Raw genomic sequence first — 110,865 nt, 5'->3', positions numbered from 1 at the left:
GTGCGCTCGCGGGGCGGCGCCTGCAACCCGATCCATTCCGCCGGTCCGGCAAGGTGCGGGCATGAGCGGCCTCCTGATCGCAGCCCCTTCCTCCGGCGCCGGCAAGACGACGGTGACGCTCGGGCTGCTCCGTGCGCTTCGCCGGCGCGGCGTCGCGGTCGCGCCCGGCAAGGCTGGCCCCGACTATATCGACCCCGCCTTTCATGCGGCCGCAAGCGGCACGCTCTGCCTGAATTTCGATCCCTGGGCGATGCGCCCGGAGCTAATCTCGGCCAATGGCGCCCTTCACCGCTCCGGCGACCGTATCCTTGTCATCGAGGCAATGATGGGGCTTTTCGACGGCGCGGCCGACGGAAAGGGAACGGCGGCCGATCTCGCGGCTCAGCTCGGGCTTTCCGTGGTGCTCGTCGTCGACGCCTCGCGCATGTCGCAGTCGGTGGCGCCGCTGGTTGCCGGTTTTGCCGGCTTCCGCGCCGATGTCCGCGTTGCCGGTGTCATCCTCAACAAGGTCGGCAGTGACCGGCATGAAGCTATGCTGCGACAGGCGCTGGAGGCTATCCGCATGCCTGTCATCGCCGTCATCGGCAACGACAAGGCGCTTTCCCTGCCGGAACGCCATCTCGGCCTCGTCCAGGCCGGCGAACATGCGACGCTCGACAATTTCATCGACCATGCAGCGGATGCGGTCTCCGAGGAATGCAATTTCGAATTTCTGCTACGCATTGCGAAGCAAGGGCTCAACCGGCCGTCGGCCGCCAATATCGACCGGTTGCCGCCGCTGGGCGCACGCATCGCCGTGGCGCGCGATGTCGCCTTTGCCTTTTCCTACGAGCATATGCTGCTCGGCTGGCGTCGCCGGGGTGCTGCGATCTCCTTCTTCTCGCCGCTTGCCGACGAGGCACCAGCTAACGACGCCGATGCGATCTATCTGCCTGGCGGTTATCCTGAGTTGCACGCCGGACGGCTCGCAGAGGCGCAGAATTTCCGCGCCGGCATGCTCGACGCGACGGCGCGCGGCGTCCGGATTTACGGCGAGTGCGGCGGCTATATGGTGCTCGGCAACGGGCTGATCGATGCGGAGGGCAAGCGCCATCAGATGCTCGGCCTGCTGCCGGTCGTTACCAGCTATGCCGAGCGAACGCGCCATCTCGGCTATCGCCGTGTCGTGCCGCTCGACGGCGCCTTCTTCGCGCGGATGATGACGGCCCATGAATTCCACTATTCCAGCGTCGTCTCCGAGGGCGAGGGCAAGCGGCTTTTTCAGGTGCAGGATGCGCTCGGGACCGATCTGGGTGCAGCCGGGCTCCGGTGCGGGCAGGTGGCGGGGTCCTACATGCATCTGATCGATCTGGCCGGAGCAACGGCTGCATGAGCGCACCGATCGTCCATGGCGGCGGCATCACCGCCGCTGCCACCGCTTTCGGCGGCAGGCCGGAAGATTGGCTCGATCTTTCCACCGGCATCAATCCGTGCCCCGTCGCCCTGCCGGAGATTCCTGCACGGGCTTGGCACCGCCTGCCGGACAGGCATTTGGTCGACGCGGCAAGGTTTGCAGCGCGCGACCATTACGGCAGCGGCGAGATTCTGCCGCTGCCCGTGCCCGGTACGCAATCGGTCATTCAGCTTTTGCCGCGGTTGGTCGGCGCGGATGAACGCATCGCCGTGACGGACGATAGGATCGCCGTGGTGTCGCCGACTTACGGTGAATATGCGCGTGCCTTCACCTCGGCCGGTTTTGCCGTCGATGCGGTCAACGATGTTGCCGCGATCGGAGCCGCGCATCGGCTGGCCGTCGTCGTCAATCCGAACAATCCGGATGGGCGGATATGGCCGGCCGAAACGCTGGTCGCCCTGCACGACAGGATAAAGGCTGCAAACGGGTTTCTTGTCGTCGATGAGGCCTTCGGTGATACAAATCCGGCGCTGAGCCTTGCATCCCGTGCGCCGCAGCTTTCCAATCTGGTGATCTTTCGCTCCTTCGGCAAGTTCTTCGGGCTTGCCGGCCTGCGGCTCGGCTTTGCGATTGCGGGGGAGAATATTCTCGAACGCTTCGAGGATTGGCTCGGCCCCTGGGCCGTCTCCGGCCCGGCGCTTTCGCTGGCCGCTTCGCTGCTGCGTTCGGACGTTTCTCCGATCCACAGCCGCATCGAGGAGCGCAGCATCGGCCTGCATACGGCGCTGGATGGTGCCGGGTTGCGGATAGCAGGGGGCACGGCGCTGTTTACCCTTGTCAATGACGCCAGGGCGAGCGACATTTACACATATCTCTGCCAGCATCATATTCTCGTCCGCAAGTTCGATAATGCGCCGGATTGGTTGCGTTTCGGGCTTGCTCCCGATCCGGCGGCGGACAGGCGGCTTGGCGAAGCCCTTCAGAGATTTAAGCGATGACGATCGACCAAAACCTTCTCGTGCTGCTTTTGGCGCTGCTGCTCGACCGGATCGCCGGCGATCCACAATGGCTGTGGTTGCGGGTGCCGCATCCCGTCGTCATGTTCGGCGCGGCGATCTCCTATGCCGACCGGCAGCTCAATCCCGCAAGCCTCACGGGGTCGCAACGCCGGATGAACGGCGTCGCTGCCATCCTGGCGCTGCTTCTTTTGGCGCTGGCCGCAGGCTTCGTGTTCAACCGGTTCTTCGCGCTGTTCGGCCTTGTCGGCATCTTGCTGGAGACCGGGCTGGTGGCGATCTTCCTGGCGCAGAAAAGCCTTGCCGATCACGTCGCGGCCGTCGCCGTCGCGCTACGCGACGAGGGGCTTGCCGGCGGGCGGACCGCCGTTTCCCGCATCGTCGGGCGCGATCCCGAGACGCTGGACGAGCCTGCCGTCTGCCGCGCGGCGATCGAAAGCCTTGCCGAGAATTTCTCCGACGGCGTCGTCGCACCGGCGCTCTGGTATGCAGTCTTCGGCCTGCCGGGGCTTTTCGCCTACAAGATGCTGAACACGGCGGATTCGATGATCGGCCATAAGTCGGAAAAATACATCGACTTCGGCTGGGCGGCCGCTCGGCTCGACGATGTCGCCAACTGGCCGGCCGCGCGCCTCTCCATCCTGCTGATTGCCGCCGGAGCCTGGATCCGGCGGGGAACAAGCGCCGGCCGTGAGGCGATCCGCGTGGCGATGCGCGACGGGGCCTTGCACCGTTCGCCGAACTCCGGCAGGCCGGAGGCGGCCATGGCAGGCGCGCTGAACGTCCAGCTCGCCGGCCCGCGCATCTATGGCGGCGTCATCGTGCGTGAACCGATGATCAACGACGCCGGCCGCGACGTGGCGACCTCGGGCGACATCGAGGACGGCGTATCGGTGTTTTATGCCAGCTGCATGGTGCTCGCCGGTGTGACGTTCGGGCTTTTCTTGTGTTTTCTGTAGAGGCGGCACGGTACGACCACGCCTCGGTAGACAGCTCCCACTCAAACGTTTATGCGAAACGCCTCCTACCTCCACCAGACCGGAAGCAGAGTGATGACAGTTCAGGTTGAATTACCGTGCCCGAAGTGCAAGAGCACCAAGATGAAGTTCGAGCGTCCCGAGATCCGGGAGACCGACATCATCACCTGTGCCGCCTGCGGCCATAATCTCGGCACCATGGCCTCGATCCGCGAGAAGATGAACAAGGCCTACCAGCAGCTCAATCAATTTGGGGCGAAGCGTAAGCTTCAGTAAGCCTGCGGCGCACCCGCTTGCTGCCATGCGCCGTTAGAGTTGTGATTACCATTCGGATTAAAGCAATATAATAAGTATTGCCGTAGTCTCTCTTTCGTGGGGGCGCAATTAAACTGCGCCAAGGCGATAAGAGGGTATCATGAGGCGGGTTTTGGCGGCTGCGGCCGCAAGTTTATTGCTGCAGTTTTCTCCCGTTGCCGCTCAGGCAGCAACGCTGGTCGCCAATATCAGCATCGGCAAGCAAACGATGACCGTTTCCGAGAACGGCTTCGTCAAGTACCGCTGGAAGGTTTCGACCGCGCGCAACGGCTATGTCACGCCAACCGGTTCGTGGAGCGCCAAGTGGCTGTCGCGCGATCATCGCTCGCGCAAATACGACAATGCGCCGATGCCGTACGCCGTGTTCTTCAACGGCGGTTACGCCGTTCACGCCACTTTCGACCTGAAGCGCCTGGGCCGGCCGGCCTCGCATGGCTGTGTTCGCCTGCATCCCGACAATGCCGCCCAATTCTTCTCGCTGACGCGGCAGGCCGGCCTTGCCAATACCCGCGTGGTCATTACGCGCTGATCTCGGATCAGCAAATCGACAGCTGATCCCTTTTATGCGCTGATCTCAGATCAGCGCCTGACCCGAAATCGGCAGCTGATCCCAGTTTACGCGCTGATCATCCTCTCCAGCTCATCCATGTCGGGGACGATGATACGTCGGAAGTTCTCGATGCGAATGACGCCGCTCTTGCGCAGCCTGGTCATCTGGCGGCTGACGGTTTCGATCGTCAGACCGAGGAAATCGGCGATCTCGGCGCGGGATAGTGGCAAATCGAAGGCGGTGCTTGTGGCCGTTTGCGGTTCGGCATGGGTGGCGATGAGGTGGAGCAGGCTTGCGACCTTCTCTTCGGCGGTGCGTCGGCCGAGCGTCAGCATCCATTCGCGCGCGGCATCCAACTCCTTCAGCGCCTGATCGTGCAGGCTGCGCTGTAGTTCCGGCGTCGCCGATATCATGCGGTCGAGCAGGTTGCGCGGGAAGACGCAGATTTCGGAATCGGTCGCAGCCTCGGCCGACAGCGTGCTTTCACGCACGAATGGCCTGCCGACGAAATCGGGGGCGAATTGCAGGCCGACGATCTGCTGGCGCCCGTCCGGCATCACCTTGCAGAGCTTTACCACCCCGCGCATGATGTTCGAATAGAAGGAGCTTTCCGAGCCTTGAGCGATGATCTCGCTGCCGGCATCGACCTTGCGGCGCAGCGAGTGGCGGCCAAGCTCCCGGAGCTGGCTGCTCGACAGCGCGCCGCAGACGACGCCGTGCCGCGCCTGGCAGGAACGGCAGGCGGCGAGAGTGCCGGCGTCGGAAACCTCACTGCGTGCGACGTCCATGTCCTGATCCCTTCGAAATCCGCATGTGCCGGGTGTGGTTGCGCATGCCGGGCATACCCTAGACGATTACGCCGCGATTGCGGGTTCGGCTATCCCGATTTCTTCCAGCGCGGCTTGATGATTATCAATTTTGGCCGGATCGCGATTTGATCCAGATCAAAGTTTGCGTGCCCTGGCTGTTATTGGAAGTGCGGCGTCGAGACGAGGCCGTCCGCGGGTTTGATTCGGACGGCTTCTTCGCCCTCGCCGGCGAGACGGGTTTTCTGCAGCAGCGTCGCCTCGCGCCCTGGGTGACGGCAAAGGCCGGCATTCCATTGCTGTTTAGGCAACACCCAGCCGGCAAATTGCCGCAACGCCGGGACGAAAGCATTGGCTTTTGAAATGGATTTGCCTATGAGGGGGTTTAAATCGTCATTTCATGAGGTACAGCGCGTGACCGCTACATTCGATAAAGTTGCCGACATTATTGCAGAAACCAGCGAGATCGACCGCGCGACGATCACGCCGGAGAGCCATACGATCGACGACCTCGGTATCGACAGCCTCGATTTCCTCGACATCGTCTTTGCGATCGACAAGGAATTCGGCATCAAGATCCCGCTCGAAAAGTGGACGCAGGAAGTCAACGAAGGCAAGGTTTCCACCGAAGAATACTTCGTGCTGAAGAACCTCTGCGCCAAGATCGACGAGCTCAAAGCAGCCAAGGCCTGAGCGATATAACAGTCTTTTTTGAACGCCCTGCCGCCGTGAATATGGCGGCCGGGCGGTTTCGTTCCTAACTAGTGCATGCCGGCCAAAAGTGCGCAGCGGTTTTGGGACAACGGCATGCATAAAACAAAGACCTAAAGTGCGAACCAGACGCGCTTTAGGCGTCACCGGCGGGCGGATCTTGCCTGTCGGGCCGGAGGATCCGAATGCTGCTGGAATATTTCCAGATGATTGACCGCGTCGAAGCGGTGGACCTGAAGAAGGGCACGCTTAAGGCGCGATCCGTCGTGCCGGCGAAGAGCCCCGTCTTCGAGGGTCATTTTCCCGGCATGCCGCTCGTTCCCGGCGTGCTGCTGATCGAGACCATGGCCCAGGCCTCCGGCATGCTGGTGCTTGCCGTCACCAATTTTGCCGCCATGCCCTTCCTGATGACGGTCGACGGCGCCAAGATGCGCACCTTCGTCGAACCGGAAGCCGTGCTCGACATCGAGGCGGTGCTCGAGCATGACGGTTCGGGTTTCGCGGTCACCAAGGCTAGAATCACCAGCGGCGGCAAGAAGGTCTGCGATGCGCAGCTGAAACTGCGCACCATGCCGTTTTCCGAGGTGCCGCTCGGCGATATCGTGAAGAAACGTGCCGGCGAGATCGGGCTTCTCGAGGCGATCGCGGCGCAGGGAGTGATTGGATGAGCAAGGCTGCAAACGACGTCGTCATCTCGGGCATCGGCATCGTCACCTGTCAGGGCGTTGGCAAGGATGCGCATATCGCGCTGCTTTCGGCCGCCAGTGCGCCCAAAGCGATCGTCGAGACCGAAAAGTTCAAGCCCTATCCGGTGCATCCGCTGCCCGAGATCGACTGGTCGCAGCAGATCGCCAAGCGCGGCGATCAACGCCAGATGGAGAACTGGCAGCGCATCGGCGTCTTCGCCGCCGGCCTTGCGCTCGACGATGCCGGTTTCAAGGACGATATCGAGGCCTGCGGCACGATGGACATGATCGTGGCGGCCGGCGGCGGCGAGCGCGACATCAATGTCGACACGCTGATCGTCGACGAGGCGCTGAAGCGCAATGACCGCGAGTTGCTGCTCAACGAGAAGCTGACGACCGAGCTGAGGCCGACGCTGTTCCTCGCCCAGCTTTCCAACCTGCTCGCCGGCAATATCTCGATCGTGCACAAGGTCACCGGCTCGTCGCGTACCTTCATGGGCGAGGAAGCAGCCGGCATATCCGCCGTCGAGACCGCCTTCTACCGCATCAAATCAGGCGAATCCTCACATGCACTTGTTGGAGGCGCCTTCGCGGCCGAACGGCCCGACATGATCCTGCTCACCGAGGCGATCGGCGCTCATGCGCGCGGCGACTGGGTGCCGCTCTGGTCGCGCAGGCCGAGCGACGGCGGCGGCATGATCACCGGTTCGGCAGGCGCCTTCCTGGTGCTGGAATCGCGCAAACACGCCGAAGCCCGCGGCGCCCATATCTATGCCGTCATCGATGCAGTCGAGGGCGACCGCGGCAATCGCAATTCCGGCAATCTCGAAGTCCGGCTGGAGCGGCTTTTGGCGCCGGCTGCCGGGCTTGCCACTGAAAGCACGGCGATCTTTTCCGGATCGACCGGCATGCACGATCTTGCCGCCCGCGAGCGGGCGGTGCTCGAGCATCAATTGCCGGACGTTGCGATCCGCGGCTTCGGCGGCGTCACCGGCCATACGATCGAGACGCAGTTTACGCTGGGTCTTGCGCTCGCCGCCCTTGCCGTCGACGGCAAGGCCAAGGTTCCGCCATTCGACGCCGCCCATGAGGCGCCGATGCGGGCAGGGATCACCGCCGCCGTCGTGACCATGGTCGGACACCAGCGCGGCGAGGGCGTTGCCGTTCTTTCCGCAGATGCGTGAGGAGTGAGAGATATGACAGCTTCCGCTTACCAGGATCATCTCGGCCGTCCGATCGTCGCCGTAACCGGCATGGGCATCATCACTTCGCTCGGCCAGGGCCTCAGTGACAACTGGGCAGCCCTTACCTCCGGCACATCGGGCATCCACGAGATCAACCGCTTCCCGACCGAGGGCCTGTCGACGCGGATCGCCGGCACCGTCGATTTCATCGGCATTCCGTTGCCGAACGCCGTCGAGCGCTCCTATGCCTTCGCCCGCGAAACGACGATCGAGGCGCTCGCCGACGCCGGCCTTTCCGGCGATTTCAACGGCCCGCTATTCCTCGCCGCCCCGCCGATCGAGCCGGAGTGGAGTGCGCGCTTCGAGCTTGCCGACCGTTCGCCGGCTTCCGACCATCCGGGGGATGCCTATGAGCGCTTCCTGACGGCGCTGCGCCAGCGTCCGGATCCGGCCTTCCATGAGGCGGCCCTGTTCGGTGCGATTTCCGAGCGCCTTGCCGACCGGTTCGGCACCCGCGGCCTTCCCGTCACGCTGTCGACCGCCTGCGCCTCCGGCGTCACGGCGATCCAGCTCGGCATCGAGGCGATCCGCCAAGGCCGCAGCGATCGCGCACTGACGGTCGCGACCGATGGATCGCTGAGTGCCGAAGCGCTGATCCGCTTCTCGTTGCTGTCAGCTCTTTCGACACAGAACGATCCGCCGACCAAGGCTTCCAAGCCGTTCAGCAAGGATCGCGACGGCTTCGTCATCGCCGAAGGCGCGGCGACGCTGGTGCTGGAATCGCTGGAATCAGCGGTCGCCCGCGGCGCCAAGGTGCTCGGCATCATGAAGGGCGCTGGCGACAAGGCCGACAGCTTCCACCGCACCCGGTCGTCGCCCGATGGCGGCCCGGCAATCGCGACGATCCGCGCGGCCCTTGCCGATGCCGGCATCGACGAGAGCGGCATCGGCTACATTAATGCGCACGGCACCTCGACGCCGGAGAACGACAAGATGGAGTATGGCGCGATGTCGGCCGTGTTCGGCGATCGGCTTGTCGGCATTCCGGTTTCGTCGAACAAGTCGATGATCGGCCATACGCTGACAGCGGCGGGTGCCGTCGAGGCGGTGTTCTCGCTGCAGACGATGTTGACTGGAACGCTGCCGCCGACGATCAACTACAACAACCCCGATCCGTCGATCGTTCTCGATGTCGTGCCGAACAAGAAGCGGGAAGCCCAGGTTTCAGCCGTGCTTTCCAACTCCTTCGGCTTCGGCGGGCAGAATGCCAGCCTTGTCATGGCGCTCGAACCGGCTTAAGCGGTTCGCGACAATTTCAAAACAAGAAGACCGTCTTGAAGGCGAGGGATTTTGCCATGCGCGCTTTGCAACTGATCGATGACCGCAAGCTTGAGATCACCGACCTGCCGGAACCGGACGCTCCTGGTGCCGGCGAGGTGACGCTGCGCGTCAAGGCGGTGGCGCTCAACCATATCGACGTCTGGGGCTGGCGCGGCATGGCATTCGCCAAGCGCAAGATGCCGCTGGTTATCGGTGCCGAAGCTTCTGGCGTCGTCGAGGCGATCGGGCCGGGCGTTGCCAACGTGCTGCCGGGCCAGCTCGTCTCCATCTACGGCGCGCGCACCTGCGGCCTCTGCCGCCCCTGCCGCGAAGGCCGCGACAATCTCTGCGAACATGTCTCCGGCGTGCACGGCTTCCATCTCGACGGCTTCGCCCAGGAGAAGGTCAACCTGCCGGCGCGCCTGCTGGTGCCAGCCCCTCCCGGCGTCGACGCGATCGGCGCGGCGCTTGCTCCGGTCACTTTCGGCACGGTCGAGCACATGCTGTTCGACAATGCCAAGCTTGAGCCGGGCGAGACGATCCTCGTCCATGCCGGCGGCTCCGGCATCGGCACGGCGGCGATCCAGCTTGCCAAGAAGATCGGCTGCACCGTCATCACCACGGTCGGTTCGGACGACAAGATCGAGAAGGCCAAGGCGCTCGGCGCCGATCACGTTATCAACTACCGCACCGACCGTTTCGAAGGCGTGGTGCGCAAGCTCACCAAGAAGAAGGGCGTCGACGTCGTTTTCGAACATGTAGGCAAGGACACCTGGGCAGGCTCGATGCTCTGCATGAAGCGCGGCGGGCGCCTCGTCACCTGCGGCTCGACCTCGGGTGTTTCCACTGAGATGAACCTGATGATGCTGTTCCAGCAACAACTCAAGCTCTTCGGTTCCTTCGGCTGCCGCATGGAGAACATGGCGAATGCGATGCAGAAGATGGGCCGCGGGCTCGTCCATCCCGTCATCGATACCGAGGTCAGCTTCAGCGATATCGACCGGGCGCTGGAGCGGATGGAATCGCGCCAGATCTTCGGCAAGATCATCCTGAAGATGGATTGACCGCGTGAAGCTTTTCATCACCCGGATCGTTCTGGCGCTCAGGAATTTCCAGCAATGGCTGGTGGCTCAGCTGATGTTCGGCTTCATGAATTTCCTGAAGCTGTTTCCGGCCGATGGCGCGATCCGCTTTGCCGACAGGATGATGCGACGCCTCGGCCGGCTGACCGGCCGCCACAGATTGATGCTGACCAATCTGCGCAACGCCTTTCCCGAGAAGCGCGAGGCCGAGATCGAGGAGATCGCGCTCGCCAGCTGGGGCAATATGGGCCGGCTTGCTGCGGAATACGTCTTCCTCGACCAGTTGTTCGACTATGATCCTGAAAAGTCGGAGCCGGGCAGGGTGGAGGTGTCGGGCGTCCCGATCTTCCTCGACCTGCGTGACAATCCGCGCCCCTTCATCGTCTTTACCGGACATACCGCCAATTTCGAGCTGCTGCCGGTGGCGGGAGCCGCCTTCGGGCTCACCGTGACCGTGCTCTTTCGGCCGCCGAATAATCCTTATGTCGCCAAGAAGGTGTTCGACTTCCGGAGCGCCCGCATGGGCAAGCTGGTGCCCTCGCACGCAGGCTCGTCTTTCGCGCTCGCCCGTCAGTTGGAAGCAGGTCAGGGCGTGGGCGTGCTGGTCGATCAGAAATTCCGCAAGGGGCTGAAGGGCACCTTCTTCGGGCGCGACGTCAAGACCAATCCGCTGCTGCCGAAGCTGGTGCGTCAGTTCGACTGCGAAGTCTATCCAGCGCGCTGCATCCGGCTGCCGGGAAATCGCTACCGGCTGGAAATCGAGCCGCGGCTGGACATGCCGCGCGATGCCAAGGGCAACCTCGACCTGCCGGCCGCCGCCCAGCTGCTCAACGACAAGGTGGAAAGCTGGGTGCGGGAATATCCGGAACAGTGGCTCTGGTATCACGACCGCTGGCAGATCAAGCAGACGCTCGCGCCTTAGAATAGGATGCTCCAGAATAATAGTTGGAGCATGATGTCGCCCGAAAACCGCTGACACTTTTCGGCATCATACTCTAAAAAAGGTCCACCCCCATTTATCAGCGGTGAAAAGCGGCAGGTGCTCTCGGATTGAATCTGAGGGCACTTCATGTTACCCGTCACCACCAAGACGCGAATAATGTCTACCGGAAGGCGCATTTTTGGGAAATGCAGCCATGTGAGGTTTCGGACTCGTCTCTTGGGACAATGGGAGTGGAGGCGTCTTGCTGGAGCTTTTTCGAGCTTTTTCCTTGCGTTGCGTGCAAATCGAGGAAGCCATACGCCTGGGCGACGATCAACGTGTCACGGCGCTCGACCGCCATGTCGAGCCGCTGGTCGAGGCAATCCTCGCCTACCGGGCAGTCAATCTGCTCGAAGTCTACATGCAGCTACAGTTTGTGAGCCATCTGATCAGCCAGGATGCCGACGACAGCGCCAGCGTCACGGAGCACACGTCGGTGCTTTCCTACCTGCTCGACCGCTATTTCGGGGCACATGGGCCGGACTGGCGCGTGCCTTCGCCGCAGGATGTGCGCATCGAGCCGCCGCCAGCCTATGTGCCTGATACCGACAATGGCCAGTTCCTCAACGCGGTAATCCTGGAAAGCCTACCGGATCGCGTGGCGGTGCTGACAAGGGACTATCGCTACCTCTATTCCAATCCAGCCAACAGCGCCCATCTCAACAGGAAGCCGATGGAGCTCATCGGCCGTCACCTTTCCGAATTCATCGGCGAGGAGCGGTTTGCCGAATGCGCCAAGCATAAGCTCGACGCCTGTTTTGCCGGCGAACAGATCGACTATTCCTATGAGCGCTCGGCGGGCAGCGGCAAATCGCGGCAGGTGCGCTGTCGCATGTCGCCGCTGCGCGATGCGGGCGGTACGGTGATCGGCGCCCTGCTCGTCATGGAAGATCTCGATCGGCTGTCGCAGACTGCCTGATCTAGGTCGGCAGCCTTAGGCAGCCTGACCAACTCGGCTGCCTCGGGCAGTCTGGCTAAGCAGCCGCCCAGACGGCGAGCTCGTAACCATCGCGGTCGAGGAAGTGGAAGCGACGGCCGCCGGGAAAATCGGTGATCGGCCGGCAGATCGTGCCGCCGGCTCTTTCGACTGAGGTCAGCACTTCTTCCAGATCACTGGCATAGACGACGACGAGCGGGCCGCCGCCCGGCCGCACCGGTCCGAAATCGGAAAAGCCGCCCTTCAACCGGCCATCGTCGAATTCGCAATAATTGGGGCCGTAATCGGTGAAGCGCCAGCCGAAGGCCGAGCCGTAAAAGGCTTTGGCGGCGGCGATGTCGGCGACGTTGAATTCGACATAGTCGATGCGGCGGTCGTGGTTTTCTGTCTTCTCGGCCATCTATCTCTCCATCAGGGCTTTCAGCATGGCGAGATCCTTCTCGACATGGGCGGCATCGGCGGAAAACTGTGTGTCGGTCATGCCGGGTAGGCGCAGCAGCGTGAACATGACCTCGCAGCCATCGCCGTTCGGCACGATGCGCAGAGCATTATAAACCCTGAGGCCGGATTCGATCGTCACCGTATGGTCGATCACGCCGAATTCATTGGCAGGAACGAAGCTCACCTTGACGCTGCCGAGAGCGCCGTGGGCGATCCAGTCGGCGCCGTGAGTCTCTAAGCCGGTCGCAAGGCCGGAGGCCCAGAGCGGCATGTTCTCTGGCTTGCCGGCGAAGTCATAGACGTCGCGCCAGTCGCGCTCTATCGACAGGTGTAGGATTTTCGCGGGCATTGTCGACATGGCTTGCAGGTCCCTGGCATTTGGTTTCGTCAGAATAACAGACCGGCCAGCAGCGTCTTGAACAAATCGGTCAATCGGCTCTTTGCCGTATGCTGAGCTGGCCGAGAATGACGGCAGGTGTCAGCGTCGAGAGCTCGCCGACCTCGCGTGTCATGTGGGGCTGGTCGGCAAAGCCCGCTTCGAGCGCAAGGCGGGCAAGCGGCATAGCGCCCGACCTGCGGCAGAGGTCGAGGAAACGCTGGAACCGGCGAATCCGTTCCAGCGTCTTTGCGCCGTAGCCGAAATGGTGGTGGCAGCGGCGGCGCAGCTGCCTTTCACTCATGCCGAGGCGGTCGAGCAGGCCGGACACCGGGCGAGCATTGTCGGCGGCGGCGAAGATCATGGCGGCGTCGCGGGCTGGCTCCTCCTCATTGCGCGCGGTCTCTTCGAGCAGGCGGCTAAACAGCGCCGTGGCGGCCGGGGGGTCGAGACAATCCGCAAGCCGCGCTTCGAATTCGGCGGTGTCCTTTCGGCCGATGTCAGCAAGGGGCACCGAGCACCCGACCAGTGCCGAGAGCGGCGTTTTCAGCCAGGGTGCTGCGGCGCCGGGCGCAAAACGTGCGCCGATGACAGTCGCGCCCGGCCGGATGACGGGAAAGGCCGCTGTCCGGTCAGGGCCGGCGACGACCAGCCGGCCGTCGATCCAGAGCAGGTCGCAATAGCCGTCCGGCACGATCGCCACCATTGCCGGCGGTCCGTCATGCAGCGCATGCGACCAGAGGCGGCTGAAATGGCGTCGCAGCGCCGGCGGCGGCATAGCCTCGCGGTACTGGCCGGCGCGGGCCGCCAGGAGAGCCGTATCTTTTCGTCTTCCCGATGACAATGTGATATCTCCCGATGCCCTGATGATAACATGAGATAGGGCATTGCGGGCAGGGCGCACGAAAAACTCAGGGCTTCCGGACTGGGCGCCAGCCGGCGGGTTGTCGGACAAGCGGCGATATTGCAAGCTTCATTTCATTGGCTTTTGCGAACCGATTAGACCCTTGCGAGACTTGCCGTTTGACCGAGACAGTGCCACAACACCGGTCCAAATGACACATCGGAGGTTTGTCGTGGAAAAGGCAGAAATCGGACTGATCGGCCTTGCGGTCATGGGCTCCAACCTGGCGCTCAACATCGCGGAGAAAGGCAATAAAATCGCGGTCTTCAACCGCACGCCGGAGAAAACCGACGAATTCTACGAAAGCGCCGGCGATCTGAAGAAGCAGATCATTCCTTGCAAGACCATCGAGGAATTCGTCGATGCGATCCGGCCGCCGCGCCCGATCATCATCATGATCAAGGCGGGCGAGCCCGTCGACCAGCAGATGGAGCTGCTGCGCCCGCATCTCTCCAAGGGCGACATCATGATCGATGCCGGCAACGCCAATTTCCGCGACACCGTCGCCCGCTTCGATCGGCTGAAGAATACCGATCTGACCTTCATCGGCATGGGTGTTTCCGGCGGCGAAGAAGGTGCGCGCCACGGCCCGTCGATCATGGTCGGCGGCACTGAAGAGTCCTGGAAGCGCGTCGAGAAGGTGCTGACCTCGATTGCCGCCCGTTACAATGACGAGCCCTGCGTCGCCTGGCTCGGCAATGACGGCGCCGGCCATTTCGTCAAGACCATCCACAACGGCATCGAATATGCCGACATGCAGATGATCGCCGAAATCTACGGCATCCTGCGCGACGGCCTCGGCAAGAGTGCCTCCGAAATCTCCGGCATCTTCGGCGAATGGAACAAGGGCCGGCTGAACTCCTACCTGATCGAAATCTCCGAGAAGGTGCTTGCCGCAACCGATCCGGTTTCCGGCGGGCCGATGGTCGATATGATCCTCGACAAGGCCGGCCAGAAGGGTACCGGCAAGTGGTCGGCGATCGAGGCGCAGAACATGGGCATTCCGGCAACGGCGATCGAAGCCGCGGTCGCCGCCCGCAGCCTCTCCTCGATGAAATCGCAGCGCGAAGCCGCCGAAAAGATCTTCGGGACGCAGGCCGTGTCCTTCCCGATCGCTTACGGCCCCGAGCTCAACAAGGATCTCGAACTGGCGCTGTTTGCCGCCAAGATCGGCGCCTATGCGCAGGGCTTCGCGGTGATGGCGGAAGCGTCGCGCGAGTTCAACTGGTCACTGCCGATGCCGACGATTGCCAGGATCTGGCGTGCCGGCTGCATCATCCGCTCGCAGTTCCTCGACGAGATCACCTCGGCCTTTACCAAGGCGCCTGATGCTGCAAACCTCATCGTCACGCCAGCCTTCTCCGACATGGTCAAGGAATCGGTCCCGGCGCTGCGCCGTGTCGTCGGTGCCGCGATTGCCGCCGGCCTGCCGGTGCCGGCGCTGACCTCGGCGCTGACCTATTTCGACGCCTATCGCCAGGGCAGGGGAACGGCAAACCTCATCCAGGCACAGCGCGACTTCTTCGGCGCCCACGGCTTCGACCGCCTTGATGGTAGGGATTTCCACCACGGCCCCTGGGGCAGCGGTGCCTCGACCTTCTGAGGTTTTCCGATTTTTCAAGGAGAGGCCCGGCCACAGTGCCGGGCCTTTTGCTGAGATGCCGCGGCCGAGAACCCGGAGATCTAAGTGACGAGCATTCGGATAGCCGCCGCGCAGACGCCGGAATTTCGGGAGAATGTCGGAGCGGCCTTGGATTATGCGGTTAGGGTCGCGGCGCTCGCCGAGGCTGATGGCGTGGTCCTGCTGGTCTTTCCAGAAGGTTTTCTGCAGGGCTACCTGACCGATGAACGATCGGCGCGGTGTGTTGCCTTCGATCTCGCATCGGCCGAGTTCGCGGCGGTCCTGGATCGGTTGCCGAAGTCGGGACCGGTGCTGGTCATGGGGCTGATCGAGATCGATGACGGGCGATTGTTCAACACCGCCGTCGTCGTCGAGCGCGGCGTTCTCCTCGGCCGCTACCGGAAGGCCCACCTGTTGCGTGGCGAACGGGCTTTCGAGGCAGGAAAAGACAGTCCGCTCTTTGCGATCGGTGCCCTACGCTACGGGATCAACATCTGCTACGACACCAATTTTCCGGAAGCGGCCGCAAAGGTCGCCGCGTCTGGCGCGTCGCTGATCCTATGCCTGTCCAACAACATGATGCCACGGGAAAAGGCGGAAATATTCAAGCCGCTGCATAATGCCGTTCGAGGTGAAAGATGCCGCGAGACAGGCTTGTGGCTGATATCGTCCGACGTGACGGGCGAGCACGACGGGCGCATCGCCTGGGGGCCGACGGCGGTGCTGAACCAGGAAGGGCAGGTCGTGGCGCAACTGCCGCTGGAGGAGCCCGGCTTGCTGGTCTTCGACTTTCCCTGTGATGGACAAGATGCAGGTGCTCGACTCAAATGACGAGCACTGCGAAATCCGGGAATGTGCCCGAAAGTTGGATGGGGACAGTATCCCCATCCACTTCTCATGGCTGGCTTAGATCGGTTGGCCAACGTCAATACGGTTGCCGTCGGGGTCTTCAAACACGAAGGCCCGCAATCCGTAGTCCTTGTCCTGAAGGCTCTTGATGATTCTCAGCCCATATTGCTGGCAAACCGTGTGCAGGGCATCGACATTGTCGACCATCAGGTGGGCAACATTGAAGTCTGCAGCCTTGTGGTTCGGCTGCAAGGTGAGATGCACTTCACCCTGATCGCGCTTCAGGATCATGAAGCCGACAGGATTGCCGTTCTCGAATGTTTTCTTGAAGCCGAGGATATTGGCGTAAAAATCATAGGCCTTGGTCATGTCCTTGACCGGCAGCATGGCGGCAATTCGTCCGAAACGAACACCGTGATCGGCGATATCATTCATCGCAGAACCTCTGATTGCGAAGACGCAAACCACCTTCCGGACGGTGCCGACAGAGATGGTACGCTCCGATGTTTCGATCAGCAGGACGGTGCCCACGAGCTTAGGTCTATAGCCTCGGAATCCTCTTCGGAAGAGGGGGTAGCGGAATCTCCGCGAGATTTTCGTGGGATCTACGACACTCCGTTTCAATGGGATAAGACATTGTTTGTACGGGCAGCCCTGACGACAACGCGCTTGAGGAATTGACAGAGATGCTTATCCGAGACGAAACGCCTGATGATATCGATGCGATTCATGATCTGACCTCGACCGCCTTCAAGCCGATGCCCTACAGCGACGGTACGGAAGCGGAAATTGTCCGAAGACTTCGTGCGGCGGGCGATCTCAAGATATCGCTGGTGGCCGAGCAGGGCGGCGAGATTCTCGGGCATGTGGCGTTTTCGCCGGTGACGATCAACGGCGCGCATGACGGCTGGTTCGGGCTGGGGCCGATATCGGTCAAGCCGGAGAGACAGCGGCAGGGCATCGGCAAGGCGATGATTGCACGGGGTCTCGAATTGTTGAACGAGATGGGCGCCAGCGGATGCGCCCTGATCGGCAATCCCGAGATCTACAGCCGTGTCGGTTTCAGCAGCGATGGACAACTGGAGTATCTCGACCTCGATACGCGGCTCGTGCAGAGGATTGTTTTTCGCGGATCTCCGCCAAGCGGGACGTTGCAATTCGCCTCGGCATTTGAAAGCTAGAATATTTCGTTCAACGGCCGAAACTCCAAACCCAACCTGACAGAGAAGGCGACTTGTCCGAAGCGGGCGCGATAACCATTCGAACCGAGCGTCTCAGGCTCCGCATGCCTGACATCGCGATTTCGCCGCCTATGCGCAGATCATGGCGTCGCCGCGATCGATCGGAATGGGTGGTCCGTTCGATCTGCGCGCGGCGTGGGGGATGTTCTGTCACGACGTCGCTCTGTGGCAGCTTTTCGGGCACGGAGCGCTGACGATCGAGCTTGGCGAAACCGGCGAATGCGTCGGTCAGGTGGGGATCAATCACGGACCGCTCTTTCCCGAAAAGGAATTGGGCTGGTTCGTCTACGAGGAATACGAGGGCAGAGGCTATGCGACCGAAGCGGCCTTGGCGCTGCGCAACTGGGCCTTCGCGACGCTCAAGCTGCCGTCGCTGGTCAGCTATATTGCTCCCGGCAATGCTGCATCCGCTGCCGTTGCCGAACGGCTGGGCGCACGCCTCGATCCTGCTGCACCCAGAGATGACCCTAAGGATCTGGTTTATCGTCACTTCGCTTCCTGAACGGAGAACATGGTCCTGGGTACACTGCGACTGGTTGCAGACGTCTCAGTCCCTACATGTTGATCGGTTAGGGAATCGGGCTCTGCAAGAGATGGGGATATCGGATGACAGGCGAGAAGCGGGAACACTGGGACGAGGTCTATCGGACGAAATCTGCCGACAGCGTCAGCTGGTATCAGCCGACGCCCGGGCCTTCCTTGCAGGCGCTTGACGCGCTGCAACTGCCGGCCACGGCCTCGCTGATCGATGTAGGCGGCGGCGCATCGAGCCTTGTCGACCGTCTTGTCGAGCGCGGGTGGTCCGACCTCACCGTCCTCGACATAGCCGCGCCGGCGCTCGAAGTCGCCAAGGCGCGGCTGCGGGATGAAGCCGCCCGCATCGCCTGGGTGGTTGCCGACGTCACGTCATGGCAGCCCGACCGCCATTACGATGTGTGGCACGACCGCGCCGTCTTTCACTTCCTCACCGAGCCAGAGCAGCGGCTGGCCTATCGTCGAGCACTCGAAACCGGCACGGCGCCGGGCAGCGTCGTGATCATCGCGACCTTCGCGCCGGACGGGCCGGAACGGTGCAGCGGCTTGCCGGTCCAGCGTTACGACGCGGTGGCGCTTGCGACCGAATTCTCGTCCACCTTCGCGCTTCAGCATGACTGGCGGGAGGAACACACGACACCGGGTGGCGGCCGGCAGTCGTTCCAGTGGTGCGTTTTTCGGAGGCGCTGAGCCCCTTCGAGAAGGCGGCCGAGAGAGACCCTAACGATCTCGTCTACTGCTGCCTCGTTTCCGGAGAGAGGCAGTCGAGGATGAAATCCGCCCGGTCGGCGACCACGATTTTCGGCAGCGTGACGACGTCGTAGCCGAGCGTCGGATAGACGGCGGCAAGTCGATCATATTCGGCGACCGCCTCGTCGAAGCCATGGCGCCGCTCGGGGTCGGTCGTGTAGATTTCGGGCCATGGCGGCGTGAGAAAAACCCTCTGGTGATAGCGGTGGGCGGCGCTCAATTTCTCCAGGACCTGTTCTCCGGTCAGGTGCTGCAGCGCTGCCGCCGCATCGATCAGCCCACGATCGAAAAACGTCCAGCCGGACTGCTCACGCGCCGCCGTGTGGTCGGCCATCGCCATCTCGATTGCGCGGCGAGCAAAGGCCGCCATGTCGACCCAGGGCAGGGCTGCGCCGTCGCCCTCGAGTTCCTGTTTGACGATCCGCCGGCCGGGTTCTTCGACGATGGAATGACCGCGGGCGGCAAGTTCTGCAAGCAGTGTCGATTTTCCGCCGCCGGAACATCCCGAAATCAAGACCAGCCTGTTCATGATCAAGCTCCCGTCTCAGGCGGCCCGTCGGCTCCGCGCCAGGCCGTGATCCACCAGGCGGTCGATGATTTCGGCGTAGGTGACGCCGCTTGCCGCCATCGCCTTGGAATACATGCTGATATCGGTAAAGCCGGGGATGGTGTTGATTTCATTGACGAGGAACTGCATGTCATCCGTCAGGAAGAAGTCAATGCGGGCCATGCCATCGCAGCCGACGGCTCTGAAGGCTTTTGAGGCCACGTCGCGCATGGCGGTCTCGATCTCCTGCGGCAGTTCGGCCGGCACTTTCAGCACAGCACCTTTCTCGTCGATATATTTGGCATCGTAACTATAGAAGCCGTGGCTTTCGGCCGGCACGATCTCGCCCGGCCGAGAGACGAAGAGTTCTCCTGCCGTATCTTCCAAGACGCTGAATTCGATCTCACGGCCGCGCACGAATTCCTCGGCGAGCAGCGTGCGATCGTGGCGGAAGGCCTCAGTAAGGGCGGGCGCGAATTCCTGGCTGGCATGGACCTTGGCGACGCCGACCGACGATCCCTGGCGCGCAGGCTTGATGAAGAGCGGCAGGCCGAGCTCACCTTCCAAGGCTGCCAGTGAAGGGGCGGCACCCTCATGGATCGTCACCGCGCGCGCCACCGGCAGGCCCGCTGCCCTCAGCAGGCGTTTGGCGATGTCCTTGTCGAGCGCTGCGGCCGAACCGAGGATGCCGCAACCGGCGAGTGGGACGCGGGCCACCTCCGTAGCGCCCTGCACCGATCCGTCCTCGCCATGCGGGCCGTGCAGCACGGGAAACAGGATGTCGATCCTCGCCAGCTCATGCGGCGCGCCATGAGCCGGCATCGCCAGCATCCGGCCGTGCCCACCCGGCACCAGGCAGATTTCCGTGCCCGATGAAGGCGTCGCCAGTATACCGTCCTCGAAATTGCTCAGCAGCCATTGCCCCTCGCGCGTGATGAAGACAGGGACGGCGTCGTATTTCTCGGGCTTGAGTGCACCCATGACATTGGTTGCCGAGAGCACGGAAACCTCATGCTCGGCCGAGCGGCCGCCGAAGAGCACGGCAATGCGCAGCCTGTTTGGGGATGGGGTCATGAAAGGCTCCGAAACGATCTGGTGTTGAAAAAGGTCAGGCGTCGACCGATATGCCGCGATTGGCGAAGAAACGGTCGAAAATGGCGAGCGGCAGTGTGACATCGGCCTGGCTCGCTTCGTCATGACCGGACGGGTTGTGAAAGCGGATTGTCGCGTCGCTGGCTGCCGTCACCAGCACCAGATGTCCGCCTTTCGACGGCGGCTCGCGCTCCGGCCAGCGGATGCCCGAGTTCACCGAGGCGATGAAAAACCGGCGCTTCGACAGAAGCTCGGGAATGGCCGATGTCTCGACGCCGGTGATCGTCTCCGCGCTAAGCCCGAAACGGTCGGCGGCGAATCGGACGAAGGGTGCGTAGATCAGTCCTTTGATCGTTGCATCGATCTCGTTGACGACATAACCGCCATAGGCGGTGCAGGCGCGGGCAAGCTCGAGGGTCGGATGGATTTCGCCACGCGCGGCAAGGATCATCTTCAGGCAGGCCATGCCGCAGACATTGACCGCCCAGCGCGCATACTCCTCGATCGTCGCGGCTCCCGAATGGCGCCAGAGTGGATCGCCGAGCAAGGCCTGCGATCCCTCGGCAAGCACCGGCAACGTCATGCCGGGTGTTTCCCATTGGCTGAAATAGGGCACGCCGCTCTGCTGCATCCTGTCGATATCCCCGTGACTCGTCTCTTGAGATGGCGGGCAATCTTGGCTTTTTTCGAACCGATGCCCCGCTTGCGAATGTAAGGCTAAGGTGCCGTTTTCTTCAGGTCCACTTAATTAAAATAAGCATATAGGTTAGAAATTATGGCCGATTGATCAACCGGAGAAACGGGCTTGGATTTCTTCCGATTGCGCACACTTCGCGAGCTCTCGCGCCGCGAGACGATGGCAGCGGTTGCTGATGCGCTCGGCATTTCCTCGTCGGCCGTGTCCCAGCAGATCGCCCAGCTGGAAGACGAAGTCGGCATTGCGCTCGTCGAGCGGCGTGGGCGAGGGGTGACGCTGACACCGGCCGGCCGGCGGCTCGTCCTGCATGCCGACCGGATCTTCGGCATCGTCGAGGAAGCCAAAACCGATATTGCCGAGCTGCAGAACGTCGTCGCCGGCGACCTCAGGATCGTCGCCCAACCCTCGGCGGCCTCGTCCTTCATCCCCGCCGCAATACGGCAACTGGCGATCGACCATCCGCATCTCAACATCGTCATGACGACGATGGGACCTGCCGAAGGCCTGGCAGCGCTCCGGGCCTGGCAGGCCGATATCGTCGTTGCCGACGACATATCGTTCGATCCGCATACGCTGGAGGGCACGGCCGACACGCTCTTTCTGTGCCGCGACCAGCTCTACGTGCTTCTGCCGGCTGGCCACAGGCTGGAGAACGAGCCCGTCATCGAACTCGCACAGCTGAGGGATGAACATTGGGCGCTTGACGTCGCCTCCAGCGCCTATTCCATGGCCATCCGCCAGGCCTGCCGCGACATCGGTTTCGAGCCCGTCATCAACGGCTTCAGCGACAGTTTCGAAGTGGTGTTCGCACTGGTAGAAGCCCGGTGCTCGATTTCGGTGATGCCCGGGCTGGCGCTGAGAGATTTCGGCGGAGCGCTGTTCGTCAAACCCTTGGTGCCATCCGTTTGCCGTGGTATCCATGCGATTACCCGGCGTAGCGAGGCGCGTAACCCGAAGATCGCCGCGGTGCTCGATCAACTGGTAAAGAGCGCGCCACGGGATTTGAACAGATCTTGATTTTCGCGCGAATGCACTCTTGGCAGGAGCGATCATATCGGGCACTCTTGGTTCATGATTGTGGCAACCCAAGCAGCAGACGCTCGCGCACGCGACGCACGACTTACCACCGCGGCCTCCTGATCGGAGCCGGGTTAACACCGTCGTTTGCTTTCTTCTTATTTTCCTTGAGCCACCGTCCATGGACACCAGATCGTTTCCAAAGCCACATCGCGCTTTTTTCGTCCGGAGCTTCGCGCAGACGTCCTGCGCCGCAACTCCGCACGCGTTTCGACTTAGCTGCGGCTGCCGGACGTCACCGGAGCACCGGCAGCCGTAGCTGCTCCTGAACCAAAGAACGCCTCCATTTTTCAGGACACGCCGCGGCAAAGCCGACCGGCGCCAGGAGTGATGCATGCCTTATGATCCCAAGACGATCGAACCGAAGTGGCAGGCCTATTGGGCCGACCACCATATCTTCCGAGCGGAAATCGATCCGGCCAGACCGAAATTCTACGCACTCGACATGTTCCCATATCCTTCGGGTGCGGGCCTGCATGTCGGCCATCCTCTCGGCTATACGGCCACTGATATAACGTGCCGCTACAAACGCATGCGCGGCTTCAACGTCCTGCATCCGATGGGATGGGACAGTTTCGGCCTGCCTGCGGAGCGCCACGCGATGCGGACAGGTGTGCATCCCGATATCACGACGAAGCGCAATATCGAGACGTTTCGCGGGCAGGTGCAGAGGCTGGGTTTCTCCTATGACTGGAGTCGCGAGTTTGCCACGACCGACCCCGCCTATGTGCGCTGGACGCAGTGGATCTTTCTGAAGCTGTTCGAGAAGGGCCTCGCCTATCAGGAGGAGATCGCGGTCAACTGGTGCCCGGCCCAGAACGCGGTGCTTGCCGACGAGGAGGTCAAGGACGGGCGTTATGTCGAGACCGGCGATCCCGTCATTCGCCGCAGGATGCGCCAGTGGATGCTGCGCATCACGGCCTATGCCGACCGGCTGCTGCAGGGATTGGACGGCCTCGACTGGCCCGAAAACCTGAAAACCATGCAGCGCAACTGGATCGGACGCTCCGAGGGCGCCGAAATCCGGTTTCCGCTCGAGCACGGCAAAAAGGTCATCACCGTCTTCACGACGCGCCCCGAAACCCTGTTCGGAGCAAGCTATATGGTGCTCGCGCCGGAGCATCCTGCCGTTGCCGCCATCATCGAGCCGGAAATGCGCGAGGCAGTGGCCGCCTATATAGCCGAGGCCGAAGGATTGGAAGAGACGGTGCGGGCCGATGGCAGGCGCGAGAAGACGGGCGTCTTCACCGGCGCTTATGCGACCAACCCTGCCAACGGAGCCCGGCTGCCGGTTTGGGTGGCCGATTACGTGCTGGCTGGCTACGGCACCGGCGCCCTGATGGCGGTGCCGGCTCATGACGCGCGCGACTACGCTTTTGCCCATGCGCACGAGCTGCCGATCATTCGCGTGGTCGACAGCGAGGACGATATCGAAAAGGTGGCTTATGAGGGCGAGGGGGCGATGGTCAACTCCGGCTTCCTGGATGGCCTGGGCTCGCCGGAGGCGAGATCCGCCATCATCGCCTGGCTGCAGGCGAACGGCGCGGGCTGGCCGAAGGTCATGTACCGCCTGCGCGACTGGCTGTTTTCCCGCCAGCGCTACTGGGGTGAGCCGATCCCGGTGCTGCATCTGGCGGATGGCTCGGTGATGCCGCTGCCTGAAGAATGCCTGCCGCTGTTGCCGCCTGAACTGGACGACTACGCTCCGGCGCCGGATGGCGAACCGCCGCTTGCCCGTGCGCAGGCCTGGGTCGAAACGATCGTGCCGGGCACCGATATTCCGGCACGGCGGGAGACCAACACGATGCCGCAATGGGCGGGCTCCTGCTGGTATTATCTCAGATTCCTCGATCCGGAGAACACCAGCGAACCCGTCGGGCGCGAGGCCGAGCGCTATTGGATGCCGGTCGATCTCTATGTCGGTGGTGCCGAGCACGCGGTCCTGCATCTGCTCTATGCCCGCTTCTGGCATAAGGTGCTCTACGACATCGGCGTCGTTTCGACGGAAGAGCCGTTCCAGCGGCTGTTCAACCAAGGCATGATCCTTGCTCATTCCTACCGCGATGCGGCGGGCCGGTATTACGCGCCGTCTTTCGTCGTCGAAGAGGAGGGCAGATGGTTGGCTGGGTCGGTCGAAATGCAGCGCGCCGTAGAGAAGATGTCGAAGTCGCGGCTGAACGTTGTCAATCCCGACGATGTCGTCCATCAGTTCGGGGCCGACGCCTTGCGCCTGTACGAGATGTTCATGGGGCCTCTGGACGCGGCAAAACCCTGGCAGACCGCTGGCGTGATCGGCGTGCGTCGGTTTCTGGAGCGTGCCTGGCGTATTGTCTGCGACGAGAGCGACGGACTGTCCGCAGCGGTGCTGGAGGCGGCCTCCAGCCCGCAGCTTCTGCGCTTGCGCCACCAGACCGTGAAGGCCGTGACGGCGGATATCGAAGCAATTCGGTTCAATACCGCGGTTTCCCGGCTGATGGAACTGGCCAACGCATTGACGGCGGAAGCGGTGCGTCCGCGCGAAGTGGTGGAGACACTCGTGCTGTTGCTCGCACCCTTTGCGCCTCACATCGCGGAGGAGTTATGGAGCAAGCTTGGTCACGGGGAAACGCTGACATGGGTTTCCTGGCCCACCTTCGATCCTGCAATGGTCGGGATGGAGACCCGCGAATATGTCGTGCAGATCAACGGCAAGGTTCGCCACCGCTTCGAAGCCGCCGCCGATCTCGGCGAGGCGCTGCTTGCAGCGGCGCGATCCGAACCTTCCATCATGGCCTTGCTCGACGGCAAAACGGTGGTCAAGGAAATTCTGGTCCCGGGGCGACTGGTGAATTTCGTCGTCGAAGACCTGTGAAGATCCAAAGCGGATCGTCGGATTTGAGCCCGACGGTCCGTTCCTTCAACCGACCGCCTACCTGCCACTCTCCGGCCAGGTCGGCTGACTAATGCTCTGCAACAGTTCTGGTTCGACGCCGTCGATGCGGGCGATGACGGCTTTGGCCATTTCGCGGCCGGCATGGCGGACGTCTTCCTGGGCGGTGATGATCTCGGGGCGGATCCAGTTCAGGATCGGTACCGATTGCTTGGAGACCATGTCGAGATCGCGGCCGAGCGCCTTGCCGGCGGCTTCGATGCCGGCATTGACGGCGATTGCAGCACTGCCGGCCGAACAGACGATGCCGTCGGGGGCGTTGGCCGAGCGCATCATCACCTCGACGACGTCGCGGATATCGGCGAGCGGGGCGTCGGTGTTGATGCGCAGCGGCACTTCCTCGGCGCCGTAATCATGCAGGCCGGTCTGGAAGCCGATGCGGATATGGGCGTAGTAAGTGAGCTTGCTCGGCGGCTGCAGCAGGGCGATGCGGCGCCGGCCGCGCTTGACCAGCTTTTCCACCGCCTTATGGGCGAAGGCCTCGTTGTCGAAATCGTGGAAGGGATGCGTGAGACCCGCATCGGTGCGCCCATGCGTGGCAAAGGGCATGCCGCGCTCGCTCAGCAGCCTTACGCGCGGATCGTCCGGCTCGATGCGTGAGATGATGACGCCGTCGGCCGAGCCGGTATCAAGGATATAGCGCACCGGCAGCATTGGGTCCTTGCTGTGCGAATGCGGCGTGATGACGATATGATAGGGCGTGCCGGATAGCACCTCGGAGATGCCGAAGACCATCTGGCTCGAGAAGCCCATGATTTCCTCGTCGATGCTGAGGACGAGGGCGATGACGTTGGTCTTGCCGGTACGGAGGCGCACACCCGCCCTGTTCGGCTGGTAGCCGAGCTGGCGGGCGACCATGCGCACGCGCTCCTTGGTTTCGGCCCCGATATCCGGCGCATCCTTCAGCGCGCGCGACACCGTCGTCACGCCAAGGCCCGTCATGAAGGCGATCGTCTTCAACGTCGGGCGCTCGCGCGCTGCCGGCGTCGATGCCGCGTTCCCGAAATTTCCCTTGTTTTCCATCCCTTTAGGCCGTCCTGCGCGAATTGGTGTCGCTTATAGAGGCTTTTTCCAGCGTCGTAAGCCCGCCGCATGCCAAAATCGCACCTCCTGAGGAATGCAATCTGTAACGATACAGTAGAAATGTCGAGTGCTTTTTGTTGTGTGCATTGCAACATTGTACGTATAGGTTGAATCGGCAATCCATGCTCTGTTTTATTGCGATTGCGAAGAGACTGAATTGCAAGACTAAATTTCTTGTGTAAAATTATGACGCAAATTCAAATTGATAAATAGGCAACGCATGTGCGAGAACGCCCAGCCCTGTATAGTTTCAAGGGGATGCAGTGCTCCTGATGTAAACAGGCAGAAGTAGCAATTCCGGTTATCACGGAAAAATTTGCCTGCGGGCAGTTGCGTGGAGAAATCGATTGATCTAAGTTTTTCCGGCAACGTTTCAGTGAGGGAGGAGAACTCATGAAAATCCGTATATTGGCGGCCGTACTTGCCGCTTCGGTCGCGCTTCCGTTCGGCGCCGCAAATGCCACCGATCTCGAAGTCACGCATTGGTGGACTTCGGGCGGCGAATCAGCTGCCGTCGCCGAACTGGCAAAGGCATTCGACGCTACCGGCAACCACTGGGTCGACGGTGCTATCGCCGGTTCCGGCGGCACTGCCCGTCCGATCATGATCAGCCGCATCACCGGCGGCGACCCAATGGGCGCCACCCAGTTCAACCATGGCCGCCAGGCCGAGGAACTCGTTCAGGCCGGGCTGATGCGCGATCTGACGGATGTGGCGACTGCCGAGCACTGGAAGGACATCGTTCGTCCGTCGAGCCTGCTCGATTCCTGCACCATCGACGGCAAGATCTATTGCGCTCCCGTCAACATCCACTCCTGGCAGTGGTTGTGGCTGTCGAACGCCGCCTTCAAGAAGGCCGGCGTCGAAGTTCCGAAGAACTGGGACGAGTTCGTCGCCGCCGCTCCGGCGCTCGAAAAGGCCGGCATCATTCCGCTCGCCGTCGGCGGTCAGCCGTGGCAGGCGACTGGCGCCTTCGACGTGCTGATGGTTGCCGTCGCCGGCAAGGATACCTTCAACAAGGTCTTCAAGGACAAGGATGCGGAAGTTGCCGCCGGTCCCGAAATCGCCAAGGTGTTCAAGGCGGCCGACGACGCTCGGCGCATGGCCAAAGGCAGCAACGTCCAGGATTGGAACCAAGCCACCAACCTTGTCATCACAGGCAAGGCCGGCGGTCAGATCATGGGCGACTGGGCGCAGGGTGAGTTCGCGCTCGCCGGTCAGAAGGCCGGTACCGACTATACCTGCCTGCCGGGCCTCGGCGTGAACGAGATCATCTCGACTGGCGGCGACGCCTTCTACTTCCCGCTGCTGAAGGACGAGGAAAAGTCCAAGGCGCAGGCCGTGCTTGCCAAGACCCTGCTCGATCCCAAGACCCAGGTTGCCTTCAACCTGAAGAAGGGTTCTCTGCCGGTTCGCGGCGACGTCGATCTCGCCGCCGCCAACGATTGCATGAAGAAGGGTCTCGAAATCCTGGCCAAGGGCAACGTGATCCAAGGTACCGACCAGCTGCTTTCGGCCGACAGCCAGAAGCAGAAGGAAGACCTCTTCTCCGAATTCTTCGCCAACCCATCGATGACGCCGGAAGACGCTCAGAAGCGTTTCGCCGGGATCATCGCTTCTGCTGACTGATCGGCAGATTCGCTGCCCTTGCGGTCCGGCTCCCATGGGGGCCGGATCGTTCCGGACGATCGGTGATGGTCCGGCGCGCGGCGGCGTCTCTCTGGTACCTTCAGCAGGTTTCGGAGGTGGAGACGACAGGCGGCGTTTTGCCGTTCTGTTACTTGTCGCAGTGGCGATTGAGGAGAAGTGTTTATGACGGGTCAAGCGCGAGCAGGCCGGCCAAACAAGTTACTGCGCAATCTGAATGCCAAGATTGCGTCTATCCCGATGATCCTCACAGCGCTGGTGATCTTTGTCGGCGGCACGTTTTGGACGATCTTTTATTCTTTCACTAATTCCAAGCTCCTTCCGCGGTTGAGCTTTGTCGGATTCGATCAGTACCAGCGCCTCTGGGCGGCACCCCGCTGGGTGACGGCGATCGAGAATCTGGCAGTCTACGGCATCCTCTCGCTGATCTTCAGCCTGGTCATCGGTTTCATGCTCGCCGCGCTGATGGACCAGAAAATCCGCTTCGAAAACACCTTCCGCACCATCTTTCTTTATCCCTTCGCGCTGTCCTTCATCGTGACGGGCCTCGTCTGGCAATGGGTTCTGAACCCTGATTTCGGCATTCAGGCGGTGGTGCGCTCGATCGGGTGGACGAGCTTCACCTTCAATCCGCTCTATACGCCTGAAATCGTCATCTACGGCATTCTGATCGCGGCACTCTGGCAGGGAACGGGTCTCGTCATGTGCCTGATGCTCGCCGGCCTGCGTGGGATCGACGAGGATATCTGGAAAGCGGCGCGCGTGGACGGGATTCCGATGTGGAGGACCTACCTCTTCATCGTCATCCCGATGATGCGGCCGGTCTTCATCACCACGATCGTCATCATCGCCTCCGGCATCGTCAAGGTCTACGACCTCGTGGTCGCCCAGACATCGGGCGGACCGGGCATTTCCTCGGAAGTGCCGGCGAAATATGTCTACGATTACATGTTCCAGGCGCAAAACCTGGGGCAGGGCTTTGCTGCCTCGACCATGATGCTCGTCACAGTCGCGATCATTATCGTTCCGTGGGCCTATCTGGAATTCGGCGGAGGGCGCAAGCGTGGCTGATGTAGGAACTCTCAACACCACCGCCGCCGGCATCGACGCCGTGGCGCCTAAACTCGGCGATGGCCCTAGCGGCCCCAGGCCGCGCCCGGCGGTGTCGGCGCGTAACATCATGCTCTACGGCACGCTGATCATCGCAGCGCTCTACTATCTGTTGCCGCTCTATGTGATGGTGGTGACTTCGCTGAAGGGCATGCCGGAAATCCGGCTCGGCAACATCTTTTCGCCGCCGATGGAGATCACCTTCGAACCCTGGGTGAAAGCCTGGGCGCAGGCCTGCACCGGGCTCAACTGCGATGGCCTGTCGCGCGGTTTCTGGAATTCGGTGCGCATCACGGTGCCGTCGGTGATCATCTCGATCGCGATCGCCTCGGTGAACGGTTATGCGCTGGCAAACTGGCGCTTCAGAGGATCCGAGCTTTTCTTCTCGATCCTCATCGTCGGCGCGTTCATTCCCTACCAGGTAATGATCTATCCGATCGTCATCATCCTGCGCGAAATCGGCATCTACGGCACGCTGACCGGCCTCGTCATCGTGCATTCGATCTTCGGCATGCCGATCCTGACGCTGCTCTTCCGCAATTATTTCGTGTCGCTGCCGGAGGAACTGTTCAAGGCGGCGCGTGTCGACGGGGCGGGCTTCTGGCAGATCTTCCTGCGGATCATGCTGCCGATGTCGCTGCCGATCTTCGTGGTCGCGATGATCCTGCAGGTGACCGGCATCTGGAACGACTTCCTGTTCGGCGTGGTCTTCACCCGGCCGGATACCTATCCGATGACAGTACAGCTCAACAACATCGTCAATTCCGTCCAGGGCGTGAAGGAATACAACGTCAACATGGCGGCAACGATCCTGACGGGTCTGGTGCCGCTCATCGTCTACTTCGTGTCGGGGCGGCTTTTCGTCCGCGGCATCGCCGCCGGCGCAGTGAAGGGTTGATCTCATGAATATGAATGCAAGCGTCTCCATCAAGGATCTGTCCCTGAACTTCGGTGCGGTCAGCGTACTGAAGGACCTCAACCTCGACATCAATGACGGCGAATTCCTCGTGCTCCTCGGCTCGTCCGGCTGCGGCAAGTCGACCTTGCTGAATTGCATCGCCGGCCTGCTCGATGCCTCGGAAGGGCAGATCTTCATCAAGGGCAAGAACGTTACCTGGGAAGAGCCGAAGGACCGCGGCATCGGCATGGTGTTCCAGTCCTATGCGCTCTATCCGCAGATGACCGTCGAGAAGAACCTGTCCTTCGGTCTTCGCGTCGCCAAGGTGCCGCAGGCAGAGATCGACAAGCGGGTGGCGCGTGCCTCCGAAATCCTGCAGATTCAGCCGCTGCTGAAGCGCAAGCCGGCTGAGCTATCCGGCGGCCAGCGCCAGCGCGTGGCGATCGGCCGGGCACTGGTGCGCGATGTCGACGTCTTCCTGTTCGACGAGCCGCTGTCCAATCTCGACGCCAAACTCCGCTCGGAGCTGCGTGTCGAGATCAAGCGCCTGCACCAGTCGCTGAAGAACACGATGATCTACGTCACCCATGATCAGATCGAGGCGCTGACGCTTGCCGACCGCATCGCCATCATGAAGAGCGGCATCATCCAGCAGCTCGACGATCCGACGACGATTTACAACAGGCCGCGCAATCTGTTCGTTGCCGGTTTCATCGGCTCGCCGTCGATGAATTTCCTGCACGGCGAGCTGGTCAAATCAGGCGACGGCATTGCTTTTTCGGCCAATGGCGTCATTTTCTCGCTCGCTGACTACGACGCTGGCGAGACGCTGCAGCCCGGCCGCAAAGTGGTGCTCGGCGTTCGTCCGGAACACATCAAGGTCAACGAGAATACCGGCGGCGAAGAACATGACGCCACCGTCGATATCGAGGAGCCGATGGGCGCGGACAATCTGCTGTGGCTGAAACATGCCGGTCACACGATGTCGGTACGTGTCAACGGCGCACGCCGCTTCAACGTCGGAGCCAAGGTGAAGCTCAGCTTCGACATGACGGTCGCCTCGGTCTTCGATGCCGAAAGCGAGCTGCGTCTCTAGAGAACTCTGCGGGCGGGGCGAATTCGGCGAGAGGCCTCCACTCTCTGTCATCCTCGGCCTTGTGCCGAGGATCCATGCCCGTGGCTGCTGGTGGATGCGGTCTGGATCCTCGGGTCAAGCCCGAGGATGACGAGAGTGAGGCGGGCAGAAGGAGCCCTGACGAACGACAACGACCGGACGACGACCAAACGCCGTCTCTTTCAAAATCATAAATCGGAAACGATATCGTGACGCATCGATCAACTACTCCCAACATCGACCTTTCCGGTTCGTGGCAGCTCGCCTCCGTCGACGGCAAGATCCGCACCGCGATCATGCTGCCGGGCGACGTGCACACGGCGCTCCACCGTGCAAGCTTGATCCCCGATCCCTATTTCGGCCGCAACGAGGAAAAGGTGCAGTGGGTCGCCGAGCGCGAATGGGCAGTCGAGCGCAGCTTCACGCTTCAGGAGATCGAGGGCGACTGGTATCTCGATATCGACTATCTCGACACGGTTGCCAGCGTCCACGTCAACGGTTTTCTGGCGCTCGAAGCCGACAACAGCTTCCGCCGCTATCGTCCTGACGTTTCCAGCATGCTGAAATCAGGCGACAACAGCATCCGCATCGTCTTCGCCTCCAACGTCGCTGTCGGCGCTGCGCGACAGAAGCAGCAGCCCTTCTACATCCCCTACAGCACGGGCAACTCGCCGATCCCCGACGGCAACATGCTGCGCAAGCCGCAATGCCATTTCGGCTGGGACTGGAACATTGCCATTGCCCCGCTCGGCCTCTACGGGACGATCGCGCTGAAGAAGCTCGAAACCGCGCGCATCGAACATGTGGTCACCCGCCAGACCCACAATAACGACGGCTCGGTGGACCTCAAAGTGACGGCAACGCTGTTTTCAAAGGGGCCAGACATTGCCCAGGTCTATTTCGACCTCGACGGCGAGCGGGTGCGCCTGGATGTCGGCGTCAACGGCGAGACGCATGTCAACCACCTCTTCCATATCGACAATCCGCGCCTCTGGTGGCCCTCCGGCAGTGGCGAGCAGGCGCTCTACAGGCTTTCCGTCGAATTGCCGACTGATGAGGTGACCAAGCAGATCGGTCTTCGCACCATCGAGCTGATCACCACGCCGGATGCATCAGGCAGTCGCTTCGCCTTCGAGGTCAATGGCCGCGAGATCTTCTGCCGCGGCGCCAACTGGATACCGGCCGACGCGCTGTTTTCGCTGTCTTCGCCCGAGAAGACCGAAGACCTGCTGCAATCGGCCAAAGCCGCCAACATGAACATGATCCGCGTCTGGGGCGGCGGCTTCTATGAGCAGGATCATTTCTATGATCTCTGCGACCGGCTGGGCCTTATGGTCTGGCAGGACTTCATGTTCGCCTGCAACCTTTATCCCTCGACCGAGGACTTTCTCGACAATGTGACGATCGAGGTCGATTTCCAGGTGCGCCGGCTCTCCTCGCATCCGTCGATCGTGCTCTGGTGCGGCGACAATGAGCTGGTCGGAGCACTGACCTGGTTCGAGGAATCCCGTAAAGACCGCGACCGCTATCTCGTCTCCTATGATCGCCTCAACCGCACGATCGAGCAGGCAGTGAAAAAGGCGCTGCCCGGCGCGCTCTGGTGGCCTTCGAGCCCGGCTTCCGGTTATCTCGATTTCGGCGATGCCTGGCATGCGGACGGATCCGGCGACATGCATTACTGGTCGGTCTGGCACGAGAACAAGTCGTTCGACAACTACCGCTCGGTGCGTCCACGCTTCTGCTCGGAATTCGGCTTCCAGTCCTATACGTCGCTGCCTGTGATCAAGACCTATGCCGAGGCGAAAGACATGAACATCGCTTCCCCGGTCATGGAGCTGCACCAGAAGAATGCCGGCGGCAACGAGCGCATCGCCGGCACGATGTTCCGTTATTTCCGCTTCCCCAAGGATTTTCCGAACTTCGTCTATCTCTCCCAAATCCAGCAGGGGCTGGCGATCAAGACGGCGGTGGAATACTGGCGGTCGCTCAAACCCCATTGCATGGGCACGATCTACTGGCAGCTCAACGACACCTGGCCGGTCGCCTCCTGGTCGAGCCTCGACTATGGCGGCCGCTGGAAGGCGATGCACTATCTCGTCAAGCGCTTCTTCCAGCCGGTCGCGGTCGCGGCCATTCCTTCCGACGACGGCAAGACGATCCGTTTCTCGCTGGTCAACGACACGCTTGCCGATGTCAGTGTCGACCTTTCGATCTCGCTGCTGACGACGAAGGGCGAGCGCCGACACCTGAGAGACGTACGGGCCATATGTTCGCCGGATGCGGCCGTCACTGCCACGAGCATCGACGTTTCCGATATTCCCGAGGGAACGTTGCTTGCCTGGCGTTTCACCGCGTCGAACGGCACAGGCGGCGAGGGGCACCATGTCAACGGTACCTACAAGGCGCTGGAGCTGGAACCTGCGGGGCTGACAGTCACCCACGACTATGTCGAGGAGAATGGCTCCGTCGACATAAACGTCACCGCTAGGGGACTTGCGCTTTTCGTGATGATCGAAACCGAGACCGACGGCAAATATTCCGACAACGCCTTCGATCTTGCGGCCGGCGAGAGCCGCCGCATCACCTTTACCCCGGCACGGCCGCTTGATCGTGGCGCGCTTCCGGAGTTCCGGTTCTACGACCTGTATTCCTGCCAGTCGGCGGATTGATCTTGCAAGAATGGGCACGAGGCCCAAGGAGAACATGATGACGAAACTCAGCTACCAGCTCTATAGCGCCCGCAACTTCCAGCCCTATTCGGCGATCTTCGAAAAGCTCGGCAAATCAGGTTATGCCGAAGTCGAGGGCTTCGGCGGTATCTATGCCGATCTCGACGATGCCGGGCTGAAGAGCCTTCGCGCTGAACTCGACAAGAATGGCCTGGTCATGGCGAGCGGCCATTTCAGCCCCGATTTCCTGGAGAAGGAAGTTCAGAAGTCGCTGAACATTGCCAAGATCCTCGGCATGGATTCGATCTATGCGCCGCATCTGGCGGCCGAGGAACGGCCATCCGACGCTGCCGGCTGGGCCGCCTTCGGCAAGCGCCTGCAGGAAATCAGCAAGCCTTACAAGGCTGCCGGCTACGAATTCGGCTGGCACAATCATGATTTCGAATTCTTCAAGCTGCAGGACGGCTCGCGGCCGATCGAGCACATCTTCGAAGGCGCGCCCGACATTTCCTGGGAAGCCGATATCGCCTGGGTCATCCGCGGCGGCGCCGATCCCTTCGCCTGGATCGCGAAGCTCGGACCGCGCATCACCGCCGTGCATGTCAAGGACATCGCACCGGCCGGCGAAGCGACGGATGAGAGCGGATGGGCCGATGTCGGTCACGGCAAGGTCGAGTGGGCCAGGCTGATGACAGCGTTGCGCGCCACCAAGGCCAAGCACTACGTCGTCGAACACGATAACCCGAATGACATCGACCGCAATATCAGCCGCTCGATCGCATCCTTCCAGAGCTACTGAGGCTTCATCATGACCAGGGAACTTGGCGTCGGCATCATCGGATGCGGCAACATCTCCACCACCTACTTCTCGCTGGCACCGCTCTTCAAGGGGCTTAAGGTGCTGGCTTGCGCCGATATCAACGCGCAGGCGGCCGAGGCGCGCGCCAAGGAATATGGCGTCAAAGCGCAGACGATCGACGAGCTTCTCGTCAATGACGAGATCGACGTCGTCGTCAATCTGACGATCCCGGATGCGCATTTCCGGGTATCGAAGGCGATCCTCGAGGCCGGAAAACACGTCTATTCCGAAAAGCCGCTGGTGCTCTCAGTGGAAGAGGGCGAGGAGCTTCGCCGCATTGCCAAAGAAAAGAACCTTGCCGTCGGCTGCGCGCCCGACACTTTCCTCGGCGGCGCCCATCAGCTCGCCCGCAAGTTCATCGATGACGGCGGCATCGGCCGGGTGACCTCGGGCGCCTGTTACGTGATGAGCCCTGGTATGGAAATGTGGCATCCGAACCCGGACTTTTTCTTTCTGCCGGGCGGCGGCCCGATCCTCGATCTCGGCCCTTATTACATCGCCAACCTGATCAACCTGATCGGCCCGGTCAAACGTGTCGGCGGCATGACCTCGATGGCGTCGCCCACCCGCACCATCACCAGCCAGCCGCGCAACGGCGAGATCATCCCGGTCAAGACGCCGACGACGATCCAGGCGCTGCTCGAATTCGTCAACGGCGCCACCGTGACGCTGACGGCGAGTTGGGACGTGTGGTCGCATCGGCATGCCAATATGGAGCTCTACGGCACCGACGGCTCGCTCTACGTGCCGGACCCGAACTTCTTCGGCGGCACCGTTGAGGCAAGCGGCCGCGACAAGGACATCAAGCCGCTCGATGCCTGGGAGCATCCGTTCGGCAAGATCAACCAGGAAAGCCCGAACGGATCGCGCGCCAACTACCGCACCGCCGGCCTTGCCGACATGGCGATGTCGCTGATCGAGGGACGCGACGCGCGCTGCTCGCTCGACCGCACGCTGCACGGCGTCGACGTCATGACCTCGATCCTGAAATCGGGCGAGGAGGGCCGGTTCATCGACCTGACCACGACCTGCACGCAGCCGGCGGCTCTCGGCATCGAAGAAGCGCAGGCGCTTCTGAAGTAGAGAGCACGCGCGCCTTGGGCTTGCCGTATCGGCGCGCTTGTTACAATAGTTTCGTCAACCTCGGGCCTGTCCCACGGCTGTGCGGTTCGCGCCGATGGCTGCCCCTCACCCTAACCCTCTCCCCGTAAAAAAAACGGGGAGAGGGGACGTGCCAAACGCAGCGTCGAGGTTGAGGTTGAGGAAGACGGCGCGGCATGTCCCTTCGCCCCGTTTACGGGGGTCCGAAGGGCGGGTCGGGACACGTGGCTCGACCCAGGCAAAGGTGGCGGCAGCCGGATGAGAGGCAGGTGTCGGCAATCTCTTGGGCCGATAATGTCGCATGACGACCATATAGCTATTTTATCAAGGAGACATTCAGATGAGCTGGCAACCAGCCGCAGACCGCTATTCGAAAATGAAATATAACCGCACGGGCCGTTCCGGCCTGAAGCTGCCGGCCGTCTCGCTCGGCCTTTGGCACAATTTCGGCGGCGACACGCCGCATGACCGCAAAATCGACATGTGCCGCACGGCCTTCGACCTCGGCATCACCCATTTCGACCTCGCCAACAATTACGGCCCGCCTCCCGGCAGCGCCGAGACCGCCTTCGGCGAAATCATGCGCACCGAATTTGTCGGGCTTCGCGACGAGCTGATCATCTCCTCCAAGGCCGGCTACGACATGTGGCCCGGCCCTTACGGCGAATGGGGCAGCCGCAAGTATCTGATCGCCTCCTGCGACCAGAGCCTGAAGCGCATGGGCCTCGACTATGTCGACATCTTCTATTCGCACCGCTTCGACCCGGAAACGCCATTGGAAGAGACCTGTAGCGCGCTCGACCATATCGTCCGTTCCGGCCGGGCACTCTATGTCGGCATTTCCTCCTATAATTCGCAGCGCTCGCGCGAAGCTGCAAAGATCCTGAAGGATCTCGGCACGCCGTGCCTGATCCACCAGCCGAGCTATTCGATGCTCAACCGCTGGGTCGAGGACGACAGGCTGCTCGATACGCTGGATGAGGTCGGCATGGGCTCGATCGTCTTCTCGCCACTCGCCCAGGGCATGCTGACGACGAAATATCTCGGCGGCATTCCCGAAGACAGCCGAGCGGCGCAGAACCACTTTCTCAAGCGCGACTACATCCGCCCTTCAATTATCGACAATATCCGCAAGCTCAACGAGATCGCCGAAAGGCGCGGCCAGACGCTGGCGCAGATGGCGATCGCCTGGGTACTGCGCGGCGGCCGTGTGACCTCGGCTCTGATCGGCGCCAGCCGCTCGTCGCAGATCGTCGATTGCGTCAAGGCGCTCGACAATCTCGAATTCACCGTCGAGGAACTGGCTGAGATCGACGTCTATGCCCGCGAGGCCGACATCAACCTCTGGGCCAAGTCCGCCGAACGCGAATAGTCATCTCAGGCCCGGAGGCAAGTCTTCCGGGCCTTTTTCTGCTATAATCTGATGTACGTACAGCAAAGCACCGCCGGTCGGAGGAGACCCTGTCATGATCCGCAATCCCATCCTGCCCGGGTTCAATCCCGATCCGTCGATCTGCCGCGTCGGCGCGGATTATTACATCGCCACCTCGACCTTCGAATGGTATCCCGGCGTGCAGATCCACCATTCGCGCGACTTGGTGAACTGGACGCTGGTGCGCCGGCCGCTGGAGCGCAGATCGCAGCTCGACATGCGCGGCAATCCCGATAGCTGCGGCATCTGGGCGCCGTGCCTGTCCTATGCCGACGGGCAGTTCTGGCTGGTCTATACCGACGTCAAGCGCTACGACGGCAATTTCAAGGATGCGCCGAACTACATCGTCACGGCACCTACGATCGAGGCCGATTGGTCCGAGCCGGTCTATGTGAATTCCTCCGGCTTCGATCCCTCGCTCTTCCACGACGATGACGGCCGCAAGTGGTTCGTCAACATGCAGTGGAACCACCGCACCGAAAGCTATGGCGGCTCGCCGAAATCGCCGGCCTTCGACGGCATCCTGCTGCAGGAATGGGATCCGGTGGCAAAGGCGCTGAAGGGGCCAATCAAGAACATCTTCGCCGGCAGCCCGCTCGGCCTCGTCGAAGGCCCGCATCTCTTCAAGCGCAATGGCTGGTACTATCTGACCACCGCCGAGGGCGGCACCGGCTACGACCATGCCGTCACCATGGCGCGGTCGCGTAATATCGACGGGCCCTATGAGATGCATCCGAACATGCATCTCATCACCTCCAAGGATCATCCAGGCGCGGTATTACAGCGGGCAGGTCATGGCCAATATGTCGAAACGCCGGAGGGCGAGGCCTATCACACCCATCTCTGCGGCCGGCCGCTACCGCCGAAACGACGTTGCACGCTGGGGCGCGAGACATCCTTGCAGAAATGCGTCTGGCGCGACGATGACTGGCTCTATCTTGAAAACGGCACCTCGGTGCCCGATGTCGATGTGCCAGGCCTCTTTGGCGCGGCGCCGGTGGAAAAGCCGATGCGCAGCGAATACAGCTTCGATGGCGGCACGTTGCCCGCCGATTTCCAATGGCTGCGCACGCCAGGGCCCGCGCGCATCTTCAACCTGACGGATCGTCCCGGCCATCTGCGCCTGATTGCGCGCGAAAGCATCGGCTCCTGGTTCGAACAGTCGCTGGTTGCCCGCCGCCAGGAGCATCACAGTTTCCGCGCCGAGACCGTGATCGACTTCTCGCCCGACACCTATCAGCAGGTTGCGGGGCTGACGCATTACTACAACCGCCACAAATTCCACGCCGTCGCGGTGACGTTGCACGAAACACTCGGCCGCTGCGTGACGATCCTCTCCTGCAACGGCGACTACCCGAACGGCCGGCTGAGCTTTCCCGCCGACAGCGGGGTTTCGATTGCCGCCGATGGCCGCGTCCAGCTTGCCATGGAAATCCGCGAGAACGACCTGCAATTCTTCTGGCAGACCGAAGGCAAGGGCGCCTGGCAGCCGATCGGCCCGGTCCTCGACGCCGGCGTGATTTCCGACGAAGGCGGCCGCGGCGAACACGGCTCCTTCACCGGCGCTTTCGCCGGCGTGTTTGCCTTCGATACGTCGGGCCGGGCGAAGGCCGCGGATTTTGACTGGTTCAATTACGATGAGTTGTGAGGGGCACCTAGTCGCTTTCATCCACGGTGGACTACAGAAAGAATGAGGTGGGGAACGAAAAAAGAAAGCCGGCGCAGGGCCGGCTAAGACGAACGCGGCTGAACAGGGGATACTGGCCGGTTCCAAGCACTTCGTGACTGAACAATAACTTTGACTACATGGCCGAGGCAGCAAAAATGGGGCGCAACGAGAACACCCGGAGACGGCTCCGCAAAGGGGTGGCGGTGGGGCGGATGCCGGTGCTGACCTCGGCTCTCTTATCGGACACGAAGATCACCGGATGATGACATCTGAAAGCGGCAGCCGCCTTTCTTTTCGCCGTAAGGGGCTTCTCCTCGCGAAAACCCGATGCCGGCTACTTCGCCGCGTCAGCAGGTCAGCAGGTCAGCGGGTCAGCGGGTCAGCGGGCCAACTGTGTTAGCAGCGTGAATGCAGTGTTCATGGCTTAAGGATGTTAAAGCGTTACAAAGGGACTATATAGCGGCCGAAGTAACTTCCGAGAATCCGCAAGAGTACCGCATGGCCCCCATCATTTCCGTTCAGAACCTCACCAAGACCTATGCCAATGGGTTCGAGGCCCTGAAGGGCATCAATCTCGACGTCGAAAAAGGCGAGATCCTGGCGTTGCTCGGGCCGAACGGTGCGGGCAAGACGACGCTGATCTCGATCATCTGCGGCATCGCCAATCCGAGCCGCGGCCGGGTGCTGGTTGCTGGCCACGACGTCGTGAAGGATTTCCGCGCCACCCGCGGGATGATCGGGCTGGTGCCGCAGGAGCTGACCACCGATCAGTTCGAGACGGTGTTCAATACGGTGAGCTTTTCGCGTGGACTGCACGGCAAGAAGGCCAATCCTGCCCATATCGAGAAGGTGCTGCGCGCGCTCTCGTTGTGGGACAAGAAGGACAATATGCTGCGCCAGCTCTCCGGCGGCATGAAGCGGCGGGTGCTGATCGCCAAGGCGCTTTCCCATGAGCCGGAAATTCTTTTCCTCGACGAGCCGACCGCCGGCGTCGACGTGACGTTGCGCAAGGACATGTGGCATGTCGTTGAAGAGCTTCGGGCCTCCGGCGTCACCATCATTCTGACTACCCACTATATCGAAGAGGCCGAGGAAATCGCTGACCGTGTCGGCGTCATCAATGGCGGCAAGTTGCTGCTCGTCGAGGACAAGGCGGCGCTGATGGCCAAGCTCGGCCGCAAGCAACTCATCCTCGATCTCACCGAACCGCTCAGCCGCCTGCCGGATTGTTTTGCCGGCAATGGGCTGACGCTGGAAGCAGACGGCAACCGGCTGACTTATGATTTCGACGCTGGCAACGAACAGGAAAGCATCGCGGCCCTGCTGACCCGGCTCGGTGAGAACAATATCCATTTCAAGGATCTCTCGACGCGGCAAAGCTCGCTCGAGGACATCTTCGTGGCGCTGGTGGGAGCGGAAAAATGAACATCGAGGCCGTCAAATCGATCTATTTCTTTGAGATGGCGCGCACGCGCCGCACGCTGCTGCAGAGCGTCATCTCGCCCGTGATCTCGACCTCGCTCTATTTCATCGTCTTCGGCGCCGCTGTGGGATCACGCATTCAGGAGGTAGAGGGCGTGTCCTACGGCGCCTTCATCACGCCCGGCCTGATCATGCTGACGCTGCTTGGCCAGTGCATCAGCAATGGCTCCTTCGGCATCTATTTCCCGAAATTCACCGGCACGATCTACGAGGTACTTTCCGCGCCGGTGGCGATGACGGAGATCCTGCTCGGTTATGTCGGGGCGGCGGCGACCAAGGGGATGCTGATCGGCTTCATCATTCTCCTGACTGCCAATCTCTTCGTCGACGTCAGGATCGAGCATCCCTTCATGATGATCCTGTTCTTCCTGCTGACGGCGATTACCTTCAGCCTGTTCGGCTTCATGATCGGCATCTGGGCCGGCAATTTCGAACAGCTGAACCTCATTCCCATGCTGGTCGTGCCGCCGCTGACCTTTCTCGGCGGCAGCTTCTATTCGGTCAGCATGCTGCCGCCCTTCTGGCAGGCGGTCAGCCACCTCAACCCGGTGCTCTATCTCGTCAGCGGCTTCCGCTGGAGTTTTTACGGGATCGCCGATGTCAATCCGGCGATCAGCCTGGCGATGATCACGATGTTTCTGGTGATCTGCCTGGGAACACTCGCCTGGATCTTCAAGACCGGTTACCGGCTGCGCAACTGATCCGGCCCTCAGGAAGTGCCGCAATTTCAACATGAAAGATTGCTCAGCAAGAGGTCATCGGTCATGGGGCAATCTGATGGTCAGCAGCAATGTGCTTGGATGCCTCGCAATCGCATCCATCTATTACCTAGCACCGCAGCAAGGCCCATCGCAGGAGGCCGCCCATCCCGTCAAGGTTACCTTTGCTGTGGTGGTCGAGGGAAAAGAGCCTTTCTCTGCCGAGGTGTCATGCCTTCCCGACGACACATGCAGTCTCGCCAAGCATGACGATCTCGGCATTAATCTTGCAATTACAGTGTTTTCGGGCTCAGAGGCGCATGGTGAATTGAGCATCTATTGCTCACCCAATTCTTGTTCCTTCCGGAATTTGCGATCACGGATCGAGTTCTTCGGTCGGCGTGCTACCGTCGATATTTTGTCCGGTGAGGCTGACTCTGGTGTCACGACTCTGCTGGTTGCAAGGCAACGCCCGAGGATCGGTGAAGTCCTCATCTCGTACTGAGCGCATTGCGCCAGTTTTCCGTCAGGCGCTGCTGACGAGAAGGGCGCCCGAGATGATGAGGAGGATGCCGGCGACGAGCTTCATTATGTCGAGCTCGGAGGCTTCGCCGAGTCGTGCCGCCAGCCACTTCAACCCGGTGCCCTATCTTCAGCGGCTTCCGCTGGAGTTTTTACGGGATCGCCGACGTCAACCCGGCGATCAGCCTGGCGATGATCACGGTGTTCCTGGTGATCTGCCTGGGAACGCTCGCCTGGATCTTCAAGACCGACTACCGGCTGCGGAACTGATCAATCACCCGAACACGCGCCATCGGAAAACCCGATGACGCCATCGGTTTCTTCCGTTTTTCTTTCGCTCTGATCCGAGGCATCTGCTGCATCAGCCGAGAAGGAGATGGCAGATGACGGATATCAGGATCGAAGGCGCGAGGATCATTATTGTTGGCGGCAGTTCCGGAATGGGGCTGGCGCTGGCGAGGCGCTTGCTCGGGGAAGGGGCGGCGGTAACGATCGCAGGACGCAGTGAAGATAAGCTAGCGGCGGCCCGCCGCGATCTCGGCGAGCATCCTGGATTGGCGACGGTCGCCGTTGATATATCGCGCGAGGAAGAGGTCGCGACGCTGTTCCGCAATAGTGGGCGGGTCGATCACATCGTCAGCACGGCGGCCGATATCGAAGGCGCCTATCAGCTACTGCCTAAGATCGAGCTTGCGGCGGCGCAAAGGGTGGTCGAAAGCAAAATCTACGGGCCGCTGCTGCTGGCAAAATATGGTGCCGCCCATTTGCCGCCGTCAGGATCGATCACCTATACGTCAGGTGTCGCGGCCTACCGGCCGGCGGCGCGTGGATCGGTGGTCGCAGCCGTCAATGCGGCGCTCGAAGGCATGGTCAGGGCGCTTGCTGTTGAACTGGCGCCGATCCGGATCAACGCGGTGTCGCCCGGATGGGTGGACACGCCGATCTGGAGCTTCGTCGCCGGCGAGGCCAAGCAGGCAACGCTTGATGCGATGGCACAGCGCCTGCCGGCCGGACGCGTTGGACGGCCCGATGATATTGCCGATGCGATCCGCTTCCTGATCGGCAACGGCTTCACGACAGGCACTATCCTGCATGTCGAAGGCGGGCATCGGCTGGTCTGAGCGGCGAGAGTTCTTCGCTTGCCGATTGCAGCAAGAGGGTAAGCGCCGGCGGCTGCACGCGCCTGCGCCGCCACATCATCACCAGTGAAGCGGCAGGTGGATTGCCCGGCCATGGTAGTTCGACGACGTCGCCCCGTGTTGCGGCCGGGCCGACCGCAAGGCGCGGTACGAGGCCATAACCGGTGCCGGATGCGACGAGCCGGATGATCGTCGCGATGCTGCCGGCTTCGGTGACGATTGATGGTGCTGCAATCTGCGCTTCGGCAAAGGCAGTGTCGAACAGGTGACGGTAGACGCAGCCGGTTTCGGTGGCGACGAAGGGGGCGGTGCTCAGTGCCGCGAGGCTTGCAGGTAGCCGAGCTTGCGAATCGCGACCGCCAATCAGCACCAGCGGTTCGCTGCAGATGCGGCGCGTCAGGAAGCGCTCATCCTGCTGCCCGCGATCGAAGGTGAAGGCGACGTCGATCGAGCCGTGCTGCAATTGCGCAAGTAATTCGCCGCTGCCGCCGACCTTGAGCTTGAGGCCGACGTCTGGGTTCTTCTTGCGAAAGAGTGACAGCCACGGCGCCAGTCTTTCGGCGGCGATGGTTTCGAGCGTGCCCAAGGTGACGGACTGCTCCGCACTGCCGGCTGCGGCGCTGACGGCGGCATTCGCTTCGTCGTTCAGCGCCAGTATCTCTTCGGCGTAAGCCTTGAGGACCGAACCTGCCGCTGTCGGGACGACGCCCTGCCGGGAGCGGAGGAAGAGTTCTGCGCCCAGTTCCTCTTCCAGCGCCTGTATCTGGTCGCTGAGGCTTGACTGAGCGAGATTGACCTCGGCAGCGGCGCGCGTGAGATTTTCGTGCCGGATCACCGCAAGGAATGTCTTCAATTGTCGTGGGTTCATGTCGAGCTCCGGTACGGCGCGCAGAGGCGCCTGGACGCAGGATATCAACAAAGCAGAAGGCGCTGCAACGCAGGAGCATGTGGCGGCGCACCAGTCCCCGTCAAGCGCTGCTGACGAGAAGGGCGCCCGAGATGATGAGGAGGGTGCCGGCGACGAGCTTCATTACGTCGAGCTCGGAGGCTTCGCCGAGAAAGACGGCGCCGATCGCCAGCGTCACCAGTACGTTGCAGCTCCAGATCGGCGCGAGTTTCGAGACGGGAACACCGTAAGTGAAAAGCGCAAAGCTGATCAGGCCGGTGCCGACGGCAAAGCAGGCGCCTGCGGTGGCGGCAAAGCCGAGACCTTCGGCGGTCCAGGGGGCAGGGCGCCAAATCAGGGCGGCAATTAGCCCAGCCAACGCACAGGCGGCGCCGAAGGCGATCAGGTAGACAGCGGAGCCGGTGGCTGATGTGGCGCTCTGCTTCTGGAAGATGGCGGTAATGCCCCAGAACAGGGCCGGCAGAGCGCCGCCGATGACGATCGGCCAGAGTGAATTCATTGCGAAGCTCCTGTCGCACCCATGGGTCAAGGCCTCGCCGCGGGCGAAGGCCGGTCGAACATGCGGTGCCACCAGACTACAGCGCCGCGCGTCTTTTCAGACGCGCAAAGGACGCTGTAGCACTTTGAATTGTTGCATAATTCCTTAAATCGATTCCGATTTAAGGAATTATGCGGCAGGAGTTTCTTATTGTTCTTTGTGGTCTTGTTGTTCTTGCGCTCAAGCTGCCAGATCCGCTCGTCGCCGTAAAGCGGTGGAGCCGCAATTAGTTGCGCATGCGGAGTTCGTCGGTCTGCATCTGCAGCGAGCCCAGCGTTTCCAGGAAGCTCATACCGAGCAGGCTCTGGTCGAGCCGGCCATCCTCGGAGACGCTGGCTGCGACATTGTTGCGGACGATCGGGCCGATCGCTACCTGGTCGAGCGTGACGGGTGCTGCGCGGCCGCGGCCGTTGGCGGTCATGACCGTCATGGAATAGGTGAGGCGGGAGAGGTCGATGCCGATGCGTTCGGCATCTTCGCGCGACAGCGCCACCATGCTGGCGCCGGTATCGACAAGCATCTCGATCGTCTGGCCGTTGACTGCGACATCGGCTTGGAAATGGCCGTTCAGCAGCTTGTGCAGGATGATCTCCTGGCCGCCCTCGCTTGTGGTGACGACGACGGCGCGGCCGGGAACGAGGCCGGCGAGCAGCCTGTTGCCGACGCCGAGCGCTTCCTGGCGATAGAGGTAGACGGTCACGAGCGCCAGGATGATGACCAGCCAGATCATCATCTGGCGCATCGTTTCGCCGATGCTGCGCCGGCTCGCCCAGATGCCGGCCGACAACATCAGCGCGATCGGCAGCAGATAGACGACGCGGCCGAAGTCATCGCTCTGCAGACCAAGGATGCGGCTGTTGTCATTGTTGACAATCAGCACGGCAAGGCCGATGCCGATCACGACGAGGAAGACGGTCAAACGGATCATAAAGGCCGCTCCGGCCCACCGGCGAGGCTCGTTTTCATACGGTTCGACGGCGTGGCGGCGCCTGCGAGCCTTGCCGGCAGCAGCGCCATGATCCGTCTTCGCTCGGTGTCGGAATAACTCATCCAGCTGCCGATTTCCTGAAGAGTCCGGCCGCATCCGGCGCAAAATCCGGTGGTGGGTTCCAGCGAGCAGACGTGAATGCAGGGTGTTTGCATGAGCGATATATCGGAGTTTCAAAGGGCCGTGGCAAGGGCGCAAAGAGTGGCGATCTCGCAAATTTGCTGCGTCGCGCCCAGCGTATCGCCGGTGTGGCCGGCAAGCTTGCGGCGGATGAAGGCGGTGAAGGCAAACCCTGCGATGCCGGTGGCGAGCAGGCTTGCGACCAGCGGCCGCAGGCCGAATGCCGGCCAGATCAGAAGCGCTGCGACGAGGCCGGCCGAGGCGAGCGCAAACTGCATCGCCGCCTCGTCCGGCTGGCCGGTCGAGGCGGCCACGCCATCGGCCTTTGCCGGTGCCAACCGCTGCCAGTGCCAGGCGATGGCGCCACGGCTGAGAGCCGCGACGGCGGGAATGGCGAGGGCAGCAGTGAGCGGCGAGGAATGGCGGGCGATGGCGGCAAGTGCGGCTGCGCGGATCGCGAAGGAGAGGATCAGGGCTATCGCGCCATAGGTGCCGATCCGGCTATCCTTCATGATGAGCAGGCTCTGTTCGCGGCTCTTGCCGCCGCCGATGCCGTCGGCCGTATCGGCCAGACCGTCCTCGTGCAGCGCGCCGGTGACGAGGACCTGGACGGAAAGCGCGATCAGGGCTGCCATCAGCGGATCGGCGCGCAGCCCCAAAAGGAGGAAGAGGGCGAGTGCGGGGATGAAGCCGATGACGATGCCGGCAAAGGGAAAGGAGCGCACCAGCGGGCCGAGCCTGCCGTCATAACCTTTGAACAGCGATTGCCGCATGGGAATGCGGCTGAGGAAGGCGACGGCGCGGGCGGTATCGACCGCATAGTCCTTGATCTTCATTCTGTTTCGTTCTGCCGGAGGTCTCGGCTTATGGTCTCGGCTGCGCTTTTGGAGTTGTTCGCCTCGTCCGCCCGCTTTAAGAGAGTTTCCATCCGCAAAGAAGCTGATTTGCGGGGAAAAAACAAGAATACCCGGATTTATAGGAAAACCGCACAGATGAGCGTTTCAGGCCTGCCGTTCGACGATTTCCGTACCCTGCTCCGCGACCTGCCGGGGCCGGACGCCCGCGCGCTGGTGGCGGCGCGCGAACGTGACGCGCAGCTGACCAAGCCGCCGGGTGCGCTCGGACGGCTCGAAGAGATCGCCTTCTGGCTTGCCGCTTGGACGGGCCGCACACCTGCCGTCAACCGGCCGCTGGTGGCGATCTTTGCCGGCAATCACGGCGTCACCAGGCAGGGGATCACACCTTTTCCGCCAACGGTGACGCAACAGATGGTCGAGAACTTTGCAGCCGGCGGTGCGGCGATCAACCAGATCTGTGTCGCCTATGATCTCGGATTGAAAGTCTTCGATCTGGCGCTCGATTATCCCACCGGCGACATCACCGAGGAGGCAGCACTTTCCGAGCGCGATTGCGCCGCGACCATGGCCTTCGGCATGGAGGCGATCGCCGGCGGCACCGACCTGCTCTGCATCGGCGAGATGGGCATCGGCAATACGACGATTGCGGCGGCGATCAACTATGCGCTTTACGGCGGTTCGGCGCGCGACTGGGTGGGACCCGGCACCGGTTCGGAAGGCGAGATGCTGGAGCGCAAGATCGCGGCAGTGGAAAAGGCGGTGGCGTTGCATGCTGACCATCTCGACGATCCGCTCGAGATCATGCGCCGGCTTGGCGGCCGCGAGATCGCGGCGATGGCCGGCGCCATCCTTGCTGCGCGCATGGAACGCATCCCGGTGCTGATCGACGGTTATGTCGCGACCGCCGCGGCCGCGATCCTGAAAGCCGCCAATCCTTCGGCGCTCGATCATTGCCTGATCGGTCATGTCTCCGGCGAGCCCGGACATCTTCGCGCAATCGAGATGCTCGGCAAGACGCCGCTTCTGGCGCTCGGCATGCGGCTCGGCGAAGGCACCGGTGCCGCACTTGCCGCCGGCATCGTTAAAGCGGCCGCCGCCTGTCATTCCGGCATGGCGACCTTCGCCCAGGCAGGTGTGTCGAACAAGCATTAAGGCCGCAGTGAGCGCCGTCGATCCGCACGCGTTCGCTTGCGCGGCTCAAGTGGATTCGGTATTTGCGTATTCGCTCATTGATGGGGAGGCTCCCCGGTTTGATGCAACAGGAAGAGGAAGGGCATCTTGATGAAGCCTGCGGTGACGAAAGAGACCGGACTTCGGCATTTCATCGCCGCCGCCAGCTATTCCTGGGCGGGTTTCCTGCGGGTGCTGAAAGAGGCAGCCTTCCGCCAGGAACTCGGTTTCTTCGTCGTTTCGATCGCGGCGCTGGCGCTCGTCGGTGCTAGTATCGGCGAGATCGTCGTCGCCGTGCTTCTGTTTCTCGGGCTCTTTTCGATGGAGGCGATGAATACCGCTGTCGAAGAGGTGATCGACCGGATTTCGCCGGAGATTTCGATCGTTGGCAAACATGCCAAGGATCTCGGCTCCTTCGCGGTGACCTGCATGATCGCCGCCTGCTGCCTCTATCTCGGCTTCGTCCTCGGCAAGCACCTGTTTTTTAGCTGAATCAGGCAAAACTCTTGCGCTTGCGCGCAACGGCGTGAGCCTCTTCGACGGCCGGCAGGCTCTGGAGCACGCGCTTGGCAGGCAGGATGGCGATGACTTCGGTGCCCTCGCGCAGTTTCGATTTCAGCAGGAACTGCCCATCATGTTTGGCAAGGATCGCCTGGACGATCGGCAGGCCGAGGCCGGTACCCTGTTCGGCGCTCTTGATGGCGATCGAGCCCTGGCCAAAGGCCGACAGGACGACGGGAATTTCTTCTTCCGGAATGCCGGGGCCGTTGTCCTTGATCGAGATGTACTGGCCGCCGCCAGCTGTCCAGCCGACCTTAACGTGGATCTCGCCGCCCTGCGGCGTGAACTTGACCGCATTGGAGAGAAGGTTGAGCACCACCTGGCGCATCGACTTCTCGTCGGCCCAGATGGCCGGCAGCTGCCGCTCGAATTGGTCCGAAATGGCAATGTTCTTGGCGCGGGCGCGCAGCTGGACCATGCCGATGCAATCTTCGGTGATATCGAGCAGCGAAATCGCCTCTTCGCTCAGCTCGTATTTGCCGGCCTCGATGCGCGACAGGTCGAGGATCTCGTTGATGAGATCGAGCAGATGCTGGCCGGAGCGGTGAATGTCGCCCGCATATTCCTTGTAGGTCGGATTGGCGAGCGGCCCCATGACTTCGGCCGACATCACCTCGGAAAAGCCGAGGATCGCGTTGAGCGGGGTTCGAAGCTCGTGCGACATGGAGGCAAGGAAGCGCGACTTGGCGAGGTTCGCCTCTTCGGCGCGGCGGCGAGCCTCGTCCGACATCGATTTCGCCACTTCCAGCTCTGCGATCAGGTCGTCCTTCTCCGACTGATATGAGAGAATCCTGAGGTTCGACTTGAAGAGCCGGTCGCTGATATAATTGAAGAAGACAAGAGTGGTGGTGAAGGCCACCGTCAGGCTGATTTCGAGCAGGTCGCGCGACAGGCCGCTCTTGGCGGCGAGCGCTAGGACCGCCGGTGAGAAGGCGGCGAGCACGGCAGGCGTCAGCATGAAGTTCGACATCGCCGTGACGGAGAGCGCGATCAGCAGCGTCGCGCCCTTATAGAGAATGAAACTCGATGGCTCGCAGGTGTCGCAGCCTTGCAGCGCGAAGACGGCCCAGCAGCAGCCGAGCAGGAACTGGCCGGAGAGCAGCAGGCGGCGCCATTTGCGGGCGTTCTCGGAGGTGATTTCCTGCCGGCGGGCGCGGCGCGCCAGCAGGATATTGCCGGTATGACAGGTGAGCGTCAGCAGCGCCCAGAAGAGCAATTGGGTGTTCTGGGTGAAATAGACGCCAAGCGCGGTGATGATGACGACGAAGAGCGGCATGAGCGACGCGCTCTGCAGCACCGATGCCACATACATGTTGAGCACGTCACGATCGAAGGAGGAATTTGACGCATGACCGGACTGAAGACGTTCGCGCGTCTGCCGCACGGCCTTGGAAACGGCCTTGTTGCGGTGGCTGCGCGACCTGTCGACGATGATCTTGTCGGTCGATGTGCTTACGCCGGTACTCATGTGCACGTTGAAACTTCATCCCAGGGTGGATAAGAGCCTAACCGACAATTCTTAAGAAGATGTTTGCCATCTTTGCCAAGGATTTGTTTTTTAAGGAGGCGAAAGCGTGACACGGGGCCTGCGCCTGATTCGCGACGGCGTGACCGCTTTTGCCCTGCTGGTGCTCGTGGCGCTGATCGCCGCCAAGCTCAACGATGCAGCAAAAATCGAGCATGCCGGCGCCTTTCATGCTGCCGACGGTGACAGTCTGGCGTTGGGAGGCGAACGGTTGCGCCTCGAAGGCATCGATGCGCCGGAGCTCAACCAAAGCTGCGAGCGGGCGGGGAAGGCCTGGGCCTGCGGGCGCGCGGCGCGCGAGGCGCTGCAGGATATGGTGCTGGCATCGGGAACTGTTTGTCAGGGCAGCCGGCGCGACCGCTACGACAGGCTGCTCGTCGTCTGCCGGAGCGGGGCGGGCGGCGACATCAATGCCGCCATGGTGCGCCGGGGCATGGCCATTTCTTATGGCGATTATGGCAAAGAGGAGGCCGAGGCAAAGGGCCAGAAGGCGGGCCTCTGGGCCGGGACTTTCGAGCGGCCACGCGATGTGCGCGACCATGCGCGCCAGAGTTCCGGTTTCGACGGCGTCCTGCGCTTTATCGGGCAGGCTGTCGGATGGGAGTAAAGTCATGAGCGACGAAGCCATGCTGGAGATGCTGCGGCAGGAGATCGGCTCCTGTCGCATCTGTCGAGACGCACCGGGAAAAGGCCTCGAACACCGGCTGCCGCACGAGCCGCGGCCAGTGGTGGTGATCTCATCGAACGCGCGCATCCTGATCGCCGGGCAGGCGCCCGGGCTTCGGGTGCATGAGAGCGGCCTGCCGTTCGACGATGCATCGGGAGACCGCCTGCGATCATGGCTCGGTGTTGACAGGGCAAGCTTCTACGACCGCGACCGATTCGCTATCGTGCCGATGGGCTTCTGCTTTCCCGGCTACGACGACAAGGGCGCGGATCTGCCGCCGCGGCGTGAATGCGCGCCGTTCTGGCGGCAAAGGGTGATCTCGGCCATGCCGCAGATCGAACTGGTGCTGGTCATCGGCCAATATGCGCAGGCCTGGCATATGGCCGGTGAAAGGCGGGACAATATGACCGAGACGGTGCGGGCATGGCGTGACTGTTTTCTGTCCAACCGATCGCCGGCGGTGCTGCCGCTGCCGCACCCGAGCTGGCGCAACAGCGGCTGGCTGAAGCGCAATCCTTGGTTCGAGGAAGAATTGCTCCCGGTCTTGCAGGAACGGACGAAAATGCTGCTTTCCTGAAACAAAATTCTTTTAGTTGCACGGAATCGAGTTATACAAAGAAAATAATTCGAAAGGACTGTTGTGCGCATGGACCGCCTCGACCGAAAAATACTGCGTCTTCTGCAAGAAGATTCGACGCTTGCCGTTGCCGATCTCGCCAAGAAAGTGGGGCTTTCGACGACGCCATGCTGGCGGCGCATCCAGAAAATGGAAGAAGACGGCGTCATCAAGCGCCGAGTCGCCATCCTTGATCCGGAGAAGGTCAACACCAAGGTCACCGTCTTCGTGTCGATTCGCACCGCCACCCATTCGATTGAATGGCTGCGCCGCTTTTCCGAGGTGGTCGCCGAATTCCCCGAAGTGGTCGAATTTTACCGGATGAGCGGCGATGTCGATTATCTCCTGCGAGTCGTCGTGCCTGATATTGCCGCCTATGACGCTTTTTATAAGCGGATGATCGCCAAGATTGAGATTCGCGACGTTTCCTCCGCCTTTGCGATGGAGCAGATCAAGTATTCGACGCAGCTGCCGCTCGACTACATGATTCTCGACAATGCCAAATCCAACGAGGATTGAGGTCAAGCGTGCGGTCATGACCGCACGCGATAATGCCAAATCCGAAGACTGGGACCACGCGTGAGTCTGACCGGGGATATACCTAATGGGTGTGTTCTGGCCGCAAGCGGGAATGCCGGTTCCGCAAAACCAAGTTTTGGCCAGTGCGGTCGGCGATTGCAAAAAAGCCTCAAAAATAGCAAAAAAACGCTCAAATCGACCCAAATTCCTGGAAAAGTGAATAGCCTGGTAAGGATTCCGGGGTTATGGTTGATGAAACCACGGGGCGATATGTCATAATTTCGTCTCATTGGTATCGAATTCAGAACACCATGTTCTAAACCGCTGCCTTGTTTGTGCTTGTTAGCCGGCGGTAGAGTTTATGCGCTTCACCAGTATGTTCGACGGGGGTCGAGCGGTGGAGAATTTGACAGATGGGGTGTAGCGTTTTGCGGCTTGCGATGGAGGATTTCCGTCGCGGAGCCGTTTGTCGTGTTTTTCGCCTAAATATTTGAAGTTGTTGTATAAAAATCACGTCACCGGGGAAAGTTGCTCGAAGGAGCCCACCTGGCGTGTTTCGAGAATTGCTTGATAGGTCCTTGTATGTGATGACGGTTTGGCGGTTCGATCGATCCGCACGCCGAGATGGCTGTTCAAACTGGGCCGGCTTCAAATCGACTACCCGATCTGAAGCCAGCCCCGATCGACAAAGGAATGGATTGGTAAATGAACATCAGAATGGTTTTGCTTGCATCAGCAGCAGCATTTGCTGCATCGACGCCGGTTCTTGCAGCTGACGCTATTGTTGCTGCTGAGCCGGAACCGGTTGAATATGTTCGCGTCTGCGACGCTTACGGCACCGGCTACTTCTACATCCCGGGCACCGAAACCTGCCTCAAGATCGAAGGCTACATCCGTTTCCAGGTTAACGTTGGCGAAGATGTCGGCGGCGATTCGGACTGGGATGCCGTCACCCGCGGTCAGGTTCAGTTCACGGCCAAGAGCGACACCGAGTATGGTCCGCTGACCGGCGTCATCGTCATGCAGTTCAATGCTGACAACGCCACCGATCAGGACGCCATTCTCGACTCCGCTTACCTCGACGTCGCGGGCTTCCGCGCCGGTCTGTTCTACAGCTGGTGGGACGATGGTCTCTCCGGCGAAACCGACGACATCGGCTCGGTTGTAACGCTGCACAACTCCATCCGTTATCAGTATGAAAGCGGCACCTTCTACGCTGGCCTCAGCGTCGACGAACTGGAAGACGGCGTCTACAAGGCCGACGAAGAAGCCAACAACGTTGGCGTTGCCTTCGGCGTTGGTGGCACTGCCGGTGCGTTCAGCTACCAGATCACCGGTGGCTATGACGTCGACAACGAAGACGGTGCTGTCCGTGCAATGGGCACGGTTGACATCGGTCCCGGTACGCTCGGCCTCGCCGGCGTATACTCTTCCGGCCCGAACTCCTACTACTCTTCGGCTGAATGGGCTGTTGCTGCCGAATACGCAATCAAGGCAACTGACAAGCTGAAGATCACGCCGGCCGTTCAGTACTACGGCAACTACTTCGGCGGCGACAAGGCCGTTCCGGATGACTTCGACGGTCTCGGCGATGCCTGGAAGGTCGGTCTGACGGTTGATTACCAGATCGTCGACAACTTCTACGCCAAGGCTTCGGTTCAGTACCTCGATCCGGATGATGGTGACGACTCCACGACGGGCTACTTCCGTCTGCAGCGTTCGTTCTAATCCACTTAGTGGATGCTCCCGGTCTTCGGACCGGGAGCACTTAAATCAGTTTCTGATCCGAGTGACCTCCGATCAGCTACGGGGACGGGTCCGGTCTTCCCTGCCGGACCGTCCTTGCAGCGTTTTTGAAGCGCCGTCTTCAATGCCGTTTTTCAGAATTGCCTTTTGAGGTGAACCCAACAGGTACGTTGCGTATCGCACGTCGGCATCTGCCAGCCTCGCCTCTCGAGGCACTCCGTTTTTCAATCTTTCAAACGAGCTGGATCCACCGATAGAATTATCGTGCGGACGGCTGTTGGTCTGTCTGCCCGGCGTCGGCTGGCTTTGCCGCAATAGGTCGCGAAAAGAAAATCCAATGCCGACAATGTGATCACAGCTTTTTGGGAGAGAGGATACAACCCTTGCTGGGGGCCGGCATTCATTCCTACTCTCGGATAGCTTGTTCTTATGGACGATCTCAACGACTACTATTATTTCGCCGCTGTCGTCTCCAGCGGCGGTTTCGCTTCTGCAAGTCGCGATCTAAAAATACCACGTTCGAAGCTCAGCAGGCGGGTCAGCCGGCTTGAGGAAGGGCTTGGCGCAAGGCTCATAGAACGCTCGACTCGCCACTTCCGGGTGACTGAGATCGGCCAGGCTTTCTACGAAAGATGCCAGACCATCCTGCAGGAGGCCGATCGCGCCAAATCGATCGTCAGCGAGGCTCAGTCCGACCCGCAAGGTGTGGTGCGTATGGGCTGCCCGCTAGGTCTCGTCGACATATCGGTCGGGGGGATCCTGCCCGAATTCCTGGAACGTTATCCGAAGATCAAGCTGCAGATCATCGGCTCCGACCGGCGCGCCGATCTCATCAACGAACGGATCGACCTCGAGGTGAGGGCGACCAACGAGCCGGAGACGCAGACGAGCCTGACGATGCGTAAGCTCGACCGTATCAGGCGTATCCTGGTCGCAAGTCCGTCGCTCGTCGAACGTACCGGCAACTTGCATTGTGTGGACGAACTCGCGGACCTGCCGACGCTGGCGATGACGTCATGGGTGTCGTTCCACACCTGGGAACTGGTCGGTCCGAATGACGCCAAGCTGGTGATTCGGCATCAGCCGCGGCTCACCTGCCGCAGTATGACCGCCATCCTCGACGCAGCCCGTGCCGGCCTCGGCTTCGGGCTTTTGCTCGAAAGTGCCTGCGAGGCCGATCTCCAGGCCGGCAAGCTGGTGCGGGTGCTGCCGGAATGGCAGTCGGAGGAGAGCCAGTTCTACATCGTCTTCACGACAGCGAAGGGCATGCCGCCGGCGGTGCGGGTCCTGATCGATTTCCTGGTCGAAAAATCCAGGCAGCATTGATTTAGAGCCTTTCCGGGTTAGATTGAAGCATTCTGCCGGAGCAGGTTTTCGTCAGGGCAAAGGCGATTGGCGACGGGCATACCCCAGGGTACGTCCGAGCCGATCGCCTTTGTCCTGGCGGAAAGATGCCCGGCCCTTCGGGTTGGCTGAAACGGGCCGGCTGATCGACCGGCCGGCTTGGCCGTAGAGCTGGGCTACGACGCGCGCCGGCCGGTCGACCATCCGACTCCGTTTGAGCCAACAGAATGCTTCAATCTAACCCGGAAAGGCTCTAGTTATTCGAGCCGGCATCCCGCCTCATCTCAACCGTGCCAACAGCTTTTCGTCGGCCAGTTCCCTGGCGGCATCCTTGCCGATCCAGTGGGCGGTTTTATCAGGGCTTTCCGCCAGGATCCTTGCGAGTGCCAGGGCCGGCGCATGGCAGGCGAGATTGCGCTTGCCGATACTGCGCAGGGCCCAATTCACGGCCTTGCGCACGAAGTTTCGCGGGTCGTCGGCATGGGCCTCGATCAGCGGCAACCAAGCGAGGATGGTCGCATCAGGTTCCTTCTTCAAGTGAACCGCGGCACCGGCAATCATGGCGAAGGCGGTGCGCCTGATAAATTCACGCTCGTCGGCGGCGAAGTCTGAGATGAGTTCATCCAGCCGGGCTTCAACGAAGAGATCGGCGGCGCAATCGACGATCTCCCAGGAGTTGAAATCAGCGGCCCAATTTCGGGCTTCTTCAGACGTCAACCGCTTCGGCTCGGCTGTGTAGAGGGCAAGCAGGCGGGCTTCGCGGATATCGCTTCGCCAGAGCTGCATTGCCCTGAGGTGATCCTTCTTCGCCAGTCTGGCGACCGCCCTGATATCGGGATTGGAGATACCGAGGGCGTGATCGGTAACGATGCCGAAGCGCGCCATGGCGGCGACATTCTCCTCCGAACGCAGGGTTTCGAGATGCGCGATCAGTTCGGCCGCATCGGAGGAGGGGGCGATCATTTTTCGAGGCGGGCAAGCAGCGAGGATGTGTCCCAGCGATTGCCGCCCATTGCCTGCACGTCGCCGTAGAACTGGTCGACGACGGCGGTGACCGGTAGCTTGGCGCCATTGCGGCGGGCTTCGGTGAGCACGATGCCGAGATCCTTGCGCATCCAGTCGACCGCAAAGCCGAAGTCATATTTGCCTGCGTTCATGGTCTTGTGGCGGTTTTCCATCTGCCAGGAACCGGCCGCACCCTTGGAAATCACCTCGACGACCTTTTCAATATCCAGGCCGGCGCGCTTGCCGAAATGCAGCGCTTCGGCAAGTCCCTGGACGAGGCCGGCGATGCAGATCTGGTTGACCATCTTGGTCAGCTGGCCCGAGCCTGCCGGCCCCATCAGGCCAACCATGCGGGCATAGGCGTCGATGACAGGCCTGGCGCGTTCGAAGACGGCCTCGTCGCCGCCGCACATGACGGTCAGGACACCGTTTTCGGCGCCGGCCTGGCCGCCGGAGACGGGCGCATCGATGAAATCGACACCTTTTTCCTTTGCCGCGGCATGAAGTTCGCGGGCGATCTCAGCGCTGGCGGTGGTGTTGTCGATCAGCACCGAACCCGGCTTCATGCCGTGCAGGGCGCCGTTTTCACCCAATGTCACCGAGCGGAGATCTTCGTCATTGCCGACGCAGACGAAGACGAAATCGGCTCCAGTGGCTGCCTTGGCCGGAGTGGGAGCGGCGTGGCCCGAAAATTTCTCGGCCCAGGCGGCGGCTTTTGCCGGCGTGCGGTTATAGACGGTGACATCGTGGCCGCCTTTCGTCTTCAGATGGCCCGCCATGGGAAACCCCATGACGCCGAGACCGATGAACGCGACTTTTGCCATATGTCCTATCCTTTTCCTGAAGTGCAGGCCCGAGGATTAACCGAAACGGCGGGAGCAGAAAAGCCCGTGAAGACGGACTTCCCTCCGATTGGCGCATATGAGGCTGGCCGCCGTTCGGCCGAGCCCTAGATTAGCGACAGGGCATTATGTTTCCGGGAGGTGACATGAGCGAAATTCCGACGATCAAGCCGCGGCGCAAAGGCCGTAGCGGAATGCAGGCGATGCTTATTCCATCGCAGCAGATGGTCGCAGAGCAAATTCGATCGGCACCGGAAGGTGTCCTCACCGACGTCGGCCTTCTCCGTCGCCGTCTCGCTGCTCAATACGGGGCAGACGCCTGTTGCCCGGTGACCATGCAGCGGCATTTGCGTGCGATCGCCGAGCTATCCTTCGGGGCACTGGAGAAGGGCGAGCCGGTGTCGACGGTTACGCCCTATTGGCGCATGGTCGATCCCGCAAGTCTGCTTGCGAAGCGTCTCACAGGTGGCCCCACCTTCATCCGGGAGCGGCTGGCCGCGGAAGGTCGGGAGTGAGCCGGGATGGTAGGCAGCATATGGCGCGCGAAAAAAATCCGCTCAAGGGCGATTTCCGAGCTGCAAAATTTCAGCAAAGGCGGAAACTTGCAAATAAAATTGTCGATATAAATTATAGATTTCATCATCATGGAATTCACCACTGACGGGGTCGACCAGCCGAAAGACAGGCCCGACACCATAAAAAAGGGGAAAGTCATGATTTCACGTCGACAAACGCTCGGGCTTTTCGCAGCAGCTGCGGCCACGGCAATCCTGCCGGCTGTCAGGCCGGCACGCGCTGCCGCCAGCGAGTTCCGTATCGGCTGGCAGAAGAACGGCGTGCTGGCGCTCGCCAAGCGTCGCAGTGCACTTGAAAAGCGGCTTGCCGATCACGGCATTACCGTCAGCTGGTCGGAATTCACCTCCGGCCCGCCGCTTCTCGAAGCGTTAGGCGCAGGCGCTCTCGATTTCGGCGCGACCGGCGATGTACCGCCGCTCTTTGCCCAGGCGGCCGGCGGGCAGCTCTATTATGTCGGTCTCTACAAGGGTAGCCCGGCAGCCTCGGCCATCCTCGTGCGCAAGGATTCGTCGATCAAGACACTTGAAGACCTCAAGGGAAAAAAGGTCGCTTTCAAGCGCGGCTCCAGCGCGCATAATGTAACGGTCAAGGTTCTGCGCAAGGCAGGCCTGAAGCCCGAAGATGTCGAGCAGCTCGACCTTTCGCCGCCGGATGCTGCCGCCGCTTTCAAGAATGGCAGTATCGACGCCTGGTCGATCTGGGATCCATATCTGGCGATTGCCGAAGCTGATCCGGAGACTCGTATCATCACGACCGCTGAAGGCATCGTCGACTCCTACAGTTTCTTCCTCGCCAATCGCGATTTTACCGATGCTAATGGGCAAGTGATCGTCGACGTGCTCGATGAGCTTGCCAAGGTCGGTAAGTCGGCACAGAGCAATCTCGACGAAACGGTGAAGGAGCTTTCCGAAATTACCGGTGTGCCGGCTGACGTGACGCGCGTGACATTGACACGCAAGGGCGCCGATCTCGGCAGCGTCTCGACCATCACCGATGCCGCCGCCGCCTATCAGCAAGCACTCGCAGACGAGTTCTACGGGCTCGGCATCCTGCCGAAGAAGCTCGTGACCGGCGATATCGTCTGGCGTCCCAAGGCGAGCTGATTTTCCGGCCGAGCCAAGATTTCCGCGAGGCGGCATGGAGAGGGCCTCCATGCCGCTGAACCGGAAAAATATTCTCCAAAACGGATTAGAATAGCAAATTGATATTGTCGATCTAATTGATGGTCTATGTCACTATCCTCGCGATCGAGCGGACACCGAAAGGCATCTGCCTGCTGCCATCCGATCGACAGGGATATTTCAGATGCTCGCGCATAGACAGACAGCCGGCCTTCTTGCCGCCCCGCCCACAACGATCCTCCCAAGCATCCGTGCGGCGGCGGCGCCACGAAGGCGGACGGTCTGCGCGTCGCCGCTTGCAGAGAGCTATCTCGACCACGAGTTGATTTTCGAATTCCGCAGCTAAAGGACCGTCTTCCAATGACCACCTCCCATACAGGCACATCCGAGCCCATCAATTTCCTCTGGTTCATCCCGACATCGGGCGACGGCACCTATCTCGGCTCCTCTGATCTCAACCGCGCGCCCGAGATCGGCTATCTCACGCAGATCGCTCAGGCCGTCGACCGGCTCGGCTATTCCGGCGTGCTGCTGCCGACCGGGGTTGCCTGCGAAGAATCCTTCGTGACGGCGGCAGCCCTTGCCGCCAAAACCGAGAAGCTGCAGTTCCTGGTGGCGATCCGTCCCGGCACCGCATCGCCTGCCTATTACGCGCGTCTTGCGACGACGTTCGACCGCATCTCCAACGGCCGCCTGCTGCTCAACGTCGTCGTCGGCGGTAGCCCGGCGGAGCTAGCCGGCGATGGCATCCATCTCGAGCATGACGAGCGCTATGCCCATGCCGAAGAGTTCTTCACCGTCTTCGAGGAACTGCTGGAAAAGGGAACGGCAAGCTTCGACGGCAAATACATCAAGGCGACCAATGCGCGCCTCGGCTTTCCCTCGGTGCAGAACCCGCGCCCGCCGCTCTATTTCGGCGGCTCGTCGGATGCCGGCATCGATTTCTCCGTCGGCCGTGTCGACAAGTACCTGACCTGGGGCGAGCCGCCGGCACAGGTTGCCGAGAAGGTCACCAAGGTGCGCAAGGCTGCCAGCGAACGCGGCCGCGAGGTGAGCTTCGGCATTCGTCTGCACTTCATCGTGCGCGAAACCGATGATGAAGCATGGGAGGCGGCCGAGCGACTGATCCGCCATCTCGACGACGATACGATCCGCGAGGCGCAGGAGCGCTTCGTCCACGAGTCCGACTCGGTCGGCCAGAAGCGAATGGCTGCCCTTCATGGCGGGCGCCGCGACAAGCTCGAAGTCTCGCCGAACCTCTGGGCCGGCGTCGGCTTGGTGCGCGCCGGTGCGGGCACGGCGCTTGTGGGATCGCCGAAGACGGTGGCCGCGCGCCTTCGCGAATATCAGGAGATCGGCATCGATACGGTTATCGGCTCCGGCTATCCGCATCTCGAAGAGGCCTATCGCGTCGCCGAGTTGCTTTTCCCCGAACTCGGCATCACCCGCGAGCAGCAGCGTCTGGGCTTCAACAACGAGTTCGGCCGCAAGCAGGTCTTCGCAGGCGGCAGCCATGGCGGCAATCTGAAAGTCGTCTCCGGTTCCTGATCTCGAACGAAGACGTAGAGCTTGACACCGCCGCAAGCCGCTTACGGCTTGCGGCATCCTGCTCCCGATAAGCGCGAGGACAATGCATGTCGACTTTCGATACTCCGTTCGTACGGTCGGTCGCTTCCGAAAAGGCCGGGAAGGCGGGTTTGCGCCTGCCGCTGCCCGGCCTGGACAAGCTGACCCCCTATCTGGTGCCGGTGGCGATCGTGGCGTTGTGGCAGCTTGCCTCCTCGGCCGGCTGGATCTCATCGCGCATCATGCCGTCGCCGGCCGATGTCGGCCTTGCCTTCTGGTCGACGACGGTTTCCGGCCAGTTGCCGAATGACGTGCTGGTGAGCGCCGGCCGCGCCTTTGCCGGTCTTCTCGTCGGCGGCTCGATCGGCTTCCTGCTCGGCATCGCCAATGGCGTATCGCGCATCTCCGAACAGCTGACGGATACGACGCTGCAGATGCTGCGCACCATTCCGCATCTGGCGATGATCCCGCTTGTCATCCTGTGGTTCGGGATCGGCGAGGAATCGAAGCTGTTTCTCACCTCGCTCGGCGTACTCTTCCCGGTTTATCTCAACACCTATCACGGGGTGCGCAATGTCGATCGCGACCTGATCGAGATGGGTAAGGTCTATGGCATGGGCAATTGGACGCTGTTCCGCAAGGTGATCTTTCCAGGCGCGCTGCCGTCGATCTTCGTCGGCCTCAGATATGCGCTCGGCATCATGTGGCTGACGCTGATCGTATCGGAATCGATCGCTGCATCGTCAGGCATCGGCCACATGGCCAACAATGCCCGCGAATTCATGATGACTGACGTCGTGGTGCTGGCACTGGTCATCTATGCCGTGCTCGGCAAGCTTGCTGATGTCATTGCCCGGGCTCTGGAAAGGCGGCTGCTCGTCTGGAACCCGGTCTATCAGAAATAGGAGAGACGCCATGACATCGATCGCACGTGAGCGTTTTCACGCCGTCGCCGAAGAGCCAGCTTATGCGCGCGAAAACGCGCCAGCAGTGGGCCGTAGTGCGCCCGCGGCGATCAGCCTGACCGGGCTTGAAAAGAGTTTTGGGGCCAACCGCGTACTGCGCGGCATCAATCTGCATATTCCGGCCGGCCAGTTCGTTGCCGTGATCGGCAAGAGCGGCTGTGGAAAGAGCACGCTGCTGCGCATCCTGATGGGCCTTGACGAGCCGAGTGCCGGCGAATTGCATTTCGAGGATGCCGGTGGCGCGCAGGCGAGCCCGAACGCGCGCATCGTCTTTCAGGAGCCGCGGCTGCTGCCCTGGCTCAGTGTTGCCGACAATGTGGTGGTCGGGCTGGGTGACGGCATCGACAGGCGGGCGGCGCTGAAGGCGGCCGACGCCGTGCTTGCCGAAGTCCAGCTTGGCGAAAAGACCGGGGAATGGCCGGCGCGGCTTTCCGGCGGGCAACGGCAGCGCGTGGCGTTGGCGCGGGCGCTGGTCAGCCGGCCGGGCGTGCTGGCACTCGACGAACCGCTCGGCGCACTCGATGCGCTGACGCGGATCAGCATGCAGGAACTCATCAACCGTGTCTGGTGCGAACTCGGCTTCACCGCAGTGCTCGTCACCCATGATGTCAGCGAGGCGGTGCATCTCGCCGACCGGGTCATCGTGCTCGACGAGGGGCGGATCGCACTCGATCTTGCCATTCCCTATCCGCGTCCGCGCCGGCACGGCCATCCTGGCCTCGCCGAGCTGGAAGGCCGGCTGCTTGCCGCGATTCTCGGCACCGACGGCGGCCATTGATCTTAGCGCGATTCGCGATGCTGCATGACCTCGGCATAGGCGAGGCGTATTGGTGCGAGCATGCATGACCAATGGCGAAAATGCATAGCCGCTTGGGTATGTGAAGTTCACCTATCTCTGCCACGCGCGCTGCCATGCGCACCAAATTCAGCAATACTATTTTCCTCAGGTTGTTTTACGTTCAGCTTGACTCATTCATATCTCCATGGCTATACGTTAATCCATAGCCAACGAGGTATGGATTGTAGATGTCGGACACCCAGGACGTGCTCTTCAGAACGCTCGCCGATCCGACCCGGAGGGCTCTTTTCGAACGGCTGTGCCGCGAAGGAGAGAAGACGGTCGGGGCTCTGACGGCTCGGGCCGGGGTCTCGCAACCGGTTGTCTCGAAACATCTCGGAATTCTGAAGCAGGCGGGATTGGTGCGCGACCGCCATGAAGGGCGGCAGACACATTATAGCGCCCAGCTCGGCGCGCTGGCGCCGCTGGTCGACTGGACAAGCGAGATGGCTGGCTTTTGGCAAAACCGGTTCGACCAGCTGGAAGATCTATTGAAAAGGATGGACCAATGACCGAAATTTCAAACGAAACCCGTTCCGTCATCGTCGAACGAGAGATCCCTTTTCCGCCGGAAAAGATCTGGCGCGCGCTCACGCAGCCGCATCTGATTGCGGACTGGCTGATGAAAAACGACTTCGTGCCGATCGTGGATCAGCGTTTCAAGCTGAGCGCGGATTGGGGCTCGGTCGACTGCCAGGTCCTGGAAGTCGAGCCGAATAAAACACTGTCTTACACCTGGGCTGCCTATGATCTCGAAAGTGTCGTCACCTGGACTCTCACGCCCACGGGCGCGGGCACGCAGCTGCGCATGGAGCAGTCGGGCTTCCGGCCGGATCAGCGGCAGGCCTACGGGGGTGCCAAAAGCGGTTGGCCGCAGTTCTTCGCAAATCTCGAGCAGGTCCTGACGCGGATCGAGTGAGGCCGCGGCCAAAACGGATCACACCATCGGCTTCGCTTGTTTTCGCAGGAGGTTCCCTTGAATTGGAATAACTGGCTTCGGCAGATCCACCGTTGGCTGTCCATTGCCTTTACGCTGGCCGTCATAATTAATATCATCGCGATGGTGCAGGAGAAATCGTCCGTCTGGGTAGGTCTCACGGCGCTGCTGCCGCTGACCTTGCTGCTGCTCACCGGTCTCTACCTGTTCGCGCTGCCATATGCCGCTAGGTGGCGCGGCGCGGGACGTAGCGGAGGGTAGGAGTGAAGGCAATGTCCGGGAAGACATCCAAGACTGCGGCAAAGGTCACGAAGAAGACAGCCGCCAAGCCTGATACCGCGGAGCCGACCCTTCTCTCGGGCGGCAACCCTCAGATCCCCAAGGGTTACGGCGACGCTCCCGTGCAAGCCTACATCGCGGCCATGCCTGGCTGGAAAAGTGACGTCGGGCGCCGTCTCGACGCGCTCATTACCCGTACCGTTCCCGATGTGCACAAGGCAGTCAAATGGAACTCGCCCCTTTATGGCATGGAAGGGCAGGACTGGTTTCTCGGTGTCCATTGCTTCGCAAAATACATCAAGGTTGCTTTCTTCCGCGGCACGTCGCTCAGTCCCGTTCCGCCCGGCGAGTCCAAACAAAAGGAAGTGCGTTACTTCCACATTCATGAGGAAGACCGACTCGACGAGGCCCAGCTCGCCGCCTGGGTGGAACAGGCAAGCCAATTGCCCGGCGAACGAATGTGAGCGGACGCGTAGATTTGAGGGTTAGAGCGTCCTTTGTACGTCCGAAAAGACGCACTGCGCTTAGGCCATCAGCATTTAAGGGATGAAGGGGAGATATCGATGAAGAAAGCCACGGCAACCCTGAAGAAGAGCGGCTCCAGCGAAGAGAAAGACGGAGACTCTCCTTCTCGTTTGATCGATGCGAGAATCGAGGAGTTGAGCGATTGGCGCGGCGAGATGCTCGCTCGGGTCCGAACTCTCATCAGGCAGGCCGAGCCCGACGTGGTCGAGGAATGGAAGTGGAGAGGCGTTCCGGTGTGGGAGCACGCCGGGATCATCTGCACCGGCGAGACCTACAAGAGCGTGGTGAAACTGACCTTCGCCAAGGGCGCCTCGCTGGAGGACCCTTCAAGCCTCTTCAACTCCAGCCTTGACGGCAATACCAGGCGCGCCATCGATTTCCACGAAGGCGATGAGGTTGACGAGGAGGCGTTGAAGGCGCTCATTCGCGGTGCTGCCACACTCAACACTTCAAAGCGGGCCGCGGCTCGTCCTGCCGGCTCGCGGAAGAAACCAAGCAACGCTTGAGGCTTGGCTTATTTCGCCTGAAACGCATCGCGTCAAACCTGATTCATGCGAGACGATTCAGTTTTGCGCGCCATGCGATCAGTGGATCGGGCTTTCTTCGCGCTCGAGGAAGAGTTCCAGATTGTCGAGGCCGATCTCGGTGCCCTGGAGGCGGGCACCGTTATCGGCGTAGCCGTCGAGGAATACCACCTGTTCGGTGAAGATCATTTTCGTGCCGCCGGGTGCGGCTTCGAAGGCAACGGTTGTGAGAGACGCGGAGATGCGGCTTTCCCCAAGCTTCATCTCATAGGCATAGACGATGCGGGCATCGGGCACGATATCGATATAATGGGCGTCATAGGCGTGCAGAAGGCCGTCAGTATCGGCGACGTAGTTCCTTTCCGTGCCGCCGGGGCGGAAATCGAGCCCGTAGTCCAGCGGCACCCACTCGCCATGGCATGCGAACCATTGGCGTTTGGCCTCTGGCACCGACCAGGCGCGGAAGACGCGGGCGACGGGCGCCTTCAGGTGACGCTCGATGACGAGAGTGGCGTGTTCGGCGGATCGTGTCGTCATTCGGGAAGGCTCTCCGTTTCATTGGCGAGAAAGTGGTCCAGCCTGTCGAAGGTGGTCGTCCATTGGATCTTCCGCTGTTCCACCCAGCGCTCGACGGCGGCAAACGCGTCCTGCTGCAGGCGGTAGGTTCGCACCCGGCCTGATTTTTCGGAGAGAACGAGACCGCTCTCCTCCAGCACCTGCAGATGTTTCATCACCGTCGGCAGGGCAACCGCGAGCGGTGCGGCCAGTTCGGTGACGGAGGCTGGGCCACGGCCGAGGCGGTCGATCATGCCGCGGCGGCTGCGGTCGGAAAGCGCATGGAACATGCGGTCGAGATCTGCCTGGCTTTCGATCATCCCGCCGCATCCCGGAAGCGGGCCGGCAGCCTCTCTTTGTAGGGATAGAACTTGAAGTAGGGGCTGGCCTCATCCAACGCCCTTGCAAAGGACGGGCGTGCCAGCAGCCGATCGTAATAGCCGCGAAGGTTCGGGTGTTCCGATGAAAACGGAACCAGCGTTTCGGCATAGAAAAGGGCGGGGGCGGCGGCGCAATCGGCCATGGTGAAGCCGTCACCTGATATCCATTGCTTGTCGGCGAGCTGCTTTTCGATCATTGCATAGGCGGTGGCGAGTGTCGCCCTGGCGGCGGCTACCTCAATCTCGTCCGCCGTGCCGTCGGGGCGCCGGCGATTGCTGACGATGGTCTGCATCGGCGCCTGGACATAGTGGTCGAAAAAGCGATCCCAGAGACGAACCTGCAGCGCCCGGTCGATCTCCGGCGGCAGCAGGCGAACGGGGCCGGCATAATATTGCTCGAGATATTCGATAATGATCGATGTCTCGGGAATGGTGCTGTCGCGCGCCTCGTCCCGCAGCAGCGGCATCTTGCCGATCGGCCAGAAGCGAAAGAGATCGGCGCGCGAGCTTTCGTCGGAAAGATCGACGATGCGATTCTCGAAGGGAGTGCCGTTTTCATAAAGCGCGATAAGTACTTTGTGGCAGAAAGAGGCGAGCGGATGCCCATAGAGCACGAGCGACATGCGGCGACCTTTCCTATCGTTGCGGTAAACTTTACCGATCGACTAACTATCAGGTCATGACACATTTCGCAACAGATACTTCGCCAACCGTGCAAGTATTCCGTCAGCCGATCTACCAGGTGTTGGCGTCAGCCATTATACCGGGCGATCACCAAATGGCCTGGTGTCGGCCGGCCTTCTTCCATGCGCACGTTGATATCCGATATCTCGACGAGTTCGAAACCCGTGGCCGTCAGGCGTTCTCTGACATAGGCGTCGGCATGAGCGAAGCGCTGGTGCGGGCCGACCATATAGGCGCGGCCGGCGAGAATTTCCTCAGGCAGGGTTTCCGAGGAGAAGATGAACAATCCGCCCGGCATTATGTTCTCGGCGGCGCCGAAGAACAGCGGTTCGAGTGCGCCGAGATAGGGCAGCACGTCGGTGGCGGCGATGATGTCGAAGGCTTCCTCGTCGTTGTCGTCGAGGAAATCCTCGACCTCGGCGACGAAGAGCGTCTCGTAGAGATCCTTCTCATGGGCGATCTCGACCATTTTCTCCGATATGTCGATGCCGGTCATATCAGCGCAGAGGTCGCGTAGCGCGCCGCCGGTGAGGCCCGTGCCGCAGCCGAGATCGAGCAGCCGCTTGAACGGTCCGAGCTTCAGCGCCTGCAGGCGCTGGCGCACCAGCATCGGCACGTGATAGCCGAGCTGCTCGACGAGCACGTCCTCGAAAACCTCGGCATGCTGGTCGAACAAGGTCTCGACATAGGCATCGGGCGCCTTGACCGGCGTTTCGCCGCGGCCCATCGCGGCGATGCGTACGGCCGCACCACCGTGATCGTCGGGATCGAGTGCCAGGACTTCCTCATAGGCTGCAACGGCCGCATCAACATCTCCGGCCTTTTCCAGCTCCAGCGCGCGGTTGTAGGCCTCGCCAAGGGCATCTTCGTCGATCTTCTTTGCCATCACAGTCCATCGTCCTTTTGTTTCAGGCATGCGTCTAAGACGGCTTTCGATGTTTTGCAATGGCGCGATTGCGGGCGCAGAATGGCCGAAAAGAAGACGAAGGGAGGAATGAGCCATGAAAATGGAGGAAGACGGGACTTCATCGGCAAGGGAAGGAGAGGGCGGGTGGCCATTGCTGCTGCCTAGCACACCAGGCGAGGTCACCAATACGCTCTGCCATTATTACCGCGGTGAACTCGGGCGGATGACGAGCTGGCGCGACCGCATCGACCGGACGTCCAACTGGGCGATCACGGTGGTCGCCGCACTCCTCTCGGTGTCGCTGTCGACGCCGACCTCGCATCACGGAGTGCTGTTGTTCGGGATGATGCTGGTGACGCTGCTTCTGATGATCGAGGCGCGGCGCTACCGCTTCTTCGATATCTATCGCGCTCGCATTCGCCAGATCGAGCGCTGCTATTTCGCACAGATTCTGGCGCCCGACCCCAATGCCGGCAGCGAATGGGCAGTGGTGGTCGCCAGTAGCCTGCGCAAGCCGCGCTTTCTGCTCAGCTATCAAGAGGCGATGCACCGCCGGCTTAAACGCAATTACGGCTGGATGTATTTCATCCTGTTGCTCGCCTGGTGCCTGAAGATCTCGACGCCGAAACTGCAGACGGAGGGAATGCCGGCGCTGCAGGCGCAGTCATGGGCCTATGTCATCGACAATGCCGTGCTCGGGCCGGTTCCCGGCCTTGCGGTCATTGCAATCGTCATCGCCTTCTATGTCGGCATGCTCGGTTTCGCCCTGCGCTCGGATCGCGACGAAGGCGAATTCGGCCATGGCGAAGCACATGTCTGATCTGGTGAGCATGATGTTCTACGAAAAGCCGTTCACACTTTTCGGCATCATGCTCCAGAACCGATCAGTGCAGGATCAACTCGCCCTTCAGTGCCCGCCACTCGGTTGCCGAGATCAGCTTGCGGTGGATGTAGCGCACCGAATGCAGCGGCCCGTCGAGCTTCTCTTCCCAGAATTTCAGGAAGCCGCGCATTTCGGGAAAATCGGGGGCGAGGTCGTAATCCTGCCAGACATAGGTTTGTAGGATCACCGGGTGGTCCGGCAGGCGGTAGAGGATCTGGGCGGTCGTCAGACCATAGCCCTTCAGTTGTTTTTCCATTTCCTTGTGCATCGTATTCCGCTTCTTCTTGTTCCCACTCGCGCGCTTATTAGCGCTGCATGATATGGAAACATGCGAGTGGTTAACGGAAGCTTTACAGATACTTCGTAAAAGGGCAATTTATTTTTAATATCAATGGTTTGGCAGCATCGTCCCGAGAGTGCTGCCAAAGGCTCAGCGCTTGAGATGCCGGGTCAGGCGGCGCTCGAACCAGGCCCAGAGATGGCGTAAGGCTTCGACGATGGTGAGGTAGAAGATCGCCGCCCAGAGATAGGTCTGGTAGTCGAAAGTGCGGGAGAAGGCGTAACGGGTTTCGCCCATCAGGTCGAGTACGGTGATGATGGCGACGACCGCCGAGCCCTTGATCAGCAGGATGATTTCGTTGCCATAAGGGCGAAGTGCGACGATGAGAGCCTGCGGCAGGATGATCTTGCGGAAGGCGATGAACTTGTGAATGCCGAGTGCCGCGGCCGCCTCGTGCTGGCCATGCGACACGCTTTCGATGGCGCCGCGCAGGATTTCCGCCTGGTAGGCCGCGGTGTTGATGGTCATGGCAAAGAGGCCGCAATACCAGGCTTCGCGGAAGAACCACCAGATGCCGACGGCCTCAAGCTGCGGCCGGAATATGCCGAGGCCGTAATAGACCAGGAACAGCTGGGCAAGCAGTGGCGTGCCGCGGAAGAAATAGATGTAGCCGTAGGCCAGCGCATTCAGCACCCGGTTCTTTGACATGCGCGCCACGGCAAGCGGCAGCGACAGGATGGCGCCGCAGATAACGGAAATGAAAACGAGGCTCAGCGTTATCCAGAGGCCATGGAGATAACGCGGCCCGTAGCGGGTGAATTTTTCCGGATCCCAGCCATTGATGACGGAGATCACCAGGAGCACCCCAAGCAGAGCCCAGAGAGCGACGAGGATATAGCCGGCCATGCGCGCCGGTGTCATCGGCTTCATCACTTCCCGGGGTGCGGGCTGCGGCGGGATCAGTGTTTCGGCGTAGCTCATCGGCGGATCTCCGAACGCTTGGCCCAGCGCTCGACATAGACGAGCAGAAAGGAGGAAAGGATGGCGAGCACCAGATAGAGGCAGCAGGCCAGACCATAGAAAAAGAAGGGTTCCTTGGTCACGCGTACGGCGACACTCGTCTGGCGCAGGATATCGGCAAGGCTGATGATCGAGACGTAGGACGTGTCCTTCAGGAGGACCATCCAGAGGTTCGTCAGTCCCGGCAGCGCGATGCGCACGAGCTGCGGCAGGACGATGAGGCGCAGCGTGCGGCCGCGATGCAGCCCCAGCGCGTCGCCCGCCTCATATTGTCCCTTGGGAATGGCGCGGAAGGCCGAGAGCAGCACTTCCGAGCAGTAGGCGGAGAAGACGACCGAAAGCGCGATGACGCCGGCGAGGAAGGCGTTGATCTCGATCGGCGGTCCGTCATAACCGACGAAGGTCAGCAGAGACTGGATTAGCATCTGCATGCCGTAATAGATGATGAAGAGCGTCAAAAGCTCCGGCAGGCCGCGGAAGATCGTGGTGTAAATACCGGCCGCCAGGCGCAGCGGCTTTTCCTCCGACTGCTGGCCGAGCGCCACCAGGAAGCCGATGGCGAGGCCGATCGGCAGGGTGACGATCGCCACTGAAATGGTGACCTGCAGGCCAAGTGCAATCTCGTCGCCCCAGCCGGTATCGCCACAGGCAAGGATCGTCGACTGACCTAACCACGTGAAGATGCCAACGGGTCCGCACAGCGGATCGAATATGTGCACAATCCAGCTCCAGAAGGAGCTCAGCGCGGAAAATAATCCGCCCATGCGAGAATTCCCCTCACGGCTTTTGCCGTTTTAATCTTGCAATCCTTGTCAAACAAAAATGGCGGAAGAGCAAGCCTTCCGCCATTACCTTCGTCGGCCAGATAACGAATTTCTTATTGGCCGTAAACGTCGAAGTCGAAGTACTTGTCCTGGATCTTCTTATATTCACCGCTGGCGCGGATCGCAGCGATCGCCGTGTTCAGCTTTTCCCTGAGCGGATCGCCCTGGCGGATAGCAATGCCTGCGCCGTTGCCATTGATTTCCTTGTCGACCGGCAGGGTCGTCAGGATCTTGCAGCAAGCGCCGGCGTCGGACTTGACCCATTCGGAAAGAACGACGACGTCGTCGATGACGGCGTCGACACGGCCGCTGGCAACGTCGAGCTTGTATTCGTCAGCGGTCGGATAGAGCTTGAGCTCGGTGTCGGCGAGATGCTTTTCGGCGTAGTTGGCGTGCGTCGTGGAGGTCTGCGCGCCAATCACCTTGCCTTTGAGGCCGGCGACGTCTGATATCGTCGAATCCTTCGGCACGGCAATGGCCGGCGGGGTGTTGTAGTACTTGTTTGAGAAGTCGACGAGCTTCAGACGCTCCGGCGTGATCGACATGGAGGAGACGATCATGTCGAACTTCTTGGCGTTGAGCGCCGGGATGATGCCATCCCAGTCGGTGCTGACGAAGGTGCATTCAGCCTTCATCTCGGCGCAGAGCGCCTTGGTGATATCGATGTCGAAGCCTTGGATGGTGCCGCTGGCATCGACGAATTCGAAGGGCGGATAGGTCGAATCGGTGCCGATCACATATTTCTCGCCATCGGCCATGGCCGATCCGGCAAAAAGGGACATCGCCGCGATCGAGGCTGCCGCGAAAATACGGGTAGAATTAAGCATGAGGATCCTCTCTGTTGGTAGCCGTCGCTCCTTATTTCTGTTGGGCTGACGGCCGCAGTTCAACGGTGCCGAGACCGCCTTGCGGCGATAATCAGACTTTTTTTCATGGAATTGCAACACAAATCCCATCGCAATTGTGCGGTGCAAATAGCAGGCGAGATGAACGCCGGCAGACTGCAACATTCACGCGAGGTTAATCCCCAACTTCTTAGAACCGGAACAAATCGGCGGCTCGGCAATTGCCATTCCGCCGTTTCGCCTCAATGCGAAGCTAGGGGCGGAACCAGGGCCTGGCGGCCTCAAGAAGCTCAAACAGGATCGAGGAAACCCGATGGGCATGAAATCAAGATTGTTCGCAAGCGCGGCTTTTCCGTTGCTTTCTCTTTCGCTGGCTTTGCAGCCGGCAGCGGCGATGGCGGCCGTACGTGACGTCGCGACGCAGGCTTCGCCCGTGCGGCAGGCCGAGCAGGGCAGCTTCCAGGTGGCGCAAGATGCGCCAGCCGAGGTGGCGCAGGATGCGCCTTCCGAAGAGGAGTTGCTGAAGAAGAAGCGCAAGCAGAAGGAGGAAGCCCCGGCCGAACAGGCGCCCGCCGCCGAGAAGCCGGCGCAGCAGGAAGCGCCCGCGGAAAAGCCGAAGGCTGAGCGCAAGGAAGCTCCGGCGCCGGAACCCAAGGCAGAGCCGGAGGCGCCCAAGGCCGAAGCAGCGCCGAAAGAAGAGCCTGCTCAGCAGCCGGAAAGCAAGCCCCAGCGGAAAGCCAAATCAGAAGCGCAGCCCGAGGCCGAGCAGCCGGTAACCCAGGAAAAGCCGAAAAAGCCGAAGAAGACGGAGGCGCAGCAGGCCGAACCAGAACAGCAGCCGGCAGCAAAGGAAGCTCAGCCGGAAGCGGAGCAGGCACAGCCCGAAGCCAAGCCGGAAGGCGGCAAACGGGATAAAGGACAGGACAAGGCCCAGGGCCGGGATAAAGGCAAGGGCAAGGCTGAAAAAGAAGCTCAGCCTGCCGCTCCCGAAGCCGTGAAGCCGACTGCGGAATCGGCCAAGCCCGAAGCCACGCCTGAAGCAAAACCCGCCGCCGAGGCGCCGGCCGAGAAAAAGCCGGCAAAGGGTGAGACTGCAGCACCAGCAGACAAAGCACCCACAGACAAGGCGACCGAAGGCAAGGCAACCGAAGGCAAGGCGACCGAAGACAAGGCGGCGGCACCGGAAGCTGCCCCCGCCGAAAAGCCCAAAGATGGCACGGCAGCAAAGCCTGCCGGTGAACAGCCCGCCGGCGCACAGCCGACCGCGCCCGCAACTGACACTGCCCAGCCGCTGCCGGATGCCAGCGGCAGCCAGCAGGCGGAGCAGGCTATTCCGGCGCCGGAAAAGGCTTCGCCCGAGGAGCTGGAACGCCGCAAGAAGATCGCCGCAGATCCGGCCAAGAGCAGCGAGACCGTCGTGCTGCCCGTGGAGAACGGTGCGGCCGTGCTCGACAGCGACAAGGATGCCGACCGCAGCAAGGGCCGGGAAGGCCGCCGCGACCGCGACAGGCAGCGCGCCGACAGCCAGGAGGTGAAGGTGCCGACCTCGGATGCCGATGCACAGGCCGCCACCGGCGGCAAGGCGCCGGCGCCGGTCAAACTCGAGGCGGTGACGCGCGAGAAGGGCAGGAAGCTCGACGAGCGGCCACGATTCGTCCGTCCCGACGGTGCGCGCTTCGACGACCGTGGGAGCGACGACAGCCGGGTGATCATCCAGTACGACAACAGGACGATCGTGCGCGGCGACGATGACAGGCGCTTCCTGCGCGACGGCGAACGGCCGAGCTACGAAGAGCTGTCCGGCGACCGCTACCGCGAGACGATCACGCGGCCGGAAGGCTATCGCATCGTGACGATCCGCAACCGCTACGGCGACATCATCCAGCGGTCGCGCGTCGATGCCCGCGGACGCGAGAACGTGCTCTATTATTCGCAGGATCTCTATGACGATCCGGACCGCGACTATTTCGAGGATCCGGGTGCCGACCTGCCGCCGATGCGGCTGCGTGTGCCGCTCAGCGACTACATCATCGACACCCGCAGCGACCCGAACCGGGACTATTACGAGTTCCTGAGCGAGCCGCCAGTCGAGCCGGTCGAGCGCGTCTATTCGCTGGATGAGGTGAAGTACTCGGCCCGTATCCGCGACAAGGTACGTCGCATCGACCTCGACACGATCACCTTCGCGACCGGCAGCGCCGATATCCCGATGACCCAGGCGCGCACCTTGCGCAAGGTCGCCGACGCGATCAGCCAGGTACTCGAGAAGGATCCGAGCGAAACCTTCCTGATCGAAGGTCATACCGATGCCGTCGGCTCTGACCAGAGCAACCTAATCCTCTCCGACCAGCGGGCGGAATCGGTCGCCAACGTGCTCTCCGACGTCTACGGCATCGCGCCGGAGAATCTGGCGACGCAGGGCTATGGTGAGAGCTACCTGAAGGTCAACACGTCGGCCCCTGAGCAGGAAAACCGCCGCGTCACCATCCGCCGCGTCACGGCACTGGTCCGCCCGGTCGCTGCCAACAAGTAATGATGTTGCCCCTCCCCATTTTCGGGGAGGGGCATTTCGGTCTTGCTTCTTCTTTCCAAGTGGCTTGAAGGATGGTTGAGAAGTGCGGCTCGCTCTTCTCCCCGGCGGGGCGGTGCCGGCAGGAGAGCGGATTGTCGTCGACTATCGAGGCATTGCCACGCCCTTTAGCGCCTATGCGGCGCTGCCGACGCCACGTATCTTTGAATTCATACGGCGCAGATCGCGATGTCCGACTGTCCTCTTCGTGGATTGCCGTATAAGTTCACGATGCTTCTTAGCCCACCGTGTCTCCGGTACTTTTAAGGAAAAAGTGCATTTTTTGAGTATCAATTGGAACGCTAATCCTGTCATCCGGTCCAACGCGCGATGACGCGTGGATCTGGGCAGTAAAGGGTGCTGACCCGACCTTGCCGATCGCCAGTGTGTATGGACCGAGAGGCTCGATATCGGCGACCTGAAGGCTCACAGTTGGAACGTTGGGATCCCCAGCCATAGTATGCTCCGGTCGAATTCCGAGAACCACTGACTGTCCCACTGCCGCCGAAAGGCGCTCCGCTTTTTGCGTAGGAACTGCAATGTCGACGCCACCTTCAGCTTGGAAGGCAATTCCACCGGAGTTTTGCACAAGTTGCCCCTCGATGAAATTCATGCTTGGCGAGCCGATGAAGGCAGCAACGAAGAGATTCTTCGGGGATTCATAAAGGGTGATCGGGTCAGCGGCCTGTTCGATCCGCCCTTGATTCATGACCACGACCCGATCTGCCATCGTCATCGCCTCTACCTGATCATGTGTAACGTACACGATCGTGGTTTTGAGCCTGCGGTGTAAGAGCTTGATTTCTGTTCGCATTTCAATGCGCAATTTAGCGTCGAGGTTGGACAAAGGTTCGTCGAACAGGAACACATCCGGCTGGCGAACGATCGCCCGGCCGATCGCCACGCGTTGGCGTTGGCCACCTGAGAGCGCGTTCGGCTTGCGTTTCAAATAGGCACCGAGATTGAGAATGCGCGCCGCATTTGCAACGGCGGCATCGATGTCCTGCTTCGGCGTTCCGCGCACCTTCATGCCGTAGCCGATGTTTTCGGCGACTGTCATATGCGGATAGAGCGCGTAATTCTGAAACACCATCGAGCAATTGCGCAGACCCGGGCGCAGCGCAGTAACGTCCCGCTCGCCAATACGTATTTCCCCTGATGTCGTCTGTTCCAGCCCCGCGATCATCCGCAGGGTGGTTGTCTTCCCGCAGCCGGAAGGCCCGACAAGAACCACGAATTCCTTGTCGGCAATTGCCAAATCGAGCGGAGGAATGACCTCAACGCTACCAAAGGATTTGGTGACCTGATCCAAACGCACCTGGGACATGCTGTAACCTTTTCATGAGAATTCCATCGCCTGGCCCAGCGCATCGGCCCGAAAATCGGAATCGATTTTCGGAAAGCACGATGCGAGGATTGAAAGAGTTAGAGCGTCCTTCGTCCGAAAGGACGCACGGCACTCTAAGCGGCGATAGTTTGCTTCTTCTTTCAACGATGTCTGATCTCATCCCGGCACCGCCGGGATGAGATGTTGAGGATGGGCTTACTTCGCAGGCAGGCCCATCGACGAACGATAGGCTGCCAGTTGCTTGTCGCGGCCGAACTCGTCCGTCAGCTTGTTCCATCCGGCAGCCACGGTATCCAGCGCCTGCTGCGGCGTCACCTCTCCAGCCAATGCCTTGGAAAGCTCGATTTCGAGAATTTCCGTATAGGAGAAATAGCCCGGCAGGCGCATGTCGAGCGCCGTGTTCTTGGCGGTCACCGCGTCCTTCTGGCTTCCAAGATATTCCTTGGCCTCACGCTCGGAAAAGATCTTCGACCACAACGCTGTATTCGTCGTGTGCGAAAGACGGTATGGATTGACGCCTGTGCCGCCGGTAATCGCCGCCTGACCGGAAACCGCCGGGCTCGTCAGGAACTGGATATAGTTCCAAGCGGCCTCCTGGTTCTTGGAGGACGACGGTACGGCTGCCTGCCAACCGCCGAAGGCCATGAAGGAAGTCTGGACGACCTCGGGCTGCTTGTCCCACTTTTTGGTCTTGTAGTTCCAGATCTCGTCGGATCCCGGCAGCGATGCCGAACCGACATTGCCAGCAACCTTGGACTGCTTCGGGTCGGCGGCGATGACGCCGGTATCGCCCCAGCCGATCGATTCCGCGACCTGGCCACCGGCAAAGGCTGCGTTCACTTCGCCGAACGAGAAGTTCAGCGCATTTGGCGGTGCCAGTTTGGAGGCGCGAATATATTCCTCCAGGCCGCGCACCCAGCCTGGATTGTTGACCTGCGCATCCATCGTGTCAGGATCGAAGAACATGCCGCCGGGATTGTCGGGATGGCTGGTGTATCCCGCCACGTGACTGAACAGGAACCAGAATTGCTGGCCACCACGGCGGAAGGCTTCCGCCGTGCCCCAAAGGCCCTTGTCCGGCTGCTGGAAGAATTCAGCGATGTCGAGATACTGCTTCCATGTCTTCGGTGGGGCCAGATCGTAGCCATACTTCGCGTTGAAGGCGCTCTGGTTTTCCGCGTTTTCAAACAGATCAATGCGGTAGGTATAGGTATGGGCGTCACCGTCCATGGTCTGCGACAGGACCTTGCCGTTCCAAACCATCAGTTGCTCGCGGTAAACCGGCGCGATGTCCTCCCAGTCGGCACCTGATTGCATCGCCTTGGGCATTTCCGAGAGAAAATCGGTGAAGTCCGGTGCCCAGGCCGGCGCAAAGGCGACCACGTCGAACGTGTCTTCGCCCGAGGTCAACGAGGTTACGATTTTCGGATAGAGTTCCGACCACGGAAATTCGACGACATTCATCTTGCCGCAGGTCTTTTCTTCCCAGCCCTTGGCCGCGAGTTGTAGCGCAGAGGCGATATAGGGGCCTGTCTGCGTCGTAGCGGTGAGCGTGACACCGGTGTAGTCCGGTTCGCACGCGAGCGCGGATGTGACGCCCGCCGCAGCAAGTAGTCCTGCGGCCGTTGAACTCAATAGCAATCTTCTCATGTTTTCCTCCCCGGAATTGAACAATGACTAGGCTTGTCGAACGGTCACTTTATTGCTCCTAAAAGCAGGCCAGACCGCATCAGCCTGCTCAAAATGCCCGCCATGACGACCATGGGTATGATCGCGACCAGGGCGGCTGCCGATATCGACCACCACTCGTCGCCGCGCTGGCTGTTTTGCCCGGCGACGAGAATGGGAAGGGTTTGCCATTTGGAACTGGTCAGGAAGAGTGCGAACAGGAACTCGTTCCAGACGAAGGCGAGCGTGATCATAAATGTCGCGATCAGGCCCGGCTTGGACATGGGCAGGACGATACCGAAGAAAATTCTCCACGACGGCACATTGTCGACCATCGCCGCCTCTTCGACTTCAACCGGCAGTGCCGCAAAGAAATCGCGCATCAGCCAGATCACGATCGGCAGCGAGAAGGCGACATAGGCGAAGGTGAGCCCGGTATAGGTGTCCACCAGCTTGAACCCCAACTTGCCCATTTCCGTGTACATCAGGAACAAGGCAAAGGCGGCGACGATCGGCGGAAACATGCGCTGGCTGACAAACCAGAAGACGATATCATCATTGCCAAGAAGCGGCCCTGGAAGCTTCATTCGGCTGGAGCCGATGGCGAGCGCAAGCGCTGCAACAAAGGCAAAGATCAGCGAAATAGCCTGCCCGTAGCCCAGCACATGACGGCCGAGAAGATATCCGCCAAAGGCAACAACGACGAAAATTATGCCGGACAGCAGCTTGACCTCGAAGGTGAAGCGCACCAGCGCATAGGCTGCCATCGATCCGATGAAGGTGGCCAGCACCGATGCGGAAAGCCCGATGATCGTCGAGGCGATGAAGGTGTTGTAGAACTGGCCACGCGCGCCCGACAAAAGCTCGCTCCAGGCTGTCAGCGTCGGGTCGAAGTCGACAAATGGAATATAGGTTGGCCCGCCGACGACGCCAAGCGGCGACTTGAACGAGGTGATCGCGACCCAGTAAAGCGGAAAGAAGGTGAAGGCCAGCCACAGCAGGCAGCCTGCGAGCGCCCACCAGCGGCCGGATCCTTTGAGGTCACGCACACTCATTTGTGCTTCTCCAGATAGGGCTTCAGGATGGCGAGATAGACGAGCCCGATCACGGTGATGACGATCAGGAACAGGAAGGAGAGGGCGGAGGTGTAGCCGAGGTTGAACTTCTTGAAGCCTTCCTGATACGCGAACAAGGTGAGCGTTTCGGTCGAAATGCCGGGCCCTCCGCCTGTCATGACGAACACCGTGTCGATGATCTTGTAGCTCTCGATGAGGCGGATGAAGACCACAGCCACCGAAATCGGCAGCATCATCGGGAAAGTGATCCCCCAGAACTGTTGCCAGGGACTGGCATTTTCAAGCGCGGCAGCCTCGTAGACGTCCTCCGGCAGGGTTTGCAGCCCGGCAAGAAGCATCAGGATGACGAAGGGTGTCCACTGCCACACTTCGACGGAAATGATGGCGCCGATAGCCCATCTGGTCTGAGTCAGAAACGGCAGATTGGGAAAGCCGAAGGCGGTCATCAACTCATTGAGCGGGCCCATCGTCGGGTTGAGGATCTGGCGGGCAATGAGTGCAACGGCAACGGGCGCCACCAGCATTGGCACCAGGAAGCTGACCCGGAACAAACCTTCGCCAGGCACCCGACGGCTGAGCGCCAGCGCCACGGAAAAACCGATGACATACTGCAGCGACACCGCGACAAAAGCGATGATCGTCGTGGTCCAGGTGACACTCCAGAAGCGTGGATTCTGAAGCAATTCCGTATAGTTGCCGAAGCCGACGAAATGCGCGGGGATCGGCGGCACGAGGCGCAGGCTCATGAAGCTGGTGGTCAGCGAATAGATCAGCGGGAAGATCGAGATCACCAGCACGATCAGCAACGCCGGCCAGATGAAGAAGTGTTTGACCGGATCGTTGCGGGTCATGCTGCGCCTCCTTTCTGGAGAAGCGCCTCGATTTCCTCGATCGTCGGCATTGCAGGCGCGGTACCCCGCCGCGTCACCGCGATACCGGCGGTCGCGCAGCCGAAACGCACGGCCTCGACCGGACTAAAGCCCCGCGAGAGCGCTGCCGAGAAACCACCGACAAATGCGTCGCCGGCGCCGGTGGTATCAATGACTGCTCCCGCCGAGATCGCGGGAACATGAACCGATTGCCCGGCCGTATGATAGAGCACACCGCGACCACCCAGGGTGATCAGCGCGGCTTTCACGCCTTTGACAAGAAAGGCGTCGCCAGCCCGTCTGGCGTCGTCGAGCGTGTCGAGCGGAAAGCCGACGATCGCCGCCGCCTCGGTCTCGTTTGGCACGATATAGTCGCAGAGCGGATAGATCGTGTCCGGAAACGGCTCGGCCGGTGCTGGATTGAAAACAGTGGTAACGCCGGCCGCATGGGCGATTTCGAGGGCGCGCTGCGCCGCTTCGGCCGGTTGTTCGAGCTGGGTCACGAAAACAGCCGATTGCTCGATGGTTTCGCGTGCCGCCTCGACATCACCAACGCCGATGGTGCCTGCGGCGCCTGGATAGACGATGATCGCATTGTCGCCGTTACTGTCATTGACGTAGATGAAGGCAGCGCCGGTCGGCATATCGTCCATCTGTACAACCTTCGGCGTCACGCCTGCTTCCGCATAGGTCTTCAGCGCCATATCGCCGAAGGTGTCGCGGCCGATCTTCGAGATGAAGGAGACTGTTCCACCGGCGCGAGCTGCAGCAACAGCCTGGTTGGATCCCTTGCCGCCCGGGCCTACCGCAAAACCGGTCCCGGTGATGGTTTCGCCAATGTTTGGCATGCGCTTGGCCAGATAGGCCGTGTCGGCGACGAAAATCCCGAGGATCGAAACACCCACCTTCATTTCGTTTCCCCTCATACGGTTTCCGGCGGAATCACGCCTTTGGTGAACAGGAAGCAGCCGTAGAAGCGGTTTTCGCCCGTGGTGATGACGCAATAGGCCTTTTTGGCTTCCTCATAGAAGGCGAAACGCTCGATGCCATACATTGGCGCCGGCTTGCCCTCGGCGCCGTCGACAACGACCTGGACTTCCTGCTGCACCGGAGGGATCTCGTCCGGCGCGCCCATGATTTCCATTCGCCCGGCAGACGGCTGCAGCGGCGTATCCAGCGGCATTACCGAAAGAATAGCTTCGATGGCGCGGGCAGAGGACACATTGTCTATGCGCAACAGCTTGCCGAGCACCGTTTGCCGGGCAATGGAATCCGAAGGAAAATTGGTGTCGGAAACGACGACCGTGTCGCCATGCCCCATGGACCGGAGCGCGTGCAGCACATCCGCATTCAGAGCCGGATCGATATTCTTCAGCATGGAAATCCTCCCTTAGTTGCACCATTTCGCAGCACCTCGTGCCGCAAAACAGAACCCGATAACCGCAGCTCCGTTACAGCTCTGCGATTCCCTCAAATTCCATTGTTCTCGCCTGCCGGTGCGGTTCTCCTCCCGCCCGAATGACCAGAGTTGGAGCCCTTATTCTCCGTAGGGGATCCAGATATTCTTCACATCTACAGCGCGCCGAAGGTATAGCGCGCCTTCGGCAGCGGCTTTGTCCATCCAGTCCGTCGCCTTGCCATTGTCCACGAAGGTTCGCTTGAGATTGCCCGAAGACAGCTTCTCCACCGTCGTCGAAAGTTCAGCCGAGCCGAAGGCCCACAACGCATCAACGTCATTGTGCGCGGCAAGGATCTTTGCCAGTTCGATCGCCGACCCGGTGACGATATTGACGACACCGGCAGGCACATCCGACGTTTCCAGAACGGAATAGAAATCCGTGGCCGAAAGCGGGAAGGCCTCACTCGGCACGGCGACGACACGATTGCCGGTGGCAATCAACGGCGCAATCAGACTGATAAAGCCGAGCAGCGGCGCTTCCGGCGGGCAAATGACGCCAACGACGCCGATGGCTTCCGGCATGGCCAGGGCAACGCCGCGAAGCGGTGGCTGGTGAATGCCGCCTTCATATTTGTCCGCCCAGGCTGCGTAGGTGAAGAGACGGGAAATCGCGGCGTCGACCTCGGCATTTGCATTGGCTGCGGAAGCTCCGGTCATCGCTGTTATCCGCGAGGCGAACTCGTCGGCGCGGCCACTGAGGTTTTCGGCGATGTAATAGAGAATCTGGGCGCGGTTATGAGTGGTCGCATTCGACCAGGCGGAGGCGGCCTGTGCGGCAACCACCGCATTGCGGATGTCCTTGCGGTTGCTTTCGCCGACCTCCCCGATCGCCTTGCCCTTGGGTGAGGCGATGACACGGGAATAATTGCCGTCCGGGCGTGCCTGCTTGCCGCCGATGAAGAGCTTTGCCGTCCGGTCGATGCTTGGCAGGGCAAAATCGCCGGCAACCGGCTTCGCCTGCGAAAGTGCAGGCATGGCTGCGCGCGCCTTGCGACCGACCCAAGCCTTCGGCTTCAGATATTCGTAGCAACCTTCGCGTCCGCCTTCGCGGCCGAATCCGGATTCGCGCTTGCCGCCAAAACCGACGGCGGCATCAAAAAGATTGGTGGCATTCACCCAGACCACGCCGGCTGCGAGCTTTGCCGCAACGTTCAGCGCCAAGCCGATCGTCTCGCTCCAGACGCTGGCGGCGAGGCCGTAGCGGGTGTGATTGGCAAGCTGGATCGCCTCTTCCGGTGTGCGAAAAGTCATGGAGACCGCGACCGGCCCGAAGATTTCCTCGGTCGCGACGATCGATGTCGGCTGCACGCCGCTGAGAAGCGTCGGCGGGTAGAAGCTGCCGCCCTTCGGCAGGTCGATCTTGGCCTGATGCAGCGTCGCGCCTTCTGAAACTCCCTTTTTCACCAGCGCTTCGATCCGCGTCAATTGCACAGGCGCTATGATCGCACCCATATCGATGCACTTGTCCAAAGGCTGACCGACCCGCAATGTCTCCATCCGGCGCTTCAGCCGCTCGTGGAAAAGATCGGCAATGCCTTCCTGGACCAGAAGCCGCGAACCGGCGCAGCAGACCTGTCCCTGGTTGAACCAGATCGCGTCGACCACGCCTTCCACGGCGCCGTCGATATCGGCGTCGTCAAAAACGACGAAAGGGGACTTGCCGCCGAGTTCCAGCGTCAAGGATTTGCCGCTACCCGCGGTACGCTCGCGAATAACGCGCCCGACTTCGGTCGATCCGGTAAAGGCAATCTTGTCGATATCCGCATGCCCGACGAGCAGCGCGCCTGTTTCGCCTTCTCCCGTCACGATATTGAGTACGCCCGGCGGAAGGCCCGCCGCGGATGCCAGTTCGGCAAAGAGAAGCGCCGTCAGCGAGGTGAATTCGGCAGGCTTCAGGATGACGGTGTTGCCGAGTGCCAAAGCCGGCGCCACTTTCCAGGCCAGCATCAGGAATGGGAAATTCCACGGGATGATCTGGCCGACGACGCCGACCGGCACATGATCGGCAAATTCCGTGTCCTGGATTTGCGCCCATCCGGCGTGATGATAGAAATGACGAGCCGCCAGGGGCACGTCGAGATCGCGGGTTTCGCGGATCGGCTTGCCGTTGTCGATTGCCTCGACCACAGCAATCAGACGCGCATGGCGCTGGATCATCCGGGCAAGCGCATAGAGATGGCGCGCCCGCGCGTGGCCCGGCAGCCGCGCCCATGACGCCTGTGCCTTGCGGGCCGCAGCAACCGCATTGTCCACATCGGCCGCGCCGCCATTCGCAAGCTTGGCCAGGACCTTGCCGGTGGCCGGCTCGAACGTGTCGAAGTTCTTGACCGACGCGGAGGGCACGAACGCGCCATTGATGAAGTGACCGAAACCGGAAGCGTGGCGCGCCAGCCAGTCGCGAGCTTCGATATCGGATTCAGGGGCGGGGCCGTAGGACATTTCGTCGAAATACTTTGCAACAGTCATCTGGATCATCCAATCGGGTGTCTGTTGAGGGCCGAATAGGCACCGGTGACGTGATGCTCCAGCTGCCGCTCGATATCCGCAAGCAAGCTTGATGCACCGATGCGGAAGAGATCGGACTCCAGCCATTCGCGCCCCAGTTCGTCCTTCATCAGGAACTGGTAGTTCAACACGTCCTTCGCCGCGGAAATGCCTCCGGCCGGCTTGTAGCCGATCTTGATACCGGTGCGCTCCTGATATGCGCGGATCGCCCGCAGCATGGTCAATGTCACGGCCAGCGTCGCATTGACGCCTTCCTTGCCGGTCGAGGTCTTGATGAAATCGGCTCCGGCCATCATGCAGACCAGCGAGGCCCTGGCGACATTGCGGAGCGTCTTCAGGTCGCCGGTCGCCAGAATGGCTTTGACATGCGCATCACCGCAGGCTGCGCGATATTCTTTCATTTCCTCGTAAAGTGCTGTCCAGTTGCCGGTCAGCACATGCTCGCGGGTGATGACGATGTCGATTTCCTTCGCGCCATCGGCAACTGACGCCTCGATTTCCTTGACCTTGAGGTGGTGCGGGCTGAGGCCGGCAGGGAAACCGGTCGAAACCGCGGCGACCGGAATGCCGGAATCTCCGAGCGCCTCGACGGCCGTTGCAACAAAACGATGGTAGACGCAGATGGCGCCGGTGGTGATCGAACGGCCGCTCATGCCGAGAGAATCCAGAATGTCGGCGCGTATCGGATTCATCGCCTTCGCGCACAACCGCTTGACGCGTTCAGGGGTATCGTCGCCGTTCAACGTTGTCAGGTCGATGCAGGTCACCGCCTTCAGGAGCCAAGCAGCCTGTGCGTCCTTTTTGACGGTGCGGCGCCCAGGAAGCGAGGCTACGCGGCGCTCGGTTGCAGACAGGTTGACCCGGGTATCAAGCACCCACGACAGATCGAGTCCCATACCGGTATTGCGCGGCCGGTTATGGGTGCCGTCCGGCAATCGCGAAGGGCCTCCATGATGCGCCGCGTTTGCCGCATTGTGAACAGCAACGGTTTCCAACTAGAATCCTCCCGATCCGAGCGTGAAGATCCTGTTGCCATCAGTGAAGAGGCACGCAGACGAAGTTTCACGACTGGCTCAAATGTGATTTTTTTTTCACTGTTTGTGAAGTTTGCATCACCGCGCCGCTGCGTCAAGTTTAGATTTCGCCAGACGCAGAAAAAATGCGGGATTTCTCAGTCGAAATCGTCCATGCCGTTTTCGGTGATGACCACGTCGAACGACTTCATGTCGCTGAAAAAGGCTGGCTTGAGCTTGCCGATTTTGCTGCTGTCGGCGAGAAGAATATTCTTTCGTGCCCGGGACATCGCCTTTTTCTTGATCTCCGCTTCGTGAAAATGCGCGCAGGTCGCGCCACGCCGGGCATCGACACCGGCTGCTGAAAGAAATGCCACGTTGATCACAAGCTGATCGAGCATTTCCAGCCCCGAGGCACCGGAAAAGCTCGCCGATGCTGGGTGATAAAGACCACCGAGCATAACAAGGCGAACGTTGGGTTTTCGCGTCAGACGATCGGCGACATTCATGGCGTAACAGATCGCCGTTATATGAATCTGGTCTGGGAGGAGATCGACCAGATAGGGTAACGTGGTGCCGCAATCGAAAAACACCGTATCATCATGGTGAATGTAATCAATGGCTTGTATGCAAACTTGCCGTTTTGCAGCGGCATGACTGTCGGCTGCCTTGGAAATTTCATAGGGATCGTTTTCCGCTTCGATAGCCGGAACGATATGGCCGCCGAGAAACGCGAATTGGTCTGCATTGGCGCCGACATCACGCCGAACCGTCATCTCTGAGACGCCCAGGATCTCCGCAGCATTCTTGATGTGCAGAATGCGATGTTGTGAAAGGGCCTCGGATAAGACTGCGATGCGCCGGCCCTTGCGACTATCCATATCGCATCTCTCCCTTATCGTTTACACCTGGAATAGTGTTCTGATCAAAATTTAACAAGGGACTGCCATTCTCATCTTGTCTGTCCCTCGAGCTACGACTCGGCATTTGCGCCGAGCTACAGCTTCTGCACCAGCCAGTTGCGCGCAACATGGCATATCGTCACAATTTTACAGGGAAACCCCGCAATTTGAAATGAGAATTTGTGACAAATCTTCCATTTTCGTGATGAAATAATCACAAAACTGCATAGATGGTGCCTCACTTCGGCTGCGGGGAAGCGGGTGACGACGAGATCGACATTCTCGGCCGGCAGGGGCGAGTTCGTCACGCCTCTGGTCGGGGTGGCCTTCCGACCAGAGCTTCATCCTCGCGGCTGCTTAGGACATTCCTGGCTGCGCGCGCTACTCGCCGGCTTTCCTTGCTGCCGTTTCGATCGCATCGGCAACCTTTTCCGGTTGGGATGCGAAGACGGCGTGGCTTGCCTTTATTTCAGTCACGTTGCTTCCGGCACGTTTTGCCATGTCGCGTTCAAGCTCGGGGTTGATGGAGCGATCCTCGGTGGCGACGATCGACCAGCTTTTCTTTGTCCGCCATGCCGGCTGAGTGATCTTGGCGGAGAATGCCTGCTTTGCGGCGAAGACCTGTGACTTTGCCATGAAATCGGCGTCGGCTTGCGGAAGGTCGGCTGCGAAATCCGCGGCGAAGGCGCCTGGATCGAGATAGAGATATTTGCCGTCCTTCGTTTCCTTTATATCCATGCTGCCGGCGGGCTTCGAGCTGGCGAGGCTCAGCAGGCTTTCGCCCTTGTCGGGCTGGAATGCGGCGACATAGACCAGGCCCGCGACCGCGGGATCGTTGCCGGCTTCGGTGATGACCATGCCGCCATAGCTGTGGCCGACGAGCAGGACCGGTCCGTCCTGAAGGTCGAGAACGCGCTTGGTCGCCGCCACATCGTCATCGAGCGAGGTGATGGGCTGCTGGACGATGGTGACGTTGAAGCCGCGCTTCTCGAGAATGTCAGTCGCCTTGCGCCATCCCGAGCCATCGGCCAGCGCGCCGTGGACGATCACGATGTTCTTGACCTCGGCAGCCTCCGCCGCGAATGCGATGGCGGTGGTGGCAAAGGCAAGGGCTGCAGTGAAAAGAAGACGTTTGTTCATGACTATCACTCCTTGGGGTCGTTGTTGATGATTGGGATCGTGATGCGTTTCAGGTTCAGCCGAATGTGAAGGCGTAAGCCTGCACGCCGGGATCGAGAAAGCGGATCTCGAAGTTGCGGGCGGCGACCGTGTCGGACTGGCGGACGAGTTGATAAAGCCTCGTCGCGGTCACCGTACCGTTGCCGTCGGCATCGATGTCGGAGCCGTGGTCAAGCCCTGGCGCCTTGCCGTCGACCTTCACCTGGAAGCGGACCGGTTTGCCGCTGCCGCCAGGCCCGAGAACGAGATGCAGATCGCGGGCGCTGAAGCGATAGGTGATGCCGCCGCCCGACTGATCAAGCGTCGCCTGATCCCGGCCGACGGTCCAGGTTCCGGACAGGCCCCAGCCATTGAGGCCGGGTTCGGCGATCGAATAGCTTTTCGCCGTATCGGCCTGCAGCCCTTCGGGAGAGGCGAAGTTCGCCGCCTGTTCGTAGCCGAGATAGGTTTCGCCCGAGCGGATATTGCCGAGATCAGGACCTGCTTCCACACCCCTGGCATCCGGCGCGACCGGCGCACTTGCCGTCGTTTGGCTACCGGCCTCGCGCAGCAGGTCCTGAATAGCCTGTTCGGTCCTGTCGTAATTGCCTTCGCCAAAATGGTGGTAACGGATCTGGCCTTTGGCATCGATCAGATAGGCGGCAGGCCAATAGCTGTTTTCGAAGGCGCGCCAGATGCTGTAGTCATTGTCGATCGCAACGGGATAACCGATCTGGAAGCCGCCGATCGCCTTCTTGACGTTGTCGATCTTCTTCTCGAAGGCAAATTCCGGGGCATGGACGCCGATCACCACGAGGCCCTGATCCGCATATTTTTCGGCCCAGGCCCTGACATAGGGGATGGTACGAATGCAGTTGATGCAGGAATAGGTCCAGAAATCGACGAGCACGACCTTGCCGCGCAGCTGCTCGGTGGTGAGAGGCTGAGAGTTCAGCCATTCGACCGCGCCATCGAGCGAAGGGGCGTGGCCTTCGACGGGCAAGTCGCTACGGAAGGGGGTCTTCGCATCGGCTGCGGCGATCATCACCTCGTTGCTCGCCAGCTCGGAAGATGCGCCGCTGAGCGGCTTTGCATGCAGCCTGTCGAGCACGGCCTGTTCCAGCGATGCGGTGCTGGCGTAGGAGAGCCGGGCGAGCAGGCTGGTGTCGAGGCCGAGCGCGATGACGGCGACGCCCGCCAGCACGGCAGCGCCGAGCCCCTGACGAATCCTGTCGCCAACGCCGAGCGAACGCTTCATGGCGGTGAATATCCGGCCGCCGACCAGCAGGGCGACGGCAAGCGAACTTGCAGCGCCGGCGGCATAAGCGATCAGCAGGAAGGTCGTCTGCAGATTGGCGCCCTGCAATGCGGCTCCGGTCAGCACAAGGCCGAGGATCGGACCGGCGCAGGGCGCCCAGAGCAGTCCGGTGGCGACGCCGAGAAGAAGCGCGCTCTTCACTGTCGTGGTGCCGCGCCCGCCGCCGGTGGCGTTCATAAGATTGTTGCCAAGGTCGACGACCGGCCGGGCAAGCGTACTTGCGATTCGCGGTGAAAGCAGGCTTGCTCCAAAGAGCGCAAGCAGGACGATGGCGGCAAGTCGGCCATATTCATTGGCGCGAATGGCCCAGCTGCCACCGACTGCGGCCAGTGTGGCGACCAGCGCGAAGGTGGCGGCCATGCCCGCCAGCATCGGCAGCGTGCTCCTGACGAAGGGCTGTCCGGCGCGGGCGAAGACGAAGGGGAGGGTGGGGAGGATACAAGGGCTGAGGATCGTCAGCGCGCCTCCGAGATAGGCAATGATCAGAAGTGTCATCATCGTTTCCTTTGAAACCGATTGATCGGGCTCTGGGCGGCGATGGGGCCTGAACCAGCAACGGCGGGGATATGGCCGGTGTGAAGTATCCCCGATGTGTCCGGCTTTGCGGGAAAATGTACCGAAGTGTCGGGGTAGGGCGGCGGCGATACAAAGCGATACAAACTGCCGCAGTGGCGAGGAAACGGCTGCGGCCAATGCGACCGCTTGCTGAGGCAGTGCGATTGTATCGGAATGTATCCAGGCGGCCGGAAGCTACATCCGCATTCAAAAAACGGTTGCTTACGACATATCGGGGATACAAGTAGAACGCCTTTTCGCGACCGTGATCCATTCGACAGGAGTGACCGATGTCAGAGCAAATCAACCATCACCGCCGCCGTTTCTTCGGCATGACTGCAATCGCCCTTGCGGCGGTCGAATTCGGCGTGGCCGGCACGGCCGCCGCCCAGTCGTCTGCGACTGCCGCATCGGTGCCAGCTATAAAGCCCGGAACCAACACGTCCTTCGAAGCGCTGAAACAGGTCAAGGCAGGCGTGCTCGACATCGGTTATGCCGAGGCGGGAAAGCCGGATGCCCCGGTCGTATTGCTGCTGCATGGCTGGCCCTATGACATCTATAGTTTCGTCGATGTCGCGCCCCTGCTTGCCGCGGCGGGCAACAGAGTGATTGTGCCTTATCTGCGCGGTTACGGGACGACCCGCTTCCTGGACGATCAGACGCCTCGCAACGGCCAGCCGTCAGCGCTCGCCGCCGACATGATCGCGCTGCTCGATGCGCTGGATATCGAGAAAGCTGTCATTGCCGGATACGACTGGGGCGGGCGGACCGCCAACATCATGGCGGCGCTCTGGCCCGAGCGCTGCAAGGCGATGGTATCTGTAAGCGGCTACCTGATCGGTAGCCAGGAGGCCAACAAGAAGCCGCTTCCGCCGAAAGCCGAACTCGCTTGGTGGTACCAGTTCTATTTCGCCACTGAACGCGGTCGTCAGGGATACGAGAGCAACACCCATGATTTCGCAAAGCTTATCTGGCAAACGGCATCGCCGAAGTGGAACTTCGACGATGCGACGTTCGACAGATCGGCCGCTGCCTTCGACAATCCTGACCACGTCGCGATCGTCATTCACAATTATCGCTGGCGCCTGGGGCTTGTCGAAGGCGAGGCCAAGTACGATGCCTACGAGACGACGCTCGCCGCAACGCCTGTCATTTCGGTGCCGACCATCACCATGGAGGGCGATGCGAACGGTGCGCCGCATCCGCAGCCTTCCGCTTATGCCGGAAAATTCTCCGGCAGATACGAGCATCGCACGATCGGCGGCGGCATCGGCCACAATCTGCCTCAGGAAGCGCCGCAGGCTTTTGCGCAGGCGGTCATAGACGTCGATCGCTTCTGAGAGCGGCGCCGCCGGTCGCAGAGCCTCGTTGCTCCGACCGGCGGAATATGCGTAGCTCCATCAACCGTCTCGACATCGAGGCGGAGGGTGGGGGCCGCTTCTATCGGTAAGGAATAGGGAAATATGGATCATGTCGATCACATCCTGATCGTCGATGACGATCGCGAAATCCGCGAGCTGGTCTCGGGTTATCTGCAGAAGAACGGCCTGCGCACGAGCGTTGCTGCCGACGGACGGCAGATGCGCAGTTTTGTCGAGGCCAATGCCGTCGACCTGATCGTGCTCGATGTGATGATGCCCGGCGATGACGGGCTGGTGCTGTGCCGCGAACTGCGCGCCGGCCGGCACAAGGCGATCCCTATCCTGATGCTGACGGCCCGCACCGACGAGATGGACAGGATCCTCGGGCTGGAAATAGGCGCCGACGACTATCTTCCCAAGCCCTTTGCTGCGCGTGAGCTTCTCGCCCGCATCAAGGCGGTGCTGCGGCGCACGCGGATGCTGCCGCCCAACCTGCAGATCAGCGAAGCTGGACAGTTGCTGACCTTCGGCGACTGGCGGCTCGATACGGTGGCCCGGCACCTTCTCGACAAGGAGGGGACCGCGATTGCGCTGAGTGGCGCCGAATACCGTCTGCTTCGCGTCTTCATCGACCATCCGCAGCGAGTGCTCAATCGTGACCAGCTTTTGAGCCTGACGCAGGGCCGCGACGCCGATCTCTTCGATCGTTCGATCGATCTTCTGGTCAGTCGCCTGCGTCAAAGGCTGGGCGACGATGCGCGCGAACCGACCTATATCAAGACGGTGCGCAGCGAAGGCTATGTGTTTTCGGTTCCGGTCGAAATATCGGAGCCGCGCCAATGAAGGCGGCAATCCCCTTGCGTTCGGGCCTGACGTGGCCGAGCACATTGCGGTCGCGGATCTTCCTGATCCTGCTGATCGGATTGGCCTTGGCCTACGGTCTGTCTTTCAGTGTGCTCTATATGGAGCGGTACATGTCGGCCAAAGCTGTGATGCTCGGCACGCTGGAAAACGATGTGGCAACGTCGATTGCGGTTCTCGATCGGCTTCCGCCCGGCGAACGTGGCGATCTGCTCGACCGGTTGAGCCGCGGCAATTATCGTTTCGAGCTCGGGCCCGGTCTTCCCGGCGTGCCTGACACATCAAGCAAAGGGGCGGAAATCTCGGGAAAGATCGAGGAGGCCATCGGACACCGCTTTCCGATCCGGATCGAACGAATTCCTGGCGATGTGAATCGGCTGCAGGCGCATCTGACGCTGAGCGACGGAAGCCCATTGACGATCGACGTCACGCCAAAGGGCGTCATGCCGATCGCCGCATGGCTGCCCTACGTCTTCGTCGTCCAGATGGTGCTGCTCATCCTCTGCACCTGGTTTGCCGTTCGCCAGGCGATCCGGCCGCTCGGCGAGCTTGCCGCCGCCGCCGATGCTCTTGACCCGAACAAGGACGGCCCGGCTTTGAGTGAGGCGGGCCCGAGCGAGGTCGCGCATGCGGCAAGGGCGTTCAACGCGATGCGGGAGAGGATCGCCCATTACCTCGAAGAGCGCGTCCAGATACTGGCGGCAATCTCGCATGACCTGCAGACACCGATCACCCGCATGCGGCTGCGTGCCGACATGGCGGAGGATTCGCCTGACAAAGACAAGCTGGTGCATGATCTCGGCGAGATCCAGCGCCTCGTTCAGGACGGCATTGCCTATGCACGCAGCGCGCATGGCAATGGCGAGAAGAGCGCCCGCATCGATCTCGCCTCGTTCATCGACAGCATAGCCTACGACTACCAGGATACTGGAAAGGCCGTCACCGTCGTCGGTCTGGTTCAGGGCGCTGCCTTCACCAAGCCGCATGCTCTTCGCCGTATCCTGTCGAACTTCATCGACAATGCGCTGAAGTTTGCCGGTGCTGCCGAGATCAGCGTCGAGCGCAGCGCCGAGAACGATATCGTCATATCAGTCATGGATCGCGGGCCGGGAATTCCGGACGATATGCTGGAAGCCGCCATGCAGCCTTTCTTCCGGCTGGAGCAATCCCGCAACCGGGAGACCGGCGGCACCGGTCTCGGTCTTGCGATCGCCCAGCAACTGACGGCCAAGATTGGCGGGTCGCTCCGGCTCTACAATCGCGCCGGTGGCGGACTGGCCGCGGAAGTCACCATCCGCTGACATTCGGGCGCGCCGCAAAATTTCGAGATGTTTTGTATGCGAAGATGTCCTTGATATCGGATGCTACGCTTTGTGACATTTCGGGCGTTTTCGGAAACATGGCGGATATATCCGTCGGTCAAACCACACTCCGTCAACCCGGCCGCGCACCGCGGCCAGTCGCCTTTAGCGACGCAACAAAGGAGTGTTCCATGACAAAGATCGACAAGGTTCTCTATACCGGCAAGACCCACACGACAGGCGGGCGCGACGGCGCTTCGCACAGCGACGACGGCCAGCTTGATATCAAGCTTTCGCCTGCGGGCAGCAACCGCGGCGGCACCAATCCCGAACAGCTTTTCGCCGCCGGCTGGTCTGCCTGCTTCATCGGCGCGATCGGTTTCGCCGCGGCTAATCAAAAGGTCAAGCTTCCAGCCGATCTTGCCGTCGACACCGAGGTTGATCTCGGAACCGCCGATGGCGGCTATTTCCTGCAAGCCCGCCTCAAGGTCAGCTTGCGGGGGATCGAAGCGGAGGTCGCAAAGGCGCTGATCGACGAAGCCCACCAGACCTGCCCTTACTCGAAGGCCACGCGCGGTAACATCCATGTCGAATTGACGGTTGCCTAACGAGTGGAATTGCCCACCGAAAGCCATTGGCTGCGGTGGTCAGAAAGACAGAGCCGAAATCAAGCGAGACGGGGCCGATCGGGCCTCGCCGATGGAGGATTTGATGAGATTGATGATCATCTGTTTTTTGGGAGCGGTGGTCTTCGCCGCACCCTGCATCTACGACGTAAGCTCGCAGGAGCCTTCGCCGCTTGCGGGCCTCGTGACGGCGGCATCCGCAGCTTCTTCCTCAGGGGAACAGCCGCCGTTTCAGCCGCTTGGATCACCAGGAGAAAGACAGTGAAACTCTATCAGAACGAAATTTCTTCGGCGACGTCGAGAGTCCGTATCGCGCTCGCTCTGAAGGGACTGACGGCAGAAGCGCTGCCGGTTGGCATCCTCGGCGAAGATTCCGAGAGCCGGCAGGCCGGATATCGCAGCGTCAATCCGCAGGGGCTGGTGCCGGCCTTGCTGACGGATAGCGGCGTCCTCATCACCCAGTCGCTGGCGATCGTCGAATATCTCGACGAGATAAAGCCTGAACCGCCGCTATTACCTGACACCGCGGAAGGCCGGGCGCTGGCGCGGTCGATCGCGCTTGCGATAGCAGCCGAGATCCACGCGCTGCTGCCGCCGCGGATCGGTCTGCATCTCGGCAAGGTCTTCCAGGCGGATGCCGATGCCATTACTGCCTGGAATCGTCATTGGGTCGGTGAAGGAATGGCCGCGGTCGAGGCGATGATCGCCGGCCGCCGGCAGGGAGCTTTTGCTTTTGCGGATCAGCCTGGTATTGCCGAGATCTTCCTCTTCCCGCAGGCGATAAGCGCCCGGCGCCTCGGCTTCGATCTCGCCCGCTGGCCCAATATCGCGGAGATCGTCGCCAGACTGGAGGCGATACCGGCTTTCCAGGAGAACGCACCGGCGCCGAGACGATGATCCAATCTATGAAGAATCGGCTGCAAGTGGCTGCGGCCGATTCTCTTCTGGTGTTCTAGTGACGCGCCTCAATGGCCCGTCGGTGCTTTTAGCGGTTGACCCTGGCTTGCAGGTGCGCGGGATAACGATCGCCTTCCACCTTGATCGTGGCCAGCGCGCTTTCGATGCTGGCAAGATCCTCGGCCGTCAGTTCGACCTCGGCGGCCTGGATGTTCTCCTCGAGGCGGTGCAGCTTGGTGGTGCCGGGGATCGGCACGATCCAGGGCTTCTGCGCCAGCAGCCATGCGAGAGCCACTTGGGCGGAGGTAGCCTTCTTGCGGGCGGCGATTTCTCCGAGACGATCTACGAGCGCTTGGTTGGCTTTTCGCGCCTCCTGAGAAAAGCGGGGCACGACGTTGCGGAAATCCTTGCTGTCGAAGGTGGTCGTTTCGCTGATCGCGCCAGTCAGAAAGCCCTTACCGAGCGGGCTGAAGGGCACGAAGCCGATGCCGAGTTCTTCAAGCGTCGGCAGGATTTCCTGCTCTGGTTCGCGCCACCACAGCGAATATTCGCTCTGCAACGCCGCCACCGGCTGGACGGCATGGGCGCGGCGGATCGTCCGGGCGCCCGCTTCCGAGAGGCCGAAATGCCTGACCTTGCCTTCCGCGATCAGCGCCTTGACCGTGCCGGCGACATCCTCGATCGGAACATCGGGATCGACGCGATGCTGGTAAAAGAGATCGATGACATCAGTCTTCAAACGCTTCAGCGCCTGGTCGGCCACCGCGCGGATCTGCTTGGGCCGGCTGTTCATGCCGCTCTGGCCGCCATTGGCATCGAAGTTGAAACCGAATTTCGTGGCGATCACCACCTCGTTGCGGAAGGGGGCGAGCGCCTCTCCCAGAAGCTCTTCGTTCTTATAGGGGCCATAGGCCTCGGCCGTGTCGAAGAAGGTCACGCCGCGTTCAAATGCCCGCCGGATCAGTACGGTCGCTTCCTGAATATCTGTCGCCGGGCCATACCCGTAACTCAGCCCCATGCAGCCGAGACCGACGGCCGAGACTTGAAGTCCGCTCTTTCCAAGTTCACGCTTCTGCATAGAAGTTTCCTTTTCTAACCTTGGTATTGTGTGTCGGTGACATGCTCCATCCAGTCGACGACCTTGCCGTCGAGCTGTTCCTGGATGGCGATATGGGTCACTGCCGTCGTCGGCGCTGCGCCGTGCCAATGTCGTTCACGCGGTGCGAAGCAGACGACGTCGCCGGCGCGGATCTCCTCGACGGGGCACCCCTCGCGCTGCACGCGACCGCAGCCCGATGTGACGATCAACGTCTGGCCGAGCGGATGGGTGTGCCAGGCAGTGCGGGCTCCGGGCTCGAAGGTGACGCTGGCACCAGCCGCACGTGCGGGGCTGGTCACGGCAAACAGCGGGTCGACACGCACGCTGCCGGTAAACCAATCGGCTGGTCCCTTGGCCGAAGGCTGCGAACCGCTTCGCTTGATCTCCATCTTTGTCTTCCTTTTGATGTCGGGCTTTCGATGTCGGGGTGGACATGTCCACTCGAGTGACACGGTATTTAGGGCGTGCGCTTGGTTGCGATTAGATGGTATAAACGGCAAGAACCCATGAGAAAGTTTCATAAATGCCGCGCCCCGCCGTCAACGACCTCATCGCCTTCCTTGCCGTCGCGCGTGCGCAGAGTTTCACCAAGGCGGCGGGCAAGCTCGGTGTGTCGCAATCGGCGCTCAGCCACACCATCCGCGGGCTCGAGGAGCGGCTTGGACTGCGATTGCTGACACGCACGACCCGCAGCGTCGCGCCGACGGAGGCCGGTGAACGCCTGCTCGTCTCCATCGGACCGCGGCTCGACGAGATCGAGAGCGAGCTGGCTGCCTTGAGCGCGTTCCGGGAGAAGCCGGCAGGCACCATCCGCATCAATGCCGGCGAGCATGCGGCCGATGCCGTCCTCTGGCCCGCCTTGGAAAAGCTGCTGCCCGATTATCCTGATATCAATGTCGAGATCATCGTCGACTACGGCCTGACCGACATCGTCGCCGAGCGTTACGATGCTGGGGTGCGGCTTGGCGAACAGGTGGCGAAAGACATGATCGCGGTGCGCATTGGCCCCGACATGCGCATGGCCGTGGTCGGTTCTCCCGCATATTTCGGCACCAGGCCGAAACCACTGACGCCACAGGAGCTTACGGATCACAATTGCATCAATCTGCGCCTACCGACCTATGGCAGCGTTTATGCATGGGAGTTCGAGAAGGATGGGCGCGAACTCAGGGTTCGGGTCGAAGGGCAATTGGTATTCAACAATATAGCGCTGCGGCTGAACGCAGTACTGGCAGGTCTGGGGCTGGCATACATGCCGGAGAACTTGGTCGACGCGCATCTAGCCGATGGACGGCTGGTGCGCGTCCTCGAGGATTGGTGCCTGCCGTTTTCCGGTTACCATCTCTACTATCCGAGCCGCCGGCATACGTCGCCGGCATTTGCTCTGCTCGTCGATGCACTTCGCTATCGACCATAACGCCCACCGTTTCGAGTCGCCCGGACAGGCAGCCACCAGTGACCGGCTCTTGTCGGAAGCGAAATCATGCCTGCCAGTGATTTGACATTCCATCACTCGCCGCTAATTCACACTTGAAATCGAAGGAAACAGTGAATGAATACTGCGGCACCTGCCACGAAAGCTCGGACCGGCGTGTCCGGTTTGGATACAGTTCTGGCGGGGGGCCTTTCGCCGGGCCACGTGTTTCTCCTGGAAGGAAACCCGGGAGCGGGGAAGACGACGATCGCGCTGCAGTTTCTGATCGAAGGTGCACGGCTCGGCGAGCAGGGGCTCTACATAACCCTTTCAGAGACCGAGAGCGAACTCCGAGCCGGGGCCGCATCGCATGGCATGGTGATCGATGGCAATATCGAGATCTTCGAGGTCGTGCCTCCGGAAAGCCTGCTGGATGCCGACCAGCAGCAAAGCCTGCTTTATTCATCAGATCTTGAACTCGGAGAGACGACAAAGGAAATCTTTGCCGCTTTCGAGCGGGTCAAGCCACGTCGCGTGGTTCTCGACAGTCTGTCGGAGATCAGGCTGCTCGCACAAAGCTCACTACGCTACCGCCGGCAGATCCTTGCGCTCAAGCACTATTTTGCCCGGCAGGGCGCGACAGTCCTTCTGCTCGATGATCTGACCTCCGACGTGCTCGACAAGACGGTGCACAGCGTTGTTCACGGCGTGATCCATCTCGAAGAGATGGCGCCGAACTACGGCTCCGAACGCCGACGTCTAAGGGTCATAAAATATCGCGGTCAGGCCTTCCGAGGCGGTTATCACGATTTCATCATCCAGACTGGCGGCGTTATCGTCTTTCCGCGGCTCGTCGCCGCCGAACACAGGTCGAGCTACACCCGCGATCAGATTTCCTGCAATATTGCGGAACTGGACCTTCTTCTGGGAGGTGGCCTCGAGCGAGGTTCCAGCACACTCATCCTTGGTCCTGCCGGCACCGGCAAAAGCACTTTCTCGTTTCAATTCCTGGTGGCTGCGGTCGCGCGCGGCGAGAAAGTGGCGGCCTTCATTTTTGACGAGGAGCTGGGCCTGCTCTTCACGCGGCTGAAGGCGCTCGGAATAGATCTCGAGGCAATGCGGGACGCCGGTCATATCCACATCGAACAGCTCGATGCCGCCGAACTGTCGCCGGGCGAATTTGCCCACCGCGTGCGCAGCTGCGTCGACAAGTCGGATGCGAAAACCGTTATCATCGACAGTATCAATGGTTATCAGGCTTCGATGCCGGATGAGAATTCGCTGATCCTTCATATGCATGAGCTGCTGCAATATTTGAACAGGCAAGGCGCCAACACCTTTCTCACCGTTGCCCAGCACGGGCTGGTCGGTGACATGAAGGCACCTGTCGACGTCACCTATCTCGCAGATACCGTCATTCTGCTGCGTTACTTCGAGGCTGCGGGAAAGGTGCGGCGGGCAGTCTCGGTGATCAAGAAGAGGACCGGCTTTCACGAGGATACCATCCGCGAGTATCGTATCGACGCCTCCGGGTTGAGGTTTGGAGATCCTCTCGTCGGGTTCCAGGGCGTGCTTCGCGGCGTTCCCGAATTTATCGCGACCTCAACGCCGCTCCTAAAGACCGATGGCGGGGATAGCGGCAATTCCTAATTCCGGAAAACCGAAAGCATTGATCTACACCCCCGCCGGTCGCGACGCCTGGGTGGCGAGATCGTTGGTCGATGAAGCCGGATTGGCATCGATTGCTGCCACCGACCTGTCTATGTTCGCGTCATCGCTCAGCGATGACATCGCGCTTGGCGTCTTGACGGAAGAGGCCGTTCGCTCGAGCGATCTCAAGCCGATTGCCGCCTGGGTTTCGGCCCAGCCGAGCTGGTCGGATCTTCCCTTCATTGTACTCACCACACGTGGCGGCGGGCCTGAACGAAATCCGGGCGCTGCAAGGCTTTCCGAGGTTCTTGGTAACGTCACCTTCCTGGAAAGGCCATTCCATGCGACCTCCTTCATCAGCGTTGCCCGGACCGCATTAAAGGGACGCCTGCGCCAATACGAAGCGCAAGCCAGGCTTGAAGCTCTGGGCGAGGGAGAGCGACGGTTGCAGACGGCGCTCGCCGCCGGTCGTCTCGGGGCGTGGGAGCTGGAGCTGTCCTCGATGGCCTTGTCGGCCTCGGCGACCTGCAAGGCAATCTTCGGCCGAGGGCCGGATGACGATGTCACGCGCGACGATCTGATCGCAAGCATCCACCCCGACGACCGGGATCTTGTGCTGGCACGCCTGCGCCAGACGATCGATACCGGACGCGACTATTCGATCGAGCACAGGACGATCTGGCCGGATGGATCACTGCATTGGACCGAAGTCCATGCGCAGCTTTATTCCGACAGATATGGTTCCGCCAGGAAACTTGTCGGTGTCTGTTCCGATACCACCGTCCGAAAGACCATCGAGGAAAATCTGAGACGGCTCAATGAAAACCTCGAAGAGCGCGTGAGGGAACGAACCAAAGAGGTCAACGCCGCTCACCAGACCCTGCTCGAGGAAGTCGCCCAACGTGAAAGAGCCGAGGAGCAGCTTCGCCAATCGCAAAAGATGGAGGCGATCGGCCAACTGACCGGCGGCGTCGCCCACGATTTCAACAATCTGCTGATGGTCGTTCTCGGAAATCTGGAGCTGCTCGGCAAACACGTTGGCGGAGATGCCAAAGCGACGCGTCTGGTCGACGGGGCGATTCAGGGCGCGCGGCGCGGGGCGGCGCTGACGCAGCGGCTGCTGGCTTTTGCCAGACAGCAGGATCTGCAGGTCAAGCCCATCGATCTGGCCGAGCTGGTCTCCGGCATGAACGACCTGTTGCGGCGCTCGGTCGGATCCTCGATCAGCATCGAAACCATCCTGCCGGCGACGCTGCCGCCGGCGCTGATCGACGCGAACCAACTCGAATTGGCGCTGCTCAACCTCGCGGTCAATGCCCGCGATGCGATGCCGGATGGCGGGACCCTGTCCATATCGCTGCGCGAGGAGCAGGTGCCTGGCGATGACGGCGCTCTCGGCGAGGGGGCCTATCTGGTGCTGGCGGTGGCCGACAGTGGCACCGGCATGGATGCGGAGACGCTGAAGAAGGCGGTCGATCCGTTTTTCTCGACCAAGGAACTCGGAAAGGGCACGGGCCTAGGCTTATCGATGATCCACGGACTGGCCGTTCAGCTCAATGGTGCACTTCGTCTGACCAGCGAGCTTGGAGTGGGAACGACCGCCGAGCTGTGGCTTCCGGCGACGGAACGGCGCGCCGAGCGGGCGATCGAAGCGGAATTGCCCGTTCCGCAAGCTGCGTCCAGACTGAAGATAATTCTGGTCGACGACGATGCCTTGATCGCCATGAGTTCGGTCGACATGCTTGAAGATCTAGGCCACGAGGTCGTCGAAGCAAACTCCGGCTCGCAGGCGCTGGAACTGATCAGCAGCGGCCAGCATTTCGACCTTGTCATCACCGACTATTCGATGCCTGGCATGACCGGCGCACAGCTTGCCCAGGCCGCGCGGGACATTTGTCCGGGGTTGCCGATCGTGCTGGCGACAGGTTACGCCGATCTTCCTGCCGGCACCGATATCGATCTTCCGAGATTGGCAAAGCCCTACGATCAGGCTCAGCTCGCCAAGGAAATCGCCAAGGCGATGGCAAGCGAAACGGTTCCGCTTCTGAGGTCCGGCGGCAACGCAGGTGGTTCAAAGCTTCGCCTGTCCAAGGCCAACGATGTCAGCGATGAAATCGGCGATGGCGCCTGTGTCGTTTAGATCGAAGACCGGCAGGGCCGTATCCGTGACTGCATGATCGGCGGCGATGGCGCAGATATGGGGATCGCTCGGCGCCAACGGTTCGCGATTTGCCGCTTCCAGGCGGCGGGCCTCGATCTTCGGGATCGGCTCGCGCTTGTAACCTTCGATCAGCACGAGATCGCAGGGGGCGAGGCGGGCGAGGATCTCTTCGAACTCAGGTTCGGGGGCGCCGCGCAGCTCGTGCATGATGGCGTAGCGGGTGCCGGAGACGATGGTGACCTCGTGGGCGCCGGCCTGGCGATGGCGGTAGCTGTCGGCCCCGACCTTGTCGATGTCGAAATCATGATGGGCGTGCTTGATCGTCGAGATCCTGTAACCGCGGCGGGTGAACTCCGTCACTAGCCGGACGGCGAGACCCGTCTTGCCCGAGTTCTTCCAGCCGGCGATGCCGAAGATTTTCGGTGCAGTCATACGCGAAGGGCCTCCAGCCAGCGTTCCGCCTCGACGAGATCGTCGGGCGTGTTGATGTTGAAGAAGGGATCGAGCAGGCTGGCGCGGGTCGGATGCAGCGGAAACGCCACTTCCGTAACGTCATGCCGCAACAGGAAGTCGCGCACACGGCGCTTCTCGTCGGTGGCGATCCAGGCTTCGAGATCGGCGGCCAGCGTCACCGGCCAGAGCCCGAAGACCGGATGGCTACGGCCTTCGGAGGTGGCAATTGCGATCTGCGACGCGTGCTCGACCGCGGCCGCCAGCCGGGCGACGAGATCGGCCGGGAAGAACGGGCAATCCACCGAGACGGTGACGACATGGGTGATCGAGGGCAGACCGGCGGCATAGACCATGGTGGCATGGATACCGGCCATCGGCCCGGCCTTGCCGGGAAAACGGTCGGGAATGACAGGCACACCCTCGGCGGCGGCATCGGCATTGACGGCAACGTGGAAAGTTTGCTGCGAGAGGCGGGTCAGCACATGGCGGAGCAGGCTCTCGGCCCCAAGCATCACGCCTGCCTTGTCGCGGCCCATGCGCTGCGAACGGCCGCCGGCCAATACGACGCCCGCTATATGAGATTTATCCAACGAGAATTGAGCCATCATCCTTCCTCAAACCGGCGCACGCGGCGCGGATTCCTGCGCAATCGGCGACACACGGCGCTTGGCCTCACGATAGAACGTATAGAGGCCGGAGGCGATGACGATCGCAGCCCCGACGAGCGTCCAGCTGTCAGGCACTTCCGCGAAGAAAAAGAAGCCGAGCACAGAAGAGAAGATCAGGCTGGTATAGCGAAACGGCGCGACGAAAGAGATTTCGCCGGTGCGCATGGCGAGGATGACCGACTGGTAGCCGACGAGCACCAGCACCGATGCGAGTACGAGATGCCCAAGTGCTGCGGCGCTGACCGGCTGCCAGCCGCCGAGCACCGGGATGAGCAGCGCGCCGAAGAAGGAGGCTGATATGGCGGTGATGACGGTTATCATCAGCGAGGGAATCTCCGGACTGATGCTCCGGGTGGCGAGATCGCGGCCGGCCGTCGTCAGCACCGCAGCGACGCAGAGGAGGGCGGCGGCGGTGAATCCCTCAGGGCCGGGACGGATAATGATCATCACGCCGACGAGGCCGACAAGGATCGCCGACCAGCGCCGCCAGCCGACCGGCTCGCCGAAGAAGAGGGCAGCGCCGAAGGTGACGACCAGCGGCAGCGACTGCAGGATCGCCGAGGCATTGGCGATCGGCATCATGCCGAGCGCGGTGATATAGGTGACGGCGGAGAGCGTCTCACAGATGATCCTGAAGATGATCATCGGCTGCAGCATGATGCGCCAGGAGCGCAACGCGCCCATTTTCCAGGCGATCAGATAGACGAGCAGGCTGGTGAAGAGGCCGCGCAGGAACATGATCTCGCCGGCGTTCATATAGGCGATCACCGATTTGGATAGAGCGTCGCTTGCGGAAAAGCCGGCCATCGCCATGCTCATATAGATGGCGCCCTCAGTATTGCGTGACCGCGGCATGAAGAGATTCCCGTTACCTGTGCGCTCCTTTTAATCGCGAAGACGCATGAAGGGAATCGGATGAATGCCACACCAGGCATAAATCGATGATGCGGTGCACAACGGCACTGACCTCAATGCAGGCGTGTGGATGAAGGTCTCGGCAAATCTCGGTTTTATAAGGCGAATTCCGATGTTTCCGACGCCGTGATCAAGGCGTCGATGAGGACGCGCCGTCGCGCTGCCGGTTCGGCCATAGGCGTTTTTCTCGTCCTGCGCGGGAAACGGGTGGCTGCATCGCATGATGTTTGAGCATGTCAAATCTGGCAACAAACCAGGAGAGACCGATATGACACTTCTCAACGACAAGATCGCCATCATCACCGGCGCAAGCTCAGGCATCGGCCGCGCAGCGGCGAAACTCTTTGCACGGCAAGGTGCCAAGCTCGTGGTCACCGGCCGGCGACAAGACGCGCTCGACGCCGTCATCGCGGAAATTGAGGCGGAGGGTGGGCAGGCCGTCGCCATATCAGGCGATGTCAGGGACGAGGCGCTCCAGGAAAGGCTTGTCGAAACGGCAGTCTCGCGTTTCGGCCGGCTCGACATCGCCTTCAACAATGCCGGCATCATCGGTGAGATGGGGCCGGTCGCCGGGCTGTCGGTGGAGGGCTGGCGCGAGACGATCGAGACCAATCTCACCGCCGCCTTCCTCGGCGCCAAACACCAGTCGGCGGCGATGGGGAAAGGCGGCGGATCGCTGATCTTCACCTCGACCTTTGTCGGCCACACCGTCGGCATGCCGGGCATGGCCGCCTATGCGGCGAGCAAGGCGGGGCTGATCGGCTTCGTGCAGGTGCTCGCCGCCGAACTCGGAGCGCAGAAGATCCGCGTCAACGCGCTGCTTCCCGGCGGCACCGACACGCCCGCCAGTATCACCAACGCGCCTGATGCCACGCCGGAGGTGCTCGCCTTCGTGGAGGGGCTGCATGCGCTGAAACGCATGGCGCAACCCGAAGAGATCGCCAATGCGGCGCTTTTCCTCGCCTCCGACATGTCGAGCTTCGTGACCGGCACGGCGATGCTGGCAGATGGTGGGGTTTCGATCAGCCGAACATAGGGGCAGGAAATAGGGTGTGCTGTGGCAACCAGCCGTGCGCGTCTGGGACCCAGCCACCCGCCCTCGTCCTTCGAGGCTCCGGCCTGCGGCCTGCGCGCCTCAGGATGAGGGCTGGTCGGTGTGCCTTGCCGCTGCGCTTCCCGTTGAACCAAGCCGCAACCTCTCTCCAGCCTCATCCTGAGGCGCCCCGAAGGGGCCTCGAAGGACGGGGCTGGCCGCTTTGCGGAGATCAGGCGACTTCGCGTATGTCTTTTGCCGCCTGGCGGTCGAGATAGGCGACCAGGTCCTCGATGGTGACGAGGGGGAGGTTGTGGCGTTCGGCGAAGAGCGTGAGTTCGGGCAGGCGGGACATGGTTCCGTCGTCGTTGGCGACTTCGCAGATGACGCCGGCGGGGATCCGCCCGGCGAGGCGGGCGAGATCGACGGCGGCTTCGGTGTGGCCGGGGCGGCCGAGCACGCCGCGGGGGTTGGAGCGCAGCGGGAAGATATGGCCGGGGCGGGCGAATTCGGCGGGCTTTGCGCGATCGTCGACCAGGGCGCGGACGGTGGCGGCTCGGTCGGCAGCCGAGATACCGGTCGTCGTGCCCTTGAGATAATCGACCGAGACCGTGAAGGCGGTTTTGTGCGATTCCGTGTTGTTGGGCACCATGAGCGGAATATCGAGCGCATCGAGACGCTCGCCTTCCATGGCGATGCAGACGAGTCCACGGGCGTGGGTCATCATGAAGGCGATTGCCTCAGGGGTGACGGCATCGGCCGCGACCACGATATCACCTTCGTTTTCCCGGTTCTGGTCGTCGACGACGACGACCATCTTGCCGCTGGCAATAGCTGATATGGCATCTTCGATTGTTGCGATAGTCATGCTGTCTGGCCTTTCAAGGGTTATGTCAGCTGACTGACATGGTCTGCTCGGCTCAGTCCGTGAGCGAGCCTTCTGCCCTTGGGCGAACAAACGTCGGCCGACTCCGGGATGGAGTGCGACTGCCCGTGTTGTCCTCTTCCATCCGGACTATACCGTCGGCTCCGGCATCTCACCGGATCTGCTGACCTTCCGACAGGAGGTGCCGGAAGCGCTCGCGGGCTCCAGGATTGCTCCTGATACCGCCGGTGGGGAATTACACCCCGCCCTGAGAACACTTCAAAGATAGGATCAAAAACAGGCGGATGGCAAGGTCACTCGACCAGGCAAAAATGCAAAGCTGCCCTGACGCCGATGGACACACTGTTCACACGGAGGCGACGACCGTGTCGCCTTCCGCACTTCGCTGGTGGTTTGCTCTTTGTTCGATGCATGTCGTTGTCCCAAAACCGCTACGCAATTTTGGGCGCCTGCATCAGGACATGATCAGGCCGCCGTCGACATTGATCGTCTGGCCGGTGATATAGGCGGCGTCATCGCTGGCGAGGAAGGTCACCAGGCCGGCGACATCTTCCCCAGAGCCGGCCCGTTTCATCGGGATGCCCTCGACCCATTCCTTCATCAGTTCGCCGGGGGCGTAGTTGCCGAGCAGCTTGCCCCAGGCCTGGTCGTTATAGGCCCACATGTCGGTCTCGATGATGCCGGGGCAGAAGGCGTTGACGGTGATCTTCTCGGTCGCGACTTCCTTGGCCAGGCTCTGGGTGATGCCGACGACGCCCATTTTCGAGGCGGCATAATGCGGGGTGTAGATGAAGCCGTCGCGGGCCTGGCCGGAAGCGGTGTTGATGATGCGGCCGCCGCGCTTGTGCTTGCGCATCCTTGATATCGCCTCCTGGGCGCAGAGGAAGACGCCCTTGGTGTTGACGGCCATGACCTTGTCCCACTCGTTTTCGGTCAGGTCCTCGACGCGGGCGATTGTGATGACGCCAGCATTCTGGATCGAAACGTCGACCGAGCCGAATTCCTTCTCGGCGGCATCGTAGAGGGCGGTGACGCTTGCCTTGTCGGTGACATCGCCGATGAAGGAGATCGCCTTGCCGCCTTCGGCCCGGATCTGTTCGGCGACGCCGTGGACCAGGTCCTCATTGGCCGAGACGACGAGATTGGCGCCTTCTTTCGCGAAGCGTTTGGCGATCGCCGCTCCGATGCCGCGGCTACCCCCGGTAATGACGACAGTCTTCTGCTCAAAGCGTTTCATGCTCTTTCCTTGTCCGTCGATAAACAGCAAATCTGGGTGCGACCTACCATGCGATCATTATTGGAGATCAAACGGTTGTCGCGAATTCAGGCAGTCTAGAGCGCCGATGACGATCCGAGCCCTCGGTCCGTTCGACAACCCGTTCGATCAGCGTGAAGGGCGGGCAAGACGGCGATATCGCACGCCGTCTTGCCCGTTGGTCCCTTCAGCGCCTCGATCTCAGCCAGGGAGGAAGCGAGATCGGTCACTTTCCAGCAGCGGCAATGAGCTTTCTCATCACCAGCAGCAGAAACCGCCGTCGACGAGAAGATCGACGCCGGTCACGAAACTTGCTGCATTCGACAGCAGAAACACCGCCGGGCCTACCATCTCGTCCACCGCTGCCATGCGCTGCATCGGCGTCTGCTCTTCGAAGAGCTTGGTCTGGTGGACCATCTCCGGACGGGTGTTCATGGGCGTTGCCGTGTATCCGGGGGAGATGGTGTTGACGCGAATGCCGCGGTCGACCCATTCCATCGCCATGGACTTCGACATATGGATGACGCCCGCCTTGGAGGCGTTATAGTGCGCTTGGCTCAGCCCGCGATTTACGATCACGCCGGACATGGAAGCGATGTTGACGATGGAGCCGCGTCCATTCTTGAGCATGGCGCGAGCCTCGGCCTGGCAGGAAAGAAAGACACCTTTCAGGTTGATATCCATCAACGTCTGATATTGGTCCTCCTCCATCTCTTCCGCGGCGTTCGCGTTAGCGATGCCTGCCGCGTTGACTGCAAGCGTCAGCGTGCCGAGATCGGCTTCGGTCCGTGCTATTGCCTCTCCAAGGGAAGATTTGCTCGTGACATCCGCCGCGATCTGGATCGAGCGGCGGCCGGCGGCGCGAATATGTTCGGCCGTCTTGACCAGCCCGTCGTCGGTTCGGCGGTCGAGCAGCGCCACGTCGGCGCCGCATTGCGCAAGGCCGATGGCAATGCGCTGACCAATACCGCTGCCGGCTCCGGTCACGATGGCAACCTGGCCGCTGAGATCGAAAAGCTTCGGGGCGTTCAGAGTGATGTCGGACACCGCTCTTCCTTTCTCTGTCTGTTTAGATGGTGGCCAGTTCCATGACCGAAACGTCATTTGCCTGGTCACGATTGAGAATCCCCGCCTGCTTGCCTTGCGCAAGCACGAGAATGCGATTGGAGACTCCGAGAACTTCCTCGAGGTCCGAGCTTACGACGATGACCGCCACGCCCCGTTTGGCAAGATTGACGATGATGTCGTAGATACCGGCTCGGGCGCCGACGTCGATGCCTCTCGTCGGTTCGTCGAGCACGACGACCTTAGGATCGCGCATCAGCCATTTCGCGATGACCACCTTCTGCTGGTTGCCGCCGGACAGGTCCGAGGCATATTGCTCCGCACGGCCCTTCACGCCGAACTTGGCCACTGCCTTCTCCGCAAACGAGCGCTTGACGCTCGGCGTAATCCAACGCCCGCCCAGCTTGTCGAGATTGGCGTAGATAATGTTCTCGCTGATCCGGTGCCCGACGATCAGGCCCTGCTCCTTGCGGTCTTCCGGAACCATCACGATACCCTTGGCGATCGCGTCCGCCGGATCTCGCAGCCTCAGTTCCTCGCCTTCCAGCTTGATCGACCCAGCACTGATTGGATCTGCTCCCGAAATCGCACGCACCAGTTCGGTGCGGCCGGCGCCGACCAATCCGGCGATCCCCAGAATTTCCCCGGCCCGGACCTCGAAGGTAACGTCACGGAACGAGTTGTCCGGCGAGCACAGCCCCGACACCTGGAGTACTGGATGCTCTGTCGGAACCGGCAGGGCAGGGAACAAGCGGTCAAGCGGGCGTCCGACCATGCTCTCGACGATCGTTCGCACCGGTGTCGCGCTGTCGGAGAATTCCTGCACGCGCTCGCCATCGCGAAGAACGACGATCCGATCGGTTATTCGCTTGATCTCTTCCATGCGGTGGGAAATGTAGACGATGCCGACACCTTCTGAGCGAAGCTTCCGAACCTGTTCGAAAAGAGCTTCCGTCTCCGCGCCGCCAAGGGCGGCCGTCGGCTCATCGAGGATCAGGAGCTTTGCGTTGAGAGCCAGCGCCTTGGCGATCTCGATGAGTTGCTGATTTGCCGTGGAAAGGCCGGCGACCGTCCGCGTTGCAGGGATGTGAAGGTTCAAGCGAGCGAGCTGGTCCTGGGCCCGGCGAACCATCTGGGCGCGGTCGACGACGCCGTTCTTCATCGGCCAACGTCCGATGAAGACGTTTTCCGCGATCGACAGCTGCGGCAGAAGCTGCAGCTCCTGATGGATCAGGACAACGCCCTTGTCGATCGCTTCCCTTGGGGTGGCCGGGGCATAAGGCTGCCCCAGCCATGTCATTGATCCTTCGGACGGCGTGCGTGACCCGGCGATAATGCCCGATAGCGTTGACTTGCCTGCGCCGTTTTCACCGAGAAGTGCAACCACTTCGCCGGGATAAACGTCCAAGCTGACATTCTTCAGAACCTGGAGCGGCCCATACCATTTGGATATGCCCCTCAGGGAAAGAACTGGATCAGTCACGGCACACCTCCTCAAGACCTCAACTTCATTACGGATGGTTGGCGATGAAGCCTGCGACGTTTTCCTTGGTTGTCAGCGTGGCATCCAGGAGCTGGACCGGCGGCACCTTTTCTCCGGCGACAAGCTTGGCGGCGTTTTCAACCGCGTCGCGGCCCATCTTCTGCGTCTGCTGGGTCGCCGTTACGTTGAAGACACCCTTGCTGAGCGCTTCGAGAGCTGCGGTGTCACCATCGAAGCCGCCAACCACGATCTTCTGGGAAGGATTGGCGACCTTGATCGCCTGCGCGGCGCCAAGGGCAAGGCCGTCGGCCTGGGCGAACACGATCGAAACGTCCGGATTTGCCTGCAGCATATTCTGCATGATCTGGAATCCTTCGTCCTGGCTCCAGATGTTCGAGAACTGCTCGGCGACAACCTTGACGTCCGGATATGCCTTGAGAGATTCAGCGCAACCCTTCGAACGATCGACTTCCGGCGTTGTGCCCTTCTGGCCGTGGATGATGACCATCTTCCCCTTGCCGCCGGCTTCCTTCAGAATGTAGTCGCACACGGCCTTGGCAGACGCGACGGAATCCGTTGCAAGGAAGGTATCGCCCGGTGCTCCCTCGGCGTTGCGGTCAACGTTCACGACCGGAATACCAGCGCTCTTGGCGAGCTTGACCGGAACGGTCGCAGCCGCCGCACCTGCCGGAATGTAGATCAGCGCGTCGATCTTCTGGGTCAGGAGGTCCTGGATCTGGTTGACCTGCGTCGGCCCGTCGCCCTTTGCGTCGACCGTGATGACTTCGATGCCGCGCTTCTTGGCTTCGGCTTCGACGGATTGTTTGATCTGGTTGAAGAAGTTTGCCTGAAGGTTGGCAACGGCCAAGCCGAGCTTCTTCAGTTCCGCCGCGTGTACTGGGCCGAGCATGAGACCGAGCAGGGCAGCAGACGCGAGCATGGTGCGCGCTATTTTCATTGTATTTCCTCCGTTGTTTGATGGAACCCTCGGGTATGTCCTCCCCCTCGGGGTATTGATCCGCCCCAAACCCTTGGAGCGGAATTCCTGGTCCGCCGACGCGGCGGACCCCGCTCGTCAGGCGCGACGCCGACGAATAGTCTCCGCGCCGACCGCGAGCACGATGACGATGCCGATGATCACTTGCTGCAGGAACGGCGAGACGTTGAGAAGATTGAGCCCGTTGCGAAGGACGCCGATGATAAGAACGCCGATCAGTGTTCCTCCGATACCGCCCGCCCCCCCCGAAAGCGAAGTCCCGCCGATGACGACTGCTGCGATGGTGTCCAATTCATAGCCCAGACCGCTGGACGGCTGGACGGAATCCAGCCTGGCGGCGAGTACGATGCCTGCGAGCCCCGCAAGGACTGAACTTGCGACGTAGACGCCAATCGTCACGAGCGGAACGTTGATACCCGCAAGGCGCGCGACTTCCGGATTTCCTCCCACCGCGTAGAGCATGCGACCTTCGGACCGGAAGTGCAGGAAAAGCCAGGCCGCAAGAACAACCGCAAGCATGAGAAACACAGTGGCTGTCAACACGCCGAAATGGCGATCGATTGCCAGCATCATGAACCAGTCGGGGAATCCGACGATCTGCTGGCCGTCCGTGATCATATTTGCGACGCCGCGAGCCGCGGACATCATCGCAAGAGTGGCAATAAAGGCTGGAACCCTGAACTGCGTCACCAGAAGTCCGACGATCAGGCCCGAAATGCCCGATGCGACCAGAGCAAAAACGATCCCGACCGGCAGCGGTAGGCCGGCGACATTCGCAGTCCAGCCCATGACCATCATCGCAAGAGCCAGTGCCGAGCCGACGGAGAGATCGATGCCGCCGATCAGAATGACAAAGGTCATTCCGACAGCCATGATGCCGAGGACAGTGATCTGATCGAGGATGTTGAGACCGTTCCGAACCGAAAGAAACGTGTCGGTGCTGAGGCTCAGGAAGACGCAAAGCAAGAGCAGCCCCACGAGCGGGCCGGTGGCTCCCTTGAGCTTGCTCAACCAGGCGCCGGACGAAAGCCCGTGTTCATTGATATCGAGCGCCACCATTGTTCCTCCCTATGCCTAGGCTGATTGCATGCTACGAATAAATATTCACTGATGCTGGAAAATTCATTAACAAGTTGCTTTCCGGCTGTCAACAGGATTTCTAGACTTGCAACTGTTGGTGTAGCACTTAAAGGACTTGACTAATCGGTGTCTTGTGCAAAAATATTGATAACTGAATATTTATGCATGAGAGGAATCCATGAATACGACAGAACTCGAGCGGGTCGCTCGCGAGATCCGATTGCGCGATCTCCGGGCGGTCTTTGAAGCGGGCGCCGGCCATATCGGCGGGGAAATGTCGGTCATCGACATTTTGACTGCCCTCTATTTTCGTGTGCTGAATGTTTGGCCCGACCAGCCGACGCACCCTGACCGCGACAGGTTCGTTCTTTCGAAGGGACATACTGCGTGCGCTCTGTATGTGACGCTCGCAAAACGCGGCTTCATCCCGGAGGAAGAGATTTCCACCTTCTTGCAGCCGCATTCGAGGCTGAACGGACATCCAAATTGCAACAAGGTTCCTGGCGTCGAAACGAATACCGGGCCGCTCGGCCACGGTCTTCCAGTCGCAATAGGAATGGCAAAAGCCGCCAAGCTCTCAGGCGCGAAATATCACACCTATGTCGTCACCGGCGACGGTGAGATGCAGGAGGGTTCCAACTGGGAAGCGATCATGGCGGCCGCGCAGTTCAAGCTCGATAACCTGACGCTGGTGATCGACCACAACAGGTTCCAGCAGGGCGCCGCCCTGGCGGAAACCAACGATCTCGCCCCGCTTCGTCCGAAGCTTGAAGCTTTCGATTGGGAAGTCACCGAGATCAATGGGAACAACATGAGCGAAGTCGTTTCAGCCCTCGAACACCGGGTATCGAGACCGCATTGCATCGTGGCCCACACCAATAAGGGGCATGGAATCTCGTTCATGCAAGACCGAGTCGACTGGCACCACAAGGTACCGAGCAAGGAACAATACGAAATCGCATTGGCAGAATTGTCGGAGGCACTGTGATGAACGCGCCAATAAACGCACCCAAGCTCTACGATTGCCGCGACGCATTCGCCACCACGCTTGAGCGGCTGGCAGCCGAAAACGAAACGATCGTTGCCGTCTGCAACGACTCCGTGGGCTCCTCCAAGCTCGGCGGCTTCAAGGCGAAATTTGGAGAGCGCCTCGTCAATGTCGGCATCGCCGAGCAGAACATGGTGGGGGTTGCAGCAGGCCTCGCCAATGGCGGACGCCTTCCGTTCGTGTGCGCCGCCGCTCCGTTTCTAACGGGACGGTCGCTGGAGCAGATCAAGGCCGATATTTCGTATTCGAATGCCAACGTCAAGCTGGTCGGCATTTCTTCCGGAATGGCGTATGGCGAACTCGGCCCGACCCATCACTCGATCGAAGACTTCGCCTGGACGCGGGTTCTGCCTAATCTTCCGGTCATTGCGCCTTGTGACCGCATCGAAACAGCTGCTGCGGTTGAGTGGGCCGCGGCCTATAACGGCCCCTGTTTCCTGCGTCTGTCTCGCGTAGGTGTGCCTGATCTCCTTCCGGAGGGTCACAAGTTCGAACTTGGCAAGGCAAACCTCCTTCGCCAGGGTTCCGACGTCACCCTTATCGCAAACGGCACTTTGACTCATCGAATCTTAAAGGCTGCCGAGATCCTCGCAGAACGCGGCATCAACGCCAGAGTGCTCAACCTTGCAACGGTTCGTCCGATCGACGAGGAGGCAATCATCGCCGCGGCGAAGGAAACCGGAGCGATCGTCACAGCCGAAGAGCATTCAATTTTTGGCGGGCTCGGTTCCGCGGTCGCCGAAGTGGTGGTCGACAATGCTCCGGTCCCGATGAAACGTCTCGGCGTTCCCGGCGTCTACGCTCCGACCGGTTCGGCAGAGTTCCTGCTCGACGAATTCGGGATGGCGCCGTCCGCAATCGCCGACGCCGCGCAGTCGCTGATCAGGCGCAAGTAAGTGGGATGACGTGATCAGCCCGGACGCTTTTTGTCGTCCCGGCTGCCGTCTGATCTGGGGAGGATAGAATGCGGGCAATTCTGGCAATTGACCAGGGAACCACCAATTCAAAGGCAGTTCTGGTTTCCGAAAAGGGAGAAATTGTTGGCAGAGGTTCGGCTCCAGTCGGCATCACCTATCCGAAACCCGGCTGGGTCGAACAAGATCCACACCGGCTCTACGCATCCGTCTGCGAGGCGATCGACGCCTGCCTGAAGGCCACCCCCGACGTGGCTGTCGAGGCCGTGGCGATTTCCAATCAGCGCGAGTCAGTCACTGCTTGGGACGCCGAAACGGGAGAAGCACTTGGGCCGGTGGTAAGCTGGCAGTGCCGTCGAACGGCACAGGATTGCGAACGTCTCATTGCCGAAGGCCACCTTGACCGTGTGCAGGCGCTCACGGGCCTGCCGCTGGATCCGATGTTCCCGGGTTCGAAATTCCGATGGCTGCTCGACCGTATTCCGGCCGGGCGATCGGTGCGGCTGGGAACGGTCGACAGTTGGCTCGTCCACTGCCTGACAGGCGGGCGCCGGCATGCCTGCGATGCTTCCAATGCCGCAAGGAGCCAGTTGTTCGATCTCCAGGAGCAGAGATGGAGCGAGGAACTTGGCGAGATTTTCGGCGTGGATATCGCGCTTCTCCCCGAGGTACTCGACAGCTCTGCCGACTTCGGCAGGACTCAAGGGTCGCCAGGCGTGCCGGATGGAACTCCGATCATGGCCGTGGTCGGAGACAGTCATGCTGCGCTGTTCAGTCATGGAGCATTCAAGCCGGGTGATGGCAAGGTAACCTTCGGAACCGGCTCGTCGGTGATGACGACGCTTCCGCGATTTATTCCTCCACGCAACGGCGTCACAACGACCGTCGCATGGCGTCTCAATGGAAAGCCGACTTTCGCTTTCGAAGGCAATATTTTGGTTTGCGCCGCCAGTCTCCCCTGGATGGCAGGCATTCTCGGCCTTTCGGACGTGGCGGCCCTTGTCGAACTTGCAGCGAGCGCCGAACCAGGCGGACCGGGCTTCGTGCCAGCATTCGTGGGACTGGGCGCACCCTATTGGAACTCCGACGCCCGTGCCCTGTTCTCCCAGATCAACTTCAATACGACACGTGCGCAAATGGCGCGGTCGGTAACCGACTCGATCGCCTTCCAGGTGCACGACGTGATCGCCGCCATGCGAGCACAAAGCGGCGGCGAGCTCGGGGCGCTCTATGTAGACGGCGGACCGAGCCAAAACCGCTTCCTGATGCAATGTGTCTCGAACCTCATCGAACATCCCGTGATCCAATGCGAAGCACCCGAGGCCTCGGCTTTGGGGGCCGCATATCTCGCGGGTCTTTCACTTGGCCTGTGGAGCGATCTTCAGGTTATCGCAGAGCTGCCCCGGAGCTCGCATATTATTGACCCGGAACCCGTGGATCGAGCGGTGCTTCTGAATACCTGGAATGATGCACTTGCCCGCTCGACGGCACGCGAAACAACGGCTAATGATGAATAAAAATTCACCCTAGGATTAGCGATGACTCGCCTCAATGAACTCCGCCTCATCTCAAGGGTCGCCCAGATGTACCACTTGGAGGGACGGCGACAGGCGGAGATCGCACAGCACCTTCGTCTGTCGCAGGCGACGGTGTCGCGCATGCTCAAGCGTGCCGAGGCCGAAGATATTGTGCGAACCAGCGTGA

At 61.1% G+C, this 110,865-nt stretch carries 114 protein-coding genes, 2 pseudogenes and 1 riboswitch (2 of these 117 only partly in view); of the genes and pseudogenes, 69 read left to right on the top strand and 47 right to left on the bottom strand.

The features are described 5' to 3' along the window. The 6 genes from cobA to AC2444_RS11950 all read left to right on the top strand — a co-directional run. Nucleotides 1-65 carry the final stretch of a uroporphyrinogen-III C-methyltransferase gene (gene cobA / locus AC2444_RS11975; protein ID WP_012757835.1) on the top strand. The gene continues 775 nt to the left of window position 1, outside the view, so 65 of the gene's 840 nt are visible here — the last part of the coding sequence; its start codon lies beyond the left edge, outside the window; its stop codon occupies nt 63-65. Next, nucleotides 62-1,372 (top strand): cobyrinic acid a,c-diamide synthase CobB, encoded by a 1,311-nt coding sequence (locus tag AC2444_RS11970; RefSeq protein WP_012757834.1) that lies wholly within the window; start codon nt 62-64, stop codon nt 1,370-1,372. Before cobA ends, AC2444_RS11970 begins: the two co-directional genes overlap by 4 nt. After that, nucleotides 1,369-2,391 carry a threonine-phosphate decarboxylase CobD gene (gene cobD / locus AC2444_RS11965; protein WP_012757833.1) on the top strand — a complete coding sequence of 341 codons (1,023 nt, stop codon included), beginning with the start codon at nt 1,369-1,371 and terminating at the stop codon, nt 2,389-2,391. The genes AC2444_RS11970 and cobD overlap by 4 nt, the downstream gene beginning before the upstream one ends. Next, complete coding sequence (cbiB, locus tag AC2444_RS11960; protein ID WP_012757832.1) at nt 2,388-3,368, top strand: adenosylcobinamide-phosphate synthase CbiB; 981 nt, start codon at nt 2,388-2,390, stop codon at nt 3,366-3,368. Before cobD ends, cbiB begins: the two co-directional genes overlap by 4 nt. Before the next feature lie 93 nt (nt 3,369-3,461). Further along, entirely contained in the window at nt 3,462-3,662 is a 201-nt protein-coding gene (locus AC2444_RS11955; RefSeq protein WP_012757831.1) for an ECs_2282 family putative zinc-binding protein, read from the top strand. 139 nt (nt 3,663-3,801) lie between these two features. Next, a complete protein-coding gene (locus AC2444_RS11950) occupies nt 3,802-4,230 on the top strand; it encodes a L,D-transpeptidase (RefSeq protein ID WP_012757830.1) in 429 nt (142 codons plus the stop codon). An 86-nt stretch (nt 4,231-4,316) separates the two neighbouring features. Here the strand turns inward: AC2444_RS11950 and AC2444_RS11945 are convergent, their stop codons facing one another. Then, a complete protein-coding gene (locus AC2444_RS11945; protein ID WP_012757829.1) occupies nt 4,317-5,039 on the bottom strand; it encodes a Crp/Fnr family transcriptional regulator in 723 nt (240 codons plus the stop codon). Nucleotides 5,040-5,185: 146 nt separating this feature from the next. On the opposite strand from AC2444_RS11945, the gene AC2444_RS11940 reads away from it, so the two are divergent. From AC2444_RS11940 to AC2444_RS11905, 8 genes are all read left to right on the top strand, one after another. Beyond that, nucleotides 5,186-5,419: a hypothetical protein gene (locus AC2444_RS11940; RefSeq protein WP_017994367.1), complete on the top strand. Its 234-nt coding sequence runs from the start codon at nt 5,186-5,188 to the stop codon at nt 5,417-5,419. 52 nt (nt 5,420-5,471) lie between these two features. Then, nucleotides 5,472-5,750, top strand: a complete 279-nt coding sequence (locus AC2444_RS11935; RefSeq protein WP_003540486.1) for an acyl carrier protein — start codon at nt 5,472-5,474, stop codon at nt 5,748-5,750. A gap of 203 nt (nt 5,751-5,953) precedes the next feature. Then, the gene (locus AC2444_RS11930; RefSeq protein WP_012757827.1) at nt 5,954-6,436 is read left to right on the top strand and encodes a 3-hydroxyacyl-ACP dehydratase FabZ family protein; all 483 of its coding nucleotides are present in this window, start codon (nt 5,954-5,956) and stop codon (nt 6,434-6,436) included. After that, nucleotides 6,433-7,638, top strand: coding sequence for a beta-ketoacyl-ACP synthase (locus AC2444_RS11925; protein WP_012757826.1), 1,206 nt, complete (start codon nt 6,433-6,435; stop codon nt 7,636-7,638). The genes AC2444_RS11930 and AC2444_RS11925 overlap by 4 nt, the downstream gene beginning before the upstream one ends. 12 nt (nt 7,639-7,650) lie before the next feature. Continuing rightward, nucleotides 7,651-8,937 carry a beta-ketoacyl-ACP synthase gene (locus AC2444_RS11920; protein WP_012757825.1) on the top strand — a complete coding sequence of 429 codons (1,287 nt, stop codon included), beginning with the start codon at nt 7,651-7,653 and terminating at the stop codon, nt 8,935-8,937. A 56-nt stretch (nt 8,938-8,993) separates the two neighbouring features. Beyond that, nucleotides 8,994-10,022: a zinc-binding dehydrogenase gene (locus tag AC2444_RS11915; protein ID WP_012757824.1), complete on the top strand. Its 1,029-nt coding sequence runs from the start codon at nt 8,994-8,996 to the stop codon at nt 10,020-10,022. Nucleotides 10,023-10,026: 4 nt separating this feature from the next. Next, nucleotides 10,027-10,962 carry a lipid A biosynthesis lauroyl acyltransferase gene (locus tag AC2444_RS11910; protein ID WP_012757823.1) on the top strand — a complete coding sequence of 312 codons (936 nt, stop codon included), beginning with the start codon at nt 10,027-10,029 and terminating at the stop codon, nt 10,960-10,962. Nucleotides 10,963-11,224: 262 nt separating this feature from the next. Beyond that, nucleotides 11,225-11,941 carry a PAS domain-containing protein gene (locus AC2444_RS11905; protein WP_012757822.1) on the top strand — a complete coding sequence of 239 codons (717 nt, stop codon included), beginning with the start codon at nt 11,225-11,227 and terminating at the stop codon, nt 11,939-11,941. 55 nt (nt 11,942-11,996) lie between these two features. Here AC2444_RS11905 and AC2444_RS11900 read toward each other — a convergent pair whose 3' ends face one another. The 3 genes from AC2444_RS11900 to AC2444_RS11890 form a co-directional block, all read right to left on the bottom strand. Beyond that, on the bottom strand, nt 11,997-12,359 hold the full coding sequence (locus tag AC2444_RS11900) for a VOC family protein (protein WP_003540467.1): 363 nt from the start codon (nt 12,357-12,359) through the stop codon (nt 11,997-11,999). Then, a complete protein-coding gene (locus AC2444_RS11895; RefSeq protein ID WP_012757821.1) occupies nt 12,360-12,758 on the bottom strand; it encodes a polyketide cyclase in 399 nt (132 codons plus the stop codon). A 70-nt stretch (nt 12,759-12,828) separates the two neighbouring features. Beyond that, nucleotides 12,829-13,620, bottom strand: a complete 792-nt coding sequence (locus tag AC2444_RS11890; RefSeq protein ID WP_012757820.1) for a helix-turn-helix domain-containing protein — start codon at nt 13,618-13,620, stop codon at nt 12,829-12,831. Between the two features lie 211 nt (nt 13,621-13,831). Here AC2444_RS11890 and gndA point away from each other — a divergent pair, with 211 nt between their 5' ends. Next, the gene (gndA, locus tag AC2444_RS11885) at nt 13,832-15,283 is read left to right on the top strand and encodes an NADP-dependent phosphogluconate dehydrogenase (protein WP_171815688.1); all 1,452 of its coding nucleotides are present in this window, start codon (nt 13,832-13,834) and stop codon (nt 15,281-15,283) included. A gap of 84 nt (nt 15,284-15,367) precedes the next feature. After that, on the top strand, nt 15,368-16,132 hold the full coding sequence (locus AC2444_RS11880; RefSeq protein WP_012757818.1) for a carbon-nitrogen hydrolase family protein: 765 nt from the start codon (nt 15,368-15,370) through the stop codon (nt 16,130-16,132). 75 nt (nt 16,133-16,207) lie between these two features. Here the strand turns inward: AC2444_RS11880 and AC2444_RS11875 are convergent, their stop codons facing one another. Further along, nucleotides 16,208-16,585: a VOC family protein gene (locus tag AC2444_RS11875; RefSeq protein ID WP_012757817.1), complete on the bottom strand. Its 378-nt coding sequence runs from the start codon at nt 16,583-16,585 to the stop codon at nt 16,208-16,210. Nucleotides 16,586-16,836: 251 nt separating this feature from the next. Between AC2444_RS11875 and AC2444_RS11870 the strand changes: the two genes are divergently transcribed. From AC2444_RS11870 to AC2444_RS11860, 3 genes and pseudogenes are all read left to right on the top strand, one after another. Further along, nucleotides 16,837-17,331, top strand: coding sequence for a GNAT family N-acetyltransferase (locus AC2444_RS11870; RefSeq protein ID WP_012757816.1), 495 nt, complete (start codon nt 16,837-16,839; stop codon nt 17,329-17,331). Nucleotides 17,332-17,384: 53 nt separating this feature from the next. Continuing rightward, nucleotides 17,385-17,893, top strand: a pseudogene (locus AC2444_RS11865) (GNAT family N-acetyltransferase). Between the two features lie 104 nt (nt 17,894-17,997). After that, the gene (locus AC2444_RS11860; RefSeq protein ID WP_012757815.1) at nt 17,998-18,615 is read left to right on the top strand and encodes a class I SAM-dependent methyltransferase; all 618 of its coding nucleotides are present in this window, start codon (nt 17,998-18,000) and stop codon (nt 18,613-18,615) included. A 43-nt stretch (nt 18,616-18,658) separates the two neighbouring features. Here AC2444_RS11860 and AC2444_RS11855 read toward each other — a convergent pair whose 3' ends face one another. The 3 genes from AC2444_RS11855 to AC2444_RS11845 are packed head-to-tail and all read right to left on the bottom strand — an operon-like array spanning nt 18,659 to nt 20,945. Then, on the bottom strand, nt 18,659-19,204 hold the full coding sequence (locus AC2444_RS11855) for an AAA family ATPase (RefSeq protein WP_012757814.1): 546 nt from the start codon (nt 19,202-19,204) through the stop codon (nt 18,659-18,661). Between the two features lie 15 nt (nt 19,205-19,219). Continuing rightward, complete coding sequence (locus AC2444_RS11850) at nt 19,220-20,296, bottom strand: D-alanine--D-alanine ligase family protein (RefSeq protein ID WP_012757813.1); 1,077 nt, start codon at nt 20,294-20,296, stop codon at nt 19,220-19,222. A gap of 34 nt (nt 20,297-20,330) precedes the next feature. Beyond that, nucleotides 20,331-20,945, bottom strand: a complete 615-nt coding sequence (locus AC2444_RS11845) for a C39 family peptidase (RefSeq protein ID WP_012757812.1) — start codon at nt 20,943-20,945, stop codon at nt 20,331-20,333. 174 nt (nt 20,946-21,119) lie between these two features. On the opposite strand from AC2444_RS11845, the gene AC2444_RS11840 reads away from it, so the two are divergent. Together AC2444_RS11840 and leuS are read left to right on the top strand one after the other, a co-directional pair. Further along, nucleotides 21,120-22,028, top strand: a complete 909-nt coding sequence (locus AC2444_RS11840) for a LysR family transcriptional regulator (RefSeq protein WP_012757811.1) — start codon at nt 21,120-21,122, stop codon at nt 22,026-22,028. 394 nt (nt 22,029-22,422) lie between these two features. Continuing rightward, nucleotides 22,423-24,939 carry a leucine--tRNA ligase gene (leuS, locus tag AC2444_RS11835; protein WP_012757810.1) on the top strand — a complete coding sequence of 839 codons (2,517 nt, stop codon included), beginning with the start codon at nt 22,423-22,425 and terminating at the stop codon, nt 24,937-24,939. Nucleotides 24,940-24,996: 57 nt separating this feature from the next. On the opposite strand, the gene AC2444_RS11830 is transcribed toward leuS, so the two are convergent. After that, the gene (locus tag AC2444_RS11830; protein ID WP_012757809.1) at nt 24,997-26,040 is read right to left on the bottom strand and encodes a LacI family transcriptional regulator; all 1,044 of its coding nucleotides are present in this window, start codon (nt 26,038-26,040) and stop codon (nt 24,997-24,999) included. A gap of 453 nt (nt 26,041-26,493) precedes the next feature. On the opposite strand from AC2444_RS11830, the gene AC2444_RS11825 reads away from it, so the two are divergent. The 14 genes and pseudogenes from AC2444_RS11825 (at nt 26,494) to AC2444_RS11760 (ending at nt 42,422) form a co-directional block, all read left to right on the top strand. Continuing rightward, nucleotides 26,494-27,729: an ABC transporter substrate-binding protein gene (locus AC2444_RS11825; RefSeq protein ID WP_012757808.1), complete on the top strand. Its 1,236-nt coding sequence runs from the start codon at nt 26,494-26,496 to the stop codon at nt 27,727-27,729. A 183-nt stretch (nt 27,730-27,912) separates the two neighbouring features. After that, the gene (locus tag AC2444_RS11820; protein ID WP_012757807.1) at nt 27,913-28,818 is read left to right on the top strand and encodes a carbohydrate ABC transporter permease; all 906 of its coding nucleotides are present in this window, start codon (nt 27,913-27,915) and stop codon (nt 28,816-28,818) included. Then, on the top strand, nt 28,811-29,755 hold the full coding sequence (locus tag AC2444_RS11815) for a carbohydrate ABC transporter permease (protein WP_012757806.1): 945 nt from the start codon (nt 28,811-28,813) through the stop codon (nt 29,753-29,755). The genes AC2444_RS11820 and AC2444_RS11815 overlap by 8 nt, the downstream gene beginning before the upstream one ends. Before the next feature lie 4 nt (nt 29,756-29,759). Beyond that, on the top strand, nt 29,760-30,851 hold the full coding sequence (locus AC2444_RS11810) for an ABC transporter ATP-binding protein (protein ID WP_012757805.1): 1,092 nt from the start codon (nt 29,760-29,762) through the stop codon (nt 30,849-30,851). 227 nt (nt 30,852-31,078) lie between these two features. After that, a complete protein-coding gene (locus AC2444_RS11805; protein WP_012757804.1) occupies nt 31,079-33,538 on the top strand; it encodes a beta-mannosidase in 2,460 nt (819 codons plus the stop codon). Nucleotides 33,539-33,575: 37 nt separating this feature from the next. Then, nucleotides 33,576-34,337 (top strand): sugar phosphate isomerase/epimerase family protein, encoded by a 762-nt coding sequence (locus tag AC2444_RS11800; RefSeq protein WP_012757803.1) that lies wholly within the window; start codon nt 33,576-33,578, stop codon nt 34,335-34,337. 9 nt (nt 34,338-34,346) lie between these two features. After that, complete coding sequence (locus tag AC2444_RS11795; RefSeq protein WP_012757802.1) at nt 34,347-35,480, top strand: Gfo/Idh/MocA family protein; 1,134 nt, start codon at nt 34,347-34,349, stop codon at nt 35,478-35,480. 358 nt (nt 35,481-35,838) lie between these two features. Beyond that, complete coding sequence (mgrA, locus tag AC2444_RS11790; RefSeq protein WP_012757801.1) at nt 35,839-36,870, top strand: L-glyceraldehyde 3-phosphate reductase; 1,032 nt, start codon at nt 35,839-35,841, stop codon at nt 36,868-36,870. Nucleotides 36,871-36,964: 94 nt separating this feature from the next. Then, entirely contained in the window at nt 36,965-38,578 is a 1,614-nt protein-coding gene (locus tag AC2444_RS11785) for a glycoside hydrolase family 43 protein (protein WP_012757800.1), read from the top strand. Nucleotides 38,579-39,097: 519 nt separating this feature from the next. Next, nucleotides 39,098-40,024 carry an ABC transporter ATP-binding protein gene (locus tag AC2444_RS11780; protein ID WP_012757798.1) on the top strand — a complete coding sequence of 309 codons (927 nt, stop codon included), beginning with the start codon at nt 39,098-39,100 and terminating at the stop codon, nt 40,022-40,024. Then, nucleotides 40,021-40,782, top strand: a complete 762-nt coding sequence (locus AC2444_RS11775; RefSeq protein WP_012757797.1) for an ABC transporter permease — start codon at nt 40,021-40,023, stop codon at nt 40,780-40,782. The genes AC2444_RS11780 and AC2444_RS11775 overlap by 4 nt, the downstream gene beginning before the upstream one ends. A 76-nt stretch (nt 40,783-40,858) precedes the next feature. Then, complete coding sequence (locus tag AC2444_RS11770) at nt 40,859-41,284, top strand: hypothetical protein (RefSeq protein ID WP_017994341.1); 426 nt, start codon at nt 40,859-40,861, stop codon at nt 41,282-41,284. Between the two features lie 112 nt (nt 41,285-41,396). After that, nucleotides 41,397-41,571: pseudogene (locus tag AC2444_RS11765) on the top strand (ABC transporter permease); the annotation flags it as partial. 113 nt (nt 41,572-41,684) lie between these two features. Next, complete coding sequence (locus AC2444_RS11760; protein WP_012757796.1) at nt 41,685-42,422, top strand: SDR family oxidoreductase; 738 nt, start codon at nt 41,685-41,687, stop codon at nt 42,420-42,422. Here the strand turns inward: AC2444_RS11760 and AC2444_RS11755 are convergent. The 5 genes from AC2444_RS11755 to AC2444_RS11735 form a co-directional block, all read right to left on the bottom strand. Beyond that, nucleotides 42,385-43,308 (bottom strand): LysR family transcriptional regulator, encoded by a 924-nt coding sequence (locus tag AC2444_RS11755; RefSeq protein ID WP_012757795.1) that lies wholly within the window; start codon nt 43,306-43,308, stop codon nt 42,385-42,387. The genes AC2444_RS11760 and AC2444_RS11755 overlap by 38 nt on opposite strands. 100 nt (nt 43,309-43,408) lie before the next feature. Continuing rightward, a complete protein-coding gene (locus AC2444_RS11750) occupies nt 43,409-43,846 on the bottom strand; it encodes an EamA family transporter (RefSeq protein WP_012757794.1) in 438 nt (145 codons plus the stop codon). Between the two features lie 265 nt (nt 43,847-44,111). Next, entirely contained in the window at nt 44,112-44,813 is a 702-nt protein-coding gene (locus AC2444_RS11745; protein ID WP_012757793.1) for a TIGR02281 family clan AA aspartic protease, read from the bottom strand. After that, the gene (locus AC2444_RS11740) at nt 44,810-45,028 is read right to left on the bottom strand and encodes a DUF1289 domain-containing protein (protein ID WP_012757792.1); all 219 of its coding nucleotides are present in this window, start codon (nt 45,026-45,028) and stop codon (nt 44,810-44,812) included. The genes AC2444_RS11745 and AC2444_RS11740 overlap by 4 nt, the downstream gene beginning before the upstream one ends. Nucleotides 45,029-45,046: 18 nt before the next feature. After that, nucleotides 45,047-45,829: an adenosylcobinamide-GDP ribazoletransferase gene (locus AC2444_RS11735; RefSeq protein ID WP_012757791.1), complete on the bottom strand. Its 783-nt coding sequence runs from the start codon at nt 45,827-45,829 to the stop codon at nt 45,047-45,049. Nucleotides 45,830-45,985: 156 nt separating this feature from the next. On the opposite strand from AC2444_RS11735, the gene cobT reads away from it, so the two are divergent. Both cobT and AC2444_RS11725 read left to right on the top strand, forming a co-directional pair. Further along, nucleotides 45,986-47,002, top strand: a complete 1,017-nt coding sequence (gene cobT / locus AC2444_RS11730) for a nicotinate-nucleotide--dimethylbenzimidazole phosphoribosyltransferase (RefSeq protein ID WP_012757790.1) — start codon at nt 45,986-45,988, stop codon at nt 47,000-47,002. Between the two features lie 126 nt (nt 47,003-47,128). Beyond that, complete coding sequence (locus tag AC2444_RS11725) at nt 47,129-47,512, top strand: diacylglycerol kinase (protein ID WP_041935537.1); 384 nt, start codon at nt 47,129-47,131, stop codon at nt 47,510-47,512. A 1-nt stretch (nt 47,513) separates the two neighbouring features. Here the strand turns inward: AC2444_RS11725 and AC2444_RS11720 are convergent, their stop codons facing one another. Then, nucleotides 47,514-49,049: a sensor histidine kinase gene (locus AC2444_RS11720; protein ID WP_012757788.1), complete on the bottom strand. Its 1,536-nt coding sequence runs from the start codon at nt 49,047-49,049 to the stop codon at nt 47,514-47,516. 106 nt (nt 49,050-49,155) lie between these two features. Between AC2444_RS11720 and AC2444_RS11715 the strand changes: the two genes are divergently transcribed. From AC2444_RS11715 to AC2444_RS11690, 6 genes are all read left to right on the top strand, one after another. Further along, nucleotides 49,156-49,713, top strand: a complete 558-nt coding sequence (locus AC2444_RS11715; protein WP_012757787.1) for a thermonuclease family protein — start codon at nt 49,156-49,158, stop codon at nt 49,711-49,713. 4 nt (nt 49,714-49,717) lie between these two features. Continuing rightward, nucleotides 49,718-50,350, top strand: coding sequence for a uracil-DNA glycosylase family protein (locus AC2444_RS11710; protein WP_012757786.1), 633 nt, complete (start codon nt 49,718-49,720; stop codon nt 50,348-50,350). 69 nt (nt 50,351-50,419) lie between these two features. Further along, nucleotides 50,420-50,908: an Lrp/AsnC family transcriptional regulator gene (locus tag AC2444_RS11705; RefSeq protein WP_003540387.1), complete on the top strand. Its 489-nt coding sequence runs from the start codon at nt 50,420-50,422 to the stop codon at nt 50,906-50,908. Nucleotides 50,909-50,993: 85 nt separating this feature from the next. Beyond that, nucleotides 50,994-51,128, top strand: a complete 135-nt coding sequence (locus AC2444_RS11700; RefSeq protein ID WP_280114179.1) for a hypothetical protein — start codon at nt 50,994-50,996, stop codon at nt 51,126-51,128. A gap of 485 nt (nt 51,129-51,613) precedes the next feature. After that, nucleotides 51,614-52,636, top strand: a complete 1,023-nt coding sequence (locus AC2444_RS11695) for a porin (RefSeq protein ID WP_012757785.1) — start codon at nt 51,614-51,616, stop codon at nt 52,634-52,636. A 447-nt stretch (nt 52,637-53,083) separates the two neighbouring features. Further along, nucleotides 53,084-53,980 carry a LysR substrate-binding domain-containing protein gene (locus tag AC2444_RS11690; RefSeq protein WP_012757784.1) on the top strand — a complete coding sequence of 299 codons (897 nt, stop codon included), beginning with the start codon at nt 53,084-53,086 and terminating at the stop codon, nt 53,978-53,980. A gap of 297 nt (nt 53,981-54,277) precedes the next feature. On the opposite strand, the gene AC2444_RS11685 is transcribed toward AC2444_RS11690, so the two are convergent. Both AC2444_RS11685 and AC2444_RS11680 read right to left on the bottom strand, forming a co-directional pair. After that, complete coding sequence (locus AC2444_RS11685; protein WP_012757783.1) at nt 54,278-54,961, bottom strand: DNA alkylation repair protein; 684 nt, start codon at nt 54,959-54,961, stop codon at nt 54,278-54,280. Further along, the gene (locus AC2444_RS11680; protein ID WP_012757782.1) at nt 54,958-55,827 is read right to left on the bottom strand and encodes an NAD(P)-dependent oxidoreductase; all 870 of its coding nucleotides are present in this window, start codon (nt 55,825-55,827) and stop codon (nt 54,958-54,960) included. Before AC2444_RS11680 ends, AC2444_RS11685 begins: the two co-directional genes overlap by 4 nt. A 164-nt stretch (nt 55,828-55,991) precedes the next feature. On the opposite strand from AC2444_RS11680, the gene AC2444_RS11675 reads away from it, so the two are divergent. The 10 genes from AC2444_RS11675 (at nt 55,992) to AC2444_RS11630 (ending at nt 63,158) form a co-directional block, all read left to right on the top strand. Further along, nucleotides 55,992-56,360: a hypothetical protein gene (locus AC2444_RS11675; protein WP_012757781.1), complete on the top strand. Its 369-nt coding sequence runs from the start codon at nt 55,992-55,994 to the stop codon at nt 56,358-56,360. 198 nt (nt 56,361-56,558) lie between these two features. Next, nucleotides 56,559-57,524: an aliphatic sulfonate ABC transporter substrate-binding protein gene (locus AC2444_RS11670; RefSeq protein ID WP_041935536.1), complete on the top strand. Its 966-nt coding sequence runs from the start codon at nt 56,559-56,561 to the stop codon at nt 57,522-57,524. Nucleotides 57,525-57,902: 378 nt separating this feature from the next. Continuing rightward, entirely contained in the window at nt 57,903-59,090 is a 1,188-nt protein-coding gene (ssuD, locus tag AC2444_RS11665) for an FMNH2-dependent alkanesulfonate monooxygenase (protein WP_128449149.1), read from the top strand. Between the two features lie 86 nt (nt 59,091-59,176). Next, on the top strand, nt 59,177-60,013 hold the full coding sequence (ssuC, locus tag AC2444_RS11660) for an aliphatic sulfonate ABC transporter permease SsuC (protein WP_012757778.1): 837 nt from the start codon (nt 59,177-59,179) through the stop codon (nt 60,011-60,013). Between the two features lie 10 nt (nt 60,014-60,023). Continuing rightward, nucleotides 60,024-60,851 (top strand): ABC transporter ATP-binding protein, encoded by an 828-nt coding sequence (locus AC2444_RS11655; RefSeq protein ID WP_012757777.1) that lies wholly within the window; start codon nt 60,024-60,026, stop codon nt 60,849-60,851. A gap of 248 nt (nt 60,852-61,099) precedes the next feature. Then, nucleotides 61,100-61,423: an ArsR/SmtB family transcription factor gene (locus AC2444_RS11650; protein WP_003540367.1), complete on the top strand. Its 324-nt coding sequence runs from the start codon at nt 61,100-61,102 to the stop codon at nt 61,421-61,423. Continuing rightward, nucleotides 61,420-61,830, top strand: coding sequence for an SRPBCC family protein (locus tag AC2444_RS11645; protein WP_012757776.1), 411 nt, complete (start codon nt 61,420-61,422; stop codon nt 61,828-61,830). The genes AC2444_RS11650 and AC2444_RS11645 overlap by 4 nt, the downstream gene beginning before the upstream one ends. Nucleotides 61,831-61,887: 57 nt before the next feature. Continuing rightward, nucleotides 61,888-62,109, top strand: coding sequence for a hypothetical protein (locus tag AC2444_RS11640; RefSeq protein ID WP_012757775.1), 222 nt, complete (start codon nt 61,888-61,890; stop codon nt 62,107-62,109). Nucleotides 62,110-62,120: 11 nt separating this feature from the next. Further along, on the top strand, nt 62,121-62,591 hold the full coding sequence (locus AC2444_RS11635; RefSeq protein WP_012757774.1) for a DUF1801 domain-containing protein: 471 nt from the start codon (nt 62,121-62,123) through the stop codon (nt 62,589-62,591). A 99-nt stretch (nt 62,592-62,690) separates the two neighbouring features. After that, nucleotides 62,691-63,158 carry a DUF1801 domain-containing protein gene (locus AC2444_RS11630; RefSeq protein ID WP_012757773.1) on the top strand — a complete coding sequence of 156 codons (468 nt, stop codon included), beginning with the start codon at nt 62,691-62,693 and terminating at the stop codon, nt 63,156-63,158. Between the two features lie 78 nt (nt 63,159-63,236). On the opposite strand, the gene AC2444_RS11625 is transcribed toward AC2444_RS11630, so the two are convergent. The 4 genes from AC2444_RS11625 to AC2444_RS11610 all read right to left on the bottom strand — a co-directional run bounded on the left by AC2444_RS11625 (nt 63,237) and on the right by AC2444_RS11610 (nt 65,681). Then, nucleotides 63,237-63,713, bottom strand: coding sequence for an SRPBCC family protein (locus AC2444_RS11625; protein ID WP_012757772.1), 477 nt, complete (start codon nt 63,711-63,713; stop codon nt 63,237-63,239). Continuing rightward, nucleotides 63,710-64,051, bottom strand: coding sequence for an ArsR/SmtB family transcription factor (locus AC2444_RS11620; protein ID WP_012757771.1), 342 nt, complete (start codon nt 64,049-64,051; stop codon nt 63,710-63,712). Before AC2444_RS11620 ends, AC2444_RS11625 begins: the two co-directional genes overlap by 4 nt. Further along, complete coding sequence (locus tag AC2444_RS11615; protein ID WP_012757770.1) at nt 64,048-64,734, bottom strand: glutathione S-transferase family protein; 687 nt, start codon at nt 64,732-64,734, stop codon at nt 64,048-64,050. Before AC2444_RS11615 ends, AC2444_RS11620 begins: the two co-directional genes overlap by 4 nt. A 128-nt stretch (nt 64,735-64,862) precedes the next feature. Further along, nucleotides 64,863-65,681 carry a class I SAM-dependent DNA methyltransferase gene (locus AC2444_RS11610; RefSeq protein ID WP_012757769.1) on the bottom strand — a complete coding sequence of 273 codons (819 nt, stop codon included), beginning with the start codon at nt 65,679-65,681 and terminating at the stop codon, nt 64,863-64,865. A gap of 115 nt (nt 65,682-65,796) precedes the next feature. Between AC2444_RS11610 and AC2444_RS11605 the strand changes: the two genes are divergently transcribed. Then, nucleotides 65,797-66,522: a DUF2270 domain-containing protein gene (locus AC2444_RS11605; RefSeq protein WP_012757768.1), complete on the top strand. Its 726-nt coding sequence runs from the start codon at nt 65,797-65,799 to the stop codon at nt 66,520-66,522. Nucleotides 66,523-66,586: 64 nt separating this feature from the next. Here the strand turns inward: AC2444_RS11605 and AC2444_RS11600 are convergent, their stop codons facing one another. The 4 genes from AC2444_RS11600 to AC2444_RS11585 form a co-directional block, all read right to left on the bottom strand. Further along, complete coding sequence (locus AC2444_RS11600) at nt 66,587-66,853, bottom strand: usg protein (RefSeq protein WP_012757767.1); 267 nt, start codon at nt 66,851-66,853, stop codon at nt 66,587-66,589. 162 nt (nt 66,854-67,015) lie between these two features. After that, nucleotides 67,016-67,846 (bottom strand): ABC transporter permease, encoded by an 831-nt coding sequence (locus AC2444_RS11595; protein WP_012757766.1) that lies wholly within the window; start codon nt 67,844-67,846, stop codon nt 67,016-67,018. Continuing rightward, nucleotides 67,843-68,649 (bottom strand): ABC transporter permease, encoded by an 807-nt coding sequence (locus AC2444_RS11590; RefSeq protein ID WP_003560027.1) that lies wholly within the window; start codon nt 68,647-68,649, stop codon nt 67,843-67,845. Before AC2444_RS11590 ends, AC2444_RS11595 begins: the two co-directional genes overlap by 4 nt. Before the next feature lie 113 nt (nt 68,650-68,762). Continuing rightward, nucleotides 68,763-69,536, bottom strand: a complete 774-nt coding sequence (locus AC2444_RS11585) for a transporter substrate-binding domain-containing protein (RefSeq protein ID WP_003560025.1) — start codon at nt 69,534-69,536, stop codon at nt 68,763-68,765. 331 nt (nt 69,537-69,867) lie between these two features. On the opposite strand from AC2444_RS11585, the gene AC2444_RS11580 reads away from it, so the two are divergent. After that, entirely contained in the window at nt 69,868-72,087 is a 2,220-nt protein-coding gene (locus AC2444_RS11580; protein ID WP_012757765.1) for an OmpA family protein, read from the top strand. Between the two features lie 274 nt (nt 72,088-72,361). Here the strand turns inward: AC2444_RS11580 and AC2444_RS11575 are convergent, their stop codons facing one another. The 11 genes from AC2444_RS11575 to AC2444_RS11525 all read right to left on the bottom strand — a co-directional run bounded on the left by AC2444_RS11575 (nt 72,362) and on the right by AC2444_RS11525 (nt 85,934). Further along, nucleotides 72,362-73,450 (bottom strand): ABC transporter ATP-binding protein, encoded by a 1,089-nt coding sequence (locus AC2444_RS11575; protein ID WP_012757764.1) that lies wholly within the window; start codon nt 73,448-73,450, stop codon nt 72,362-72,364. A gap of 216 nt (nt 73,451-73,666) precedes the next feature. After that, a complete protein-coding gene (locus AC2444_RS11570) occupies nt 73,667-75,121 on the bottom strand; it encodes an extracellular solute-binding protein (RefSeq protein ID WP_012757763.1) in 1,455 nt (484 codons plus the stop codon). A gap of 44 nt (nt 75,122-75,165) precedes the next feature. Continuing rightward, complete coding sequence (locus tag AC2444_RS11565; RefSeq protein ID WP_012757762.1) at nt 75,166-76,194, bottom strand: carbohydrate ABC transporter permease; 1,029 nt, start codon at nt 76,192-76,194, stop codon at nt 75,166-75,168. Then, nucleotides 76,191-77,066 carry a carbohydrate ABC transporter permease gene (locus tag AC2444_RS11560; protein ID WP_012757761.1) on the bottom strand — a complete coding sequence of 292 codons (876 nt, stop codon included), beginning with the start codon at nt 77,064-77,066 and terminating at the stop codon, nt 76,191-76,193. The genes AC2444_RS11565 and AC2444_RS11560 overlap by 4 nt, the downstream gene beginning before the upstream one ends. Further along, a complete protein-coding gene (gene rbsK, locus AC2444_RS11555; protein ID WP_012757760.1) occupies nt 77,063-77,995 on the bottom strand; it encodes a ribokinase in 933 nt (310 codons plus the stop codon). Before rbsK ends, AC2444_RS11560 begins: the two co-directional genes overlap by 4 nt. An 11-nt stretch (nt 77,996-78,006) precedes the next feature. Further along, nucleotides 78,007-78,462 carry an RbsD/FucU family protein gene (locus AC2444_RS11550; RefSeq protein ID WP_128449147.1) on the bottom strand — a complete coding sequence of 152 codons (456 nt, stop codon included), beginning with the start codon at nt 78,460-78,462 and terminating at the stop codon, nt 78,007-78,009. A 159-nt stretch (nt 78,463-78,621) separates the two neighbouring features. Next, the gene (locus AC2444_RS11545; protein WP_012757758.1) at nt 78,622-81,009 is read right to left on the bottom strand and encodes an aldehyde dehydrogenase family protein; all 2,388 of its coding nucleotides are present in this window, start codon (nt 81,007-81,009) and stop codon (nt 78,622-78,624) included. A 5-nt stretch (nt 81,010-81,014) separates the two neighbouring features. Beyond that, nucleotides 81,015-82,043, bottom strand: a complete 1,029-nt coding sequence (gene deoC / locus AC2444_RS11540) for a deoxyribose-phosphate aldolase (protein WP_041935535.1) — start codon at nt 82,041-82,043, stop codon at nt 81,015-81,017. 176 nt (nt 82,044-82,219) lie between these two features. After that, the gene (locus tag AC2444_RS11535; protein WP_012757756.1) at nt 82,220-82,942 is read right to left on the bottom strand and encodes a DeoR family transcriptional regulator; all 723 of its coding nucleotides are present in this window, start codon (nt 82,940-82,942) and stop codon (nt 82,220-82,222) included. 402 nt (nt 82,943-83,344) lie between these two features. Beyond that, nucleotides 83,345-84,103 (bottom strand): alpha/beta fold hydrolase, encoded by a 759-nt coding sequence (locus tag AC2444_RS11530; protein ID WP_012757755.1) that lies wholly within the window; start codon nt 84,101-84,103, stop codon nt 83,345-83,347. Nucleotides 84,104-84,158: 55 nt separating this feature from the next. After that, a complete protein-coding gene (locus tag AC2444_RS11525) occupies nt 84,159-85,934 on the bottom strand; it encodes a cytochrome c biogenesis protein DipZ (RefSeq protein ID WP_012757754.1) in 1,776 nt (591 codons plus the stop codon). A 350-nt stretch (nt 85,935-86,284) separates the two neighbouring features. On the opposite strand from AC2444_RS11525, the gene AC2444_RS11520 reads away from it, so the two are divergent. The 6 genes from AC2444_RS11520 (at nt 86,285) to maiA (ending at nt 91,040) form a co-directional block, all read left to right on the top strand. After that, on the top strand, nt 86,285-87,334 hold the full coding sequence (locus AC2444_RS11520; RefSeq protein ID WP_012757753.1) for an alpha/beta fold hydrolase: 1,050 nt from the start codon (nt 86,285-86,287) through the stop codon (nt 87,332-87,334). A 123-nt stretch (nt 87,335-87,457) separates the two neighbouring features. Continuing rightward, nucleotides 87,458-88,198 (top strand): response regulator, encoded by a 741-nt coding sequence (locus tag AC2444_RS11515; RefSeq protein ID WP_128449145.1) that lies wholly within the window; start codon nt 87,458-87,460, stop codon nt 88,196-88,198. Further along, nucleotides 88,195-89,517, top strand: a complete 1,323-nt coding sequence (locus AC2444_RS11510) for a sensor histidine kinase (RefSeq protein ID WP_012757751.1) — start codon at nt 88,195-88,197, stop codon at nt 89,515-89,517. Before AC2444_RS11515 ends, AC2444_RS11510 begins: the two co-directional genes overlap by 4 nt. A gap of 191 nt (nt 89,518-89,708) precedes the next feature. Next, nucleotides 89,709-90,125, top strand: a complete 417-nt coding sequence (locus AC2444_RS11505) for an organic hydroperoxide resistance protein (RefSeq protein ID WP_012757750.1) — start codon at nt 89,709-89,711, stop codon at nt 90,123-90,125. Nucleotides 90,126-90,228: 103 nt separating this feature from the next. After that, complete coding sequence (locus AC2444_RS11500) at nt 90,229-90,408, top strand: hypothetical protein (protein WP_080518574.1); 180 nt, start codon at nt 90,229-90,231, stop codon at nt 90,406-90,408. Further along, nucleotides 90,405-91,040: a maleylacetoacetate isomerase gene (gene maiA / locus AC2444_RS11495; protein WP_012757749.1), complete on the top strand. Its 636-nt coding sequence runs from the start codon at nt 90,405-90,407 to the stop codon at nt 91,038-91,040. The genes AC2444_RS11500 and maiA overlap by 4 nt, the downstream gene beginning before the upstream one ends. Before the next feature lie 88 nt (nt 91,041-91,128). Here maiA and AC2444_RS11490 read toward each other — a convergent pair whose 3' ends face one another. Both AC2444_RS11490 and AC2444_RS11485 read right to left on the bottom strand, forming a co-directional pair. Further along, a complete protein-coding gene (locus AC2444_RS11490; RefSeq protein WP_012757748.1) occupies nt 91,129-92,118 on the bottom strand; it encodes an aldo/keto reductase in 990 nt (329 codons plus the stop codon). 14 nt (nt 92,119-92,132) lie between these two features. Next, nucleotides 92,133-92,528 (bottom strand): (R)-mandelonitrile lyase, encoded by a 396-nt coding sequence (locus tag AC2444_RS11485; protein WP_012757747.1) that lies wholly within the window; start codon nt 92,526-92,528, stop codon nt 92,133-92,135. A gap of 134 nt (nt 92,529-92,662) precedes the next feature. Here AC2444_RS11485 and AC2444_RS11480 point away from each other — a divergent pair, with 134 nt between their 5' ends. The 3 genes from AC2444_RS11480 to AC2444_RS11470 all read left to right on the top strand — a co-directional run bounded on the left by AC2444_RS11480 (nt 92,663) and on the right by AC2444_RS11470 (nt 97,343). Further along, nucleotides 92,663-93,556, top strand: a complete 894-nt coding sequence (locus tag AC2444_RS11480; RefSeq protein WP_012757746.1) for a LysR family transcriptional regulator — start codon at nt 92,663-92,665, stop codon at nt 93,554-93,556. Nucleotides 93,557-93,691: 135 nt separating this feature from the next. Beyond that, complete coding sequence (locus AC2444_RS11475) at nt 93,692-95,203, top strand: ATPase domain-containing protein (RefSeq protein ID WP_012757745.1); 1,512 nt, start codon at nt 93,692-93,694, stop codon at nt 95,201-95,203. Next, on the top strand, nt 95,178-97,343 hold the full coding sequence (locus tag AC2444_RS11470) for a PAS domain-containing hybrid sensor histidine kinase/response regulator (RefSeq protein WP_012757744.1): 2,166 nt from the start codon (nt 95,178-95,180) through the stop codon (nt 97,341-97,343). The genes AC2444_RS11475 and AC2444_RS11470 overlap by 26 nt, the downstream gene beginning before the upstream one ends. On the opposite strand, the gene mobB is transcribed toward AC2444_RS11470, so the two are convergent. Genes mobB through AC2444_RS11455 form a run of 3 tightly spaced genes read right to left on the bottom strand, consistent with a single transcriptional unit; the run spans nt 97,275 to nt 99,340 of the window. Further along, entirely contained in the window at nt 97,275-97,796 is a 522-nt protein-coding gene (gene mobB / locus AC2444_RS11465) for a molybdopterin-guanine dinucleotide biosynthesis protein B (protein ID WP_128438424.1), read from the bottom strand. The genes AC2444_RS11470 and mobB overlap by 69 nt on opposite strands. After that, on the bottom strand, nt 97,793-98,422 hold the full coding sequence (mobA, locus tag AC2444_RS11460) for a molybdenum cofactor guanylyltransferase MobA (protein ID WP_012757742.1): 630 nt from the start codon (nt 98,420-98,422) through the stop codon (nt 97,793-97,795). The genes mobB and mobA overlap by 4 nt, the downstream gene beginning before the upstream one ends. A gap of 9 nt (nt 98,423-98,431) precedes the next feature. Further along, the gene (locus tag AC2444_RS11455) at nt 98,432-99,340 is read right to left on the bottom strand and encodes a DMT family transporter (RefSeq protein ID WP_012757741.1); all 909 of its coding nucleotides are present in this window, start codon (nt 99,338-99,340) and stop codon (nt 98,432-98,434) included. Between the two features lie 328 nt (nt 99,341-99,668). Between AC2444_RS11455 and AC2444_RS11450 the strand changes: the two genes are divergently transcribed. Then, complete coding sequence (locus tag AC2444_RS11450; RefSeq protein WP_012757740.1) at nt 99,669-100,436, top strand: SDR family oxidoreductase; 768 nt, start codon at nt 99,669-99,671, stop codon at nt 100,434-100,436. 229 nt (nt 100,437-100,665) lie between these two features. On the opposite strand, the gene ribB is transcribed toward AC2444_RS11450, so the two are convergent. The 6 genes from ribB to AC2444_RS11420 form a co-directional block, all read right to left on the bottom strand. Next, nucleotides 100,666-101,301 (bottom strand): 3,4-dihydroxy-2-butanone-4-phosphate synthase, encoded by a 636-nt coding sequence (gene ribB, locus AC2444_RS11445; protein ID WP_012757739.1) that lies wholly within the window; start codon nt 101,299-101,301, stop codon nt 100,666-100,668. Nucleotides 101,302-101,427: 126 nt separating this feature from the next. Continuing rightward, nucleotides 101,428-101,578, bottom strand: a riboswitch (FMN riboswitch). 195 nt (nt 101,579-101,773) lie between these two features. After that, nucleotides 101,774-102,556 carry a glucose 1-dehydrogenase gene (locus tag AC2444_RS11440; protein WP_017994294.1) on the bottom strand — a complete coding sequence of 261 codons (783 nt, stop codon included), beginning with the start codon at nt 102,554-102,556 and terminating at the stop codon, nt 101,774-101,776. A 276-nt stretch (nt 102,557-102,832) separates the two neighbouring features. Further along, entirely contained in the window at nt 102,833-103,621 is a 789-nt protein-coding gene (locus tag AC2444_RS11435) for an SDR family oxidoreductase (RefSeq protein WP_012757737.1), read from the bottom strand. 22 nt (nt 103,622-103,643) lie between these two features. Continuing rightward, nucleotides 103,644-105,122 carry a sugar ABC transporter ATP-binding protein gene (locus tag AC2444_RS11430; protein WP_012757736.1) on the bottom strand — a complete coding sequence of 493 codons (1,479 nt, stop codon included), beginning with the start codon at nt 105,120-105,122 and terminating at the stop codon, nt 103,644-103,646. Between the two features lie 28 nt (nt 105,123-105,150). After that, a complete protein-coding gene (locus AC2444_RS11425; protein WP_003540275.1) occupies nt 105,151-106,080 on the bottom strand; it encodes a sugar ABC transporter substrate-binding protein in 930 nt (309 codons plus the stop codon). A 117-nt stretch (nt 106,081-106,197) separates the two neighbouring features. Continuing rightward, nucleotides 106,198-107,178 carry an ABC transporter permease gene (locus AC2444_RS11420; RefSeq protein WP_012757735.1) on the bottom strand — a complete coding sequence of 327 codons (981 nt, stop codon included), beginning with the start codon at nt 107,176-107,178 and terminating at the stop codon, nt 106,198-106,200. Nucleotides 107,179-107,377: 199 nt separating this feature from the next. On the opposite strand from AC2444_RS11420, the gene AC2444_RS11415 reads away from it, so the two are divergent. The 4 genes from AC2444_RS11415 to AC2444_RS11400 all read left to right on the top strand — a co-directional run. Then, a complete protein-coding gene (locus AC2444_RS11415) occupies nt 107,378-108,187 on the top strand; it encodes a transketolase (protein WP_012757734.1) in 810 nt (269 codons plus the stop codon). Next, nucleotides 108,187-109,143 carry a transketolase family protein gene (locus AC2444_RS11410; RefSeq protein ID WP_012757733.1) on the top strand — a complete coding sequence of 319 codons (957 nt, stop codon included), beginning with the start codon at nt 108,187-108,189 and terminating at the stop codon, nt 109,141-109,143. Before AC2444_RS11415 ends, AC2444_RS11410 begins: the two co-directional genes overlap by 1 nt. Nucleotides 109,144-109,211: 68 nt before the next feature. Next, the gene (locus tag AC2444_RS11405) at nt 109,212-110,678 is read left to right on the top strand and encodes an FGGY family carbohydrate kinase (protein WP_012757732.1); all 1,467 of its coding nucleotides are present in this window, start codon (nt 109,212-109,214) and stop codon (nt 110,676-110,678) included. A 21-nt stretch (nt 110,679-110,699) separates the two neighbouring features. Further along, nucleotides 110,700-110,865, top strand: the start of a protein-coding gene (locus AC2444_RS11400) for a sugar-binding transcriptional regulator (RefSeq protein ID WP_012757731.1). The gene runs 785 nt beyond the window's last position; only the first 166 of its 951 coding nucleotides appear in the window; the start codon lies at nt 110,700-110,702; its stop codon lies off the right edge, out of view.

This window comes from Rhizobium sp. WSM1328 (assembly GCF_057653715.1).
This window is presented reverse-complemented; position numbering and strand designations above follow the sequence as displayed.

Excerpts from the sequence above, each read along its gene's own strand:
- AC2444_RS11970 (WP_012757834.1), top strand. The coding sequence starts at position 62 with ATGAGCGGCCTCCTGATCGCAGCCCCTTCCTCCGGCGCCGGCAAGACG.
- cobD (WP_012757833.1), top strand. The coding sequence starts at position 1,369 with ATGAGCGCACCGATCGTCCATGGCGGCGGCATCACCGCCGCTGCCACC.
- cbiB (WP_012757832.1), top strand. The coding sequence starts at position 2,388 with ATGACGATCGACCAAAACCTTCTCGTGCTGCTTTTGGCGCTGCTGCTC.
- AC2444_RS11955 (WP_012757831.1), top strand. The coding sequence starts at position 3,462 with ATGACAGTTCAGGTTGAATTACCGTGCCCGAAGTGCAAGAGCACCAAG.
- AC2444_RS11950 (WP_012757830.1), top strand. The coding sequence starts at position 3,802 with ATGAGGCGGGTTTTGGCGGCTGCGGCCGCAAGTTTATTGCTGCAGTTT.
- AC2444_RS11945 (WP_012757829.1), bottom strand. The coding sequence starts at position 5,039 with ATGGACGTCGCACGCAGTGAGGTTTCCGACGCCGGCACTCTCGCCGCC.
- AC2444_RS11930 (WP_012757827.1), top strand. The coding sequence starts at position 5,954 with ATGCTGCTGGAATATTTCCAGATGATTGACCGCGTCGAAGCGGTGGAC.
- AC2444_RS11925 (WP_012757826.1), top strand. The coding sequence starts at position 6,433 with ATGAGCAAGGCTGCAAACGACGTCGTCATCTCGGGCATCGGCATCGTC.
- AC2444_RS11920 (WP_012757825.1), top strand. The coding sequence starts at position 7,651 with ATGACAGCTTCCGCTTACCAGGATCATCTCGGCCGTCCGATCGTCGCC.
- AC2444_RS11915 (WP_012757824.1), top strand. The coding sequence starts at position 8,994 with ATGCGCGCTTTGCAACTGATCGATGACCGCAAGCTTGAGATCACCGAC.
- AC2444_RS11900 (WP_003540467.1), bottom strand. The coding sequence starts at position 12,359 with ATGGCCGAGAAGACAGAAAACCACGACCGCCGCATCGACTATGTCGAA.
- AC2444_RS11895 (WP_012757821.1), bottom strand. The coding sequence starts at position 12,758 with ATGTCGACAATGCCCGCGAAAATCCTACACCTGTCGATAGAGCGCGAC.
- gndA (WP_171815688.1), top strand. The coding sequence starts at position 13,832 with ATGACACATCGGAGGTTTGTCGTGGAAAAGGCAGAAATCGGACTGATC.
- AC2444_RS11875 (WP_012757817.1), bottom strand. The coding sequence starts at position 16,585 with ATGAATGATATCGCCGATCACGGTGTTCGTTTCGGACGAATTGCCGCC.
- AC2444_RS11870 (WP_012757816.1), top strand. The coding sequence starts at position 16,837 with ATGCTTATCCGAGACGAAACGCCTGATGATATCGATGCGATTCATGAT.
- AC2444_RS11860 (WP_012757815.1), top strand. The coding sequence starts at position 17,998 with ATGACAGGCGAGAAGCGGGAACACTGGGACGAGGTCTATCGGACGAAA.
- AC2444_RS11855 (WP_012757814.1), bottom strand. The coding sequence starts at position 19,204 with ATGAACAGGCTGGTCTTGATTTCGGGATGTTCCGGCGGCGGAAAATCG.
- AC2444_RS11850 (WP_012757813.1), bottom strand. The coding sequence starts at position 20,296 with ATGACCCCATCCCCAAACAGGCTGCGCATTGCCGTGCTCTTCGGCGGC.
- AC2444_RS11845 (WP_012757812.1), bottom strand. The coding sequence starts at position 20,945 with ATGCAGCAGAGCGGCGTGCCCTATTTCAGCCAATGGGAAACACCCGGC.
- leuS (WP_012757810.1), top strand. The coding sequence starts at position 22,423 with ATGCCTTATGATCCCAAGACGATCGAACCGAAGTGGCAGGCCTATTGG.
- AC2444_RS11830 (WP_012757809.1), bottom strand. The coding sequence starts at position 26,040 with ATGGAAAACAAGGGAAATTTCGGGAACGCGGCATCGACGCCGGCAGCG.
- AC2444_RS11825 (WP_012757808.1), top strand. The coding sequence starts at position 26,494 with ATGAAAATCCGTATATTGGCGGCCGTACTTGCCGCTTCGGTCGCGCTT.
- AC2444_RS11820 (WP_012757807.1), top strand. The coding sequence starts at position 27,913 with ATGACGGGTCAAGCGCGAGCAGGCCGGCCAAACAAGTTACTGCGCAAT.
- AC2444_RS11810 (WP_012757805.1), top strand. The coding sequence starts at position 29,760 with ATGAATATGAATGCAAGCGTCTCCATCAAGGATCTGTCCCTGAACTTC.
- AC2444_RS11800 (WP_012757803.1), top strand. The coding sequence starts at position 33,576 with ATGACGAAACTCAGCTACCAGCTCTATAGCGCCCGCAACTTCCAGCCC.
- AC2444_RS11795 (WP_012757802.1), top strand. The coding sequence starts at position 34,347 with ATGACCAGGGAACTTGGCGTCGGCATCATCGGATGCGGCAACATCTCC.
- mgrA (WP_012757801.1), top strand. The coding sequence starts at position 35,839 with ATGAGCTGGCAACCAGCCGCAGACCGCTATTCGAAAATGAAATATAAC.
- AC2444_RS11785 (WP_012757800.1), top strand. The coding sequence starts at position 36,965 with ATGATCCGCAATCCCATCCTGCCCGGGTTCAATCCCGATCCGTCGATC.
- AC2444_RS11780 (WP_012757798.1), top strand. The coding sequence starts at position 39,098 with ATGGCCCCCATCATTTCCGTTCAGAACCTCACCAAGACCTATGCCAAT.
- AC2444_RS11775 (WP_012757797.1), top strand. The coding sequence starts at position 40,021 with ATGAACATCGAGGCCGTCAAATCGATCTATTTCTTTGAGATGGCGCGC.
- AC2444_RS11770 (WP_017994341.1), top strand. The coding sequence starts at position 40,859 with ATGGTCAGCAGCAATGTGCTTGGATGCCTCGCAATCGCATCCATCTAT.
- AC2444_RS11760 (WP_012757796.1), top strand. The coding sequence starts at position 41,685 with ATGACGGATATCAGGATCGAAGGCGCGAGGATCATTATTGTTGGCGGC.
- AC2444_RS11755 (WP_012757795.1), bottom strand. The coding sequence starts at position 43,308 with ATGAACCCACGACAATTGAAGACATTCCTTGCGGTGATCCGGCACGAA.
- AC2444_RS11750 (WP_012757794.1), bottom strand. The coding sequence starts at position 43,846 with ATGAATTCACTCTGGCCGATCGTCATCGGCGGCGCTCTGCCGGCCCTG.
- AC2444_RS11745 (WP_012757793.1), bottom strand. The coding sequence starts at position 44,813 with ATGATCCGTTTGACCGTCTTCCTCGTCGTGATCGGCATCGGCCTTGCC.
- AC2444_RS11740 (WP_012757792.1), bottom strand. The coding sequence starts at position 45,028 with ATGCAAACACCCTGCATTCACGTCTGCTCGCTGGAACCCACCACCGGA.
- AC2444_RS11735 (WP_012757791.1), bottom strand. The coding sequence starts at position 45,829 with ATGAAGATCAAGGACTATGCGGTCGATACCGCCCGCGCCGTCGCCTTC.
- cobT (WP_012757790.1), top strand. The coding sequence starts at position 45,986 with ATGAGCGTTTCAGGCCTGCCGTTCGACGATTTCCGTACCCTGCTCCGC.
- AC2444_RS11720 (WP_012757788.1), bottom strand. The coding sequence starts at position 49,049 with ATGAGTACCGGCGTAAGCACATCGACCGACAAGATCATCGTCGACAGG.
- AC2444_RS11710 (WP_012757786.1), top strand. The coding sequence starts at position 49,718 with ATGAGCGACGAAGCCATGCTGGAGATGCTGCGGCAGGAGATCGGCTCC.
- AC2444_RS11705 (WP_003540387.1), top strand. The coding sequence starts at position 50,420 with ATGGACCGCCTCGACCGAAAAATACTGCGTCTTCTGCAAGAAGATTCG.
- AC2444_RS11700 (WP_280114179.1), top strand. The coding sequence starts at position 50,994 with ATGGGTGTGTTCTGGCCGCAAGCGGGAATGCCGGTTCCGCAAAACCAA.
- AC2444_RS11695 (WP_012757785.1), top strand. The coding sequence starts at position 51,614 with ATGAACATCAGAATGGTTTTGCTTGCATCAGCAGCAGCATTTGCTGCA.
- AC2444_RS11690 (WP_012757784.1), top strand. The coding sequence starts at position 53,084 with ATGGACGATCTCAACGACTACTATTATTTCGCCGCTGTCGTCTCCAGC.
- AC2444_RS11685 (WP_012757783.1), bottom strand. The coding sequence starts at position 54,961 with ATGATCGCCCCCTCCTCCGATGCGGCCGAACTGATCGCGCATCTCGAA.
- AC2444_RS11680 (WP_012757782.1), bottom strand. The coding sequence starts at position 55,827 with ATGGCAAAAGTCGCGTTCATCGGTCTCGGCGTCATGGGGTTTCCCATG.
- AC2444_RS11675 (WP_012757781.1), top strand. The coding sequence starts at position 55,992 with ATGAGCGAAATTCCGACGATCAAGCCGCGGCGCAAAGGCCGTAGCGGA.
- AC2444_RS11670 (WP_041935536.1), top strand. The coding sequence starts at position 56,559 with ATGATTTCACGTCGACAAACGCTCGGGCTTTTCGCAGCAGCTGCGGCC.
- ssuD (WP_128449149.1), top strand. The coding sequence starts at position 57,903 with ATGACCACCTCCCATACAGGCACATCCGAGCCCATCAATTTCCTCTGG.
- ssuC (WP_012757778.1), top strand. The coding sequence starts at position 59,177 with ATGTCGACTTTCGATACTCCGTTCGTACGGTCGGTCGCTTCCGAAAAG.
- AC2444_RS11655 (WP_012757777.1), top strand. The coding sequence starts at position 60,024 with ATGACATCGATCGCACGTGAGCGTTTTCACGCCGTCGCCGAAGAGCCA.
- AC2444_RS11650 (WP_003540367.1), top strand. The coding sequence starts at position 61,100 with ATGTCGGACACCCAGGACGTGCTCTTCAGAACGCTCGCCGATCCGACC.
- AC2444_RS11645 (WP_012757776.1), top strand. The coding sequence starts at position 61,420 with ATGACCGAAATTTCAAACGAAACCCGTTCCGTCATCGTCGAACGAGAG.
- AC2444_RS11635 (WP_012757774.1), top strand. The coding sequence starts at position 62,121 with ATGTCCGGGAAGACATCCAAGACTGCGGCAAAGGTCACGAAGAAGACA.
- AC2444_RS11630 (WP_012757773.1), top strand. The coding sequence starts at position 62,691 with ATGAAGAAAGCCACGGCAACCCTGAAGAAGAGCGGCTCCAGCGAAGAG.
- AC2444_RS11625 (WP_012757772.1), bottom strand. The coding sequence starts at position 63,713 with ATGACGACACGATCCGCCGAACACGCCACTCTCGTCATCGAGCGTCAC.
- AC2444_RS11620 (WP_012757771.1), bottom strand. The coding sequence starts at position 64,051 with ATGATCGAAAGCCAGGCAGATCTCGACCGCATGTTCCATGCGCTTTCC.
- AC2444_RS11615 (WP_012757770.1), bottom strand. The coding sequence starts at position 64,734 with ATGTCGCTCGTGCTCTATGGGCATCCGCTCGCCTCTTTCTGCCACAAA.
- AC2444_RS11610 (WP_012757769.1), bottom strand. The coding sequence starts at position 65,681 with ATGGCAAAGAAGATCGACGAAGATGCCCTTGGCGAGGCCTACAACCGC.
- AC2444_RS11605 (WP_012757768.1), top strand. The coding sequence starts at position 65,797 with ATGAAAATGGAGGAAGACGGGACTTCATCGGCAAGGGAAGGAGAGGGC.
- AC2444_RS11600 (WP_012757767.1), bottom strand. The coding sequence starts at position 66,853 with ATGCACAAGGAAATGGAAAAACAACTGAAGGGCTATGGTCTGACGACC.
- AC2444_RS11595 (WP_012757766.1), bottom strand. The coding sequence starts at position 67,846 with ATGAGCTACGCCGAAACACTGATCCCGCCGCAGCCCGCACCCCGGGAA.
- AC2444_RS11590 (WP_003560027.1), bottom strand. The coding sequence starts at position 68,649 with ATGGGCGGATTATTTTCCGCGCTGAGCTCCTTCTGGAGCTGGATTGTG.
- AC2444_RS11585 (WP_003560025.1), bottom strand. The coding sequence starts at position 69,536 with ATGCTTAATTCTACCCGTATTTTCGCGGCAGCCTCGATCGCGGCGATG.
- AC2444_RS11580 (WP_012757765.1), top strand. The coding sequence starts at position 69,868 with ATGGGCATGAAATCAAGATTGTTCGCAAGCGCGGCTTTTCCGTTGCTT.
- AC2444_RS11575 (WP_012757764.1), bottom strand. The coding sequence starts at position 73,450 with ATGTCCCAGGTGCGTTTGGATCAGGTCACCAAATCCTTTGGTAGCGTT.
- AC2444_RS11570 (WP_012757763.1), bottom strand. The coding sequence starts at position 75,121 with ATGAGAAGATTGCTATTGAGTTCAACGGCCGCAGGACTACTTGCTGCG.
- AC2444_RS11565 (WP_012757762.1), bottom strand. The coding sequence starts at position 76,194 with ATGAGTGTGCGTGACCTCAAAGGATCCGGCCGCTGGTGGGCGCTCGCA.
- AC2444_RS11560 (WP_012757761.1), bottom strand. The coding sequence starts at position 77,066 with ATGACCCGCAACGATCCGGTCAAACACTTCTTCATCTGGCCGGCGTTG.
- rbsK (WP_012757760.1), bottom strand. The coding sequence starts at position 77,995 with ATGAAGGTGGGTGTTTCGATCCTCGGGATTTTCGTCGCCGACACGGCC.
- AC2444_RS11550 (WP_128449147.1), bottom strand. The coding sequence starts at position 78,462 with ATGCTGAAGAATATCGATCCGGCTCTGAATGCGGATGTGCTGCACGCG.
- AC2444_RS11545 (WP_012757758.1), bottom strand. The coding sequence starts at position 81,009 with ATGACTGTTGCAAAGTATTTCGACGAAATGTCCTACGGCCCCGCCCCT.
- AC2444_RS11535 (WP_012757756.1), bottom strand. The coding sequence starts at position 82,942 with ATGGATAGTCGCAAGGGCCGGCGCATCGCAGTCTTATCCGAGGCCCTT.
- AC2444_RS11530 (WP_012757755.1), bottom strand. The coding sequence starts at position 84,103 with ATGAACAAACGTCTTCTTTTCACTGCAGCCCTTGCCTTTGCCACCACC.
- AC2444_RS11525 (WP_012757754.1), bottom strand. The coding sequence starts at position 85,934 with ATGACACTTCTGATCATTGCCTATCTCGGAGGCGCGCTGACGATCCTC.
- AC2444_RS11520 (WP_012757753.1), top strand. The coding sequence starts at position 86,285 with ATGTCAGAGCAAATCAACCATCACCGCCGCCGTTTCTTCGGCATGACT.
- AC2444_RS11515 (WP_128449145.1), top strand. The coding sequence starts at position 87,458 with ATGGATCATGTCGATCACATCCTGATCGTCGATGACGATCGCGAAATC.
- AC2444_RS11510 (WP_012757751.1), top strand. The coding sequence starts at position 88,195 with ATGAAGGCGGCAATCCCCTTGCGTTCGGGCCTGACGTGGCCGAGCACA.
- AC2444_RS11505 (WP_012757750.1), top strand. The coding sequence starts at position 89,709 with ATGACAAAGATCGACAAGGTTCTCTATACCGGCAAGACCCACACGACA.
- AC2444_RS11500 (WP_080518574.1), top strand. The coding sequence starts at position 90,229 with ATGAGATTGATGATCATCTGTTTTTTGGGAGCGGTGGTCTTCGCCGCA.
- AC2444_RS11490 (WP_012757748.1), bottom strand. The coding sequence starts at position 92,118 with ATGCAGAAGCGTGAACTTGGAAAGAGCGGACTTCAAGTCTCGGCCGTC.
- AC2444_RS11485 (WP_012757747.1), bottom strand. The coding sequence starts at position 92,528 with ATGGAGATCAAGCGAAGCGGTTCGCAGCCTTCGGCCAAGGGACCAGCC.
- AC2444_RS11480 (WP_012757746.1), top strand. The coding sequence starts at position 92,663 with ATGCCGCGCCCCGCCGTCAACGACCTCATCGCCTTCCTTGCCGTCGCG.
- AC2444_RS11475 (WP_012757745.1), top strand. The coding sequence starts at position 93,692 with ATGAATACTGCGGCACCTGCCACGAAAGCTCGGACCGGCGTGTCCGGT.
- AC2444_RS11470 (WP_012757744.1), top strand. The coding sequence starts at position 95,178 with ATGGCGGGGATAGCGGCAATTCCTAATTCCGGAAAACCGAAAGCATTG.
- mobB (WP_128438424.1), bottom strand. The coding sequence starts at position 97,796 with ATGACTGCACCGAAAATCTTCGGCATCGCCGGCTGGAAGAACTCGGGC.
- mobA (WP_012757742.1), bottom strand. The coding sequence starts at position 98,422 with ATGGCTCAATTCTCGTTGGATAAATCTCATATAGCGGGCGTCGTATTG.
- AC2444_RS11455 (WP_012757741.1), bottom strand. The coding sequence starts at position 99,340 with ATGCCGCGGTCACGCAATACTGAGGGCGCCATCTATATGAGCATGGCG.
- AC2444_RS11450 (WP_012757740.1), top strand. The coding sequence starts at position 99,669 with ATGACACTTCTCAACGACAAGATCGCCATCATCACCGGCGCAAGCTCA.
- ribB (WP_012757739.1), bottom strand. The coding sequence starts at position 101,301 with ATGACTATCGCAACAATCGAAGATGCCATATCAGCTATTGCCAGCGGC.
- AC2444_RS11440 (WP_017994294.1), bottom strand. The coding sequence starts at position 102,556 with ATGAAACGCTTTGAGCAGAAGACTGTCGTCATTACCGGGGGTAGCCGC.
- AC2444_RS11425 (WP_003540275.1), bottom strand. The coding sequence starts at position 106,080 with ATGAAAATAGCGCGCACCATGCTCGCGTCTGCTGCCCTGCTCGGTCTC.
- AC2444_RS11420 (WP_012757735.1), bottom strand. The coding sequence starts at position 107,178 with ATGGTGGCGCTCGATATCAATGAACACGGGCTTTCGTCCGGCGCCTGG.
- AC2444_RS11415 (WP_012757734.1), top strand. The coding sequence starts at position 107,378 with ATGAATACGACAGAACTCGAGCGGGTCGCTCGCGAGATCCGATTGCGC.
- AC2444_RS11410 (WP_012757733.1), top strand. The coding sequence starts at position 108,187 with ATGAACGCGCCAATAAACGCACCCAAGCTCTACGATTGCCGCGACGCA.
- AC2444_RS11405 (WP_012757732.1), top strand. The coding sequence starts at position 109,212 with ATGCGGGCAATTCTGGCAATTGACCAGGGAACCACCAATTCAAAGGCA.